At 51.4% G+C, this 115,343-nt stretch carries 108 protein-coding genes, 1 tRNA gene, 1 other RNA gene, 1 riboswitch and 1 other annotated feature (2 of these 112 cut by a window edge); of the genes, 63 read left to right on the forward strand and 47 right to left on the reverse strand.

What is annotated here, in order from left to right; all coding sequences use genetic code 11:
* From QWJ20_RS00285 to add, 3 genes are all read left to right on the forward strand, one after another.
* Window positions 1-1,100 carry the 3' portion of a YdgA family protein gene (locus QWJ20_RS00285; RefSeq protein WP_433991605.1) on the forward strand. 460 nt of this gene lie to the left of the window's left edge, so only the last 1,100 of its 1,560 coding nucleotides appear in the window; its start codon lies beyond the left edge, outside the window; it ends in the stop codon at window positions 1,098-1,100.
* 94 nt (window positions 1,101-1,194) lie between these two features.
* Window positions 1,195-2,169: an arsenic resistance protein gene (locus tag QWJ20_RS00290; RefSeq protein WP_433991606.1), complete on the forward strand. Its 975-nt coding sequence runs from the start codon at window positions 1,195-1,197 to the stop codon at window positions 2,167-2,169.
* 124 nt (window positions 2,170-2,293) lie between these two features.
* Entirely contained in the window at window positions 2,294-3,310 is a 1,017-nt protein-coding gene (gene add, locus QWJ20_RS00295; protein ID WP_433991607.1) for an adenosine deaminase, read from the forward strand.
* A gap of 87 nt (window positions 3,311-3,397) precedes the next feature.
* Here add and QWJ20_RS00300 read toward each other — a convergent pair whose 3' ends face one another.
* The 7 genes from QWJ20_RS00300 to QWJ20_RS00330 form a co-directional block, all read right to left on the reverse strand.
* The gene (locus tag QWJ20_RS00300; RefSeq protein WP_433991608.1) at window positions 3,398-3,862 is read right to left on the reverse strand and encodes an SgcJ/EcaC family oxidoreductase; all 465 of its coding nucleotides are present in this window, start codon (window positions 3,860-3,862) and stop codon (window positions 3,398-3,400) included.
* A 243-nt stretch (window positions 3,863-4,105) separates the two neighbouring features.
* Entirely contained in the window at window positions 4,106-5,098 is a 993-nt protein-coding gene (locus QWJ20_RS00305) for a bile acid:sodium symporter family protein (protein WP_433991609.1), read from the reverse strand.
* Between the two features lie 329 nt (window positions 5,099-5,427).
* Window positions 5,428-6,474, reverse strand: coding sequence for an oxidoreductase (locus QWJ20_RS00310; RefSeq protein WP_014915368.1), 1,047 nt, complete (start codon window positions 6,472-6,474; stop codon window positions 5,428-5,430).
* Between the two features lie 114 nt (window positions 6,475-6,588).
* Window positions 6,589-7,521 carry an arabinose operon transcriptional regulator AraC gene (gene araC, locus QWJ20_RS00315; RefSeq protein WP_039486905.1) on the reverse strand — a complete coding sequence of 311 codons (933 nt, stop codon included), beginning with the start codon at window positions 7,519-7,521 and terminating at the stop codon, window positions 6,589-6,591.
* 271 nt (window positions 7,522-7,792) lie between these two features.
* A complete protein-coding gene (araH, locus tag QWJ20_RS00320; protein ID WP_095699450.1) occupies window positions 7,793-8,779 on the reverse strand; it encodes an L-arabinose ABC transporter permease AraH in 987 nt (328 codons plus the stop codon).
* Between the two features lie 18 nt (window positions 8,780-8,797).
* Window positions 8,798-10,321, reverse strand: a complete 1,524-nt coding sequence (gene araG / locus QWJ20_RS00325) for an L-arabinose ABC transporter ATP-binding protein AraG (RefSeq protein ID WP_095994539.1) — start codon at window positions 10,319-10,321, stop codon at window positions 8,798-8,800.
* A gap of 96 nt (window positions 10,322-10,417) precedes the next feature.
* Complete coding sequence (locus tag QWJ20_RS00330; protein WP_039486909.1) at window positions 10,418-11,401, reverse strand: arabinose ABC transporter substrate-binding protein; 984 nt, start codon at window positions 11,399-11,401, stop codon at window positions 10,418-10,420.
* Between the two features lie 372 nt (window positions 11,402-11,773).
* Between QWJ20_RS00330 and QWJ20_RS00335 the strand changes: the two genes are divergently transcribed.
* Complete coding sequence (locus tag QWJ20_RS00335) at window positions 11,774-13,459, forward strand: ribulokinase (protein ID WP_433991610.1); 1,686 nt, start codon at window positions 11,774-11,776, stop codon at window positions 13,457-13,459.
* A 36-nt stretch (window positions 13,460-13,495) separates the two neighbouring features.
* Window positions 13,496-15,001 carry an L-arabinose isomerase gene (araA, locus tag QWJ20_RS00340; protein WP_433991611.1) on the forward strand — a complete coding sequence of 502 codons (1,506 nt, stop codon included), beginning with the start codon at window positions 13,496-13,498 and terminating at the stop codon, window positions 14,999-15,001.
* 57 nt (window positions 15,002-15,058) lie between these two features.
* Here the strand turns inward: araA and QWJ20_RS00345 are convergent, their stop codons facing one another.
* On the reverse strand, window positions 15,059-15,208 hold the full coding sequence (locus QWJ20_RS00345) for a hypothetical protein (protein WP_433991612.1): 150 nt from the start codon (window positions 15,206-15,208) through the stop codon (window positions 15,059-15,061).
* Between the two features lie 72 nt (window positions 15,209-15,280).
* Between QWJ20_RS00345 and ydgT the strand changes: the two genes are divergently transcribed.
* The 9 genes from ydgT to dtpA all read left to right on the forward strand — a co-directional run bounded on the left by ydgT (window position 15,281) and on the right by dtpA (window position 24,343).
* Window positions 15,281-15,496, forward strand: a complete 216-nt coding sequence (gene ydgT, locus QWJ20_RS00350) for a transcription modulator YdgT (RefSeq protein ID WP_010275188.1) — start codon at window positions 15,281-15,283, stop codon at window positions 15,494-15,496.
* Between the two features lie 216 nt (window positions 15,497-15,712).
* Window positions 15,713-16,294, forward strand: a complete 582-nt coding sequence (rsxA, locus tag QWJ20_RS00355; protein WP_095699446.1) for an electron transport complex subunit RsxA — start codon at window positions 15,713-15,715, stop codon at window positions 16,292-16,294.
* A complete protein-coding gene (gene rsxB, locus QWJ20_RS00360; RefSeq protein ID WP_010296123.1) occupies window positions 16,294-16,872 on the forward strand; it encodes an electron transport complex subunit RsxB in 579 nt (192 codons plus the stop codon). The genes rsxA and rsxB overlap by 1 nt, the downstream gene beginning before the upstream one ends.
* Entirely contained in the window at window positions 16,865-19,105 is a 2,241-nt protein-coding gene (gene rsxC, locus QWJ20_RS00365) for an electron transport complex subunit RsxC (RefSeq protein WP_433991613.1), read from the forward strand. The genes rsxB and rsxC overlap by 8 nt, the downstream gene beginning before the upstream one ends.
* On the forward strand, window positions 19,106-20,161 hold the full coding sequence (gene rsxD / locus QWJ20_RS00370) for an electron transport complex subunit RsxD (RefSeq protein WP_433991614.1): 1,056 nt from the start codon (window positions 19,106-19,108) through the stop codon (window positions 20,159-20,161).
* A 10-nt stretch (window positions 20,162-20,171) separates the two neighbouring features.
* A complete protein-coding gene (rsxG, locus tag QWJ20_RS00375; RefSeq protein ID WP_109411001.1) occupies window positions 20,172-20,801 on the forward strand; it encodes an electron transport complex subunit RsxG in 630 nt (209 codons plus the stop codon).
* On the forward strand, window positions 20,798-21,505 hold the full coding sequence (locus QWJ20_RS00380) for an electron transport complex subunit E (RefSeq protein WP_433991615.1): 708 nt from the start codon (window positions 20,798-20,800) through the stop codon (window positions 21,503-21,505). Before rsxG ends, QWJ20_RS00380 begins: the two co-directional genes overlap by 4 nt.
* Window positions 21,502-22,137, forward strand: a complete 636-nt coding sequence (gene nth / locus QWJ20_RS00385) for an endonuclease III (RefSeq protein WP_174865633.1) — start codon at window positions 21,502-21,504, stop codon at window positions 22,135-22,137. Before QWJ20_RS00380 ends, nth begins: the two co-directional genes overlap by 4 nt.
* A 688-nt stretch (window positions 22,138-22,825) precedes the next feature.
* A complete protein-coding gene (dtpA, locus tag QWJ20_RS00390) occupies window positions 22,826-24,343 on the forward strand; it encodes a dipeptide/tripeptide permease DtpA (protein ID WP_226309407.1) in 1,518 nt (505 codons plus the stop codon).
* A 132-nt stretch (window positions 24,344-24,475) separates the two neighbouring features.
* Here dtpA and cysB read toward each other — a convergent pair whose 3' ends face one another.
* On the reverse strand, window positions 24,476-25,450 hold the full coding sequence (cysB, locus tag QWJ20_RS00395) for an HTH-type transcriptional regulator CysB (RefSeq protein WP_005968651.1): 975 nt from the start codon (window positions 25,448-25,450) through the stop codon (window positions 24,476-24,478).
* A gap of 505 nt (window positions 25,451-25,955) precedes the next feature.
* Window positions 25,956-28,556 carry a type I DNA topoisomerase gene (gene topA, locus QWJ20_RS00400; RefSeq protein WP_103860717.1) on the reverse strand — a complete coding sequence of 867 codons (2,601 nt, stop codon included), beginning with the start codon at window positions 28,554-28,556 and terminating at the stop codon, window positions 25,956-25,958.
* Between the two features lie 369 nt (window positions 28,557-28,925).
* Here topA and QWJ20_RS00405 point away from each other — a divergent pair, with 369 nt between their 5' ends.
* Window positions 28,926-29,195 carry a YciN family protein gene (locus QWJ20_RS00405; RefSeq protein WP_039276201.1) on the forward strand — a complete coding sequence of 90 codons (270 nt, stop codon included), beginning with the start codon at window positions 28,926-28,928 and terminating at the stop codon, window positions 29,193-29,195.
* A 75-nt stretch (window positions 29,196-29,270) separates the two neighbouring features.
* On the opposite strand, the gene sohB is transcribed toward QWJ20_RS00405, so the two are convergent.
* Window positions 29,271-30,317, reverse strand: a complete 1,047-nt coding sequence (gene sohB / locus QWJ20_RS00410; RefSeq protein WP_433991616.1) for a protease SohB — start codon at window positions 30,315-30,317, stop codon at window positions 29,271-29,273.
* 356 nt (window positions 30,318-30,673) lie between these two features.
* On the opposite strand from sohB, the gene QWJ20_RS00415 reads away from it, so the two are divergent.
* Window positions 30,674-31,435 (forward strand): YciK family oxidoreductase, encoded by a 762-nt coding sequence (locus tag QWJ20_RS00415; protein WP_433991617.1) that lies wholly within the window; start codon window positions 30,674-30,676, stop codon window positions 31,433-31,435.
* 17 nt (window positions 31,436-31,452) lie between these two features.
* Window positions 31,453-32,043: a cob(I)yrinic acid a,c-diamide adenosyltransferase gene (cobO, locus tag QWJ20_RS00420; protein WP_433991618.1), complete on the forward strand. Its 591-nt coding sequence runs from the start codon at window positions 31,453-31,455 to the stop codon at window positions 32,041-32,043.
* Window positions 32,044-32,259: 216 nt separating this feature from the next.
* On the opposite strand, the gene rluB is transcribed toward cobO, so the two are convergent.
* From rluB to rnm, 3 genes are all read right to left on the reverse strand, one after another.
* Window positions 32,260-33,144, reverse strand: coding sequence for a 23S rRNA pseudouridine(2605) synthase RluB (rluB, locus tag QWJ20_RS00425; protein ID WP_039480862.1), 885 nt, complete (start codon window positions 33,142-33,144; stop codon window positions 32,260-32,262).
* Window positions 33,145-33,323: 179 nt separating this feature from the next.
* Complete coding sequence (locus tag QWJ20_RS00430; protein WP_039480865.1) at window positions 33,324-33,944, reverse strand: L-threonylcarbamoyladenylate synthase; 621 nt, start codon at window positions 33,942-33,944, stop codon at window positions 33,324-33,326.
* A 169-nt stretch (window positions 33,945-34,113) separates the two neighbouring features.
* Window positions 34,114-34,986, reverse strand: a complete 873-nt coding sequence (rnm, locus tag QWJ20_RS00435) for an RNase RNM (RefSeq protein ID WP_039480868.1) — start codon at window positions 34,984-34,986, stop codon at window positions 34,114-34,116.
* Between the two features lie 213 nt (window positions 34,987-35,199).
* Window positions 35,200-35,304: a sequence feature (Trp leader region), on the forward strand.
* Window positions 35,305-35,335: 31 nt separating this feature from the next.
* On the opposite strand from rnm, the gene QWJ20_RS00440 reads away from it, so the two are divergent.
* The 7 genes from QWJ20_RS00440 to QWJ20_RS00470 all read left to right on the forward strand — a co-directional run bounded on the left by QWJ20_RS00440 (window position 35,336) and on the right by QWJ20_RS00470 (window position 43,063).
* A complete protein-coding gene (locus QWJ20_RS00440; protein WP_433991619.1) occupies window positions 35,336-36,898 on the forward strand; it encodes an anthranilate synthase component 1 in 1,563 nt (520 codons plus the stop codon).
* The gene (locus QWJ20_RS00445; RefSeq protein WP_010275261.1) at window positions 36,898-37,476 is read left to right on the forward strand and encodes a glutamine amidotransferase-related protein; all 579 of its coding nucleotides are present in this window, start codon (window positions 36,898-36,900) and stop codon (window positions 37,474-37,476) included. Before QWJ20_RS00440 ends, QWJ20_RS00445 begins: the two co-directional genes overlap by 1 nt.
* 83 nt (window positions 37,477-37,559) lie before the next feature.
* Window positions 37,560-38,558 carry an anthranilate phosphoribosyltransferase gene (gene trpD / locus QWJ20_RS00450; RefSeq protein ID WP_095699431.1) on the forward strand — a complete coding sequence of 333 codons (999 nt, stop codon included), beginning with the start codon at window positions 37,560-37,562 and terminating at the stop codon, window positions 38,556-38,558.
* 7 nt (window positions 38,559-38,565) lie between these two features.
* Window positions 38,566-39,933, forward strand: coding sequence for a bifunctional indole-3-glycerol-phosphate synthase TrpC/phosphoribosylanthranilate isomerase TrpF (gene trpCF / locus QWJ20_RS00455; protein WP_433991620.1), 1,368 nt, complete (start codon window positions 38,566-38,568; stop codon window positions 39,931-39,933).
* A 13-nt stretch (window positions 39,934-39,946) separates the two neighbouring features.
* A complete protein-coding gene (gene trpB, locus QWJ20_RS00460; RefSeq protein WP_174866331.1) occupies window positions 39,947-41,140 on the forward strand; it encodes a tryptophan synthase subunit beta in 1,194 nt (397 codons plus the stop codon).
* Window positions 41,140-41,946, forward strand: coding sequence for a tryptophan synthase subunit alpha (trpA, locus tag QWJ20_RS00465; protein WP_433991621.1), 807 nt, complete (start codon window positions 41,140-41,142; stop codon window positions 41,944-41,946). Before trpB ends, trpA begins: the two co-directional genes overlap by 1 nt.
* Before the next feature lie 385 nt (window positions 41,947-42,331).
* On the forward strand, window positions 42,332-43,063 hold the full coding sequence (locus QWJ20_RS00470) for an oligogalacturonate-specific porin KdgM family protein (RefSeq protein WP_226309113.1): 732 nt from the start codon (window positions 42,332-42,334) through the stop codon (window positions 43,061-43,063).
* 144 nt (window positions 43,064-43,207) lie between these two features.
* Here QWJ20_RS00470 and ompW read toward each other — a convergent pair whose 3' ends face one another.
* Window positions 43,208-43,840 carry an outer membrane protein OmpW gene (gene ompW / locus QWJ20_RS00475; protein WP_095994521.1) on the reverse strand — a complete coding sequence of 211 codons (633 nt, stop codon included), beginning with the start codon at window positions 43,838-43,840 and terminating at the stop codon, window positions 43,208-43,210.
* 350 nt (window positions 43,841-44,190) lie between these two features.
* Between ompW and QWJ20_RS00480 the strand changes: the two genes are divergently transcribed.
* The 3 genes from QWJ20_RS00480 to yciA all read left to right on the forward strand — a co-directional run bounded on the left by QWJ20_RS00480 (window position 44,191) and on the right by yciA (window position 46,154).
* Complete coding sequence (locus tag QWJ20_RS00480; protein ID WP_010275282.1) at window positions 44,191-44,943, forward strand: YciC family protein; 753 nt, start codon at window positions 44,191-44,193, stop codon at window positions 44,941-44,943.
* Window positions 44,944-45,142: 199 nt separating this feature from the next.
* The gene (locus tag QWJ20_RS00485) at window positions 45,143-45,712 is read left to right on the forward strand and encodes a septation protein A (RefSeq protein WP_095699426.1); all 570 of its coding nucleotides are present in this window, start codon (window positions 45,143-45,145) and stop codon (window positions 45,710-45,712) included.
* 19 nt (window positions 45,713-45,731) lie between these two features.
* Window positions 45,732-46,154 (forward strand): acyl-CoA thioester hydrolase YciA, encoded by a 423-nt coding sequence (gene yciA / locus QWJ20_RS00490; protein ID WP_039480896.1) that lies wholly within the window; start codon window positions 45,732-45,734, stop codon window positions 46,152-46,154.
* 156 nt (window positions 46,155-46,310) lie between these two features.
* On the opposite strand, the gene tonB is transcribed toward yciA, so the two are convergent.
* On the reverse strand, window positions 46,311-47,069 hold the full coding sequence (gene tonB / locus QWJ20_RS00495; RefSeq protein ID WP_174865638.1) for a TonB system transport protein TonB: 759 nt from the start codon (window positions 47,067-47,069) through the stop codon (window positions 46,311-46,313).
* 266 nt (window positions 47,070-47,335) lie between these two features.
* On the opposite strand from tonB, the gene QWJ20_RS00500 reads away from it, so the two are divergent.
* On the forward strand, window positions 47,336-47,632 hold the full coding sequence (locus QWJ20_RS00500; protein WP_433991622.1) for a YciI family protein: 297 nt from the start codon (window positions 47,336-47,338) through the stop codon (window positions 47,630-47,632).
* A 131-nt stretch (window positions 47,633-47,763) separates the two neighbouring features.
* Complete coding sequence (locus QWJ20_RS00505) at window positions 47,764-49,437, forward strand: Tar ligand binding domain-containing protein (RefSeq protein WP_433991623.1); 1,674 nt, start codon at window positions 47,764-47,766, stop codon at window positions 49,435-49,437.
* 87 nt (window positions 49,438-49,524) lie between these two features.
* Here the strand turns inward: QWJ20_RS00505 and QWJ20_RS00510 are convergent, their stop codons facing one another.
* A complete protein-coding gene (locus QWJ20_RS00510) occupies window positions 49,525-49,701 on the reverse strand; it encodes a YciY family protein (RefSeq protein WP_085996914.1) in 177 nt (58 codons plus the stop codon).
* Window positions 49,702-49,896: 195 nt separating this feature from the next.
* Here QWJ20_RS00510 and cls point away from each other — a divergent pair, with 195 nt between their 5' ends.
* A complete protein-coding gene (gene cls, locus QWJ20_RS00515; protein WP_433991624.1) occupies window positions 49,897-51,357 on the forward strand; it encodes a cardiolipin synthase in 1,461 nt (486 codons plus the stop codon).
* A gap of 181 nt (window positions 51,358-51,538) precedes the next feature.
* Window positions 51,539-51,862 carry an HI1450 family dsDNA-mimic protein gene (locus tag QWJ20_RS00520; protein ID WP_010275303.1) on the forward strand — a complete coding sequence of 108 codons (324 nt, stop codon included), beginning with the start codon at window positions 51,539-51,541 and terminating at the stop codon, window positions 51,860-51,862.
* A 71-nt stretch (window positions 51,863-51,933) separates the two neighbouring features.
* On the opposite strand, the gene oppF is transcribed toward QWJ20_RS00520, so the two are convergent.
* From oppF to oppA (QWJ20_RS00550), 6 genes are all read right to left on the reverse strand, one after another.
* On the reverse strand, window positions 51,934-52,968 hold the full coding sequence (oppF, locus tag QWJ20_RS00525; protein WP_039487107.1) for a murein tripeptide/oligopeptide ABC transporter ATP binding protein OppF: 1,035 nt from the start codon (window positions 52,966-52,968) through the stop codon (window positions 51,934-51,936).
* Window positions 52,965-53,960 (reverse strand): ABC transporter ATP-binding protein, encoded by a 996-nt coding sequence (locus QWJ20_RS00530; protein WP_039487104.1) that lies wholly within the window; start codon window positions 53,958-53,960, stop codon window positions 52,965-52,967. Before QWJ20_RS00530 ends, oppF begins: the two co-directional genes overlap by 4 nt.
* Window positions 53,961-53,971: 11 nt before the next feature.
* On the reverse strand, window positions 53,972-54,880 hold the full coding sequence (gene oppC, locus QWJ20_RS00535) for an oligopeptide ABC transporter permease OppC (RefSeq protein WP_039514141.1): 909 nt from the start codon (window positions 54,878-54,880) through the stop codon (window positions 53,972-53,974).
* A gap of 11 nt (window positions 54,881-54,891) precedes the next feature.
* Window positions 54,892-55,812 (reverse strand): oligopeptide ABC transporter permease OppB, encoded by a 921-nt coding sequence (gene oppB / locus QWJ20_RS00540; protein WP_127156481.1) that lies wholly within the window; start codon window positions 55,810-55,812, stop codon window positions 54,892-54,894.
* A gap of 53 nt (window positions 55,813-55,865) precedes the next feature.
* On the reverse strand, window positions 55,866-57,503 hold the full coding sequence (oppA, locus tag QWJ20_RS00545) for an oligopeptide ABC transporter substrate-binding protein OppA (RefSeq protein ID WP_205557114.1): 1,638 nt from the start codon (window positions 57,501-57,503) through the stop codon (window positions 55,866-55,868).
* A 191-nt stretch (window positions 57,504-57,694) separates the two neighbouring features.
* Window positions 57,695-59,365, reverse strand: coding sequence for an oligopeptide ABC transporter substrate-binding protein OppA (gene oppA, locus QWJ20_RS00550; RefSeq protein ID WP_433991625.1), 1,671 nt, complete (start codon window positions 59,363-59,365; stop codon window positions 57,695-57,697).
* 1,010 nt (window positions 59,366-60,375) lie between these two features.
* Between oppA (QWJ20_RS00550) and adhE the strand changes: the two genes are divergently transcribed.
* Complete coding sequence (gene adhE, locus QWJ20_RS00555) at window positions 60,376-63,051, forward strand: bifunctional acetaldehyde-CoA/alcohol dehydrogenase (protein WP_433991626.1); 2,676 nt, start codon at window positions 60,376-60,378, stop codon at window positions 63,049-63,051.
* Between the two features lie 153 nt (window positions 63,052-63,204).
* Here the strand turns inward: adhE and QWJ20_RS00560 are convergent, their stop codons facing one another.
* Window positions 63,205-63,801 carry a thymidine kinase gene (locus tag QWJ20_RS00560; RefSeq protein ID WP_039487093.1) on the reverse strand — a complete coding sequence of 199 codons (597 nt, stop codon included), beginning with the start codon at window positions 63,799-63,801 and terminating at the stop codon, window positions 63,205-63,207.
* A 393-nt stretch (window positions 63,802-64,194) separates the two neighbouring features.
* Between QWJ20_RS00560 and hns the strand changes: the two genes are divergently transcribed.
* Window positions 64,195-64,602, forward strand: coding sequence for a histone-like nucleoid-structuring protein H-NS (gene hns, locus QWJ20_RS00565; RefSeq protein ID WP_010275331.1), 408 nt, complete (start codon window positions 64,195-64,197; stop codon window positions 64,600-64,602).
* 144 nt (window positions 64,603-64,746) lie between these two features.
* Here the strand turns inward: hns and galU are convergent, their stop codons facing one another.
* From galU to rssA, 3 genes are all read right to left on the reverse strand, one after another.
* Window positions 64,747-65,658, reverse strand: coding sequence for a UTP--glucose-1-phosphate uridylyltransferase GalU (galU, locus tag QWJ20_RS00570; protein ID WP_095699417.1), 912 nt, complete (start codon window positions 65,656-65,658; stop codon window positions 64,747-64,749).
* 205 nt (window positions 65,659-65,863) lie between these two features.
* Complete coding sequence (rssB, locus tag QWJ20_RS00575) at window positions 65,864-66,880, reverse strand: two-component system response regulator RssB (RefSeq protein WP_127156483.1); 1,017 nt, start codon at window positions 66,878-66,880, stop codon at window positions 65,864-65,866.
* A gap of 118 nt (window positions 66,881-66,998) precedes the next feature.
* The gene (rssA, locus tag QWJ20_RS00580; RefSeq protein ID WP_249714844.1) at window positions 66,999-67,904 is read right to left on the reverse strand and encodes a patatin-like phospholipase RssA; all 906 of its coding nucleotides are present in this window, start codon (window positions 67,902-67,904) and stop codon (window positions 66,999-67,001) included.
* A gap of 132 nt (window positions 67,905-68,036) precedes the next feature.
* Between rssA and QWJ20_RS00585 the strand changes: the two genes are divergently transcribed.
* The 4 genes from QWJ20_RS00585 (at window position 68,037) to QWJ20_RS00600 (ending at window position 69,847) form a co-directional block, all read left to right on the forward strand.
* Complete coding sequence (locus QWJ20_RS00585; protein WP_095699414.1) at window positions 68,037-68,504, forward strand: YchJ family protein; 468 nt, start codon at window positions 68,037-68,039, stop codon at window positions 68,502-68,504.
* Between the two features lie 83 nt (window positions 68,505-68,587).
* Window positions 68,588-69,436 (forward strand): formyltetrahydrofolate deformylase, encoded by an 849-nt coding sequence (purU, locus tag QWJ20_RS00590; protein WP_010295235.1) that lies wholly within the window; start codon window positions 68,588-68,590, stop codon window positions 69,434-69,436.
* Between the two features lie 154 nt (window positions 69,437-69,590).
* Window positions 69,591-69,675 (forward strand) — tRNA-Tyr (locus QWJ20_RS00595).
* 42 nt (window positions 69,676-69,717) lie between these two features.
* Window positions 69,718-69,847: non-coding RNA, RtT sRNA (locus tag QWJ20_RS00600), on the forward strand.
* A gap of 183 nt (window positions 69,848-70,030) precedes the next feature.
* Here QWJ20_RS00600 and QWJ20_RS00605 read toward each other — a convergent pair.
* Window positions 70,031-70,657 (reverse strand): trimeric intracellular cation channel family protein, encoded by a 627-nt coding sequence (locus QWJ20_RS00605; protein WP_039487083.1) that lies wholly within the window; start codon window positions 70,655-70,657, stop codon window positions 70,031-70,033.
* A gap of 21 nt (window positions 70,658-70,678) precedes the next feature.
* Window positions 70,679-70,774, reverse strand: a riboswitch (glycine riboswitch).
* A 301-nt stretch (window positions 70,775-71,075) separates the two neighbouring features.
* Between QWJ20_RS00605 and xthA the strand changes: the two genes are divergently transcribed.
* Window positions 71,076-71,882, forward strand: a complete 807-nt coding sequence (xthA, locus tag QWJ20_RS00610; protein WP_109410985.1) for an exodeoxyribonuclease III — start codon at window positions 71,076-71,078, stop codon at window positions 71,880-71,882.
* A gap of 148 nt (window positions 71,883-72,030) precedes the next feature.
* On the opposite strand, the gene QWJ20_RS00615 is transcribed toward xthA, so the two are convergent.
* From QWJ20_RS00615 to QWJ20_RS00625, 3 genes are all read right to left on the reverse strand, one after another.
* On the reverse strand, window positions 72,031-72,321 hold the full coding sequence (locus tag QWJ20_RS00615) for a DUF1496 domain-containing protein (protein ID WP_433991627.1): 291 nt from the start codon (window positions 72,319-72,321) through the stop codon (window positions 72,031-72,033).
* Window positions 72,318-74,243 (reverse strand): DNA topoisomerase III, encoded by a 1,926-nt coding sequence (locus QWJ20_RS00620; protein WP_433991628.1) that lies wholly within the window; start codon window positions 74,241-74,243, stop codon window positions 72,318-72,320. Before QWJ20_RS00620 ends, QWJ20_RS00615 begins: the two co-directional genes overlap by 4 nt.
* 96 nt (window positions 74,244-74,339) lie before the next feature.
* Window positions 74,340-74,891: an NAD(P)H nitroreductase gene (locus QWJ20_RS00625; RefSeq protein WP_095699408.1), complete on the reverse strand. Its 552-nt coding sequence runs from the start codon at window positions 74,889-74,891 to the stop codon at window positions 74,340-74,342.
* Between the two features lie 268 nt (window positions 74,892-75,159).
* Here QWJ20_RS00625 and sppA point away from each other — a divergent pair, with 268 nt between their 5' ends.
* From sppA to pncA, 3 genes are all read left to right on the forward strand, one after another.
* Window positions 75,160-77,010: a signal peptide peptidase SppA gene (sppA, locus tag QWJ20_RS00630; RefSeq protein WP_433991629.1), complete on the forward strand. Its 1,851-nt coding sequence runs from the start codon at window positions 75,160-75,162 to the stop codon at window positions 77,008-77,010.
* A gap of 111 nt (window positions 77,011-77,121) precedes the next feature.
* Window positions 77,122-78,141: an asparaginase gene (gene ansA / locus QWJ20_RS00635; protein ID WP_174868331.1), complete on the forward strand. Its 1,020-nt coding sequence runs from the start codon at window positions 77,122-77,124 to the stop codon at window positions 78,139-78,141.
* A gap of 18 nt (window positions 78,142-78,159) precedes the next feature.
* On the forward strand, window positions 78,160-78,807 hold the full coding sequence (gene pncA, locus QWJ20_RS00640) for a bifunctional nicotinamidase/pyrazinamidase (RefSeq protein ID WP_174878461.1): 648 nt from the start codon (window positions 78,160-78,162) through the stop codon (window positions 78,805-78,807).
* 57 nt (window positions 78,808-78,864) lie between these two features.
* Here pncA and QWJ20_RS00645 read toward each other — a convergent pair whose 3' ends face one another.
* Both QWJ20_RS00645 and msrB read right to left on the reverse strand, forming a co-directional pair.
* Window positions 78,865-79,143, reverse strand: a complete 279-nt coding sequence (locus QWJ20_RS00645) for a YeaC family protein (RefSeq protein WP_010295246.1) — start codon at window positions 79,141-79,143, stop codon at window positions 78,865-78,867.
* 131 nt (window positions 79,144-79,274) lie between these two features.
* The gene (msrB, locus tag QWJ20_RS00650; RefSeq protein WP_029367374.1) at window positions 79,275-79,694 is read right to left on the reverse strand and encodes a peptide-methionine (R)-S-oxide reductase MsrB; all 420 of its coding nucleotides are present in this window, start codon (window positions 79,692-79,694) and stop codon (window positions 79,275-79,277) included.
* A 343-nt stretch (window positions 79,695-80,037) separates the two neighbouring features.
* Here msrB and gapA point away from each other — a divergent pair, with 343 nt between their 5' ends.
* Both gapA and QWJ20_RS00660 read left to right on the forward strand, forming a co-directional pair.
* Window positions 80,038-81,033 (forward strand): glyceraldehyde-3-phosphate dehydrogenase, encoded by a 996-nt coding sequence (gene gapA / locus QWJ20_RS00655; RefSeq protein WP_048260224.1) that lies wholly within the window; start codon window positions 80,038-80,040, stop codon window positions 81,031-81,033.
* Between the two features lie 107 nt (window positions 81,034-81,140).
* Complete coding sequence (locus QWJ20_RS00660) at window positions 81,141-82,010, forward strand: D-hexose-6-phosphate mutarotase (protein ID WP_433991630.1); 870 nt, start codon at window positions 81,141-81,143, stop codon at window positions 82,008-82,010.
* Window positions 82,011-82,085: 75 nt separating this feature from the next.
* Here the strand turns inward: QWJ20_RS00660 and QWJ20_RS00665 are convergent, their stop codons facing one another.
* On the reverse strand, window positions 82,086-82,937 hold the full coding sequence (locus QWJ20_RS00665; RefSeq protein ID WP_433991631.1) for an aldo/keto reductase: 852 nt from the start codon (window positions 82,935-82,937) through the stop codon (window positions 82,086-82,088).
* Between the two features lie 158 nt (window positions 82,938-83,095).
* Complete coding sequence (locus QWJ20_RS00670) at window positions 83,096-83,845, reverse strand: MipA/OmpV family protein (RefSeq protein WP_095699400.1); 750 nt, start codon at window positions 83,843-83,845, stop codon at window positions 83,096-83,098.
* 455 nt (window positions 83,846-84,300) lie between these two features.
* Here QWJ20_RS00670 and yeaG point away from each other — a divergent pair, with 455 nt between their 5' ends.
* From yeaG to QWJ20_RS00690, 4 genes are all read left to right on the forward strand, one after another.
* Window positions 84,301-86,235: a protein kinase YeaG gene (gene yeaG, locus QWJ20_RS00675; protein ID WP_095699399.1), complete on the forward strand. Its 1,935-nt coding sequence runs from the start codon at window positions 84,301-84,303 to the stop codon at window positions 86,233-86,235.
* A gap of 36 nt (window positions 86,236-86,271) precedes the next feature.
* Window positions 86,272-87,546 carry a YeaH/YhbH family protein gene (locus QWJ20_RS00680; RefSeq protein ID WP_039487111.1) on the forward strand — a complete coding sequence of 425 codons (1,275 nt, stop codon included), beginning with the start codon at window positions 86,272-86,274 and terminating at the stop codon, window positions 87,544-87,546.
* A gap of 137 nt (window positions 87,547-87,683) precedes the next feature.
* Window positions 87,684-88,094 (forward strand): hemerythrin domain-containing protein, encoded by a 411-nt coding sequence (locus tag QWJ20_RS00685; RefSeq protein WP_205550571.1) that lies wholly within the window; start codon window positions 87,684-87,686, stop codon window positions 88,092-88,094.
* Window positions 88,095-88,292: 198 nt separating this feature from the next.
* Complete coding sequence (locus QWJ20_RS00690) at window positions 88,293-89,492, forward strand: multidrug effflux MFS transporter (protein ID WP_433991632.1); 1,200 nt, start codon at window positions 88,293-88,295, stop codon at window positions 89,490-89,492.
* An 82-nt stretch (window positions 89,493-89,574) separates the two neighbouring features.
* Here QWJ20_RS00690 and QWJ20_RS00695 read toward each other — a convergent pair whose 3' ends face one another.
* Window positions 89,575-90,828, reverse strand: coding sequence for a D-amino acid dehydrogenase (locus QWJ20_RS00695; protein WP_433991633.1), 1,254 nt, complete (start codon window positions 90,826-90,828; stop codon window positions 89,575-89,577).
* Between the two features lie 484 nt (window positions 90,829-91,312).
* On the opposite strand from QWJ20_RS00695, the gene QWJ20_RS00700 reads away from it, so the two are divergent.
* From QWJ20_RS00700 to QWJ20_RS00735, 8 genes are all read left to right on the forward strand, one after another.
* The gene (locus QWJ20_RS00700) at window positions 91,313-92,293 is read left to right on the forward strand and encodes a 6-phosphofructokinase (protein ID WP_095699395.1); all 981 of its coding nucleotides are present in this window, start codon (window positions 91,313-91,315) and stop codon (window positions 92,291-92,293) included.
* Between the two features lie 10 nt (window positions 92,294-92,303).
* The gene (locus QWJ20_RS00705; RefSeq protein WP_039288047.1) at window positions 92,304-92,597 is read left to right on the forward strand and encodes a PTS sugar transporter subunit IIB; all 294 of its coding nucleotides are present in this window, start codon (window positions 92,304-92,306) and stop codon (window positions 92,595-92,597) included.
* A gap of 13 nt (window positions 92,598-92,610) precedes the next feature.
* Complete coding sequence (locus QWJ20_RS00710) at window positions 92,611-93,948, forward strand: PTS sugar transporter subunit IIC (RefSeq protein WP_433991634.1); 1,338 nt, start codon at window positions 92,611-92,613, stop codon at window positions 93,946-93,948.
* 44 nt (window positions 93,949-93,992) lie between these two features.
* Window positions 93,993-94,271, forward strand: coding sequence for a hypothetical protein (locus QWJ20_RS00715; RefSeq protein ID WP_433991635.1), 279 nt, complete (start codon window positions 93,993-93,995; stop codon window positions 94,269-94,271).
* A 6-nt stretch (window positions 94,272-94,277) separates the two neighbouring features.
* Window positions 94,278-94,715 (forward strand): PTS sugar transporter subunit IIA, encoded by a 438-nt coding sequence (locus QWJ20_RS00720; protein ID WP_109410972.1) that lies wholly within the window; start codon window positions 94,278-94,280, stop codon window positions 94,713-94,715.
* The gene (locus QWJ20_RS00725) at window positions 94,712-95,245 is read left to right on the forward strand and encodes an AAA family ATPase (protein WP_433991636.1); all 534 of its coding nucleotides are present in this window, start codon (window positions 94,712-94,714) and stop codon (window positions 95,243-95,245) included. The genes QWJ20_RS00720 and QWJ20_RS00725 overlap by 4 nt, the downstream gene beginning before the upstream one ends.
* Window positions 95,246-95,281: 36 nt before the next feature.
* Window positions 95,282-96,181 carry a tagatose-bisphosphate aldolase gene (locus QWJ20_RS00730; RefSeq protein ID WP_433991637.1) on the forward strand — a complete coding sequence of 300 codons (900 nt, stop codon included), beginning with the start codon at window positions 95,282-95,284 and terminating at the stop codon, window positions 96,179-96,181.
* A gap of 242 nt (window positions 96,182-96,423) precedes the next feature.
* Window positions 96,424-97,965 (forward strand): SpoVR family protein, encoded by a 1,542-nt coding sequence (locus tag QWJ20_RS00735; protein ID WP_039319701.1) that lies wholly within the window; start codon window positions 96,424-96,426, stop codon window positions 97,963-97,965.
* Between the two features lie 105 nt (window positions 97,966-98,070).
* Here QWJ20_RS00735 and fadR read toward each other — a convergent pair whose 3' ends face one another.
* Complete coding sequence (gene fadR, locus QWJ20_RS00740; RefSeq protein ID WP_095699389.1) at window positions 98,071-98,790, reverse strand: fatty acid metabolism transcriptional regulator FadR; 720 nt, start codon at window positions 98,788-98,790, stop codon at window positions 98,071-98,073.
* Window positions 98,791-99,019: 229 nt separating this feature from the next.
* Between fadR and nhaB the strand changes: the two genes are divergently transcribed.
* Together nhaB and dsbB are read left to right on the forward strand one after the other, a co-directional pair.
* Window positions 99,020-100,600, forward strand: coding sequence for a sodium/proton antiporter NhaB (nhaB, locus tag QWJ20_RS00745; RefSeq protein ID WP_433991638.1), 1,581 nt, complete (start codon window positions 99,020-99,022; stop codon window positions 100,598-100,600).
* Window positions 100,601-100,794: 194 nt separating this feature from the next.
* Entirely contained in the window at window positions 100,795-101,325 is a 531-nt protein-coding gene (dsbB, locus tag QWJ20_RS00750; RefSeq protein WP_119888748.1) for a disulfide bond formation protein DsbB, read from the forward strand.
* A gap of 74 nt (window positions 101,326-101,399) precedes the next feature.
* Here dsbB and QWJ20_RS00755 read toward each other — a convergent pair whose 3' ends face one another.
* The 4 genes from QWJ20_RS00755 to QWJ20_RS00770 all read right to left on the reverse strand — a co-directional run bounded on the left by QWJ20_RS00755 (window position 101,400) and on the right by QWJ20_RS00770 (window position 103,655).
* Window positions 101,400-101,597, reverse strand: coding sequence for a DNA polymerase III subunit theta (locus QWJ20_RS00755; protein ID WP_010275471.1), 198 nt, complete (start codon window positions 101,595-101,597; stop codon window positions 101,400-101,402).
* A gap of 235 nt (window positions 101,598-101,832) precedes the next feature.
* A complete protein-coding gene (locus tag QWJ20_RS00760; RefSeq protein WP_015840178.1) occupies window positions 101,833-102,279 on the reverse strand; it encodes a YcgN family cysteine cluster protein in 447 nt (148 codons plus the stop codon).
* A 119-nt stretch (window positions 102,280-102,398) separates the two neighbouring features.
* Window positions 102,399-103,055, reverse strand: a complete 657-nt coding sequence (locus QWJ20_RS00765) for a fumarylacetoacetate hydrolase family protein (protein ID WP_095994491.1) — start codon at window positions 103,053-103,055, stop codon at window positions 102,399-102,401.
* Window positions 103,056-103,397: 342 nt separating this feature from the next.
* Window positions 103,398-103,655, reverse strand: coding sequence for a YcgL domain-containing protein (locus tag QWJ20_RS00770; protein WP_095699385.1), 258 nt, complete (start codon window positions 103,653-103,655; stop codon window positions 103,398-103,400).
* Window positions 103,656-103,791: 136 nt separating this feature from the next.
* On the opposite strand from QWJ20_RS00770, the gene minC reads away from it, so the two are divergent.
* Genes minC through minE form a run of 3 tightly spaced genes read left to right on the forward strand, consistent with a single transcriptional unit; the run spans window position 103,792 to window position 105,584 of the window.
* Complete coding sequence (gene minC, locus QWJ20_RS00775; RefSeq protein ID WP_095699384.1) at window positions 103,792-104,478, forward strand: septum site-determining protein MinC; 687 nt, start codon at window positions 103,792-103,794, stop codon at window positions 104,476-104,478.
* Between the two features lie 20 nt (window positions 104,479-104,498).
* The gene (minD, locus tag QWJ20_RS00780) at window positions 104,499-105,311 is read left to right on the forward strand and encodes a septum site-determining protein MinD (protein WP_095699383.1); all 813 of its coding nucleotides are present in this window, start codon (window positions 104,499-104,501) and stop codon (window positions 105,309-105,311) included.
* A 3-nt stretch (window positions 105,312-105,314) separates the two neighbouring features.
* The gene (minE, locus tag QWJ20_RS00785) at window positions 105,315-105,584 is read left to right on the forward strand and encodes a cell division topological specificity factor MinE (RefSeq protein WP_005968801.1); all 270 of its coding nucleotides are present in this window, start codon (window positions 105,315-105,317) and stop codon (window positions 105,582-105,584) included.
* Between the two features lie 221 nt (window positions 105,585-105,805).
* Here the strand turns inward: minE and rnd are convergent, their stop codons facing one another.
* The 5 genes from rnd to QWJ20_RS00810 form a co-directional block, all read right to left on the reverse strand.
* Window positions 105,806-106,930, reverse strand: coding sequence for a ribonuclease D (rnd, locus tag QWJ20_RS00790; RefSeq protein WP_249714871.1), 1,125 nt, complete (start codon window positions 106,928-106,930; stop codon window positions 105,806-105,808).
* Between the two features lie 212 nt (window positions 106,931-107,142).
* A complete protein-coding gene (gene fadD / locus QWJ20_RS00795) occupies window positions 107,143-108,828 on the reverse strand; it encodes a long-chain-fatty-acid--CoA ligase FadD (RefSeq protein ID WP_433991639.1) in 1,686 nt (561 codons plus the stop codon).
* Between the two features lie 338 nt (window positions 108,829-109,166).
* Window positions 109,167-109,775: a Slp family lipoprotein gene (locus QWJ20_RS00800; protein ID WP_433991640.1), complete on the reverse strand. Its 609-nt coding sequence runs from the start codon at window positions 109,773-109,775 to the stop codon at window positions 109,167-109,169.
* A gap of 99 nt (window positions 109,776-109,874) precedes the next feature.
* The gene (gene tsaB, locus QWJ20_RS00805; RefSeq protein WP_433991641.1) at window positions 109,875-110,576 is read right to left on the reverse strand and encodes a tRNA (adenosine(37)-N6)-threonylcarbamoyltransferase complex dimerization subunit type 1 TsaB; all 702 of its coding nucleotides are present in this window, start codon (window positions 110,574-110,576) and stop codon (window positions 109,875-109,877) included.
* 115 nt (window positions 110,577-110,691) lie between these two features.
* The gene (locus QWJ20_RS00810; protein ID WP_095699377.1) at window positions 110,692-112,611 is read right to left on the reverse strand and encodes an ATP-dependent DNA helicase; all 1,920 of its coding nucleotides are present in this window, start codon (window positions 112,609-112,611) and stop codon (window positions 110,692-110,694) included.
* A 209-nt stretch (window positions 112,612-112,820) separates the two neighbouring features.
* Here QWJ20_RS00810 and QWJ20_RS00815 point away from each other — a divergent pair, with 209 nt between their 5' ends.
* On the forward strand, window positions 112,821-113,165 hold the full coding sequence (locus QWJ20_RS00815) for a RidA family protein (protein WP_127156498.1): 345 nt from the start codon (window positions 112,821-112,823) through the stop codon (window positions 113,163-113,165).
* A 38-nt stretch (window positions 113,166-113,203) separates the two neighbouring features.
* On the opposite strand, the gene QWJ20_RS00820 is transcribed toward QWJ20_RS00815, so the two are convergent.
* A complete protein-coding gene (locus QWJ20_RS00820; protein WP_127156499.1) occupies window positions 113,204-113,452 on the reverse strand; it encodes a YoaH family protein in 249 nt (82 codons plus the stop codon).
* A gap of 143 nt (window positions 113,453-113,595) precedes the next feature.
* Here QWJ20_RS00820 and pabB point away from each other — a divergent pair, with 143 nt between their 5' ends.
* Window positions 113,596-115,038 carry an aminodeoxychorismate synthase component 1 gene (pabB, locus tag QWJ20_RS00825; RefSeq protein WP_433991642.1) on the forward strand — a complete coding sequence of 481 codons (1,443 nt, stop codon included), beginning with the start codon at window positions 113,596-113,598 and terminating at the stop codon, window positions 115,036-115,038.
* Window positions 115,035-115,343, forward strand: partial view of a CoA pyrophosphatase gene (locus tag QWJ20_RS00830; protein WP_433991643.1) — the 5' portion only. 285 nt of this gene lie beyond the right edge of the window; 309 of the gene's 594 nt are visible here — the first part of the coding sequence; the start codon lies at window positions 115,035-115,037; its stop codon lies beyond the right edge, outside the window. The genes pabB and QWJ20_RS00830 overlap by 4 nt, the downstream gene beginning before the upstream one ends.

The following is a 115,343-nucleotide window of genomic DNA, read 5'->3' on the forward strand; positions in this document are numbered from 1 at the left end:
GCGGTGATACACAGTCACTCGTTACGCTGGCCCCTATCGATCATCAGTCGCCAGAACAGAAATTCTCCTTCAGCGGCGCGGAAGCCGTGGTGGATATCGGGCACGACCTGCGCAGCAGCAAGCTGGATACCACCATCAGCAGCGTGAAGATGGAAAGGAAAAATGCCTGGGGCCAAACAGAGAACGTCGATCTCACCGATTTCTCCATCAAGGGAACCAACCAAAAAGGCAAATTCGATCTTGATTTAGGCGATGGCAATCTGTCCTTTAAAGCGATGACGTTTGCCGTAGAAGGCGGTGAACCCGTTACGTTGAACGACTTCTCTCTGCAAAGCAGTGCCACGGAAGATGATAAGAATCTGGCGGGCAAACTGGCCGTAACGCTGGGATCGTTAGTCATCGGCGACCGCAATCTGGGTTCTGGTAACGTGAGTATGTCCATTTCGCAGCTTGACGGCGCGGGCACCAAACAGTTCCTCACCGCCTATCAGGAAAAAGTGCAGAAAATGTTGCAGGATCCGACCGCTATCGATCCTGACACGTATCAGCACGACGTTGCCATGTCGGTTCTGCAATATCTACCACAGCTGCTGAAAGGCAACCCGAGCATTGCCATCTCTCCGGTCAGTTGGAAAAACAGCAAAGGCGAAGGCACATTCACGCTGGCGCTGGATTTAACCGATCCGTTGCAGAGCACGGATAAAGCGAACGATGCAACCCTGTCGGATGAAGAAAAAATCATTCGTCAGTCGGTCAAAAAACTCGATGCAAAACTCAATCTGCCACTGGATATGCTGGCGGAATTGATGGTGCAGATGAGCCCAAAAACGACCAATGCGGAAGAGCAAAAACAGCTTACTGACATGTCGAAACAACAGGCTGAAATGATGGCCCAGATTGGTGAAGCTAACCAACTGAGCGTCACAAAAGACAACGCCATTACCAGTTCACTGCACTATGCCGATGGTCAAATTGATTTCAACGGCAACAAAATATCACTGGCTGATTTCATTGCACCGTATTTCTCCGTTCCAACGGAAGAAGGTGAAGAGTCTCTGCCTGGCGCACCGCAAGAGCCGATCGCCCCACCGGCACAATAATTCGGTAGCATTACGCGCTAAAACACACGGTGGCCGCCCCAGCAGCCACCGTTTTTTCTGCCCTACACGTTCTGCTTCATATTGAGATGACACCATGTCCGCGTTGAAACCCTTCATGGAAACCCATCAGGCTGCGATCTATTTTGTTGCTGTGATAACGGCAGTGGCAACAGCACTGGTGCTGCCGGGAACGGATCAACTGGATGTCGTGATTAATCCGGCGCTGGCGCTGATGCTGTTTGTCACGTTCCTGCAAGTGCCGCTGACCACGATCGGAAAGCGCATCACTCAGGTCAGATTCATCGGCGCGCTGCTCGTTGCCAACTTCATCGTGATTCCCTTGCTGGTCGCGGCGCTGTTGCCCTTTCTCCCCGCCGAACCGCTGGTGAAATTGGGCATCATATTGGTGCTACTCGCTCCCTGTATTGACTACGTAGTGACATTCGCACATCTGGGTCGCGCAGATGCCGCCCGCCTGTTGGCCGCAACGCCTATTTTATTGATGCTGCAAATGTTGGCTCTGCCCTTTTACCTGACGCTATTTCTCGGTCACGATGCTGCGGGGCTTATCGTCTTCGCGCCCTTTATCGAGGCGTTTATCTGGCTGATTGCCGTGCCTTTAGCGCTGGCCGCGCTTCTGCAATGGTTAGCGGCGCGGCAGCGCACAATGGCAACATTTTCGGATGCATTGAGCTATCTTCCCGTTCCGGTTACCGCTCTGGTGCTGTTTATCGTCATTGCGGCGGTCATTCCTCAACTCCGTACCACCTGGGCATCGGTGCTGCTCGCGGTGCCGTTTTATCTGCTCTTTGCGCTGCTGGCACCGCTACTCGGTTGGTTCACTGCCCGCGTGTTTCGATTGGATTCGGCTGGCGGGCGCGCCGTGGCCTTCAGCGCCAGCACGCGAAATTCTCTGGTTATTCTGCCGCTGGCGTTGGCAATACCCGGCGCACTGCCGCTGCTTCCGGCCGTGATTGTCTGCCAAACGTTAGTCGAGTTGCTCAGCGAACTCATTTATATCCGAGCTATTCCTAAGTTGAACGCCCGTTCTACGGGTCAAGAAAAGTAATAACAGCTTGTTTTTGCTCAATGATTGTCCATAACACATGAATTTCGACGGTAACAATTAGCTATTTACCACGATTTCTTTTTATACTTTGTCGTACGAAAAACAGTAATCAGACAATAATATTATGATTGATTCTCGCTTACCATTGACAGACATCCACCGCCATTTGGATGGCAATATCCGCGCCCAGAGTATTCTGGAGCTAGGCCGCCAGTACAATATTGCATTACCTGCCAGCGATCTTGACACGCTCCGCCCTCACGTCCAAGTCACCAAGAATGAGCCTGACTTACTGAGTTTTTTACAAAAGCTCGACTGGGGCGTAGCCGTACTCGGTTCACTGGATGCCTGCCGCCGCGTGGCTTACGAGAACGTTGAAGATGCCATGAAAGCCGGGTTGGATTACGCAGAACTGCGTTTCTCTCCCTACTATATGGCGATGAATCATAAACTGCCGATTGCTGGCGTTGTTGAAGCCGTGATCGACGGTATTACCGCTGGCAGTCGTGATTTCGATACCGATATCCGTCTGATTGGCATCATGAGTCGGACATTCGGCACCGAGGCCTGCCAGCAAGAGCTGGACGCCCTGCTGTCACAACGCGATCGCATCGTCGCACTCGATCTGGCGGGTGATGAATTGGGCCATCCTGGCGCGCAGTTTACTTCTCATTTCCGACAAGCTCGCGATGCCGGCTGGCATATCACCGTTCATGCGGGAGAAGCGGCCGGACCAGAAAGTATCTGGCAGGCGATTAACCATCTGGGTGCAGAGCGCATCGGGCACGGCGTCACCGCCATTATCGATCCTCGCTTGATGACGCACATGGCGGAGCATGGGATCGGCATTGAATCCTGCCTAACCTCTAACATTCAAACCAGCACCGTGGAAACACTGGATAAACATCCGCTGATCCACTTCCTGCGGTATGAAATCCCCGCCACCATCAACACGGACGATCCTGCAGTTCAGGGTATAGAGATTCGTCACGAATATGAAATCGCGGCCCCACTTGCTGGCCTGACGGCGGTAGAAACCCGCAAAGCACAGGAAAACGGCCTGAACATCGCCTTTATCAGCGAGCAGGAAAAGCAGCAGTTGCGTGAAAAGGTTCTGCGCAAACGCGGTGCTACGCAGTAATTTTTATCATCAACACATAAAAAACGGCTAACCACTGTTAGCCGTTTGACACAAGTTTGCTACAGATAAGTTACAGAGATAAAGAGATCAACCGGCAGGGTTAGCCGAGGAGTGGTGTGACGTAATCAGCCACTTCTTCTGTTTCACGTCCCAACCGTAAGTGTAGGTATAACGCGCTTTAGCCTCACTTCCATCACCAAATTTGAAGGTGTAAGTTCCGGTATCAACGGCGTCATTGCAGCCGATACGGATTGTGCGGGTGTCAATCTTACCAACTGGTTTTTTCGCCAGGAAGTGTTCGAAGTAATCAATGCGCTCTGCATCTGTCGTACGCGGTTTATCGGACAGCGTTGGCAGCAGCACCGCGTCTGACGCATAGTTTGTCGCAACTTTCTTCGCATCACCCGTTTGCAGCGATGCATTCCAACGGTCAAATAACGACGCAATCTCTTTTTGATTGGTTTTCACACATTGTGCACTCTGAGCAGCCTGCACAGATGCGGAAGCCAAAGTCCCTAACATTGCTAAAGTTAACACCGTTTTTTTAAACATATTTCCCTCGATCTCAAAATAATAATTATCATTAACTGTGTCTTACTCTATCGCCAACATATCTCGATGAGCGATTATTGTTATAACGTAACGCAACAAAAAAGTAACACCACTACGAAACTATCACTGTAATAGATTATTTCTTGTGTTTCCGTGGAGTTACAAGTGTTTGTTACAAATGACAACGCCCTCGGCCTATGTAGACCGAGGGCGTTTTGTATGAGGCGAGAGACCGATAATCTCTTACTGACGAGGCGAATCCTGTTCCTTGTTTATCCGTTTAGCATAGCGCTGAGCCAGCGCAGCACAGACCATCAGCTGAATTTGATGGAAAATCATCAGCGGCAGCACCATCGCACCGACAGCGGCGGCAGGAAATAGCACGTTTGCCATCGGAATCCCATTCGCCAGGCTCTTCTTCGAGCCGCAGAATACGATGGTGATCTCATCAGCGGTATTAAAGCCCAGCTTACGAGCAACCAGCGTATTCACCACCAGCACAATCGCTAGCAGCACGATCGAACAGCCGACAACGGCGAGCAATGACCAAACGTTGATCTGTCCCCAAATCCCCTGCACAACCGCTTCACTGAAGGCGACATACACCACCAAAAGAATCGATGACCGGTCAGTGATATTAATCAGCTTACGGTTACGTTCAACCCACTTGGCAATCAACGGGCGAGACAGATGGCCAATCACGAAAGGCACCATTAACTGCATGATAATAGAACCAATAGCGTGTAGCGTATCCGTTTCGCCCCCTTGCGTATGCATCAGCAAACCGACCAGAATCGGCGAGAGAAATACGCCCAAAATACTGGATGCCGAGGCGCTACAAATCGCTGCTGCAACGTTACCACCGGCCATTGAGGTATAAGCAATCGCTGACTGCACCGTCGCTGGTAGTGCGCACAGATAGAGGAAGCCCAGATACAAGGTCGGCGTCAGCACAACGGGCGACAGCAGACTCATGCCTATTCCCAGCAGCGGAAACAGAATAAACGTGCTGGCAAACACCACCAGATGCAAACGCCAGTGCCCCATGCCAGTGGTAATCGCTTCACGCGATAGCTTCGCGCCGTGCATGAAGAACAGCAGAGCAATCGCCGCCGTTGTCAGATTCTCAAAGAAAACTTTCGCGATGCCTTGAGCAGGAAGGAGCGACGCCGTCACCACCACCAGAATCAGAACCAATAAGAATTTATCAATGCGTAACCGTTGTAACCACCCCATGCCCAACACCTTTCCCCTAGCCTGTTATCAGCCGAATGAACACCCTAACAAGACGGGCGACCCGAAGATCGCCCAAAGTTATCTATGACTAAATGTGAATCCAGAAATCTGAGCCGATAAATCTGTTTACAGACAGAAAACGGTGGTAATGAGATAAAGGCATCAGAAGCGCCTTCCGAACATCGTAAATCGAACGTAAAAAGACGCATGTACCGCATTTTTACCCTCGACCCATTCACCGTTCGATTGATTTTCTCAGCAGTCTAGGGCGATCCTAAGATCGCCTGTTTAAACAAACCATTAACTATCTGGAATAAAACGCGGTAAATCTAGCTATTTTTCACCGTGACGGCTTTTTTCTGCTCGTGGGAAAGCAGCCCTAGCTCGATCAGTTCCATCACCTGAATCGCCTGATGCACGCTGACGGGGTTTTCGCCTTTACCCGTCAGCGCATCGCGCACTGCCGCATAGTAAGCCGGATAGTTACCCGGAATCGTGGCGATCGTTTGCTCCGCCGTTATGCCATCGCGAGACAGCGTCAGCACGCCATCGTGCTTATCCTGCCCCCAGTCGGCCAGCGGTGGGCGCTCACCCGCCTTCAGGCGATCTTCCTGTGGGTCAAGGCCGTATTTTACAAAGCTGCCGCGTGTGCCATGCACGATATAGCGGGCAGACGCGGCCGCCACCAGCATGCTGGCGTGCAGGACAACCCGGCGTTGCGGGTAAATCAGCGTCGCGTGGAAATAATCAATTGCCTTACTGCCAGGTCTCAACCGTGCCATATCGACCTGAATCGCCACCGGCAAGCCAAACAGCTCCAGCGCCTGATCCAGCAAGTGCGGCCCAAGATCGTACCAAATTCCGCTACCTTCACTGCCGTCTTCCCGCCAGCGCTGACGCACTTCGGGCCGGAAGCGATCGAAATGCGATTCCATATACACCACATTTCCTAACGTTCCTGCCGCCAGCAGCTGTTTCAGCGTCAGAAAATCGCTGTCCCAACGGCGATTATGGAAAACAGAAAGCATTTTTCCGACGCGGTCGGCGATAGCGCCCAAGTCATATGCTTGTGACAACGTCACCGTAAAAGGTTTATCGACGACGACATGCTTGCCCGCTTCCAGCGCCTGTTTCGCCAGCGGGAAGTGCGTGTCATTGGGGGTAGGAATAACAATGAGGTCAATATCGGGATCGTTAAATAACGCCTGAGGGTCTTTCTCTACTCGCAGATTTGCCCAATCTGCATGCACTTTTTCAGCACTGCTGCTGGACACGGCCACCAGCTCCATACCCGTCGTACCTGCAATCAACGGCGCGTGGAATGTCTTACTGGCATAGCCATAGCCCAGCAGTCCAACACGAACGGTCTCACTCATGACGATTCCCCTTAGCTTATTTTGACTTTGTGATTTCTCACTCAGTATATACCCGTCATCCGCCAGATTGCAGAGAGGGATAATAGCCAGGGGAATCTGATTCGTTTTGGTTCGCTATCCGCTCACGGCGCTGGGCATCCGTTCTTCCCACGCCACGGGCAGCGTTTTGGCTGCCGGATAGTTGATTTCACTGCTGCGACGGCGGAAATCGCTGGGGCTAACGCCGACCCGCTTACGGAACACACGTGAGAAATACAGTTGATCGTCATACCCCACCACGCGACCAATGTTGGCGATAGATTCCTGCGTCGTCTGCAATAACAGCTTGGCGCGAATCACGCGCTGATCTTCACGCCAGCGCAGAATGTTAATGCCTACCTGTTCACGGAACAGATGCGCCAACCGAGAAGGCGACAGACAAACGTGCCGCGCGACTTCGTCAATACGCAGCTCTCCAGCCAGATTGCTGGTAATAAACTGGCAGGCCTCTATCACACGCGGATCCATGATCTTCTGCGGGCTCTGTGGGTCTTCTTCCATCGCTCTGAGCAACAGCCGCTCCAGCAGATTCATACCCAACTCTTCTGAAAAACGACGCCCGGAACGCTGGGTTTGCTCGATATTGGCAAACAGCCTGTCGAATTCCAGCAACAGTTGGTTATTCGGCAGGCTCATGCGACCAATACCGCTGCTTTTGGTATGCCATTCTAACCAGTCAGCCCAGTAGGCACGCGGGCGAAAATAGACCCAGCGGTGATACCAGCAGTCGCTGCTAGATGAACGACCATAAAAATGCTTCGATTTCGGCGGGAACAGCAGCAGGTCACCGGGATTACAGAAAAAGGTCTCATCGCCATCAAAGACCTGACCCTGACCTTTCATGGTGAGGTTAATGATGTAGCCTTTCATGCCATCAGGACGATCGATAAAGAAGTCGAGCGGCCCTTCTGCCAGAATCGGTGTCATACCTGCCACAAGATAAGCGTTGAACGAATATCCCGGCAGCAGCGGATTAGGCTGAGAGTCATGCGCCATACGGTGATACATCGAGCCTCCGGTACACGCGAGTAATGAGATAAAGCGGCAGGCTCACTTAGAGCCATCCCATTAGGACTATTTTATTTGCCATTTTGAACCTGGGCAGTGCTCGCACAAACGCAATTGCGTTTGAACGCCCCTTGGGGCGGCCCGTAGGGTGAGCGTAGCGAATAATCCTCACGTACTACGTGTACGTTCCGGTTTCTGCGCGCTGTCCGAGTCCAAACTGACTGCACCAATAACGCCTACTGGGATAGGCTCTGACCTGCCGCACGGGCATTTATACCGTTTTCTTCGACAGCTGTTTGTAGCGGTCGAAGATAACCGCCGCCAGCAGAATCAGACCGCGTACCACATACTGGGCAAACGGAGAGATGTTCAGCAGGTTCATCGCGTTTTCAACCGTACCTAAAATCAGCACACCGGCGATGACATAGGAAATTTTACCGATCCCGCCTTTCAACGACACACCGCCCAGCACGCAGGCAGAAATCACGATCAGCTCATACCCGATGGAGGTCATCGGCTGGCCGCTAGTCATACGCGATGCCAGAATGATCCCCGCTGCCGCCGATACCAGACCGGACAAGGCGAAAATGATGATTTTGGTACGTACGACCGGCACCCCAGCCAGACGCGCGGCTTCTTCATTGCCCCCAATCGCCAGCGTATTGCGGCCAAAGGTGGTTTTGTTCAGCAGCAGACCAAACAGAATCATGCAGCCGATGGTGATCCAGATTGGCGCAGGCAAGCCCAACCAGTTGGCATAGCCCAGTTCAAAGAAGCGCTCATCTTCAATCCCTACCGCTTTACCATCGGAAATGATGTACGCCAGACCGCGCGCAATCTGCATCGTTGCCAGCGTGGTGATCAGCGCATTGATCTTCAAACGAGCAATCACAAACCCGTTAAGCAAACCGAACGCCACACCCAGCAGCAGCCCGGCACCGACGCCGATCCACAGGCTTTCACTGATATTGATCACCACCGCCGTCGCTACGCCAGCACAGGCAATAATAGACGCGACCGACAGGTCAAAATCACCGGAAGCCAGACAGAACAGCATGCCGCAGGCCACCATACCGGACATGGAGATCGCCAGCCCAAGCCCTTTCATATTGATAAACGAGGCGAAGTTGGGGACGAAAATCGCACAGCCAAGAAACAGCACGGCAAACACCACCAGCATGCCGTAGTTATCCCAAATGCGAGATAATCCCGCGCCGTTTTTCTTCTTTTCTGAGGTTGCAGACGTAACCGTTGACATTATTTTGCTCCTTCGCGGTCAGGCAACCGCAGATTCGATATCGGGGGTTCGTAACATGGCCAGACTGAGCACCTTCTGCTCCGTGGCATCGGTATGCAGCAGTTCGCCGGAGACGGCACCTTCGCGCATGACGATAATCCGGTCGGCCAGCCCAAGCACTTCTGGTAAATCGCTGGAGGCAAACAGCACCGCGATCCCCTGATTCGCTAGTTCATAGATGACATGATAAATTTCGTGCTTCGCGCCGACGTCAATGCCGCGCGTGGGTTCATCGAGCAAAATGACCTTCATCTCTTCGGACAGCCAGCGGCCAAGAATGGCTTTCTGCTGGTTTCCCCCGGAAAGATTCATAATCAGCTGTTCATCGGACGGCGTTTTGATGTTCAACGCGTCAATGCGCTTCGCGGCGTTATCCGCCTCCCACTGATTATTAATAATAAAACCGGCTTTCAGGCTCTTACGCCTTGCGCTGATATTGATGTTGTCACGCACCGAGTGCACCGGAATGATGCCGTCGGCTTTACGATCTTCCGGGCAGAGCATCACGCCCTGACGAATCGCATCAATGGGGGAATTCACCACCAGCGGTTTGCCATCCAGCAGCACCTGACCGTTGGTGATTTTGGTCGCGCCAAACAGCCCTTTCATCAGTTCGCTGCGGCCAGCGCCCACCAGACCAAATAGCCCGACAATTTCCCCCTGCTTCACGTTCAGGGAAACCGTAGATTTCACGCCCGGCGCTTTTACGTCTTTCAGCGTCAGACGCTCTTCGCCGTGCGGACGCGGCGCATAGCCATAGATATCCCCCAGGTTACGCCCTACCATCGCCTGTACCAGCGACTCATGGTTCACCTGCTGCATATCGTCGAACGTGCGCACATAGCGGCCATCTTTAAACACGGTAATGGCATCGCTCAGCGCAAAAATTTCTTCCATCCGGTGCGAAACGTACAAAATGACCCGGCCTTCACTGCGCAATTCCTTAATCACGCGGAAAAGCTGCTCGATTTCACGGGCAGACAGCGAACTGGTCGGCTCATCAAAAGCAATAACCTTGGCGTTACGGGCCAGCGCCTTGGCGATTTCCACCATCTGCCATTGCCCGATAGAGAGGTATTTCAGCGGGGTATCAGGATCGATATCCAACCCCAGATGCTGCAACTGAAGTTTGGCTTCATAGCGCAGCAGCGAATAGTTCACCATGCCGTATTTATGCGGCAGCTGACCTAAGTAGATGTTCTCGGCGACCGTCATTTCCGGCACCAGATGCAGTTCCTGATAAATGATGGCAACGCCCGCATTCAGGGCATCCATCGTGTTGTTGAACTGAACAGGCTTGCCCTGAATATGAATTTCGCCCGCTGACGGTGAATAGTTACCGCTCAGGATCTTTAACAGCGTCGACTTGCCCGCCCCGTTTTCCCCCATCAATGCATGGATCTGGCCGGCATGGCAGGAAAAACTGATATCCGAAAGCGCCTTAACACCGGGAAATTCTTTGCCAATCCCATGAAACGACAAATAGGGTGACTGTGCTGTCATGTCTGTTTCCTCATAACGATGCAGGTAGAGCGCGGATAACCTCGACCAGCATCATGCTGACCGGCGTTATCCGCGTCTTTACGAAATCAGGCGTGATTACATCAGGCCTTTTTTCTCCAGTTCGACCTTAAAGTTGTCACGAGTGATCAGCACCACGTCGGTCACTTCGGTGAATTTCTCCGGCTCAACGCCTTTGGTCACCCAGTCATTCAGCATCTGGATACTCTTGTAACCGTGGATATCTGGGCTTGGCAGCAGTGAACCAAAGAAGCCCGTTGCCTGGCCTTTAGACAGCTCGCTCACCGCATCCACGCCGTTGATACCGATACCAATGACGTTTGCGGCTTTAAAGCCCTGACCTTCCGTTGCACGCACGCCACCCAGCACGGTGTTGTCGTTCATGCCGATAATCAGCCAGTTTTTCACGCCAGGATGCTGAACCAGCATGGAGTTAGCGGCGTCAAATGCACCGGGGATATCATTAGATTTGGTCGGCACTTTGTAGATCTGTTTTTCTGGGAACCCTGCGGTTTTCAGCGCGTCCATAGAGCCAGACGTGCGGCGACGTGCGGTATCCAGCTCATCAGCGGTAATCGCCATCACGGCGGTTTCCTCTACTTTCCAGCCGCGTTTAGTCATCTCTTTATACAGTTCCTGACCCTGACGCTCGCCAATTTTGGTGGCCGCCATCATCACCAATGGCACGGTATCCATCGGTTGGCCTTTGGCATTCACGAACTGGTCATCAACCGCAATCACTTTCAGATTGTAGCTGCGTGCTTTCGCTATAATGGCTGGCCCCAACTTCGGATCCGGCGTACAGATAACAAAGCCTTTCGCGCCACTGGCCGCCAGACTGTCGATCGCGTTCAGGGTCTTTTCACCATCAGGAACTGCGATTTTTATCACATCAAAACCAAGGTCTTTCCCTGCTTTATCAGCGAACTTCCATTCCGTCTGGAACCAGGGTTCTTCCGGCTGTTTAACCAGAAAGCCCAGCTTTAAGTTCTCTGCCATAGCTGATTGTGACATAACAGCGGCCAACCCGATTGCTGCCAGCGCCTTAGTGAATTTATGCATGATGTTCTCCGGTGTAATTATCTTTTCATTCGTCAGCAACGCTGAAACGAGTTCGAGTTCCTGGTAGGGTATTTCCGGTCTGGATAAAGGAAAAACACAGGCTTAGCACGATTCCTTTACTCAGTAGCATTCAGACGCTTTATGTTTTAGTCGTTATTCTCGGTAAGAATGTAGAGCTTTATCACAGTCCGGAACAATGACAGGTTTGTGCATACATTTAGCGAATTTAACCAATCATTAACCTTTGACCAGCATCACAAAATGGCTGCTGGCGACAGAAAAATACATACTTCCAGCTAACCGCTCCTCACCGCCTCTCGTTATCCCTGCCATCGTAAACACCAACGATCTGGGATTAATGAGGAGCAAAGCATGAGTGCGGGCGCTATTACGATTGGTCTCGACTTCGGCAGTGATTCGGTACGCGCCTTAGCCGTTGACTGCCAAAGCGGGCAAGAGTTGGAAACAGAAGTGGTCTACTACCCCCGCTGGCGCGAGGGGAAATATTGTCAGCCTGCCAACAACCAGTTCCGACACCATCCACTGGACTATATTGAATCGCTGGAACAGGCGGTTAAGGTCGTGGTCTCCCGCCTGACGCATGAACAGCGGCAGAGCATCATCGGTATTGGCGTGGATTCAACCGGGTCAACTCCCGCGCCGATTGATGAGCAAGGCCAGATCCTCGCACTACGCCCCGAGTTTGCCGACAACCCCAATGCGATGTTCGTACTGTGGAAAGACCACACGGCAATAGAAGAAGCAGAAGCCATCAACGCGCTGTGCCGGAGCGGCCAGTTCCCGGATTACACCCGCTATATCGGCGGCGTTTATTCGTCCGAATGGTTCTGGGCCAAAATCCTGCATGTCTCGCGCGACGATGCCGCGGTGCGTCAGGCGGCCGTTTCCTGGATAGAACTGTGCGACTGGGTGCCCGCCCTGCTTTCTGGTACCCAAGCGCCAGCCGATATTCGTCGTGGACGGTGCAGCGCCGGACACAAATCACTCTGGCATCCGAGCTGGGGTGGACTACCGCCAAAAGATTTCTTGCACGCACTCGATCCCTGCCTGACCGAGACATTACAGTACCCGCTGTTTACCGATACCTGGACCGCCGAACAGCCGGTCGGCACCATCACCGCCGAGTGGGCACAGCGGCTCGGCATCCCCGAAACGGTCATCCTGTCGGGCGGTGCGTTTGACTGCCACGTCGGCACCGTCGGCGCGGGCGCACAGCCTTATACGCTGGTCAAAGTGATTGGCACGTCCACCTGCGACATTCTGATCGCTGATGACGCACGCATTGCCGATCGCGCCATCGCCGGTATCTGTGGGCAGGTCGACGGCAGCGTTGTTCCTGGTTATATCGGCCTCGAAGCCGGACAGTCCGCTTTCGGTGACATGTACGCCTGGTTTGGGCGACTGCTGGGCTGGTCGTTACAGGAAGCCGCGAAAGACCATCCTGAACTCAAAACGTCATTACAGGCGATGGAAGCCAAACTGCTGGAGCGACTGACGCACAGCTGGGCGGAGAACCCGACGCTGGATCACCTGCCTGTCGTGCTGGACTGGTTCAACGGCCGCAGAACACCATTCGCCAATCAGCGACTGAAAGGCGTGATTACCGATCTCAATCTGGGCACCGATGCCCCCACGCTGTTCGGCGGTTTCATTGCTGCCACGGCCTTTGGCGCGCGCGCAATTATGGAGTGCTTTGAAGATCAGGGCGTTCCCGTCGAGAACGTGCTGGCGCTGGGCGGTATCGCGCGGAAATCTCCCGTCATCATGCAGGTCTGTACCGACGTGATGAATCGCCCCTTGCAGATCGTCGCCTCCGATCAGTGCTGTGCTCTGGGTGCCGCGATCTTTGCCGCCGTCGCCGCTGGCGTTCACGGCGATATCCCAACGGCACAGCAGCATATGGCCAGCGGCATAGAGCGCACCTTAATGCCAGACAGCCAGCGCGTCGCCCGTTATCAGCAGCTTTATGAGCGCTATCAGCAGTGGTGCCGCCTCGCGGAACCAGCCTATAGCCCAACGTCTACGGCAAAAAACTAATTTTATCCCTCTGGGGATCACGTTACAGGAGTCATCATGGATCATTTTAAGCAGCTTGAAGTCTGGTTCGTCATCGGTAGCCAACATCTCTACGGGCCGGAAACGTTACGTCAGGTAAAAGAGAACGCGGAAAAAGTCGTCGCCGGATTGAATCAACAGGCCAACCTGCCCGTTAAGCTGGTACTGAAACCGCTGGTGAAAACGCCAGACGAAATTCTGGCACTGTGCCGCGATGCCAACTATCAGGATAACTGTGTCGGCCTGCTGACCTGGCTGCATACCTTCTCTCCGGCCAAAATGTGGATTGGCGGCCTGAGCGTACTCAGTAAACCGCTGCTGCAATTCCACACCCAGTTCAATGCCGAAGTACCGTGGGACACCATGGATATGGACTTCATGAACCTGAACCAAACCGCGCACGGTGGACGTGAATTTGGTTTCATCGGTGCCCGGATGCGGCAGGCGCATCAGGTTGTCGTCGGCCACTGGCAGGATAAGAACGCCCATGCCCGTATCGGCAAATGGATGCGGGTTGCCGCCGCCATTCAGGAAAGCAAACAGCTGAAGGTTGCGCGCTTTGGCGACAACATGCGTGAAGTCGCCGTCACCGAAGGCGATAAAGTCGGCGCGCAGATCCAGTTCGGTTACTCCGTCAGCGCCTGGGGATTAGGGGATTTAACCTCCGTGGTCGATGCCGTATCCAAAGGCGATATCGATGCGCTGATCGAAGAATACGAGGCCAGCTACCAGTTGACGGATGCGGTGAAACTCAACGGCGCGAACCGTCAGAACCTGCTGGATGCGGCACAGATTGAACTCGGGATGAAACGCTTTCTGGAACAAGGTGGCTACCACGCGTTCACCACCGATTTTGAAAACCTGTACGGCCTGAAACAGCTGCCGGGTCTGGCGGTACAGCGTCTGATGCAGCAAGGCTATGGATTCGGTGGCGAAGGCGACTGGAAAACCGCCGCGCTGCTGCGCATTATGAAAGTGATGGCTGGCGGGTTGTCAGGCGGGACGTCCTTCATGGAGGACTACACCTATAACTTCCAGAACGGTAACGATCTGGTCGTCGGCTCTCACATGCTAGAAGTCTGCCCGACGATTGCGAAAGAGCAGAAACCGATTCTGGATGCGCAACACCTTGGCATTGGCGGCAAAGCCGACCCTGCCCGTTTGATTTTCTCAACGCCGGCTGGGCCGTCCCTCAACGCCAGTGTGATCGATATGGGCGACCGTTTCAGAATGCTGGTTAATCTGGTCGATACCATTGAACAGCCGCGCCCACTGCCGAAATTGCCGGTTGCCCGTGCTATCTGGAAAGCCCAACCGTCGCTGGAAGTGGCGGCCGAAGCCTGGATTCTGGCTGGCGGCGCGCACCACACCGTCTTTAGTCAGGCGCTGGATCTCGAACATATGCGGCTCTACGCCGAGATGCAGAACATTGAGCTGCTGGTGATCGATAACGACACTCGACTCCACGAATTCAAAGATGCGCTGCGCTGGAACGAGGTGTATTACAAACTTTGTAGCCGCTAAGCCCGCACTCAGGGGCCGGTTGTCTACGGATGCGTCGTCCGTGAACAATCTGCCCCTTTATCGGTACTTTTTATCTATAAGCCTTTTCCATCCCACGCGCTGATTTTCCATCGCCCTGTCGCCCGAAACGCCATCACATTTTCCTGTCAATCTATTATTTTTCATTTTCATTCGTTTGTTGTTGAAAAATAAGCGTACTTTTTTCATCACCCTCTAGACAGGCTTTTTCGCTTGAATATACTTAGTCATCTCAACCACATAACTATTAGACCAATCACCATGACCGTTCATGACTATTTGCTCAAATTTAGGAAAGTCAGTTCAACAGAAAGTCTGGAAAAACTCTTTGATCACCTCAATTATTCTCTGACAGACAGTCAGGAAATCATCAACATGTACCGTGCTGCGGACCATCGGCGGGCCGAGTTGGCATCTGGCGGGCGCTTATTCGATCTCGGCTGCGTGCCAAAATCTGTCTGGCATCACGTTCTGTAGTTGTTAGCAACAAAAAGAATAGTTATGCAATAATTTCCTTCCGGGATATTACGCAGAACGCTCAGCTCGTTACTGTATAATAGCCCGGCGCTTCTGTTATTAAGCGAATCTGACCTTCCGCCCCTTGAAGGGGACGGCGATAACCCTACTTTGGGTATGTTGTCGAAAACCCAACAATGCCTGATAATAGTCTGGTTTTGTTTTCTAGGCACCGTAATGACCGAATACGCATTGCTCTTTGTTAGCATCCTTCTGGTAAATAATTTCGTCTTAGTGAAGTTTCTTGGGCTGTGCCCCTTTATGGGCGTGTCCAAAAAGCTCGAGACGGCGATTGGCATGGGCATGGCGACCACGTTTGTGATGACTGTCGGCTCCATGTTTTCCTGGTTGGTCAACGAATTTATTCTCGTTCCGCTCGATATTCTCTATTTGCGCACCATGGCCTTTATTCTGGTGCTCGCCGTGGTGGTGCAGTTCTCCGAGATGTTCGTGCGCAAAGTCAGCCCTGAGCTGTACCGCCTGCTGGGGATCTTCCTGCCGCTGATTACCACCAACTGTGCGGTGCTTGGCGTCGTGCTGCTCAACATCAACCTGTCGCACGGTTTCCTGCAATCGACGATTTATGGTTTCGGCGGCGCGGCGGGCTTCTCGCTGGTGATGGTGCTCTTCGCCGCCATTCGTGAACGCCTTGCCGTGTCAGATATTCCTGCACCGTTCCGCGGTTCGTCTATCGCGCTGGTCACCGCAGGCCTCATGTCGCTGGCATTTATGGGCTTTGCCGGACTGGTGAAATTCTGATGATCGCTATCTGGATTGCCATTGCGGCATTAAGCGCCCTCGCGCTGGCATTCGGTCTGGTGCTCGGCTACGCCTCCCGTCGGTTTGAAGTCGAAAACGATCCGATCGTGGAAGAAGTGGAAGCCATGCTGCCACAAAGCCAGTGCGGCCAGTGCGGTTATCCTGGCTGTCGGCCCTACGCCGAAGCAGTCGCGCTGAATGGCGAAAGTATTAATAAATGCGGCCCCGGCGGCGAAGCGATGATGCTGAAGCTGGCTGAAAAGCTCAACGTCGATCCGCAGCCGCTGGAAGGTGATGCCGACGTTCAAGCTCCCGCCCGCCATGTTGCGTGGATCGATGAAAGCAACTGCATCGGCTGCACCAAATGCATTCAGGCGTGTCCGGTTGATGCCATTATCGGTAGCACCAAAGCGGTACACACCGTCGTCAGCGATTTGTGCACCGGCTGCGATCTCTGCGTCTCCCCTTGCCCGACGGACTGTATCGAATTACGTCCTATCGCGCCGACTCCCGCTAACTGGAAATGGGATCTCGATACGATTCCAGTACGCGTTATTCAAGTAGAACGACATGCTTAAGCTGTTTTCCGCCTTTAAAAAAGACAGAATCTGGGATTTCGACGGAGGCATTCATCCGCCGGAAATGAAGACGCAGTCCAGCCAGATACCACTGCGCCAGATCCCGCTGCCAGAACAGTTCATTATTCCCCTCAAGCAGCATCTAGGGCCGGAAGGCGAGATCTGTGTCAGCGTCGGCGATAAAGTCCTGCGCGGTCAGCCGTTAACGCGGGGAAAAGGCCGCACCTTGCCTGTTCACGCACCGACATCAGGAACGGTGAACGCGATTCGCCAGCACACGACGGCGCATCCGTCTGGTCTGTCCGAACTCAGCATCATCATCGTGCCGGATGGCGACGATCGCTGGTGCGAACGCCAAACCTTGACGGATTACCGTGAACATAGCGTCGATACCTTGCTTGCCCATCTGCATCAGGCTGGCATTGCGGGCTTAGGCGGCGCCGGCTTCCCTACTGCGGCCAAGTTACAAGGCGGGATGCGCGGGATTGAAACCCTGATTATCAACGGCGCAGAGTGTGAACCCTATATCACCGCTGATGATCGACTCATGCAGGAGTGCGCCGAAGAGATTATTCAGGGCGTCGAGATTCTGTCATTCCTGTTGCAACCGAAACGCATTCTGATTGGGATCGAAGATAACAAACCGGAAGCCATCAACGCCCTGCGATTGGCCTTGGGCAAACGCAGCGACATGCAGCTGCGCGTCATCCCAACTAAGTATCCGTCAGGCGGTGCCAAGCAGCTCACCAAGATTCTGACTGGCAAGGAAGTCCCGTTCGGTAAACACTCCGCCGCCATTGGCGTACTGATGCAGAACGTCGGAACGGCTTTCGCCATCAAACGCGCCGTGATCGACGGCGAACCGCTCACCGAACGCGTGGTGACGCTGACCGGTGAAGCCTTGCGCCAGCCTGGTAACGTCTGGGCACGGTTGGGTACACCGGTACGTCACCTGCTCAAACAGGGCGGCTTCCACGTCAATAAGCAGCCGATGGTCGTGATGGGTGGGCCGCTGATGGGCTTTACCCTGCCGTCACTGGATGTCCCTATCGTCAAAATCAGTAACTGCCTGCTCGCGCCGTCACATGCGGAAATGGAGCCCGTTGCTGAAGAACAATCCTGCATTCGCTGTAGCAAATGTGCCGATGCCTGTCCGGCAGGCCTGTTACCGCAACAGCTTTACTGGTTCAGTCGTGGGCAAGAACACGAAAAAGCCCGCAATCACCATCTGTTTGACTGCATCGAATGCGGTGCCTGTGCTTACGTCTGCCCCAGCAATATTCCGCTGGTGCAGTATTACCGTCAGGAAAAGGCCGAAATTCGGGCCATCGATGAAGAGGCACAGCGTGCCGCACAGGCCAAAGTGCGCTTTGATGCTAAACAGGCTCGTCTGGAGCGGGAAAAGGCGGCACGTGAACTGCGCCATAAAAAGGCAGCGGTTAGCGTCTCCACCACGGATAAAGATTCCGTTCAGGCCGCGTTGGAGCGCGTACGCCGTAAGCAAACCGCCGCAACAGAAGTCGGTTCGCCAATCGAGGTCATCCCCGACGCACAGCCGGATAACAGTGCCGCCATCGCCGCGCGTGCTGCCCGCAAAGCACAGGCTCGTGAACAACAGACACAGCAGGAAGCGCCTGCGACCGAGGTTCCCTCTGCCGAGCTTGACGATCCCCGCAAAGCCGCCGTGGCCGCCGCTCTGGCTCGCGTTAAAGCGCGTAAGGCTGCACAGCAATCTGAGGCAGTAAGCCCAGAAAGTACAGAAGAAGCGGCAACGCCTGCGGTTTCCAACGTGGCGGCAGAACCGATTGCTGTTGTTGAAGTACAAGAGTCGGACGATCCGCGTAAAGCGGCCGTTGCCGCTGCTATCGCGCGAGTTAAAGCTCGTAAAGCCGCACAACAGCCTGCAACAACCACGGAAGAACCTGTTTCGGCGGCTGCTCCTGACGTAGTCGCAGAACCGATTGCCGTCGTTGAAGTACAAGAGCCAGAAGATCCACGCAAGGCTGCCGTTGCTGCCGCTATCGCGCGCGTTAAAGCTCGTAAAGCCGCGCAGCAATCAGCAACAACCACGGAAGAGCCTGTTTCGGCGGCTGTCCCTGACGTAGTGCCAGAACCGCTTGCCGTTGTTGAAGTACAAGAGCCAGAAGATCCACGTAAGGCTGCCGTTGCTGCCGCTATCGCTCGCGTCAAAGCCCGTAAAGCCGCGCAGGCATCGTCATATCAAGAGGAATAAATGGCTTTCAGAATTGCGAGTTCACCGTTCACACATAACCAGCAGCGCACACAGCGCATCATGCTGCTGGTCATTCTGGCCTGTCTGCCGGGTATGCTGGCGCAGTATTACTTCTTTGGCTACGGTAACCTGATTCAGGTCGGGCTGGCGTCCGCTACCGCGCTTATCGCAGAAGGCGTGACGCTGTCACTGAGAAAATTCGCTGTACGCACCACGCTGGCTGATAATTCCGCCCTATTGACCGCGGTGCTGCTCGGCATCAGTCTGCCACCGCTAGCCCCCTGGTGGATGGTGGTCATGGCAACCGTCTTCGCCATCATTATCGCCAAACAGCTGTATGGCGGCTTAGGGCAAAACCCTTTTAACCCCGCGATGATTGGCTATGTGGTGCTGCTGATCTCTTTCCCGGTTCAAATGACAAGCTGGCTGCCGCCCACGCCGTTGCAAACCATTCCCGTCGGTTTCCATGATGCGTTAATTATCATCTTTACCGGACACACGCCTGACGGGTACACCATGCAGCAACTGATGCACAACGTTGATGGCGTCAGTCAGGCTACCCCGCTGGATACGTTTAAAACCAGCCTGCGCTCCGGCCAAACGCCGCAGGACATTCTGCAACAGCCGATGTTTGCTCAATCGCTGTCCGGTATTGGCTGGCAGTGGGTGAATATCGGTTTTCTTATCGGCGGACTGTTTTTGCTGATGCGTGGCACCATTCGCTGGCATATTCCGGTCAGTTTCCTGCTGTCGCTGATGTTCTGCGCCTCACTAAGCTGGATCATTTCGCCGGAGAAATTCGCGCCACCGATGTTACATCTGCTGTCCGGGGCGACGATGCTCGGCGCATTTTTCATCGCAACCGATCCCGTTACCGCATCAACCACCAACCGAGGGCGTCTGATTTTCGGGGCGCTGATTGGGTTACTGGTCTGGCTGATTCGTACCTATGGTGGCTACCCGGACGGCGTCGCGTTTGCCGTTCTGCTGGCAAATATCACCGTGCCGCTGATCGACTATTACACCAAGCCACGCGCTTACGGCCACCATCGCTAAGGAGACGCCCATGATGACGACAATGCGCCGCCACGCGACAACACTGGCCTTATTTGCTGCTGGTACGACTGCATTAACCGCCGTGGTGAACATGTTAACGGAACCGACGATCTCGCATCAGGCGATGCTGCAACAAAAGATGCTGTTGGATCAGGTGGTTCCCGCAGAGTTATACAACAGTGACATGCAAAAAGAGTGTTACGTTGTCACTAACCCTGCACTCGGATCATCAGCGCCGCACCGCGTGTTCATTGCCCGCCAGAATGGTGAACCCGTTGCTGCCGCACTGGAAAGTACCGCGCCGGATGGCTATTCTGGTGCTATTCGGCTGCTGGTCGGGGCCGATTTTCACGGTAAGGTACTCGGTGTTCGCGTTACCGAGCATCATGAAACACCGGGGCTGGGTGATAAAATCGAAGTGCGAATTTCTGACTGGATCACCCGATTCAGCGGGCAAACAGTACAGGACGAGCGGGATGCCCGCTGGGCAGTGAAGAAAGAAGGCGGAATGTTTGATCAATTTACCGGCGCCACCATTACGCCACGCGCCGTCATTAACAGCGTAAAACGCAGCGCCCTTTACCTGCAAACGCTGCCGTCACAAATCAACACGCTGTCCGCCTGTGGAGAGAACCAATGAGTCAGACCAAAGCACTTTTCATTGAAGGGTTATGGAAGAACAACTCGGCACTGGTTCAATTACTGGGCCTTTGCCCCCTGCTGGCCGTGTCATCAACCGCGACTAACGCGCTGGGATTAGGGCTGGCAACCACGCTGGTTCTCACCTGTACCAACATGGCCGTCTCCGCGCTGCGTCGCTGGGTACCGGCGGAAATCCGTATTCCCATTTACGTCATGATCATCGCTTCGGTGGTCAGCACCGTACAGATGCTGATCAACGCCTATGCCTATGGCTTATATCAATCGCTGGGGATTTTTATCCCGCTGATCGTGACGAACTGTATCGTTATCGGCCGGGCAGAAGCCTTTGCCTCCAAGAATGCGGTTTTCCCTTCCGCTATTGACGGTCTGGCAATGGGTTTAGGGGCGACCAGCGCACTGGTGGTGCTCGGCTCTTTACGTGAAATTCTGGGTAACGGCACGCTATTCGACGGCGCAGATTTGCTGCTGGGCGGTTGGGCTAAGGTTCTACGGATTGAGGTTGTCCACCTCGATTCCCCGTTCCTGCTGGCGATGCTGCCACCAGGCGCGTTTATCGGCCTGGGACTGTTGCTGGCCGTGAAATATTTGATCGATGAGAAAATGAAACAACGCCGAGCCCGTGCCGCTGCCGCCGAAGGGAAAGCGGTGCCAACAACGGGTACCGTAGGGGAATCGCGGTGAACAAGGTCAAACGGGTTGAGATCTTAGCGCGTTTACGCGACAACAATCCCCATCCGACGACTGAATTACATTTCAGCACGCCGTTTGAACTGCTTATCGCCGTATTACTTTCCGCACAGGCAACCGATGTCAGCGTGAACAAGGCAACCGCAAAACTCTACCCTGTTGCCAACACACCGGAAGCGATGCTTGAGCTCGGCGTAGACGGCGTGAAAGACTACATCAAGACGATCGGCCTGTTTAACAGCAAAGCAGAAAACGTCATCAAGACCTGCCGTTTATTGCTGGAAAAGCATCAGGGACAGGTTCCCGAAGATCGCGCCGCGCTGGAAGCCTTACCCGGCGTAGGACGAAAAACGGCAAACGTCGTCCTGAATACCGCGTTTGGCTGGCCGACGATTGCCGTTGATACGCACATCTTTCGCGTCAGTAACCGGACAGGATTCGCTCCGGGTAAAAATGTCGAACAGGTAGAGGAAAAACTGCTGAAAGTGGTTCCGGCAGAATTTAAAGTCGACTGCCATCACTGGTTAATCCTGCATGGTCGTTACACCTGTATTGCCCGCAAACCGCGCTGCGGTTCCTGCCTGATTGAAGATTTATGTGAATTTGGCGAAAAGGTCGACGCCTAATCTGCTGTGGTCTGGTGGAATCTCTCTCACCAGATCGCCTTCTCCGTTCTTCCTCACCCCACCTCGCCTTTCGCTCTCCCACGATCGGCGTGATCTGTGTGTTCTCTGCATCTTACTGCTCAGACAACGATGCGCTTAGGCGGTTTATTCGATGCGCTGTAGCGTATTTCGCTATCAAAAAGCCTGTATAAAAGTACAAGTAACCACTATTTAAGGCTAATAAGTTATTTTTAATAGAAAATTTAGTGATTGAAAATCACGAGAGGTGACTATATCAATATTTATCTTATTGCATGCTATTGATGGATTTTTATACTCACTGCATATTTAGTGATATGCAAAACATTAAACCGCATATTCATTCATAGTTAATGATATTGTCTTGATTTTAAGTAAAAGGCAGATTATATCCCTTTTGTGAAAAACAAATAGGTAAAACCAATATAATCATTTGAAGCAAAAGAAAGTTATGAAATTAAACTCTGCATAACATTTAATTTCTGGTTTTATCCAACACCTAAAACCACTTGTAACAAAACATGTCAAATGACTTGCCTGTCCGTAAAATCACGTCAATATAGCGCCGTTTTTCCTCCCCATAACTAGTCAAAAGAGGTTGCAGTTTCACTGCTTCACTCTTGTTATTTTCTCGTTAAAAAAAATGAGACAGGTAAAATCAGAGGTCTTTGTGTCAACAGCAAACAACAACAGCGAATCCCCTGAAAGCGTCAGCATGAACGCTTTCAAACAACCAAAAGCGTTTTATCTCATCTTTAGCATCGAGCTGTGGGAGCGTTTTGGTTACTACGGCCTGCAAGGCATTATGGCGGTTTATCTGGTCAAAATGCTGGGCATGTCCGAAACCGACTCCATTACTCTCTTCTCCTCATTCAGCGCGCTGGTATACGGTTTCGTCGCCATTGGCGGCTGGCTGGGTGATAAAGTCCTCGGCACCAAACGTGTGATCGTGCTGGGTGCTATCGTGCTGGCGATCGGTTACACCATGATTGCCTATTCAGGCCACAGCGTGACGTGGGTGTACATCGGCATGGCGACCATTGCCGTCGGTAACGGATTGTTTAAAGCCAACCCGTCAGCCCTGCTGTCTACCAGCTATGCGAAAGACGATCCGCGCCTGGATGGGGCTTTCACCATGTACTATATGGCGGTGAACATCGGCTCCTTCTTTTCTATGCTGGCTACACCGGTACTTGCCGCGAACTATGGCTGGAGCGTAGCCTTCTCCCTGAGCGTGGTCGGCATGATTCTGACGCTGATTAACTTTATGTTCTGCCGCAAGTGGGTCAGTACACAAGGTTCTCAGCCAGATTTCCAACCGATCAATCTGCCGAAGCTCGCCGTCACGCTCGCGGGTATTGTCGCGCTGGTCGCCCTTTCCACCTGGCTGCTGCACAACCAGAGCGTCGCACGCTGGATTCTGACGCTTATTTCACTGGCCGTTGTTGCCATCTTCATCAAAGAGATGCTGGCGGTGAGCGGTGCAGAACGCCGGAAAATGATTGTCGCACTACTGCTGATGCTGGAAGCCGTTGTCTTCTTTGTGCTGTACAACCAGATGCCAACATCGCTGAACTTCTTTGCTATTCGCAACGTTGAACACTCGATTTTAGGTTTTACCTTTGAGCCAGAGCAGTATCAGGCGCTCAACCCGTTCTGGATTATGGTTGCCAGTCCGATTCTGGCTGCGGTTTACAACAAAATGGGCGACCAACTGCCGATGGCGCACAAGTTTGCGGTGGGTATGGTGTTATGCTCCGGCGCGTTTCTGGTGCTGCCGTGGGGTGCCAGTATGGCAAACGAACAGGGTATCGTGTCCGTCAACTGGCTGATCCTCTGCTATGGCCTGCAAAGTATCGGGGAGTTGATGATTTCCGGTCTGGGTCTGGCGATGGTCGCTCAACTGGTACCACAGCGCCTGATGGGCTTTATTATGGGTGCCTGGTTCCTTACGTCAGCGGGTGCCGCCATTATCGCGGGCTACGTTGCTAATATGATGGCCGTGCCTGAGAATGTCGTAGACCCGCACGCGTCTCTTGAGATTTATAGCAATGTCTTCATGCAGATTGGTATCGTCACGGGCATCATCGCCGTTCTGATGCTGCTGACCGCGCCGAAACTGACGCGTATGACGCAGGATGTCACCGACGCCCCTGTGGACGCTGTCACTACAACAGCCTCTGCCTGATAACTCGCTGGAACCCGTCACGCAAAAGACAGTGTGACGTGTTATTGGTGAAAAATTAGATGATAGTCAGATGATAAAAAGCCAGACAGTGTCTGGCTTTTTTTACGTTGGTTGATCCGGCCTGAATGACGTTTACTTCACTGGCAGCGTCACATCTTTGAACATCGCTTCAATTTCATCATTCGAACGCAGCGCAACGGCAGAATCAACAACATCGCGCGTTAAGTGCGGCGCAAAGCGCTGGATGAAATCGTACATGTAGCTGCGCAGGAACGTGCTGCGGCGGAAGCCAATTTTCGTCGTGCTGTAGCTGAAGATGCTGTTAGCGTTGATGGTCACCAGATCGGTTTCCGTCTGCGGATCGACCGCCATATTCGCAATAACCCCGACCCCCAACCCTAAACGCACGTAGGTCTTAATGACATCGGCATCCGTTGCGGTAAAGACGATACGCGGCGTAAGGCCAGCGCGATTAAACGCCGTATCCAGCTCGGAGCGACCGGTAAAACCAAAGGTATAGGTGACGATAGGATAAGCGGCCAGTTCTTCGATGGTGATATCGGTCTTAGACGCCAGCGGGTGATCCGGTTTGACTACCACCGCACGATTCCAGTGGTAGCACGGCAGCATGATCAGGTCGTCGTACAAATGCAGCGCTTCGGTCGCAATAGCAAAATCCGCAGAGCCTTTCGCAACGGCCTCAGCAATCTGCGTCGGCGAGCCCTGATGCATGTGCAGCGACACGCGAGGATAGCGATCGATGAAGCCTTTGATGACGCTTGGCAACGCGTAGCGCGCCTGCGTATGCGTGGTCGCGACATACAGCGACCCTTTATCAGGATAGGTATGTTCCCCAGCAACCGCTTTGATGGCATCGACTTTCGACAACACTTCACGTGCAATGCGGATGACTTCCTGTCCGGCGGGTGTCACCTGTGTCAGGTGTTTTCCACTACGGGCAAAAATCTGAATGCCCAACTCATCCTCCAGCATGCGGACCTGTTTACTGATCCCCGGCTGGGAGGTGTACAACCCTTCTGCGGTAGAAGACACATTCAGGTTGTGATTAACAACTTCAACAATATAACGAAGCTGTTGTAGTTTCATAATTTATCCCATTCCCAATTGAAGTGTGCGCGTGGCATCTCACGACGTTCTGACGACGTTCCGTTTTATTGACTTTGATTATACTCGTCATACTTCAAGCTGCTTGTGCGTTGGCCGCCTTTACTCACCCCAGTCACTTACTTATGTAAGCTCCTGGGGACTCGCGCAGTTGCCGCCTTCACGCAACTCGAATTATTTAGGGTATACGCCTTAACCACCTGGCGCATATTTCCATCAATTAATGTCATTTAATCATAAAAACTATTTTTATATAACCATTTTTGCATGGCGGCAGCGATAAAGAACGCGGTGCAGGCGATTATCACCGAGGTAAACCGCATTATTCTCTATCACGGATCAACAATCCTTATGCTACCGCAGCACAATCTTCATATATCTGTTTTATCTGGATATTTTCTGCGATCAAAAAAGCCAGCCTTGCGGCTGGCTTGATTTAGCGATGTCTTACACATAACCGAGTTATGTGCAGGGTAACTGAAAGAAGTTACTTCTTCCCTTCAACCCATTTGCCATCAATGTAAAAAGCTGACCAGCCCGTTGCCTTGCCGTCTTTCTCTGACGAGACATATTGCTGCTTGGTCTTACGGCTGAAACGTACCTGCGTTTTGTTGCCGTCTTTATCAGCCACAGGAGCATCGGCCAGATAGCGCAGTTTTTCCGGTAAACGATCCTTGAATCGCACCAGTTCTTCTACCAGCGGCGCCCGCGTTTCGCGAGATTTCGGGAACGTATTAGCGGCAAGGAAAACCCCTGCTGCTCCATCACGTAATACGAAATAGGCATCAGACTTCTCGCAAGGCAGCTCAGGCAACGGCACCGGATCTTCTTTCGGTGGCGCAACATCGCCATTACGCAGGATCTTACGCGTGTTACTACACGTCTCGCCGGTGCATGCCATGTATTTACCGAAGCGACCCATTTTGAGGTGCATCTCGGAGCCACATTTCTCGCACTCAACAATCGGACCATCGTAGCCTTTGATGCGGAATTCACCGGCTTCGATCTCATATCCGTCACAGGCTGGGTTATTCCCGCAAACGTGCAGCTTGCGCTGATTATCAATCAGGTAGCTGTCCATCGCCGTACCGCATTTTTCGCAGCGACGACGAGCACGCAGCGCGTTGGTTTCGGCATCGTCGCCTTCCAACACGTTCAGCACTTCCGTTTCCGGTATCAGGTTGATCGTGGTCTTACAGCGCTCTTTCGGCGGCAGTGCATAGCCGGAACAGCCCAGGAACACCCCGGTACTGGCAGTACGGATACCCATTTGACGAGAGCAAGTTGGGCAGTCAATGCTGGTTAATACCATCGCATTGGGACGCATGCCGCCTTCTTCAGGATCCTGCTCTGCTTTTTCCAACTGCTGGCTAAATTCGTTGAAGAACTCATCCAGTACCGCTTTCCATTCCGCCTGATTATTGGCGACCTGATCGAGGCGGCTTTCCATCCGTGCGGTGAAATCGTAATTCATCAGTTCGCGGAAGTTCTCTTCCAGTCGATCGGTAACGATTTCACCCATTTTCTCGGCGTAGAAACGGCGATTCTCCGCTCGGACATAGCCGCGATCCTGGATGGTTGAAATAATAGATGCGTAGGTAGACGGACGACCAATCCCGCGTTTTTCCAGCTCTTTAACCAAAGAAGCATCGCTATAACGTGCAGGTGGTTTAGTGAAGTGTTGCCCTGGCAGCAGTTTCTGCAGCGACAGCGCTTCGCCCACCGCCACGGTCGGCAACGTGCGGTCTTCATCATTTTTACGCAACGCAGGCATGACTTTCGTCCAGCCATCGAAGCGTAGTGTACGGCCTTTGGCACGCAGCTGATAATCGGCAGCTTCCACGATTAACGTAGTGGAATCGTATTGCGCTGGTGTCATTTGGCAGGCGACGAACTGACGCCAAATCAGTTGATACAGCTTCTGCGCATCGGCTTCCATATCTTTCAGGTTGTCAGCTAACACGCCGACATCGGAAGGACGAATCGCTTCGTGCGCTTCCTGCGAGTTTTCTTTGCTGCTGTAAAGGTTCGCTGACTCCGGCAGATAGCGCTTGCCGAATTCTTCGCCAATATAGCCACGTACCATCGTCAAGGCATCCTGACTGAGGTTCGTTGAGTCGGTACGCATGTAGGTAATGTAGCCCGCTTCGTACAGACGCTGCGCCATCATCATGGTCTTTTTCACGCCGAAGCCAAGGCGCGTACTGGCAGCCTGTTGCAGCGTGGAGGTGATGAACGGTGCGCCCGGCTTGCTGCTGGTCGGCTTATCTTCACGATCGGCAACCACATAGCGCGCGTTCTCAAGCAGGCTGACCGCTGCATGTGTTTGTTCTTTATTAACCGGTTTAAACGGTTTGCCGTTGTGGTGCGTCACCTGCATTTGCAGTTGAATATCGCTGCCTGCCAGCAAATCAGCGTGCAGTTCCCAATATTCTTCCGGCACGAACGCTTTGATTTCACGCTCGCGATCGACAATCAGGCGTACCGCAACCGACTGTACGCGCCCAGCGGACAGGCCACGGGCAATTTTTTTCCACAGCAGCGGAGAAACCATGTAACCCACCACGCGATCCATAAATCGACGTGCCTGCTGGGCATTCACGCGGTCAATATTCAACGTGTCGGGTTTTTCAAACGCCTGTTTAATGGCATTTTTCGTGATTTCGTTAAACACCACGCGGCTGAAACGCTGATCGTCACCACCAATGATTTCCCGCAGGTGCCAGGCAATGGCTTCCCCTTCGCGGTCAAGGTCGGTTGCGAGATAGATGTGGTCAGCATTTTCCGCCAGTGTTTTTAATTCGGAGACAACCTTCTCCTTACCCGGCAGTATTTCGTAGTTGGCTTTCCAGCCATGATAAGGGTCGACGCCCATACGATTAACTAGCGCGGATTTCTCATCCTTTTTGACTTTCTTTTTCGTTTTATCTTTAGTCGTTGAGTCCGCGCTCTTTTTACTGACTGAGCCACTCGTCGGCAAATCGCGCACATGACCGACGCTGGATTTAACCACGTAGTCATTGCCTAAATACTTATTGATCGTTTTGGCTTTTGCCGGGGACTCGACGATAACGAGAGCTTTACCCATATGTACTATTACCTGCTGAATTCTTCTGAAAATCAGATATTTTTCGGGGCATCCAGAGCGGATTCTACTGACTGCGCAAAATCCCACACTCTACCTGATAAATATTGCCACGCAACCTAATTAGCATGGAAACTCTGTTTTATCCGCTTCCTGCCACACTGAATATCGGCAGGTAAGCACCTAAAATGTAGTCCCTTTGCATCATAATCTACGCTTTACGCTGAAACCGTATCGCAGTACCCTTTCTCTTGGTGCGACTTTTGAAATAACCGCATTGCGTTTTAAAATCGCTGTGTTGATTTTAGAAATAGCCTTATTGATATAGTGCAACGCCCCCTTTTTTCAAGGGTGAGTACAGGAGTAACAATCATGTCACCTGAACATCAGGTTAACGAAGAAAAGCGTCCTATTGACCGCCAGAGCTTATTAATTGAAGCCAATGACATCATTAAACATCACGATGATTATTTGCATGGCATGGTCGCTGATAGCGTAGAACAAAAAAACGGCGTGCTGGTTTTTCGCGGTGAGTTTTTTCTCGATGAGAACGGAATACCGACCTTAAAAAGCACCGCGGTATTTAACATGTTCAAGCATCTTGCGCATGTTTTATCCGAAAAATATGACTTGATCGATTAAATAGCTTGATCGATTAAAAACAAATGCCCGCAAATTCGCGGGCATTTGATTGTGTACGGCTTAATCTTTTAGCAATTACAGCAGGGGCTTTGAACCACGTTGCCACCAGCGCAGCATCAGTCGTTCTGCGGTATCGCCAGCGCTGCCCGTCAGACGATCCAGCAGGCGTTTACGCCGCGTATAGCGAACGCTTAAGACTTCATGGTTGGCCATTTCAGCAATCAGCAGATCGTCACTGGTGCCGATAGCGTCAACTAACCCCAGATCTTTCGCCTGAGAGCCAAACCAGTGCTCTCCCGTCGCTACCGAATCAATATCCAGCGAAGGGCGCATCTGCTGTACAAAGTCCTTAAACAGCGTATGTGTGACATTCAGATCTTCGCGGAATTTCTCACGGCCTTGTTCAGTATTCTCACCAAACAGCGTCAGCGTACGTTTGAATTCACCCGCGGTGTGCAACTCAACATCAATGTCTTTGTTTTTCAGTAAACGGTGGAAATTGGGGATTTGCGCCACGACGCCAATAGACCCGACAATCGCAAACGGTGCCGCTACGATGCGGTCAGCCACACAGGCCATCATATATCCGCCGCTGGCAGCCACTTTATCCACGGAAACCGTCAAACGTACGCCGCCCTGACGTAAACGTTGCAATTGTGAGGCCGCCAACCCATAACCGTGCACTACACCGCCAGGGCTTTCCAGACGCAGCAAGACTTCATCTTTCGGTTTCGCCACAGCGAGCACGGCGGAGATCTCTTCACGCAGCGAACTGACTTCGCCCGCATCCATACTGCCGTTGAAATCAAGCACGTACAGGCACGGCTTAACACTTTTCTCTTCTCCACGTTTGGCGCGCTGTTTATCTTGCTTCGCGGTTTCTTTTTCTTTCTTCTTTTCTTGTTTCGATAACAGCTTACGCTCGGTGTCGCTCATACAGGCAGTCTGCATTTCGCGCTGCATTTCCTGATATTGTTCACCCAGATTCGTGACCTGCAACTCACCTTTATGTGGGCGTTTACGCTGCGTCATCCCGAATGCCAGAACGACTAACGCACCAATAGCCACCACGATGGTGAGTACCTTAGCCAGGAATAAACCGTACAGAGAAAGTAATTCCACAAACACCGTCCTCATTGACTGCGTATTAATTAATGTTGGTTTACTCACCAACCATGGCGTTGACGTCGTGCGCCATTCCCTTCCTATAACCTAACTGATGGCACGCAATATGGCGATGTTATTCCTGCGGTTTTTACGCCTGTTGCTGCTTTTTACAACAGCACGGGGATAAATAGAGGCAGTCTCATTGAAAACATACGACATTTGAGGCATAACACCCCCATTCACCCTGCCCGGATGCGCCGTTATCTGACGTTCCGAGCGGCACGACCGACGCATATCGTCGTGCCGACACGCGATGGCAGGTCTATTATCTGAAGCGTGGCTGTTTTGCGCCACGGCAAGAGGAATTCATTGTGCATTACCAACCTAAAATCGATTTACTGCAAAACCGCATCATTCTGGTCACCGGTGCGGGCGACGGCATCGGTCGGGAAGCTGCGCTGACCTACGCCCGCTACGGCGCACACGTCATCTTATTAGGGCGGACAGAAAGTAAACTTCAGTCGGTTAAACAGCAGATCGAGCAGGATCACGGTACGCCAGCACACGTTGTTGTTTGCGATATGCTGGCTTTATCCTCCGCGCAGTGCTTTCAACTGGCTGACGAACTGGCGCAGGTTGTGCCGCATCTGGATGGGGTTCTCCACAACGCCGGATTACTTGGGGAAATCGCCCCTGTCACACAGCAAACGCCAGAAATCTGGCATCAGGTTATGCAGGTCAACGTCAACGCAACCTTTATGCTGACACAGGCGCTGCTACCTCTGTTATTAAAATCACCGTGCTCTTCTCTGGTTTTCACCAGTTCCAGCGTGGGCCGCGAAGGTCGCGCCGGCTGGGGAGCCTATTCCGTATCCAAGTTCGCGACAGAAGGCTTGATGCAAGTGCTGGCCGATGAATACCGTTCACAAAATCTACGAGTGAACTGTATTAATCCCGGTGGAACGCGTACGGGAATGCGTGCATCGGCCTTCCCCAATGAAGATCCGATGAGACTGAAAACGCCAGCAGATATTATGCCGCTGTATCTCTACCTGATGGGCGATGACAGCCGCCGCAAGACGGGGATGAGTTTTGACGCACAGCCGGGCAGAAAAGCCGGTCCAGCCGAATAATAGAGAAGACACGCACGATGAGCGATGAACGCCACCAGCAACGCCAACAGCGCCTGAAAGAAAAGGTCGACGCCCGCATTGCCGCCGCGAATGAAACGCGCAGTATCCTGATCGTCTTCACCGGTAACGGGAAAGGAAAAACCACCGCAGCGTTTGGTACCGTCACGCGAGCGATAGGCCACGGATTGCGGGCGGGCGTGATCCAGTTTATTAAAGGTGAATGGCCTAACGGTGAGAAGAATCTGCTGCAACAGCACGGCGTGGAATTTCAAGTCATGGCGACGGGCTTTACCTGGGATACGCAGAATCGCCAGACGGATACCGAAGCGGCACAGCACGTCTGGCAGCATGGCAAACGCATGCTGGCCGATCCACAACTCGACCTCGTCGTGCTGGACGAACTGACGTATATGATTAGCTATGATTATCTGGATTTAAGTGACGTTGTCACTGCATTAAAACAGCGCCCTACCAGTCAGACGGTCATTATTACCGGACGAGGTTGCCATCGTGATTTGCTAGAAATGGCCGATACCGTGACAGAAATGCGTCCGGTAAAACACGCGTTTGATAACGGGATTCAGGCACAGCAAGGCATTGACTGGTAGTCGTTAGCCTTATTGCTGACAAAGGCCGGTGCGCGGGAGTAACGGATAGATCGTAAAGACGCTGCAAGTACGTCCATGTAAGCTCGGATTGCGCCATCCCTGGCGCAAACGCTTTACTCTTCTATTCCGTTACGCCCGTTTTCATTCGGTAAATAGGTTTGTCAATAGCCTATTGCGGGCAGCGAAGGCTGCCCGTGAAGCGTAGGAATAACGATATTAACCGTTGCGCTTCGACTTTGGCGAGGTACGGCGCGCCGGAGCACTGTTGAGCTGGCTGTGACGTTTTACCGCCCGACGGATCTGGTTCGCTTTCACCCGACGGCGCTCACGCTCAACTGGCAGTTTCGATACCGTTTCTGCCGGAAGCTGCACGAGCTCACGCAGATAGTTCAATTGTTCCAACGGCATTTCTGTCCAGCCACCACGCGGAATGCCTTTCGGCAACGAAATGTCGCCGTAGCGCACGCGAATCAGGCGGCTGACCTGCACGCCAACCGCTTCCCACAGACGGCGAACTTCACGGTTGCGCCCTTCGGTCAGCGTCACGTTATACCACTGGTTCAGACCTTCACCGCCCTGATAGCGGATAGTGCGGAATGATGCAGGGCCGTCTTCCAGCTGTACACCTTTACTCAGCTGTTTGATCTTTTCGTCGTCAACAACACCGAAGACACGCACGGCATATTCGCGCTCAACTTCACGGCTTGGGTGCATCAGGCGATTAGCTAACTCACCGTCGGTCGTGAACAGCAGCAGACCGGAAGTGTTGACATCCAGACGCCCTACTGCAACCCAGCGAGAGCCCTGAATTTTTGGCAGACGGTCAAATACCGTCGGGCGGCCATCAGGATCGTTACGGGTACACAACTCACCTTCCGGTTTATAGTACATCAGTACGCGGCACACGGACTCTTCGGTTTCCTTAACGGTAACCACATGACCATCGATACGGATTTTGGTGGCTTTCGTCACTTCAACGCGATCGCCCAGAGTGGCAATCTTACCGTCAACGCTGACGCGTCCAGCCTGAATGATAACTTCAACTTCGCGGCGTGAGCCATGTCCGGCACGCGCCAGAACTTTTTGTAACTTTTCGCTCATTGAGCAACCTCTAGTGTCGCCTTCCCAGGCGTCGGGGGGGAGTCATAACTGCTGATAAAATTCAGCACGTTACGTAAAAATAGTGTGTACGTAAAAATCGTTCGTCGTATTAAAAACTGGCGCGATTATACCGATCTTCGCACCATTTGTATTCCCATTGTTACCGCTCGTCGCTGCACTTATAGGAACGGCGTGACATCACCGGTGCCTTCACGGGCGACGCGCGGCACGGATTCGGTCAAGTCGATAACCGTCGTCGGCTGTTGACCCAGCGAGCCACCGTGAATAATCAAATCCACCAGTTTTCCCAATCTGTCCTGAATTTCTTCTGGATCGGATTCGGCGAAATCATTTCCCGGCAGCATCAGCGTAGTCGACATCAGCGGTTCATTCAGCGCGGCCAGCAGCTCCAGTGCGATAGGGTTGGACGGCACGCGCAGGCCGATGGTTTTACGCTTTTCATTCATTAAGCGGCGAGGCACCTCTTTCGTCGCTTTCAGAATAAACGTGTAATTACCCGGCGTATTATTTTTAATCAACCGGAAAGCCGAGTTATCAACATGGGCATATGTCGACAGTTCGGACAGATCGCGACACATCAACGTGAAGTTATGATCGCTACCCAGATCGCGAATCCGGCAGATGCGTTCCAACGCGTTCTTTTCGCCCAACATACAGCCCAACGCGTAACCGGAATCCGTTGGATAAACAATCACCCCACCTTTATGCAAAAATTCCACCGACTGATTGATCAATCGCGGTTGCGGATTCTGTGGGTGAATATAAAAAAACTGGCTCATGACCCTACCTCGTACGTCTGACATTTCGCGGCGTTGTGAATTCCAACCCGCTTCATCGTGCAAATAGTGCAATAGAATTATTATAGAACGTGTTGATGGTAAAAGATTGTTATTCCATGAATTTGTTATTTCAAAAAGAACGACATGGCATCAACACGGCTATGCATCGCTAGTCTACCAACACGGGATGATGCCAAACGGGTTCGACATCGGCAGGCAACCACAGCTTGCGGCCCAGCTCAATCCAGGCGCACGGCAGATGGAAATCCGATCCTTGCGACGCCATTAGGTTGAAGTCGCGCGCATAGCGCCCCAGCTGCGTACGCTCATCCGGTGCCTGTTGGCATTGCGCCACTTCCATCGCGATCCCGCCGCTTTCTGCGAAGGTAGCTAACAGACGCTTTAACCATTTGGCCGTCAAATCGTAGCGCCCCGGATGCGCCAACACCGACACACCGCCGGATTGATGAATCGCCTCAATCGCTTGCGGAATGGTGCACCACTGCGGTGGCACGTAGCCGATTTTGCCTTTCGCCAGATATTTTTTGAACACCTGATTCATATTCGCCGCGATACCCAGTTCGATCAGATAACGCGCAAAATGCGCACGTGTAATCTGCCCTCCGGTCGCCAGACGCTGTGCGCCCGCCAGCGCATCGGGAATGCGGTTTTTTTCCAATCGAGCCGCAATCTGTTCCGCCCGACTCTGCCGACACGCTGCCTGCTGTTGCAGCAACCCCGTTAACGCTGGATGTGCAATATCCATCCCCAACCCGACAATATGGATCTCATGATTTTCCCACAGCGTGGAGATCTCCACGCCGGGAATCAACCTCAGGGGCAACCCCTGCTGTGCAATCGCATTCTGCGCTTCGTCAAGTCCAGCCGTCGTGTCGTGATCGGTAATGGCCAGCACGCTCACCCGCATGTCTACCGCCCGGCTGACCAGCGCCGTCGGCGTTAAAAGGCCATCTGATGCCGTGGTATGGCTATGCAAATCATAAAGTGGAAATGACGATATCGGTTGAGAATCTTCTGGCACAAGCCTATCCATTAACAAGAATAATGCGAAGGCCGCATGATGCCATTAATAGGAAGCAAATGGTAATGCCCGCCGTTTCCCTGAGTAATAAAATAATCATATTGAAGGTGTTGACATTTTATCGCCGAACCAGTTAACTAGTACGTAAGTTCGGTACGCAGACAGTATACAAACAGTGAGATGATGATAATGGCAACGCAGAAAATGATGAAACATGGTTGGTGGCGCGCTTCCCTATCGCGGGTGGACTAATCACGCATCGCTGTTATCACACATGCAGATATTCCCAGGCCCGCTTAACTAAGCGGGCTTTTTATTTGATGGGCACAACATTAAACGGGTAGCAAGAATGCAAACAACACAACCTAAACTGGAACTGCTGCGTATCGAGGCCGTTTATCGTAACGACCCCAGCGCCATCTTCCATCAGCTCTGCGGTGCCAGACCGGCAACGTTGCTGTTAGAGTCGGCTGAAATCGACAGCAAGCAAAACCTGAAAAGCCTGTTGATCGTCGATAGCGCACTGCGCATCACCGCATTGGGCCAGCAGGTTTCCATTCAGGCATTAACCGCAAACGGCGCCAGCCTCCTGCCGCTTCTGGATGCCGCGCTGCCAGTGGAGATTATCAATCAACCGCGTCCGAACGGTCGTGAACTCACGTTCCCACTGGCAGACGCCATGCAGGACGAAGATGCTCGCCTGCGTTCGCTGTCCGTGTTTGATGCCTTACGCCAGATTTTGACGCTCGTCGCCTGCCCGACAGACGAGCGTGAAGCCATGTTCCTCGGCGGCCTGTTCGCCTACGATCTGGTCGCAGGATTTGAAGAATTACCTGCGCTGAGCCAGCAGCAGCGTTGCCCAGATTTTTGCTTCTATCTGGCAGAAACGCTGTTGGTGCTTGACCACCAAAAACGAGTGACCGCACTGCAAGCCAGCCTGTTTACACCGAACCATAGCGAAAAGCAGCGTCTGCAACAGCGTCTGGAACAGCTGCAACTTCAGCTCACCCAACCCGCGCCTGCGCTGCCGCGTCAGTCCATCGAAGATATGACGCTGAGCTGCAACCAGAGCGATGAAGCCTTCGGTGAAGTCGTCAGTCAGATGCAAGAAGCCATCCGCATCGGTGAAATTTTCCAGGTCGTGCCGTCACGTCGTTTCTCTCTGCCGTGTCCTTCACCGCTGGCCGCCTACCAAACGCTGAAGGATAGCAATCCCAGCCCTTACATGTTTTACATGCAGGATCAGGACTTCACGCTGTTCGGTGCCTCGCCGGAAAGCTCGCTGAAATACGATGCTGACAGCCGCCAAATCGAAATCTATCCCATTGCCGGTACCCGCCCGCGCGGTCGCCGTGCCGATGGCTCGCTGGATCGCGATCTCGATAGCCGTATTGAGTTGGAAATGCGTACCGACCATAAAGAGCTGGCTGAACATTTGATGCTGGTAGATTTAGCCCGTAACGATCTGGCGCGCATTTGTCAGCCGGGTAGTCGTTACGTTGCAGATCTGACCAAAGTTGACCGCTATTCCTTTGTGATGCATCTGGTCTCCCGCGTAGTGGGCACATTGCGTGAAGATTTAGATGTGCTGCACGCCTACCGCGCCTGCATGAACATGGGCACGCTGAGCGGCGCGCCGAAAGTCCGGGCCATGCAGCTAATTGCCGAAAGTGAGAAAACCCGACGCGGCAGCTACGGCGGCGCGGTGGGCTACTTCACCGCTCACGGCGACCTGGACACCTGCATCGTCATTCGCTCCGCCTATGTCGAAGATGGTATTGCCACCGTTCAGGCCGGTGCGGGCGTGGTGCTGGATTCTAACCCTCAGGCCGAAGCCGACGAAACACGCAATAAAGCCCGGGCCGTACTGCGAGCCATTGCCAGCGCGCACCATGCAAAGGAGATTTTCTGATGGCCGATATCCTGCTGCTCGATAACATCGATTCATTCACCTACAACCTGGTGGATCAGCTGCGTGCCAGCGGTCATCAGGTCGTGATTTACCGTAACCATCTGCCTGCCGACGTCATCATCGCGCGGTTACAGCAAATGGAAAAACCGATCCTGATGCTCTCCCCCGGCCCCGGCACGCCAGCCGAAGCGGGTTGTATGCCGGAACTGCTGCAACGTTTACGCGGTCAGCTGCCGATTATCGGCATTTGCCTCGGCCATCAGGCCATTGTGGAAGCCTACGGCGGCCATGTCGGTCAGGCGGGTGAAATCCTGCACGGCAAAGCATCTGCCATCGACCACGATGCCAGCGGCATGTTTAGCGGTTTGCCGCATCCGTTGCCCGTCGCTCGCTACCACTCGCTGGTCGGTAGCAACATTCCTTCGACGCTGACCGTCAATGCACACTTCAACACGATGGTCATGGCCGTACGAAACGATGCGGATCGCGTCTGCGGTTTTCAATTCCACCCTGAGTCGATCCTGACCACGCACGGCGCTCGACTGCTGGAGCAAACGCTGGACTGGGCGTTGGCTTAACGAGGGATACGATTATGCAACTGTCTGCTACACAACCGTCTTCTAAGACCCGGGAACCGTCTACTGCTCAGGATGTCATGACAATGCAACACATATTGGAAAAATTATACGGCGCGAACCCTATCAGCCGTCAGGAAAGTCAGGCGCTGTTTGGTGCCATTATTCGCGGTGAACTGGAAGCCAGCCAGCTGGCAGCGGCGTTGATTAGCATGAAAGTGCGCGGCGAGCATCCCGATGAGATCGCCGGCGCCGCCACGGCCTTGCTGGCCGATGCGCAGCCGTTCCCACGCCCTGACTATTTATTTGCCGATATCGTCGGCACAGGCGGCGACGGCACCAACAGCATCAACATTTCGACGGCCAGTGCCTTCGTTGCTGCCAGCTGTGGCCTGAAAATCGCCAAGCACGGCAACCGCAGCGTATCCAGCCGTTCCGGTTCCTCTGACTTGCTCTCCGCTTTCGGCATTAAGCTGGATATGAGCGCGCAGGATTCCCGTCAGGCGCTGGACGATCTGGGTGTGTGTTTCCTGTTTGCTCCGCAATACCATCTGGGCTTCCGTCATGCCATGCCGGTACGTCAGCAGCTCAAAACGCGCACCGTCTTCAACGTGCTGGGGCCGTTGGTTAACCCCGCTCGCCCACCGCTGGCGCTGATTGGCGTGTATAGCCCCGAATTGGTTCGTCCTATCGCCGAAACGCTGAAAGTGCTGGGCTACCAGCGTGCCGCGGTTGTACACGGTGGCGGAATGGATGAAGTCGCGCTTCATGCACCGACGCAGGTTGCCGAGTTGAACAATGGCGAGATCGAAACCTACGAACTGACGCACCGCGATTTCGGGCTGGATGCGTATCCGCTGTCGGCATTACAGGGCGGTACGCCAGAAGAAAATCGTGACATTCTCGCGTCACTGCTACAAGGTAAAGGTGAACGCGCGCACGCCGCGGCGGTTGCCGCCAACGTTGCGCTGCTCCTGAGATTGTTCGGACAAGAAGATCTGCGCCAGAATGCGCAACAGGCACTTGAAGTCATTCATAGTGGACAGGCTTATCAGCGCGTTATCGCCCTGTCCGCCAGAGGATAATGGAACCATGCAGGAAACCGTATTACATAAAATTGTGCGTGATAAAGCGCTCTGGGTTGCGGAACGAGAAAAAGCACAGCCGCTGGCCTCTTTTCAGCATGAGATCGTTCCCAGCCAGCGCGACTTTTATCAGGCGCTGAAACAAGATAAGCCCGCCTTTATTCTTGAATGCAAAAAGGCTTCACCGTCGAAGGGATTAATTCGCGATGATTTCGACCCGGTAGCGATAGCTCAGGTCTATAAAGATTACGCGTCTGCCATTTCCGTTTTGACCGACGAGAAGTATTTTCAGGGCGATTTTGCTTTCCTGCCGCAGGTTAGCGCGGCAGTACATCAGCCGGTGTTGTGTAAAGACTTTATTATTTCGCCCTACCAGATCTATCTGGCTCGCTACTATCAGGCCGATGCCATTCTGCTGATGCTGTCCGTGCTGGACGACGAGCAGTATCAGCAACTGGCCGAAGTAGCACACAGCCTGAAGCTGGGCGTGTTGACAGAAGTCAGTAATGAAGAAGAGCTACTGCGGGCCATTCAGCTCGAAGCACGCGTCGTTGGGATCAACAACCGCGACCTGCGCGATCTCTCTATTGACCTCGACCGTACCCGGACGCTCGCACCGCGTCTGCCTGCTGGCGTCACTGTGATCAGTGAATCCGGTATCAATTGCCAGGCACAGATTCGTGAACTCAGCGCGTTTGCTCAGGGCTTCCTGATCGGCAGCTCACTGATGTCCGAGCCGGATCTGAACGGCGCGGTACGCCGCGTTATTCTAGGTGAGAACAAGGTCTGCGGCCTAACGCGTGCAGCAGATGCACAAGCCGCCTATCACGCAGGTGCGCTCTATGGCGGTTTAATCTTCGTCGCCAGCTCCCCACGCTATGTTGACGCCAAACAAGCCGCCGACGTTATGACGGGTGCCCCACTGCGCTATGTCGGTGTTTTCCGCAATGCGCCTGTCGAACACATCGTTGCTATCACAACGCAATTAGGGTTAGCGGCCGTTCAGCTGCACGGCGATGAAGATCAACAGACCATCGACCGGCTACGCCAGCAATTACCTGCAACCTGCCAGATTTGGAAAGCGCTGAGCATCGCGGATGCCCTGCCTGAGTGCAATCTCGCCCACGTCGATCGCTACGTGTTTGACAACGGTCAGGGCGGCAGCGGTAAAACCTTCAACTGGTCGCTGCTGGCGAATCAGTCATTGGATAACGTGCTGTTAGCCGGTGGCCTGAATAGCGATAACTGCGCACTGGCAGCACAGCAAGGTTGCGCAGGACTGGATTTCAATTCCGGGGTAGAAAGCGAACCGGGAAAAAAAGACTCACATAAAATTGCTGCGGTTTTTGCGACATTACGTCAACCACAGCACTAAAACAGACGGGAAAATTATGACATTACTCAACCCTTATTTCGGTGAATTCGGCGGACAGTTTGTTCCGCAGATCCTCATCCCGGCGTTACGCCAGCTGGAAGAGGCTTTCGTCAGCGCACAAAAAGATCCTGAATTTCAGGCTGAATTTACCGATCTGCTGAAAAACTACGCGGGTCGTCCGACAGCGTTAACCCTGTGTAAAAACCTGACCGCAGGGACAAAAACCAAGCTGTACCTGAAACGCGAAGATCTACTGCACGGCGGTGCGCACAAAACCAATCAGGTACTCGGACAGGCGCTGCTGGCTAAACGCATGGGTAAAAGCGAAATCATCGCCGAGACCGGGGCGGGCCAACACGGTGTCGCAACGGCGCTGGCTTGCGCCCTGCTCGGCCTGAAATGCCGCGTCTATATGGGTGCCAAAGACGTTGAGCGCCAGTCGCCGAACGTCTTCCGCATGCGTCTGATGGGGGCAGAAGTGATTCCAGTTCATAGCGGTTCTTCCACGCTGAAAGATGCCTGTAACGAAGCGCTGCGTGACTGGTCCGGCAGCTATGAAACGGCACACTATCTGCTGGGGACGGCGGCTGGCCCGCATCCTTATCCGACTATCGTGCGCGAGTTTCAACGCATGATTGGTGAGGAAACCAAAGCGCAGATCCTGGAAAAAGAAGGTCGTTTGCCAGATGCGGTATTAGCCTGTGTCGGCGGTGGCTCTAACGCGATTGGGATGTTCGCTGATTTTATCGATGATACCGATGTCCGTCTGATCGGCATTGAGCCGGGCGGCTTGGGTATTGAATCCGGGCAGCACGGCGCACCGTTAAAACACGGCCGCGTGGGTATTTATTTCGGTATGAAGTCTCCGATGATGCAAACGTCTGACGGGCAAATTGAAGAGTCCTATTCTATTTCTGCCGGGCTGGATTTCCCGTCCGTAGGGCCGCAGCATGCCTATCTGAACAGCATTGGTCGAGCCGACTATGTCTCGATTACCGATGATGAAGCGTTGGATGCTTTCAAAGCGCTCTGCCGTGGTGAAGGGATTATTCCCGCGCTGGAATCCTCCCACGCGCTGGCACACGCTTTGAAGATGATTAAAGCGGAACCGGAGAAAGAGCAACTGCTGGTGGTCAATCTGTCCGGCCGTGGTGATAAAGACATCTTTACCGTGCACGATATTTTGAAAGATCGGGGAGAAATCTAATGGAGCGCTATCAACAGTTATTTAACCGCCTGTCAGAGAAAAAGGAAGGCGCGTTCGTTCCGTTTGTTACGCTGGGCGATCCCTCCCCCGAGCAGTCCCTGAAAATTATCGACACGCTGATTGCCGCCGGTGCCGATGCGTTGGAGCTGGGCGTGCCCTTCTCTGACCCGTTGGCAGATGGCCCGACCATTCAGGATGCCAACCTGCGCGCCTTTGCAGCAGGCGTCACACCAGACCAATGCTTCGAAATGCTAGCGGCCATACGTCAGAAATACCCAGAAATCCCGATTGGCCTGCTGATGTATGCCAATCTGGTCTTCAGCAACGGTATTGATGAATTTTATCAGCGCTGTGCGCAGGTTGGCGTCGATTCAGTTTTGGTGGCGGATGTGCCGGTAGTGGAGTCTGCACCGTTCCGTACGGCTGCGCTGCGACACGGCATTGCCCCCATTTTTATCTGTCCACCCAATGCTGACGATGAACTGCTGTGTGAGATCGCCTCTTATGGGCGTGGCTACACCTATTTAGTGTCACGTGCGGGCGTGACTGGAGCAGAAAAGCGTGCGCAACTGCCACTGAATCATCTGGTTGCCAAACTGAATGCGTATCATGCTGCCCCGCCGTTACAAGGATTTGGTATTTCCGATCCTGCTCAAGTGCGCGAAACGTTAGCCTCAGGCGCAGCGGGTGCCATTTCAGGGTCTGCGATCGTACGGATTATCGAAAAAAATCTGAACCAGCCCGACGTCATGCTGTCCGAGTTACACGCCTTTGTGAGTGAAATGAAAGCGGCTACGCGTTCATAACACGTTTCAGGCGCGCGATTTGTGCTTCACACAAGTCCTATCGCGCGCCGAATAATGTTTCAAATTATTTCTTATTTAATTAACGCGAAGCATCTTCAATTATTATTTAGTTTCCACTTTATTATAATTGTAAGAAATGTTTTCAAATTGAAATAATTATTTAATTCCGCATCAACAAAATAAATTAATTACCCCTTAACTTTTAAACCGCATAAATCCCACGAATAAAATACGAAGAAAATCACAGAACTGAGATCATTTAAAATTTTCTCTTTTTAACGATCTTGTTCACATTACTGTAAGAAATAATAAATAGAATGGAATCGCTGAACAAAAGTGGCAGCGCGTTTTTAAATAATAATTCTCTTTGACTTGGGATAATAAAATGAAAGTTAAAATATTGACGATGGTGGTAACCTCCTTAATCAGCTTAAGCTCCATGGCTGTGACGATTGACTATCGTCATGAAATGAATGATTCGGCAAAGAACGATCATAAAGATCGCCTGCTGATGTCTCACCGTTTTGACAACGGTTTTGGCTTGTCACTGGAAGGCAAATGGGGTCAATCAAAAAATGATACCACCCCAAATAAACCGTATAACGAGACGGTCAGCAACGGTACAGAAGTTACCGCCAGCTATCAGTACAAATTCAACAAAACGTTTGGATTGGAAACCGGCCTAAACATGGTTACCACTTCAGACGACAACAACTATCGCCCTTACCTCAAAGGCACCGCCAACATTACCGATTCTTTGTACTATGGTCTGCGCTACCGTGCATCTTACCTGCGTAAAAGTAACAACATCGGTAATACCAGTACAGCTGCGAACCCTACCGATATTAAAGGCTACACCATCACCAGTACGCTGGGTTATAAACTGCCTGCGAACTTTGTGGTTGAATACGAATTTGAATACGACAAGAAGACCAAAGCTGGAGCTCCTGGTTACATTGCCGACAACGACAACTATGGCCTGACTCACAACGTTAAGTTAGCGTATAAATATGACAAAAACTGGACGCCTTATGCTGAAGTCGGCAACGTTGTTGGCAGCAAAAACACTGACGAGCGTCAAACTCGCTACCGTGTTGGTGTACAATACAATTTCTAATGGCTAACGCCATTTAGATAATTGCTGTAATAAAAATAGCGTTCTCTTTATTGGTTTGTTATTTCCTGTCTATAAAAACGGCGAAGTTATTTACTTCGCCGTTTTTTTTACTCTTTGAGAGAAATAAAGAAATTAAATTAACAATCAGAAGCGATAACCTACGCCAAACATAAAGGCCCATGGATCAAGTTTAGTATGGATACTTTGCTGATCGTTCCCAGCTTTAAACTTCACATCGGTATCAATATCCATCCACCACACGGACATATTAAGCAGCCAGTTTTTATCCAGGTTGTAATCCAACCCTGCCTGCGCAGCAAGGCCCCAGGAATTCTTCAGGCTCAGATCGCTCAGCCCTGCACCTTTCCCCGTATCATTAAATTTCTCATCGAAGAACAGGGTGTAATTCAGGCCAACACCCAAATAGGGACGTAATTTATCTTGAGTATCACCAAAATAGTACTGCGCGACCAGTGAAGGCGGCAGGTGCTTAACTTCCGCAATAGTCCCCGTTCCCGGTGTTCCGACTTTATGTTTGAACGGCGTGGCGGCAAGTAATTCAACCCCAATATTGTCCGTCACCATGTAGCTAAACGTCAGACCCAGTTGAGTATTGTTACTCACCTGAAACTCACCTAAACCCAGTACGTTGTCCGAGCTTTCAGCAGGCCGTACGGTTGTTGAACCCGCCCGAACAATGAAATCACCCGCTTGATGAGCCTGCGCCAATGCAGGCATGAGCGCCGCTGCCAACAATAAGAAAGATGTCTTTTTCATTACCCACTCCATTTATAGGGTTTAAATTTCGAGCGAAATATACCCCTAAGTAGGTATTCTTGTTTTAAGCCAGATCACATCTTTTAAAGATTTTAGGCCTAAATTGAACTGAATCATTTATCGCTAACTCATTAAAATTCATGAAATTGATCCAGATCAATAGTACCGTAAGAACATCGCATATGCCGCAGGTAGCGATAAGCGCCATTATGAGCAGCCATGCCGTACTGACCTCATAGTGAGGGGAAAAGCAGCATTGCGTCGTTGACGGGGTGCCACAGCGCGAATTAACAGGTTACAATTGGGAGTTAAGTTCTCTCTGTCGATTTATCTTTTTTCAAGGAGCCTGCATGCCTATCACGGCTAACACGTTGTACCGTGACACAATGAATTTCACCCGCAACCAGTTCATCAGCATCTTAATGATGTCACTGTTGACGGCATTCATTACTGTCATACTGAATCATGCACTATCGCCTTCTGGAGACGAGTTACAGATTCTGAGCAGTTCCAGCAGCGATCTGTCATCTTCTGTCGAAGCTGGCTTGATGGATATGATTCAGCAGATGACGCCGGAACAACAAACCGTGTTACTGAAAATGTCGGCAGCAGGCACCTTTGCTGCGTTAGTGGGCAATGCGCTGCTGACGGGCGGGGTTCTGATGCTGATCCAGCTGGTTTCTGACGGACAGCGCACCAGTGCACTGCGAGCAATTGGCGCCTCTGCCCCCTTTTTACTGCGTCTGCTTATCCTGATCTTGCTGTGCACCCTGCTCATCCAGCTTGGCATGATGCTTCTGGTCATTCCTGGCGTGCTGCTCGCTATTGCGCTGAGTTTGTCACCCGTGATTGTCGTTACGGAAAAAAGCGGGATTTTCAATGCGATTAAAGTGAGTACCAAACTGGCTTACGGCAACCTGCGTGCAACCGCGCCTGCCATCGTGATGTGGCTACTGGCTAAAATCGCCATTTTGCTGATCGTGTCGAAGTTACCGATTTCCTCACCGACCGTGCTCGGCGTGGTTCTGAATGGCTTGGGCAACCTGATCTCCGCGATCCTGCTCATTTATCTGTTCCGCCTTTATATGCTGCTGCGCGCTTAATTACCGCACTCTACCTATGCCATCGCTCTGGTGGCATAGGTTCCGCCAGATCCCCGTTCGCTATCTACCCAATCGTAATTTTCTGCAAATTATTACAATATCTCGGGAATGGTGTTCCACAATAAAGGATAATGGCATGAGCTATCGGATAACTCTCGCGGGTTATGATTACGACACTGTTGAGTGATGGATTGACATAATGAAGCAACTTCTTGATTTTATACCGTTGGTCGTTTTTTTTGCGGCCTATAAACTTTATGACATCTATATCGCATCGGGTGCACTGATTGCGGCAACGGCGCTGTCACTCGTGGTCACCTGGGTGATGTATCGTAAAATAGAGAAAATGACGCTGGTCACCTTTGCCATGGTCGTCGTTTTCGGTTCGCTAACGCTGGTGTTCCATAACGACCTGTTTATCAAGTGGAAAGTCACCATCATCTACGGCTTGTTCGCCATTGCCCTGCTGGTTAGCCAGTTTGTAATGAAACAAACCCTGATTCAGAAAATGCTGGGTAAAGAGTTAACTTTGCCGCAACCCGTCTGGGGGAAACTGAATTTCGCCTGGGCTATGTTCTTTCTGGTGTGTGGACTGGTTAACATCTATATTGCTTTCTGGTTACCGCAAAACGTTTGGGTTAATTTCAAAGTCTTTGGTCTGACCGGTGTGACGCTGCTGTTTACGCTGATTTGTGGCGTTTATATCTATCGTCACTTGCCTAACGATCAGGAAAAGTCAGAAGAAGAAAAAAGCGAACAGCAGCAATAGCCAAAGCGAGATAGACACAATGAGCACACAAAACGTGTTACCACAGGGCGAACTGGTTCTTCGCACGCTGGCAATGCCAGCTGATACCAATGCGAACGGCGATATTTTTGGCGGCTGGCTGATGTCGCAAATGGACATGGGTGGCGCGATCCTGGCGAAAGAAATTGCCGAAGGACGTGTCGTTACCGTACGGGTTGATGGGATGTCATTCTTAAAACCTGTCGCTGTTGGCGATGTGGTTTGCTGCTATGCGCGTTGCTTACGCACGGGCCGCAGTTCTATCAACGTCAACGTTGAAGTGTGGGTGAAGAAAGTCTCCTCTGAGCCGATTGGTCAGCGCTATCGGGCGACCGAAGCGTTATTCACCTACGTCGCCGTAGATGAAGAAGGCCATCCGCGTGAGTTGCCTGCGGGTAAAAGCAACTTCACGCCAAGCGAGTAACGTCTGGCATCAGACTCAGCATTCGCTGGCGCAAGTACCTAAATTATTACCGGATGCATTGTTACCAAATATATCGTTACCAGATATAAAGACATAACGAAAACGGGGCGCTATCTACACAGATGGCGCCCCGTTTCTTTTTCATATCGGCGTGAACTATTCGACTGCCGCCCCGCCGTCAATTTTAAAGACGATGGTCACAACCAAATCTTTGCCCGGTTTACCCGCTTCATAACGCCATTTACGCATGGCCTGTTTGATATCGCGCTCGAACATATTACGTGGCTCAGCAGAAAGCACGCGCACGTTGTCAACACGTCCAGACTCGTCCACATCAAACTGCATTTTTACCCGCCCTTCAACGCGCAGAGAAAACGCACGCGCCGGATACTGAGGCTGTGCGCGGCTCAACGGACGTGGCCCACTTGACTGCGTGCTTGCTGCGGGTGCCGGTGCCTGCTTCACTGGCGCATTCGTCACATTGCGCGTTGGCTCTGTGCTGGTAAACGGCGAAGGCGGCTGTTTTTCAACCGTCGGTTCACGTTTAACCGGCTTAGGTTGCTCCACCTTCTTCACCGGCTTAGGCTCCGGTTTAGGTTTCGGCGGCTTGGGCTTTGGTTCAGGTAATGGCATAGGAACCGGCTGCGGCACGGGCTCCGGTTCTGGAATCGGTTCCGGCTCTGGTTCGGGCTGCTTAACCGGCTCTGGCTCCGGGGCAGATTTAGCAGCAGGTGCCGCTTCATAGGCCGCAGGGTTCACCATCACAACGCTGATGGGCTTAGATTCCTGCGGTAATTCGATTGAATTATTAAATGATGCGTACAGCAAACCTGCAATCAGTGAACCGTGAAAACCGACTGAAAGTATGAATGGCCATGAGTAACGGCGGGTCAAAAAAAACTTTTTTTGCGGCATAGTCTGTCTTTATCCTCTTATGCCGCCCAAGTTTAAATGCAAATAGCAATCATATTCAATAACAACCCGTGGAATTGTTAAAAAAACAGAAATCGTGGGGGGATTACTCTGGCAAATCAACCTATTGTCCTCGTACTATTGTCTTCAAACAACATCACGTATGATGATAGAAACACGTTTCTCTTACCCGATAGCGTTTGACCGCTGGGGGTCTCAAACCCGGCACCCCAAACGATGAAGGGTACCTTCCCACCTGTGAGGTCGCTATGCTCTACGTCATTTATGCTGAAGATAATGCTGATTCATTAGCAAAACGCCTGTCGGTCAGACCGGACCATCTTGCCCGTTTACAGGCATTGCGCGATCAGGGTCGACTGATTACCGCTGGCCCGTTGCCTGCAATCGACAACGAAGATCCCGGTCAGGCTGGCTTTAGCGGCTCCGTGATTATCGCCGAATTCACATCGCTGGATGAGGCAACGACATGGGCCAACGCCGACCCTTACATCGCAGCGGGCGTCTATAAACACGTCAGCGTGAAGCCATTCAAAAAAGTGTTTTAAGGGTTCAATTGATACAGGTCATGGTTGTACTAGAAAACCATGACCCTTTTCGCCCCCGTCAAAAGCTGAAATATTTTAGTCATTTAACAGTGATAATTTGACCGCTATTCATTTATAGAGGGTCAGCAATCATGTTAATGCCTGCGATTTTGCGAAACGGAGTTGCTACTATCCGCCGCCGTCATCGCCTCAGTATTCTCTCCGGATTGTTATTGATCATTGGGTTATTTTCTTTACTGCAATTGGTTTCCGTCGGCGTCATTTCGCAAACGATGACGCAGGTTCGGCAGGATATTTCCGCTAACGAGAGCCTTCGCCAGCAGCAAGCCTTAATGGATAAAGCGCGGATGGAAGTGATGAGTGCCAGCGATAAACTCAACCGCGCGGGCATTTATCTGTTGGTAGATAAAGAAACGGGGTCTGAAGGCAGTTGGCATAGCCTGATGGATGAGGCGGAAGTGTCTCTAAAACAGGCGCAGGAGCACTACCAATTACTGGGGACGGTCACAACAGCTGAAGCGGACACTGCGGCTTTTATCGATTTGAAAAAGAGCTATAGCCAGCTTTATTCCGGGCTCGTCGAACTGGCCGAGGGAATAAAGACCACGAATCAGATCGATATTTTCTTTGCCATTCCGGTACAGGCCTACCAGAGCGATTTTACCCAGAAGTATTCGCACTATCTGCAAGATACCGATGCGCTGCAAAAGCAGCATGGTCAACAATTTTTATCCTCTCTCGATAACGCAAAAACGATTTTCATTACAGTTCTTGGCCTCTTGCTGGCGATCGCCATCGCCGTGTGGATTGGCGTAAGCCGGATCATTATTCGTCCGCTGACGCACATTATTGCCCATTTAAAACTGATCGCTGCGGGCGACCTTTCGCATGCGGTCAATACAAAAACGCGCGGTACACGCGAAGTTGAACAGCTTAATGCTAGCGTCATTCAAATGCAGGAAGGTCTGGTGACCTTGGTCAATCAGGTTCGCCAAGGCGTTGACCATATGGTGACGCAGGTCGATCGAGTCGCGGCAGATAACCATCGACTTTCCGAACAGGCAAACCGCCAATCCCACGAGCTCAAAATCACCACAGAACATATTATTCAGCTTAGCCAGCATCTGGAACAAAATACCCAGCATACCCAACAGGCTAATTTGCACGCGGAAGACACCAGCAAGATCGCCGCACAGGGTGAGACAATGATGAATGACGTCAAGGTGGCGATGTCAGACATTGCAGGCAGAACGCGTGAGATGACGGAAGCGATTGGGATGATTGAGAACGTGGCGTTCCAGACACATATTTTGTCGTTGAACGCCGCCATTGAAGCCGCACGAGCCGGAACGATGGGACGCGGCTTTGCCGTTGTCGCGCGGGAAGTCGGCACGCTGGCTTCGCAAAGCAGCCATTCTGCCCAAAATATTAATGTGCTGATTCGTGATTCTGATAACAGCGTCACCGCCGGAACGCGACTGGTGAACAAACTGAATGACAGCCTGCAACACATCATTCAGACCGCGAAAGGCACGGGAACGTTTCTGAGCGAGATTTCGGAGATATCGCACCAGCAGAACGAGAGTATTCATGAAGTCACCGCACGGCTTAGCACGCTGAACGACACCGTAAGAGAAAATGCGGGACAGGTTGAAGCCTCGGCACACACCTTCGCCTCACTGCTGGAGCAAACAGAACGCTTAAATACGTCGGTATCGCTGTTCATCCTACCCTCGACGGAAGATGACATTAACCCGATGATCGATCAGATAGAAATGGCACAGCGCATTCCAGCGATGGGATAAGCCGATGAGAGAATAAACCCAGAGCGTGATAAATCGTGTGATAAAAAAATAGCGACCATACCTCGGGTCGCTATTTTCCTCACTGGCTTACCAGTCGTAGGTTACCGCATAGAGCAATGCCCGGCGCTGCTGCTTTTGTTGCAGATAACGGGCAGAGCGAATATGACGATACGTACGTGATTGAGCCTCTAACCAGCGACTTCTTCTACGCTGGACCTGACGTAACATCCGCCAGCGACCCACTTCATTCCGACTGCGTTTCATTATGCGACTCTTGTTAATACACTCGCGCGGGGCATTATACCCCCCTCATTCACGGCGACAATCAGTGAATCCCTTTCTCCGACATTCTCTTCTTAGCCCGCTACGCTATTTTATTCAGAGGAAAGGCATTTCCCCTTTTATAAATCTATGCGTACACTTTGTTAATTCTTTGCAGAAGGGAACTGTGCTGCTTTTATGTCGACATTTTATACCGTAATAAGTTGGTTACTGGTTTTTAGCTACTGGTTGCTGATTGCAGGTGTGACCCTGCGTATTTTAATGAAACGTCGGGCGGTGCCTTCTGCGATGGCTTGGCTGTTGGTGATTTATATTCTGCCACTTGTCGGTATTGTCGCTTATCTTTCGTTTGGCGAGCTCCATCTCGGCAAACGCCGAGCCGAACGTGCCAGCAAAATGTGGCCATCAACGGCAAAATGGCTACGCGAATTAAAAGAATATCGCCGTATTTTCGCGACGGAAAATAGTGAAGTCGCCAGCGCGTTATTTCAGCTGTGTGAAAGACGGCAAGGGGTTGGCGGCGTTAAAGGCAATCAGTTGCAGTTAATGACAACGTTTGATGACACTATTAAAGCGTTATTGCGTGATATTGAGCTCGCACGCAGCAACATCGAAATGGTGTTCTACATCTGGCAACCCGGCGGTCTGGTTGAGCAAGTCTCCTCTTCCCTTATCGCCGCGGCACGACGCGGGGTACACTGCCGTATTCTGTTGGACTCTGCCGGCAGCGTACAATTTTTCCGCCAGCATCATCCCGAGTTGATGCGTACTGCCGGGATCGAAGTGGTCGAAGCCCTGAAAGTGAATCTGTTCCGTGCTTTCCTTCGCCGCATGGATTTGCGACAGCACCGTAAAATCATCCTGATCGACAACCGTATTGCCTATACCGGCAGCATGAACATGGTCGATCCCCGTTTATTCAAACAAGATGCTGGCGTCGGGCAATGGATCGACCTGATGGCACGCATTGAAGGCCCCGTGGCGACCACGCTGGGGATTATTTACTGCTGCGACTGGGAAATGGAGACAGGCAAGCGCCTGCTTCCGCCGCCGCCGGATGTTAACGTTATGCCGTTCGAACAGGAGAGCGGCCATACCATTCAGGTTATTGCTTCTGGCCCCGGTTACCCAGAAGAAATGATTCATCAGGCGCTGCTGACGTCCGTCTATTCGGCACGTAAGCAGTTGATCATGACGACCCCCTACTTCGTGCCCAGCGACGATTTGCTGCATGCCATCTGTACCGCAGCTCAGCGCGGGGTTGATGTCAGCATTATCGTTCCACACAAAAATGACTCCGTGCTGGTCGGCTGGGCCAGTCGCGCATTCTTCACGGAACTGCTGGCCGCTGGCGTAAAAATTTATCAGTTCAAGGACGGACTGCTGCACACCAAAAGCGTACTGGTTGATGGACAACTCAGCCTGATTGGCACGGTGAATCTGGATATGCGCAGCCTGTGGCTGAATTTTGAAATTACGCTGGTGATTGACGATGCCGGATTCGGCAGCGATTTAGCCTGTGTACAGGAAGACTATATCGCCCGTTCACGCCTGTTAAACGCGACGCAGTGGCAAAACCGCCCTTACTGGCAACGCATCGTCGAGCGGCTGTTCTACTTTTTCAGCCCTCTGCTATAAATATCCCCGTCATACTTCAAGCTGCATGTGCGTTGGCTTTCCTCGCTCACCCCAGTCACTTACTGATGTAAGCTCCTGGGGACTCACTGCGTCGCCGCCTGCCTGCAACTCGAATTATTTAGGGCATGCTGCGTTTTCCCGTGTTCTAATAAGGCTATTGGGAATTAACAGGAATTACGTTATGGATTTGAATAACCGTCTGACCGAAGACGAAGCATTGGAACAGGCCTACGATATCTTTTTGGAACTCGCGGCTGATAACCTCGATCCGGCAGATATTCTGCTGTTCAACCTGCAATTCGAAGAGCGCGGTGGTGCAGAGTTATTCGACCCTGCTGAAGACTGGGCCGAGCACGTTGATTTTGACCTGAACCCTGACTTTTTTGCCGAAGTCGTGATTGGGCTGGCCGAAGAAGACGGTGAAGAAATCACGGATATTTTTGCCCGCGTGCTGATTTGCCGGGAAAAAGACCACAAACTTTGCCACATTTTGTGGAAAGAGTAATTCCTCTTACTTAAAAGTAAGGCGTCTCCCGCAAGAGACGCCTTTTTTACATCGATAGCCGATAAAACAGATTACTGTGCTTCGGCTTCTGCCACCGGTAATAACGCCTGCGGATCGACCTTCAGACACGAAACAGCGTGCGTAAAGCTCCCTTCCAGCAATGGACGGGTTTTCGAGCACTCAGGGCCGACAATCGGGCAACGCGTGCAGAACACACAGCCCGATGGCGGATTGATTGGCGAAGGCAAATCCCCTTCCAGCAGTTGTATCTTCTTGTTCCGCTCCTGATCGGGATCGGGCGTCGGCACAGCGGACATCAGCGCACGGGTATACGGGTGCTGCGGATTTTTATAGACCTGATCGTACGTTCCCAGTTCTACCGCATGACCCAGATACATCACCAACACGCGATCGGAGATGTGTTTCACAACCGATAAGTCATGAGCGATGAAAATCAGCGACAGACGCATTTCGCGCTGTAGCTGACGCAGCAAGTTAACCACCTGTGCCTGAATCGACACATCCAACGCGGAAACCGGCTCATCACAGATAATCAGCTTCGGTTCCAGAATCAACGCACGCGCGATGCCGATACGCTGACACTGCCCGCCAGAGAATTCATGCGGATAGCGGTTGATCAGGTTTGGCAGCAGCCCAACCTTCAGCATCATCGCTTTCACACGATCTTTTACCGTCTGTCGATCCAGCTCTGGGTGATAAACCTTTAACGGCTCGGCAATAATTTCGCCGATGGTCATACGCGGATTCAGTGATGCCAGCGGATCCTGGAATATCATCTGAATATCGCTACGCGCAGCGCGCCACTGAGCAGCGCTCATACCCAGCAAGTCTTTGCCCAGCCAGGTGACGCGTCCGTCGGTCGCTTTTACCAGACCGATAATCGCACGCGCCAGCGTGGACTTGCCGCAGCCGGATTCACCCACCACGCCCAGCGTTTCGCCTTCATATAAACGTAGCGTCACGCCATCAACGGCTTTCAGTTTTTTCGGCGGCTGCCAGAACCACTGCTTATCATCTCTGACATCAAAGTGGACTTTCAGATCGTCCACTTCTAACAACACCTTTTTCTCGTCCGCGTTGTTCATACCACCTCCTCAATCGCTCTAAAGCAGGCGCGCAAGCGGCCATCACCAAAAGATTCCAGCGCCGGTGCGCTATGGCAGACATCCATTGAATACGGGCAGCGTGGTTGGAACGGACAGCCTTTCGGCAAACGTAATAAGTTAGGCGGATTGCCCGGAATGGTTGCCAGCACGTCATCTTCCGCATCCAGACGCGGCACGGCGTTGAGCAGGCCAACAGAATACGGGTGGCTCGGATGATAAAAGACGTCGCGTGCAGCGCCGTATTCCATGGTACGTCCGGCGTACATCACCAGCACTTTGTCACAAATACCCGCCACCACACCCAGGTCGTGGGTGATCATGATGATGGATGTATTGAACTCACGTTTCAGCTCGTTCAGCAGCGTCATAATCTGTGCCTGAACCGTCACATCCAGCGCCGTTGTCGGTTCATCGGCAATCAGCAGCTTCGGACGACACAGCAGCGCCATTGCGATCATCACGCGCTGACGCATCCCACCGGAAAACTCATGCGGATACATCTTCATACGCTTGCGCGCTTCCGGCATTTTGACCGCATCCAGCATTTTGACGGATTCTTCAAACGCTTCGCTTTTGCTCAGGCGTTTGTGCAACATCAGCACTTCCATCAGCTGTTCGCCAACGCGCATGTAAGGGTTCAGCGAGGTCATCGGGTCCTGGAAGATCATGCTGATTTCTTCAGCGCGCAGCTTATTCAGTTGGCTTTCAGGCAAATTGAGAATTTCTTTGCCACGAAAACGTGCCGATCCGCCAATACGGCCATTGCGAGCCAGCAGCCCCATCAACGCAAACGCGGTTTGTGATTTACCGGAGCCGGACTCACCAACAATCCCCAGCGTTTCACCAGCGTTGAGCGTGAAGTTCAGGTCGTTAACCGCCGTTACATCGCCATCCTGCGTTTTGAACGTTACCCGGAGATCCTGAACATGTAGCAGCGCGTCGTGCGCGCCAGTTAATTCAATCTTGCTCATGTCGATATTCCTCAGCGATCTTTCGGGTCGAGGGCATCACGCAGGCCATCGCCGATAAAGTTAAAACAAAACAACGTCACAACCAGAAACGCCGCCGGATAGAACAGTAACCACGGCGACACTTCCATTGAGTTCGCACCATCATTCAGCAAAGCACCCCAGCTGCTTAACGGTTCCTGCGTTCCCAGACCCAGGAAGCTCAGGAAGGATTCGAACAGGATCATGCTTGGCACCAGCAGAGAGGCATACACCACCACCACGCCCAGCACGTTAGGCACAATGTGGCGCAGCACGATACCGCGCGTGGAGACACCGGAAACCATCGCTGCTTCAATGAACTCTTTACGTTTCAGGCTCAGCGTCTGGCCGCGCACGATACGCGCCATATCCAGCCAGGACACCATACCGATAGCCACGAAGATCAGCAGCATGTTCTGCCCGAAGAACGTCACAAGCAGAATAACGAAGAACATGAACGGGAATGAGTTGAGGATTTCCAGCAGACGCATCATCACCGAATCCACTTTCCCGCCCAGATAACCCGACATCGCGCCGTACAGCGTTCCGACGATCACCGCAACCAGCGCCGCTGCGACGCCGACCATCAGCGAGACGCGGCCCCCGATGGCAACGCGGACCAGCAGGTCACGGCCCGAGGAGTCCGTACCAAAATAGTGACCAGACGTCATATCCGGCGCGGCTGACATCATTCCCCAATCTGTATCCGCGTAGTCAAATGCAGACAGCATCGGGGCGAAAATCACGAACACGGTAATCACGGCCAAAACAAGCAGACTAGCCAGCGCCGCACGGTTGTGGATAAAGCGCAGACGCGCATCCTGCCACAAACTGCGTCCTTCAATCTCAGACTGCTCGGTGAAGTTCTCTAACGCTTCAACGTTTTTTCGATTCCAAAACATAACGCCCCCAATTAATAGCGAATTTTCGGATCGATAACAGCGTAGAGCACGTCAATGATCGCATTAAATAGAATGGTTAAGCCGCCGACCAGAATCGTCAGGCTCAGCACCAGTGAATAGTCGCGGTTCAGTGCACCGTTTACGAACAGTTGCCCAATACCGGGTAAACCAAAAATGGTTTCAACAACCATCGAACCGGTAATAATCCCCACAAACGCCGGCCCCATATAAGAGAGCACAGGCAGCAGCGCAGGCTTTAACGCATGGCGCAGGACGATGCGGCGCATCGGCAGCCCTTTAGCGCGCGCGGTGCGAATAAAGTTAGAGTGTAAAACCTCGATCATCGATCCTCGGGTAATACGCGCGATGCTGGCGATATAAGACAAAGACAGTGCCACCATCGGTAAAATCATGTATTTGGGTGCCCCACCGTTCCACCCACCGCCGGGTAGCCACCGCAGCGTAATGGCGAAAATCAGCACCAGCAACGGCGCGACGACAAAGCTGGGTATCACCACCCCCGTCATGGCAAAGCCCATCACGGTATAGTCCCATTTCGTATTCTGATTCAGTGCGGCGATCACACCAGCACTCACACCAAAAACAACGGCCAGAACGAATGCCGCAGCCCCCAGTTTTGCAGAAACAGGGAAAGACGTCGCGACCAGATCGTTCACGGAATAGTCTTTGTATTTAAAAGAAGGACCGAAATCACCCTGCACCAATTGCAGCAAGTAGTTGCCATACTGCGTCATAATGGGGTCGTTCAGATGGTATTTGGCTTCAATATTCGCCATCACTTCCGGCGGTAAATTGCGCTCACCGGTAAAAGGGCTACCGGGTGCCAATCGCATCATGAAAAACGAGATGGTGATCAGGATAAATAACGTTGGAATCGCCTCTAAACAGCGGCGAAGAATAAATTTTAACATTGCTCGTACCTATAAAAGGCTGGCAGCACAGCAGCGTGCGCCAGCCATTATTATTAGTGCTTGATGATATAAAGATCTTTCACGTAAACATTATCCTGCGGATCGTTGCCCGTTAATCCGCCAACATAAGGTTTCACCAGTCGGGTATTCGCATAGTAATAGACCGGTATGGTGACAGCGTCTTTATCCAGCTGCGATTCCGCCTGCTGGTAAACCGCAGCGCGCTCCTCATCGGTTTTCACCTGCAAGGATTTCGCCACCAGTGCATCAAACTCTTTGCTCTTATAGTGCGAGGTGTTACTGCTGCTGTCTGACAGCATGCTGTTCAGGAAGGTTGAAGGTTCGTTATAGTCGGCACACCATCCGGCGCGAGCAACATCATAGGTTCCCTGATGACGCGTGCTGAGGAAGGTTTTCCATTCCTGGTTTTCCAGCTTAACGTCCACACCGATATTCTGTTTCCAGATAGAAGCCGCTGCGATCGCCATTTTCTTGTGCAGATCGGAGGTGTTATACAGCAGGTTCAGCGTCAGCGGTTTGTCCGCAGTATAGCCCGCTTCCGCCAGCAGTTTTTTCGCTTCTTCATTACGTTTCGCCTGTGGCCAGGTGAACCACTCTGGAACGGATGCTTTCAGGCCATCGATATACGGTGGAACAAAGCCATAGGCAGGAATATCGCCCTGATTCTTCACTTTGTTGGTCAGAATATCCTGGCTCAGACCCAGACGCAGCGCGGTACGGACTCGTACATCGTTAAACGGCGGCTTCTGGTTGTTAACTTCGTAGTAATAGGTACACAGGTACGGGTTAACCTTCACTTCATCCGGGATTTCTTTCTTCAGCTTTTGGAAGAGTTCGATTGGCAGGTTGTTGTACGTCATGTCGATTTCACCGCTGCGGTAGCGGTTAACGTCCGTCACTTCAGACGCAATCGGCAGATACGTCACCTGATTAATCACGGTGTGGGCGTTATCCCAATATTGCGGGTTACGCTCCAGCACCATTTTTTCGTTTACGACCCAGCTTTTCAGCTTGTAGGCGCCGTTGCCAACCCAGTTTTGCGGCTGCGTCCATTTTTCACCGAATTTTTCGACTGCCGCTTTATTAACAGGTGACATGGCTGCGTAAACAGGCAGCTTATAGAAGTAAGGCACCGCTTCGGAAAGCGTCACCTCAAAAGTATGATCGTCGATCGCTTTCACGCCCAGCGTATCCGCGGATTTTTTGCCGGCGATGATGTCATCGATATTCAGCAGATGACCATATTGCAGATAGCTGGCGTAAGGCGATGCCGTTTTTGGATCGGCCAGACGCTGCCAGCTATAGACGAAATCTTGTGCGGTAACCGGCTCACCGTTGGACCATTTGGCATCTTTACGCAGGTGGAATGTCCACACTTTAAAATCTTTGTTATCCCAACTTTCCGCTACGCCAGGAACGGTTTTGCCATTGACGTCGGAAATAACTAACCCTTCCAGCAGATCGCGCGACACGTTGGATTCCGGCACACCTTCGATTTTATGCGGGTCAAGGGAGGAAACTTCAGCACCGTTGTTACGGACCAATTCCTGTTTTTCTGCTAACTGAACGCCTGCGGGAACGGTCGCGGCGAAGGCAGAAACAGCCATCGTGCTACTTAATGCCGCGATAATAGCGGCAGCTACTCTTTTTTTAGTTGTGATGTGTGTCATTCTTTTCTCCTGTAATGTTGTCGTGCTAGTTATCCCAGCACGATTCCTAAATTAGAGCCCGGTGAGAAAGCGATTAATCGATTCGACTCACGACCCATTCCCACATGGCAGGAATGGGTAACCAGAGATTAAACACCAAATTAATCACTGCTTGCTCACTTCATTTGCATCAAACCGTAAACAGCCGCGGATTAATGCTTAATGATATAGAGATCCTTCACCCGTATATTATCCAACGGATCCTTGCCAGTAATGCCACCGACATAAGGTTTGATCAGTCTAGCGTTCGCGTAATAATAGACCGGTACAATCGCGGCATCTTTATCCAACTGCGATTCTGCCTGCTGATAAACTTGCGCACGTTCGTCGTCCGTTTTCGCCTGAACCGCCTGCTCCATCAGCTTGTCGAACGCCGCACTTTTATAATGCGCGGTGTTGTTGCTACTGTCTGACAGCATGCTGTTCAGGAACGATGTCGGTTCGTTATAGTCCGCACACCATCCGGCACGCGCAACGTCATAATTGCCCTGATGGCGCGTGCTGAGATAGGTTTTCCACTCCTGGTTTTCCAACTTCGCGTCAACGCCCAGATTCTGTCTCCAGATCGATGCCGCCGCGATCGCCATCTTTTTATGCAAATCTGACGAGTTATAGAGCAAATTAAACGTCAGCGGTTTCTCGGCGGTATAACCCGCTTCCGCCAGCAGTTTTTTTGCTTCTTCATTACGTTTCGCCTGTGGCCAGGTAAACCACTCTGGCGTATGCGCTTTCAAGCCGTCCGTAAACGGAGGAATATAGCCATAGGCAGGAATATCGCCCTGATTTTTCACTTTATTGGTCAATATGTCTTGATCAAGCCCCATGCGCAGAGCCGTACGTACCCGGACATCGTTAAATGGCGGTTTCTGATTATTGATTTCGTAATAATACGTACAGAGGTAGGGATTGACGTTAACTTCTTGTGGGATTTCTTTTTTTAGCTTCTGAAATAGCTCAATGGGCAATTTATTATTGGTGACATCAATCTCACCCGCACGGTAGCGGTTGACATCCGTCACTTCAGAAGCAATCGGCAGATAGGTGACCTGATTAATCACGGTCTTGGCGTTATCCCAATATTGGGTATTACGCTCTAGCACAAGCCGCTCATTCACGACCCAGGATTTAAGGCGATAGGCGCCATTCCCTACCCAGTTTTCCGGTTGGGTCCATTTATCACCAAATTTCTCCACCGCGGCTTTATTTACTGGCGACAGGGACGAGTGATTGAGTAATTTATAAAAGTAAGGGATCGGTTCGCTTAATGTGACTTCCAGCGTATGGTCGTCGAGGGCTTTTACGCCCAGCGTATCGGGAGATTTCTTGCTGGCGATAATGTCATCGATATTCAGCAGATGACCATATTGTAAATAGCTGGCGTAAGGAGAAACGGTTTTCGGATCGGCCAAACGTTGCCAGCTATAAACGAAATCTTGTGCGGTAACCGGCTCGCCATTGGACCATTTGGCATCTTTACGTAAATGGAACGTCCAGACTTTAAAATCGCTACTTTCCCACTTCTCAGCGACGCCAGGAATCGGGTGTCCATCAGGATCGGAAATCACCAACCCTTCATATAAATCGCGCGCGACGTTGGATTCCGGCACACCTTCTATTTTATGCGGATCCAGTGATGACACCTCAGCGCCATTGTTTCTCACCAGAACCTGTTCTTTCGCCAGCTCAACACCGGCAGGTACATTAGCAGCCTGAACATTCACGCATGACGCCATCACTGCTGCGGCAATCATACTGGTAACAAAGCATCGTTTTGTTTTGCGAATTTTCACTTTATAAACGCCCCTGTCTTGATACAACGCCATACCGGACCCTATGTATAAAAATCGCCGTCACATAGAGCAGAAAAGATCGCCTATTATCCAAATAAATCATAAAATTAATTTATGGGTGAATAACGAATAGCAGGTCGACACTCGAAGCTATCAAAAGCAGACACATTCGCCAATATTTTTACATTGATGTTGCTTAATTTTCTTTACTACAGCCTGGTAAACGTTTTATTTCAATCATTAGACATGATCATTAACCCCATGATAAACAATGTTTTTTCTGTTTATTTGCAGATATTTTTTAAATATTCAGCAATTTATAGATTTTGGACAAAAAAACATCGTAGTGGGTTTCATCATTTTCACAGCACAAAAATGATGATGCATGCTTACCTGTCCGCGTCATTATCTGACAAGAATGTTATTATTTTAACAACTCCGTTACTCATCTTGCACGACAATAGCACACGATTCCCTTACGGCAGGCCACGCGTAAAATAACTAACTCGATTAAGATATAAGCGTCGTTTATGCGAACACGTTTTATACGAACAGATCATTCCGATTATGTGCACAACATCGTGCCCAGAATTTCCCCCCTAACAATGTCCTGCTCCGGTACCCACCCCATCCCTTACAATCCCTTTTAGGTAGAAAAGCCGCTGATTTTGTCTGGTTAATGATAGGTGTTATCAATACCAACCTGCTGAATGGTGTCAGCTTAAAGAAAAGTCGATATAGATCACAAAAAAGGCACCTATAAATAGGTATGCTCATTTCATACCGTAACGGACGCGTAGATCTTCTTAATTTTGACGTAATTTCAAAACAATATTTCAAAAATTTACGATATCGGCGGTTACAGTATTTTAAAAAGCAACAATCGCGCCACAACGGCGGCTGACAAGCTCTTTGAGTCAATTAATGCGAAATAGGCAGAAAAGAATAGCAAGGTAACGAAAACGCCCCCCGCTCGTTTATCTATACTGTTCTATCCGGCGAACAATTGACTGAAAGAGTTTAACATTTATCAGGAGAGCATTATGGCCGTAACCAACGTTGCTGAACTTAACGCATTGGTCGAAAGAGTGAAAAAGGCACAGCAAGAATTTGCCACTTACACTCAGGAACAAGTGGACAAAATCTTCCGCGCCGCCGCACTCGCTGCATCGGATGCCCGTATCCCGCTGGCAAAAATGGCGGTTGCCGAATCTGGCATGGGGATCGTGGAAGACAAAGTCATCAAAAACCACTTCGCATCCGAGTACATTTATAACGCCTACCAGGATGAAAAAACCTGCGGCGTCCTCTCTACTGATGACACTTTTGGTACCATTACGATTGCCGAGCCGATTGGTCTGATCTGCGGTATTGTTCCCACCACCAACCCCACTTCTACCGCAATTTTTAAAGCGTTGATCAGCCTGAAGACCCGTAACGGGATTATCTTCTCTCCCCATCCACGTGCAAAAAATGCGACCAATAAAGCCGCTGACATTGTTCTGCAAGCGGCAATTGCGGCAGGTGCACCGAAAGATATCATCGGCTGGATCGATCAGCCTTCTGTCGACCTGTCCAACCAGCTTATGCACCACCCAGATATCAACCTGATTCTGGCGACTGGCGGCCCGGGCATGGTGAAAGCCGCATACAGTTCCGGTAAACCAGCAATCGGCGTAGGTGCCGGTAACACGCCTGTTGTCGTCGACGAAACCGCGGATATCAAACGTGCCGTGGCGTCTATTCTGATGTCGAAAACCTTCGATAACGGCGTAATTTGTGCGTCAGAACAGTCCGTCATCGTGGTAGACAGCGTCTATGATGCTGTGCGTGAGCGTTTTGCCACCCACGGCGGCTACATGCTGAAAGGCAAAGAACTGCATGCCGTACAGGGTATCTTGCTGAAAAACGGTTCACTGAACGCCGACATTGTTGGCCAGCCTGCACCGAAGATCGCAGAAATGGCGGGCATCACCGTCCCAGCGAACACCAAAGTGCTGATCGGTGAAGTGACGGCCGTCGATGAATCCGAACCGTTTGCGCATGAAAAACTGTCTCCAACGCTGGCGATGTATCGTGCGAAAGACTTCAACGATGCCGTCATTAAAGCGGAAAAACTGGTCGCAATGGGTGGCATCGGTCACACATCCTGCCTGTATACCGATCAAGACAATCAGCCAGAGCGCGTGAATCATTTCGGTAATATGATGAAAACGGCGCGTATCCTGATTAACACCCCAGCTTCTCAGGGTGGTATCGGCGATCTCTACAACTTCAAACTCGCTCCATCTCTGACGCTGGGCTGTGGCTCTTGGGGCGGAAACTCCATCTCCGAAAACGTCGGTCCGAAGCACTTGATCAACAAGAAAACGGTAGCCAAGCGAGCAGAGAATATGTTGTGGCATAAACTTCCTAAATCCATTTATTTCCGTCGTGGCTCACTGCCTATCGCACTGGAAGAAGTCGCCTCCGATGGCGCAAAACGTGCATTTATCGTGACTGACCGCTTCTTGTTCAACAATGGTTATGTCGATCAGGTGACGTCTGTACTGAAACAGCACGGACTGGAAACCGAAGTGTTCTTCGAAGTTGAAGCGGATCCGACGCTGAGCATCGTGCGTAAAGGCGCAGAGCAAATGCATTCCTTCAAACCGGATGTAATTATTGCGCTGGGTGGTGGTTCTCCAATGGATGCCGCGAAGATCATGTGGGTGATGTATGAACACCCGACGACACACTTCGAAGAGCTGGCGCTGCGCTTTATGGATATCCGTAAGCGTATCTACAAGTTCCCGAAAATGGGCGTCAAAGCCAAAATGGTGGCGATTACCACCACATCCGGTACCGGTTCCGAAGTGACGCCGTTTGCCGTGGTGACCGACGATGCAACTGGGCAGAAATATCCGCTGGCGGACTACGCGCTGACGCCAGATATGGCAATTGTTGATGCCAATTTGGTCATGAATATGCCGAAATCTCTGTGTGCGTTTGGCGGGCTCGATGCCGTAACTCACTCGCTGGAAGCCTATGTTTCTGTGCTGGCAAACGAATATTCAGATGGCCAGGCGTTACAAGCGCTGAAACTCCTGAAGGAAAACCTGCCAGACAGCTACCGCGACGGCGCGAAAAACCCGGTTGCCCGTGAGCGTGTGCATAACGCCGCGACGATTGCAGGTATCGCGTTTGCCAACGCCTTCCTCGGCGTTTGTCACTCCATGGCGCATAAACTGGGCTCTGAATTCCATATCCCGCACGGCTTGGCTAATGCCCTACTGATCTCAAACGTGATTCGCTATAACGCAAACGACAACCCGACCAAGCAGACGACGTTCAGCCAGTATGACCGTCCGCAGGCTCGCCGTCGTTACGCGGAAATAGCCGACCACCTGCGTTTGACGGCACCAAGCGATCGTACCGCGCAGAAAATCGAGAAATTGCTGAACTGGCTGGAAGAAATGAAGACCGAGTTGGGGATCCCAACGTCCATTCGTGAAGCGGGCGTACAGGAAGCCGATTTCCTGGCTAAGGTCGATAAGCTGTCAGAAGATGCGTTCGACGATCAGTGTACTGGCGCTAACCCGCGTTACCCGCTGATTTCCGAACTGAAACAGATTCTGCTGGATACTTACTACGGTCGTAAGTTCTCTGAAGAAGAAAAAACAGAAGCGGTTGAATCTGTAGCAAAAGCTGCTAAAACCAGCAAGAAAGCTGCACACTAACGTTCTGGCTGTAACCGCCTTAACCTAAAGGCGGTTTATCTCTCAACGATGCCCAACCTTTTAAGGTTGGGCATTTTTATTACTCGTACTCCGCATCGACACGCATCAATACGCCGTTTATTACTCGCCCTGCCTGCCGGATATTTAACCGCCTTACTCGCTTTCTTTACGGGTTAATCCCAGCGCAATTTTATAATGCTTACGGCACACGGAAACATAGCTCTCATTGCCGCCAATAACGACCTGCTCTCCTTCGTGGACGGCATTACCTTGTGCATCTAACCGCAATACACAGTTGGCTTTACGGCCGCAATGACAGACCGTTTTTAACTCGATCAGCTTATCTGCCCACGCTAATAAATAGTGACTTCCGGAAAACAAATCACCACGGAAATCAGTACGCAATCCGTAACACAATACTGGGATATCTAATTGGTCCACGACATCGGAAAGCTCCCCCACCTGCTCGCGGGTTAAAAATTGACATTCATCAATTAATACACAATCTACGGGCTGAGCACGGTGCTCTTTCTCCAGCAATCCAAATAAGGATGTCTGCGGATTAAACAATAATGCCGGAGAAGAAAGGCCGATCCGTGAACTGACTATCCCCACGCCATGCCGATTATCTATTTCTGCAGTGAACACCAGCGTGCGCATCCCACGCTCCTGGTAGTTATATGACGACTGCAATAGCGCCGTCGATTTCCCTGCATTCATTGCAGAATAATAAAAATAAAGTTGGGCCACTCGGTCACTCCAAAAGGCAGGCTATATGATCTTCGGGTCGTAAAAACTTATTGTAACAACTCGTCTTCACGCTGCGCAATGGGCTATTCCTCGGCCACATTTTGTCCATACGCCCGCCAGCGACGGCCTGTTATGATAAAAGATATAAACGTTCCTTATAACAACGGCGCGGCATCAATAAGTCATTCTCTGCCTTTTGAGGTAGAAAAGCGGCATACCAAATGTATTTTTTTGATAACAGGAAAGTATTTATATTTATGTAACATACGATGTGAGATCTGTTTTAAAAATGACGTTTTTTAACAAACTTACAAATTTGACTATTGCAGAAAGGAAAATAGCACTCTATTATCACACTACACGCCACCAATAATATTATTTGAGATTATCACAATGAGCGAAGCACTAAAGATTCTTAACAACATCCGTACTCTGCGTGCCCAGGCAAGAGAATGTACCCTGGATACTTTGGAAGAAATGCTGGAAAAACTGGAAGTCGTGGTTAATGAACGCCGCGAAGAAGATAGCCAGGTTCAGGCTGAAGTTGAAGAACGTGCGCGTAAATTGCAGCAATATCGCGACATGCTGATTGCAGACGGTATTGACCCTAACGAATTATTGCAGTCTTTAGGTTCAGTTAAGGTTGCAGGTAAAAGCAAGCGCGCTGCCCGCCCGGCAAAATATCAATACACTGACGAAAACGGCGAACTTAAAACCTGGACTGGCCAGGGTCGTACACCGGCAGTAATCAAGAAAGCAATCGAAGAGCAAGGTAAATCTTTAGACGATTTCCTGCTGTAATCGTTTATAAGTACTGAATACAAAAAACCCCCGATAACTATCGGGGGTTTTTCTTTGGTCACGTATATTGCAAAGAGAAACAGATATGTCGCCGTTTTTGGCTGCTCTCTGTTTTTGTAAACAGAGAGCAATCATTACATTCTGTTATTTTTCTTCTGCTTCAATCGTTTCCTGCAGCCACTGCGCAAATTCCTGGCCTAAACCATCATGGCGTAAACCATATTCCACAAATGCCTGCATATAGCCTAATTTATTACCACAGTCATGGCTCACACCTTTCAGGTGATACGCTTCTACTGTTTCTTTTTCCATCAACATCGCGATGGCATCGGTTAACTGAATTTCATTACCAGCGCCAGGCGGTGTTTTCTCCAGCAGAGACCAAATATCCGCAGAGAGGACATAACGGCCAACGACGGCTAAATTAGACGGGGCTTCAGAAGCCTTAGGTTTTTCAACCACACCAACCATCGGTGCGCTATCCCCTGCTTTTAATTCCACACCTTTGCAGTCAACCACGCCATAGCTACTTACATTTTCAACGGGCTCAACCATAATCTGGCTACGGCCTGTCGTAGAAAAGCGTTGCAGCATTTCGCTCAGGTTATCTTTCTTCAGATCGGATTCATATTCATCAATAATCACATCCGGCAGAATAACCGCAACAGGCTCATCCCCAACTAACGGGTGCGCGCACAATACGGCATGGCCAAGCCCTTTGGCTAACCCCTGACGTACTTGCATAATGGTGACGTGCTTAGGACAGATGGATTGAATCTCTTCCAGCAGCTGACGTTTAACGCGTTTTTCTAGTATGGCTTCCAGTTCAAAACTGGTATCGAAATGGTTTTCGATAGAATTTTTAGAAGAGTGTGTAACGAGAATAATTTCATTAATCCCTGCGGCGATACACTCATTAACAACATATTGGATCAGCGGCTTATCTACCAACGGCAGCATTTCTTTAGGAATGGCTTTGGTGGCAGGCAGCATACGCGTCCCTAATCCAGCAACCGGTATGACCGCTTTTTTTACTTTTTTATTCACAATAGACATAAACAGCCTCTTATATACCGTTCAAATAATGAACTTTATTTATCTAATCAAGATAACCGCAAGAGTATAACGACTTTAACAAGAGCACGCTTGTCCCAACGTTACCGTTCAATAAAAATAAGATAACTCCCTACATAGTAGGAAATAAAAAATAATACCGAAAGATGGGTATTACCTGAAACCGGCACCATCTCGCGCTATCAGACTATTCTGTAGTCAACATCAGTCGTAAACGGCCACCGCCGCCCCATATCTGGCATTGCCATGCTTCGCACTGATAATTCAACTGGTTGAGATAAGCGCCTTCAAGCGTGCCTAAAGGGACGCCGCTATTCAGCGCTATCTGTTGTTCGTTAACATTCAACGTCGCGTTTAGCCCGGCAGAAATCAGTATCAGCTGTTTTAACTGCTGATGGTAATACCCTACGAGCAAAGGAAAACGACCGTGCAGGCTCGCCTGCCGCAACAACTGGTTTACCTGCTTTAATAGCGTCGGCAGATACGGCAAACGGTGTTGTTGATCGGCCAAATGCTCCTGAAGCACTCCATTGAACAAGGTTCGAAGCAGTAACGCTGCCAGCGTCCCACTATTATTAACGCCCTGAGTGACATCAAGACAATAGAACGCCAACTCAGTCTCCGAAAGCGCGGCAATATCCAGCACCAACCCCGGCTGTTCCGCTGCCGTCAACTGACGATAGTTAATACGGCAGCGAGCAAGCGTTTGCTGAACGGGCGGCTGTAGTTGGGCAAGCAGTTTGGTGACGGCTTCAGGAGATTGATTCAGGGAATCCATGTCCTGCATGAGTTGATCCATCTCATTCAGCTGTGAGGTGAACATATCAGGATATAGGCAGGACATCACAGCTTCACGCAAACGTGCATAATCACGAATCGGTTTCAGCAACACATCCTGAACACCAAGCCGCAAGACTTTGGCAATGTCCGCCATCTGGCTGGTTGCAGAAATGATCAGTATTGGCGTGTCGTTGTCTTTCAAGCGCAGACGTTCAAGGAACTCGATTCCTCCCATCGTCGGCATACTCAGATCGCAAATCATTAAATCGGGTTGGTAATGTTCAAGAGTACTTAGCGCATCTAATCCGTTAATCGCTTCCTGAACTGAAGCCCCAAGAGAAGTCAGATAACCAGCGAGCACAGATCGAAAAACGGCCTCGTCATCAATGACTAAAATATGCTTACCCGCTAGTGGTTGTTCCATCAGTACCCCTTACTTCAAACACCGAATAATCACATCTGCTTTAGCGCCAGCGTGCCGGATAGACGACACGCCCTGTCTTCTTCGCTACATGTACTTTAACTACATGCAGCACGCTTCACTATGCCTCTTTGGCGAGCGGCAACAATTCATCACGCATCTTTTCCACCGCCTTATAACCCGCCTCAATCGCCTCCTGCGCCCGATGAAAATCTAAGGTAGCAATCTGGGGACAATGCGGTTGCAGCAGCACATCCGGCGGATCGCCCGCCATCCGCGTCATCTTCAACCGATTTTCCAGAATTTGGATCGACGTACTCATTATCTCCATCGCCGTTGGCGAACTTTCCGCTGGCTGACGACGGCTACGCAGTAAACGTTCACGAATTCTACTGCGCCAATCTTGCGGAACATTCTCCACATCAATGTCTGACGCTGTCGGTTTGATCGACAACAAATCCTGATGATTAAGACTGGCATCGTGCTGGAGATCAACCGCGATAACAATGTCGGCCCCCATTGCCCGCGCCAGGGACACGGGAACAGGGTTTACCACCGCGCCATCCACCAGCCAGTAATCGTTAAATCGAACGGGGGATAGCAGGCCCGGCATACTGCAAGACGCGCGCATAGCCTGATGCAAGTCGCCTTCCGTCAGCCAGAGTTCACGCCCTGTGCTGAGGTTTGTCGTCACTACGCCGTATTTGATATCACAGTCTTCAATCTGTGTTGTATGTAACAAATGCTTCACACTATTAAAAACACGATCGCCACGCAACAAACTACCGCGCTGCCAGGAGAGATCCATCAGTCGAATCACGTCCCAGTAGCCAAACGCCCTCACCCAGCGATCCATCGAAGATAGATTGTTTGTGGCATACGCCGCGCCAACCAGCGCGCCGATAGAACAACCGGCCACAACATCAATCTTTACCCCCATTTCTGTTAACGCATTAAACACACCAATATGCGCCCATCCTTTCGCTGCCCCAGATCCCAAGGCTATTCCAATTTTTTTCCGCTGCATGATCGATCCACCTGCCTTCATTTTAGCGCACATTGCTACACGTAGAGTTTCTTAGGTAACATATCGGCATCCTGCATAGTGATCTGTTTATTATCTATCAGTTTTTATCTTAAATTTTCTTCAGGAGACGTTGTGTCAGAATCTTGCCCCTGTTGCAGTGGGTTGCAGTATAACGCATGCTGTCAACCGTACCTCACGCATGCCGCAACAGCGGCTGAGCCCGCCATATTAATGCGATCGCGCTATACCGCCTATGTCAAACGCGATGTCGATTACCTTATCGCCACCTGGCATCCCGATCTTCAACCCGAGCAATGGCGCGAGTCCCTCGCGGAAAGCTGCCAGAATTCGCAGTGGCTCGGCCTTACTATACTGGCAACGTCTCCCGGAAAAACGCCCGATGAGGGCTATGTGGAATTCGCCGCACGTTATATATCGGAAACCGACAACCAGCGAACAGAAGTGATGCGAGAACGCTCACGCTTCCTTCGCCAGCATAATCGCTGGTACTATATAGATGGCGTTCATTTGCAGACTGGCAGAAATGAACCTTGCCCGTGTGGTTCCGGCAAAAAATACAAGAAGTGTTGCGGACAATAGAACACAGGCAGTCGCTCACGCGGCCTTATTGCTGCGTTACCATAAGATCGTTATTTTAGTTTTTGGACAGGATCCACACGCTCATGCAATCCCAAAATATACAAAGAAAAGTATTACGAACCATTTGCCCCGACGCAAAAGGGCTCATCGCGAAAATTACGAATATTTGTTATAAGCACGAACTGAACATCGTGCAAAACAATGAGTTTGTCGATCATCGCACTGGCCGTTTTTTCATGCGGACCGAGTTGGAAGGGATTTTCAACGACACCACGCTGTTAGCCGATCTGGATAGCGCGCTTCCCGAAGGGTCTTCTCGCGAATTAACCGCGGCTGGCCGTCGTCGCATTGTCGTTCTGGTGACAAAAGAAGCCCACTGTCTGGGCGATCTGTTGATGAAAAGCGCCTATGGTGGTTTGGACGTCGAAATCTCTGCCGTCATCGGCAACCACGATACCTTGCAGACGCTGGTCGAGCGGTTTGATATTCCTTTCCATCTGGTTAGCCATGAAGGGCTGACTCGCGAAGAGCACGATCAAAAAATGATCGCGCAGATCGATCAATACAAACCCGATTACGTCGTGCTGGCGAAATATATGCGCGTTCTGACACCAGCGTTTGTTCAGCACTACCCGAATCAGGTGATCAACATTCACCATTCGTTCTTACCCGCCTTTATCGGTGCTCGCCCGTACCACCAGGCTTATGAGCGCGGAGTAAAAATCATTGGCGCGACGGCACACTACGTCAACGATAATCTGGATGAAGGCCCAATCATCATGCAGGACGTCATTCACGTCGACCATACTTATTCAGGCGACGACATGATGCGTGCAGGCCGTGACGTTGAGAAAAATGTCCTGAGTCGTGCGCTGTACCGCGTGCTGGGACAGCGTGTTTTTGTCTACGGTAACCGCACCATTATTCTGTAATTGGTTGATCGGGCATCTTTTTGTATAAGGATGCGTCGAACGGAATAAAAAAACGGCAACCGCATTTATTTTTGATATATACCGCTTTACAGGGGCGCGTCATTTGATATGATGCGCCCCGCTTGAAGCGAAAGCTTCTTGCAGCAAGGCCAGTGGTGGGGTTCCCGAGCGGCCAAAGGGAGCAGACTGTAAATCTGCCGTCACAGACTTCGAAGGTTCGAATCCTTCCCCCACCACCATTTCAAGTAATACTTCTGAATTAAATCCCAACGCCAAAGTATCAGATTCCCATCAGGGGAAGGTGAGAACCTTCGACTGAGGTTCGACAAAACCGGCACGGTTTTGAGCAACGCATTGCGTTGACCCGTAGGGTGAGGTGCGAAGCACCGAGTTATCCTTCCCCCACCACCATTTCAAAGTAGTACTTCTGAATTAAATCCCAACGCTAAAGCATCAGATTCCCATCAGGGGAAGGTGAGAACCTTCGAATAAGGTTCGACAAAAGCGGCACGGTTTTGAGCAACGCGCAGCGTTATTTCCCCACTCGTACTCGCACCAATATCAGGCGCTATATAGAATGGGGGAAATATAGCCTTACGCCTTCCCTTTCCAGCGCCCAGGAACATAAGAAAATACAGGAAGCTGCCACGACCAGCGAATTGCTGCCAGACGCACGGCCAAACCAATCGTGAATGACGCCAGCAGGTTAATATCGTGATTAATATTAAGCGATTTTAGTCCCAGATATAAAAGTGCGACTAAAAGCGAGACGCTGGCGTACAGCTCTTTCTTCAGCACCATTGGCGTACGGTTGCAGAAAATATCACGCAATATTCCACCGAAAATTCCGGTTACGATACCCGCCATCACCACCACCGTCGTTGAGTAATTCAGTTGCAGTGCGACGTTGCAGCCAATCACCGTAAAAGCAATCAGCCCCATAGCATCCAGCACCAGAAAGAGTCGATGCAGATGATGCATGAAGCGTGCAATGATGATCGTGAAAAGACCCGCACCAATGGTGAGATAGATATAGCCGGGATGTTGCGTCCAGCCGATGGGATAATTACCGAGGAGAATATCGCGAACAGTGCCACCGCCAAGCGCGGTGATAAAGGCAATCATGCCTACGCCAAAAATATCCATATTACGACGTCCAGCGGCCAGCGCCCCGGACATCCCTTCAGCCGTAATCGCGATCAGATAGATGTAAGTCAGCACACAAGTTATCCTGTGAAATGTGCCACTCCCTCTGTCCGCTTTACCTGAGAGTTTACGCAGCAGTGCTGCTTGCCCCTTCGGTGGGTTGCATTGCAACCTCTCTCCAGTTGGCTTCAATGGAATTCGCAGTTAGGGTAGCCTGAGCGATTATGGGAGTTTGCGCCTTCGGCGGAGCGTCCTAGTATTACTGATACTATACGCCCTCTCTCCTGCGAGGTGCGGAGTATAACGGTCGACAAGCCTCGTGTTCAACTGAATATAAGTGAATCTTATTTTTAACGATTCTCATCTGCACCAACTGTCTCTAAAACCGCCATAATAAGCCCATCAACGCCGTTAGAAAGTGCCGCCTCACCGTGACGGCATCCCTCATTTTCTGCTACCATCTGGTCACATTTTTTAGCGAATGGCAGCGAACATGAAATTTGTATCTTTTAATATCAATGGCCTGCGGGCGCGCCCTCATCAGTTGGCCGCCATTATCGAACAACACCAGCCGGATGTGATCGGGTTGCAGGAAACCAAAGTCCATGATGACATGTTTCCGTTAGAGGATGTAAGCCAATACGGCTACCACGTTTATTATCACGGACAAAAAGGTCACTACGGCGTCGCGTTGCTGTGTAAAACGCAGCCCATTGCAGTTCGTCGCGGTTTCCCAACGGATGAAGAAGACGCACAGCGCCGGATCATCATGGCTGACTTTGCCACCGAGCACGGCACGCTCACGGTCGTTAACGGGTATTTCCCGCAGGGAGAAAGCCGCGACCATCCGGTGAAATTCCCCGCGAAGACGCGCTTTTATCAGGACCTCCAAACCTATCTGGAACAGCACCACAGCGCGACACAACCGCTGATCGTGATGGGTGATGTCAATATTAGCCCTACCGATCTGGATATCGGCATCGGCGAAGAGAACCGTAAGCGCTGGTTGCGTACGGGTAAATGTTCTTTCCTGCCGGAAGAGCGTGAATGGATGGCGCGTTTGCAAGGCTGGGGGCTTATCGATACCTTCCGTGCCGCGAATCCAGACAGCAACGATCGTTTTTCATGGTTTGACTACCGTTCCGCCGGGTTCGATGACAACCGTGGCCTACGTATTGACCTGATTCTCGCCAGTACGTTCCTGGCCGAACGCTGCGTCGCTACCGGGATTGATTACGATATCCGAGGAATGGAAAAACCGTCCGATCATGCACCGATCTGGGCACAGTTTTCGTTGTAGAAACTTTCGTTGTAGAAATAGTTCGCTGTAGAAATAGTACGTTGTAAAAGATCGTACGTAGTAAAAATAACATCACCGCTGTGCATCAAAGCCACAGCGGTGATTAAAATAGGTAAAAGTATTAAGCGTAGTGCTTTTTAACGTACGGTTATTGCTTAACCAACTGCCATATCAAATTGTTCGTTCCCAGCGTTTGCTTGTCCCGCACGCATTGCAGAATCCCCCCTTCGACCTTTACCACAGCGCCCTCAGAGTAGTTCCGATTTTCATACACGCAGCAGCGCAGGCAATTGTTATTTTGCTCACGTACCGTGGTCCCTGCGCCCCACACTTCCGGTGGAACAGGAACAACAATATCCGTTCCGCCACGATTAGCCTGTGCCAACGTGGGCAGCACCAGCATCACACTGGCGAAACACAAAGACACTAACGATTTCATTGCTCCCGCTCCTTCGCTTTTTTAGTCTGGGGCTTACGCCGTTTTGAGGCACCCGACGCCGGTGCAGAAAGCCCTTTAAACGCCCTCACCGCGCCGTTCTGTTTCGCTTGCTGAATCAGTTCCTGCAAGGAGTGGGTTAACGGTTGCATAAAATCCTGATAGCGACATTTCTTCTCGCTGATTTGCGTCAACGTCGCTTCCCAATGTGCTGTCATGTCAGGGTGCGCCGCGCTCGCAGGCAGTGAGTGAATCAACGCCCGCCCCGCTTCGCTCGCGTGAATATAGCGGGCTTTCTTAAACAGAAATGTCCGTTTAAACAATAGTTCGATAATACCCGCGCGCGTCGCCTCGGTTCCTAACCCATCGGTCGCCCGCAGGATTTTCTTTAGCTCTTTATCCTGCACAAAACGCGCGATGCCTGTCATCGCCGATAACAGCGTGGCATCGGTAAACGGCCGCGGCGGCTGTGTTTGACGCTCAACCACCTCACCGCGTTCACACAATAACTCATCACCTTTTGCCACCACGGGCAACGGCGTCCCTTCGTTTTCTTCGTCCCGCTCTTTGCCACCTAACAACGTGCGCCAACCGGCTTCGGCCAGGAACCGCGCTTTGGCAATAAATTTACCGCCCGCAATATCCAGTTCAATGACACACTTGCGAAACACGGCGTCCGGGCAGAATTGCATAATGTACTGCCGCGCGACTAAACCATACACCTTGCGCTCATTCTCCGTCAGCGAGGCACTTGCGCTGCGGGCGGTGGGAATAATCGCGTGGTGAGCATCAACCTTACCATCGTCCCAGCAGCGATTACGTCGATCCACATCCATGACCGGTTGTGGCAACAGATCGGGCTGGTGTACGGATATCGCATTCAAGACGGCATGACGCCCGGCAAAATGCTCCTCTGGCAGATAGCGACAGTCAGAACGCGGGTACGTAATCAGCTTATGGGTTTCATAGAGCTTCTGGCACACGTCCAGTACCTGCTGCGCACTCAGCCCGAAACGCTTCGCGGCTTCGATCTGTAACGTCGACAGCGAATAAGGCAACGGCGCGATTTCTGATTCCCGTTTATCATTATAGCTGGTGACAATCGCGGGCTGGCCTTCGATACGCTTGACGACATGATCCGCCAACGATCGATGCAGCAATCGCCCTTCTTCATCCTGATAAGGTTCACAGGATTCGCTGGGCTGCCACATCGCGACAAAACGCTCATCGGCAGGCGTCACGATATGGGCTTTCACTTCAAAGTAATCTTTGGAAACGAAGTTTTCTATCTCTTCATCTCGGCGCACCACCAGTCCCAGCACCGGCGTTTGCACGCGGCCAACCGACAGCACGCCGTCATAGCCCGCATTGCGCCCTAATATCGTATAGGCACGGGTCATGTTAATGCCGTAGAGCCAATCTGCACGAGAACGCGCCAGCGCCGATACACACAACGGGATGAACTCTCGGTTCTCACGAAGACGAGAAACGGCACGTTCTACCGCCTGTGGGTTGAGATCGTTAACCAGGCAACGACGTACCTGCTGGCGTTTTTCTTCCGGCAGCGAAAGATATTCCAGCACCTCATCCACCAGCAGTTGTCCTTCACGATCGGGGTCTCCCGCGTGAATCACTTCGGTGGCATCATTCAGGAGCTTTTTTATGGCGTTGAGCTGCTTACTGACCGAAGGCCGCGGCTGCAATAGCCATTTCTGGGGAATGATAGGGAGATCGGCAAGCGACCAACGAGCATAGCGCGCATCATAAACATCCGGCTGCGCCTGCTCCAGCAGGTGCCCCACGCACCACGTCACAACATCATTTTGACCGCAGGCAATAAAGCCATCGCCGCGTCGATGCGGTTTGGGTAACACGTCTGCAATCGCCCGCGCAAGGCTGGGCTTTTCGGCAATAAAAAGTCGCATTATTCACCATCAAGCAGACTGGGCATTTCCCGCGTAACTCGCGGGAAAGCACGCTGTAAAACGGGGTGGAAATCGATATTGTTCAAGAGATGACGATCAGAAGTAGTGAACAAACGCGTCGGTATCAAGCGGCGTGACCGTCGTCGAAGCCTTGAGCACGGGTGTCCCCAGATAGAGGAAACCGACAATTTCATCCTGTTCACGGCAGTTGAACGCTTCACGCACCAGCGTATTGTGCGTCCAGGCGCCGCTACGCCAGATACCGTTAAAGCCCTGCGCCAATGCCGCCATCTGCATGGCCTGAACCGCACAGCCAGCGGAAACAATTTGTTCCCAAAGCGGGACTTTCGGGTTCTCTTCACAATGCGCAACAACGGTGATAATCAGCGGCGCGCGATAAGGTGCCTGACGCGCTTTATCGATACCAGCTTCGTCCAACCCTTCCTGCTGCGCTGCACGGGTCAGTAGCGAACTAAAACGATCCAAACCGTCATTTTCGATCATAAAAAAGCGCCACGGCTTCATTGCACCATGATCCGGCGCACGCATACCAGCGTGGATAATGTTATTCAATGCGTCACCCGTCGGTGCTGGCGCGGTCAGGCGCGAGGCCGAACGACGATTCAATAGCAATTCAAGAGCATCCATCGCACATCTCCTGTCTGGCAATATAATTTCTGCGGTACAACCCATTTCTACGGTAGAAACGACTGAACGGCAACGTTGCGCGCCACGTTAGCACAAGTAGAAGTTTTGTTACAAGATAACCCCGCCAGCGCGCGCTCCCACGGTGATTTAATGCTGACTTTTTACTGTCCGCTCATTAGGATACTATCACTCCTTGTGCTTCATCACTTGCCAGAGGGCGAGTTGAAGGACGTAGGGCACACGCTGTTTACCCGTTCATGGAGATATCATGCGCACATTGTGGCGAATTTTTAGCGGATTTTTTAAGTGGACATGGCGTCTGCTTAATTTTATCAGAGAATTTATTCTCAATATTTTCCTTATTGCTCTGATTTTAGTGAGTGTTGGGATCTACTCACAGGTAAAAACGACACCTGAAGAAGCCACGAAGGGTGCGCTGCTGGTCGATCTGACGGGCGTGGTCGTTGATCAACCCACCGTTAACAACAAACTGCGTCAATTAGGACGCGAATTCTTCGGCGCATCGAACAACCGTCGCCAGGAGAACTCTCTGTTCGATATCGTCGACAGTATTCGTCAGGCGAAGAGTGACGACAACATCACGGGAATGGTGCTGGATCTCAGCGACTTTACCGGTGCCGACCAACCGTCTATGCAATACATCGGTAAGGCGCTGCGCGAATTTCGCGATAGCGGCAAACCTATTTATGCGGTCGGCGACAGCTACAACCAGTCTCAATACTATTTGGCCAGTTTTGCCAATACGGTGTCATTGACGCCACAAGGCAGTGTTGATCTGCACGGTTTCGCGACCAACAACCTCTACTTCAAGTCCATGTTGGACAAGCTGAAAGTGACCACCAATATCTTCCGTGTGGGAACCTATAAATCAGCCGTTGAACCGTATCTGCGTGACGATATGTCACCTGCTGCGCGTGATGCCGATGGCCGTTGGATCAATGCCCTGTGGCAGCAGTATTTAAATACCGTTTCTGCTAACCGCCAGATTACACCTCAGCAGCTCTTCCCGGGCGCAACCCGTATCCTTGCAGGCCTGCAGGCCGTTCAGGGCGATACCGCACGCTATGCGCTGGATAACAAGCTGGTCGATGAAGTGGCATCACGCTCCGTGACTGAGCAATCGCTGGTTAAAGCGTTCGGCTGGAATAGTCAGAAGAACAACTTTAATTTCATCAGCATTTACGACTACACCATCAAACCGCCGGTGCAAAACAACAACCAGATCGCAGTTGTGTTTGCCAATGGCGCCATCATTGATGGTCCGGAAACGCCGGGAATGGTCGGCGGCGATACCACGGCGGCACAAATCCGCGCCGCGCGCCTCGATCCTAAAGTCAAAGCGCTGGTATTACGCGTCAATAGCCCCGGTGGTAGCGTTACCGCGTCGGAGCTGATTCGTTCAGAACTGATGGCGCTCCGTTTGGCGGGTAAACCGATTGTGGTCTCCATGGGCGGCATGGCGGCATCAGGTGGCTACTGGATCTCAACGCCTGCGAACGCAATCATCTCCAGCGCCAGTACGCTGACCGGTTCTATCGGTATTTTTGGCGTGATTACCACGTTCGAAGATTCGCTGGAAAACCTTGGCGTCCACACGGATGGCGTGGCTACCTCGCCGTTGGCCGATCTGTCGATTACGAAATCACTGCCGCCTGAATTCTCGCAGATGATGCAGTTGAGTATCGAACGCGGTTATAAGAACTTCATCGATATCGTGGCGCAGGCTCGTAAGAAAACGCCTGAGCAAATCGATCAGATCGCACAAGGTCACGTCTGGGTCGGTAGCGATGCGAAAGAAAATGGTTTGGTCGATCAGATCGGCGATTTTGATGATGCCGTGAAGAAAGCCGCTGAGCTGGCAAAACTGGGACAGTATCAGTTGAACTGGTATGCCGAACAGCCAGGCCTGCTCGACACGATGCTGAATCAGGTGAACGCTTCCGTTTATGCCCTGCTGCCCGTTGCCGTCCAGTCTATGCTGCCAGCGCCGGTCGCACAGCTGGCAGAAGTCATGCGGTCACAGCCGTCCATCATGAATAACCTGAACGACCCGCAGAACCGGTACGCATTTTGCCTCAACTGCGGAGAAGTCCGGTAGCGTTTAGACAGACCTCAAATCTAGCCCGGTAGTAATAGTCATTACTTATGATGATATTATCGGGCTACTTTTCCCTCTATAATTTTCGGTTTAATCCTGACTCACACCACCATGCGAAAGAAATCCATTTATGTCGCCTACACGGGCGGCACCATCGGTATGCAGCGCTCGGCCAATGGCTATGTTCCGGTATCCGGTCATTTACAGCAGCAGTTGGCAAAAATGCCGGAATTCCACCGTGAAGAGATGCCGTCGTTCACGATTCATGAATATGACCCGCTGATCGATTCGTCTGATATGACGCCCGCGGATTGGCAATCCATCGCGGACGATATTCAAAGCCATTACGATGATTACGACGGTTTCGTGATTCTGCATGGTACTGACACGATGGCGTTCACCGCTTCTGCGCTCTCGTTTATGCTGGAAAATCTTGCCAAGCCGGTTATCGTGACAGGGTCACAAATTCCGTTAGCGGAATTGCGCTCAGACGGCCAGACCAACCTGCTGAACGCGCTGTACGTTGCGGCTAACCATCCGATTAATGAAGTTGCACTCTTCTTCAATAACAAACTGCTGCGCGGCAACCGCACCACCAAAGCTCACGCGGATGGCTTTGATGCTTTCGCTTCCCCCAACTATCCACCGCTGCTGGAAGCCGGTATCCATATTCGTCGGCTGGCACCGACCGTAGAATGCAGCAACTGTCCGCCGCTAAAAGTGCATCACATTACGCCACAGCCTATCGGGGTGATTACGATTTACCCCGGCATTTCTGCCGATGTCATCAGCAATTTCCTCCGTCAGCCGGTGAAGGCACTTATCCTGCGCTCCTACGGCGTTGGCAACGCGCCGCAAAGCCCTGGGTTGCTGCACGAATTACGTGAAGCCTCCGCACGCGGCATTGTGGTCGTCAATCTGACACAGTGCATTTCCGGGCGCGTGAACATGGGCGGCTATGCGACAGGCAATGCGCTGGCGCATGCGGGCGTTATCAGTGGCTTTGATATGACCGTCGAAGCCGCATTGACCAAACTGCATTACTTACTGAGCCAGCAAGACTTAAGCGCCGATGATATTCGCCAGTTGATGCAGCAAAACCTGCACGGGGAATTGAGCGATAAAGATTGAGTTAATCACGGAGTCGTAATGAAAAAAGCATTGCTATTAGTTGATCTGCAAAATGATTTTTGTCCCGACGGTGCATTGGCTGTTAACGAAGGCGACCGCGTCATTGAGGTGGCTAACCGCGCTATTGAGGCCTGCATAGCCGCTGGCATCGCGGTAATTGCCAGTCAGGATTGGCACCCCGCTAATCACGGCAGCTTTGCGGTTAATGCAAATACCAAGATCGGAGAACTCGGTGAGTTAAACGGGTGGCCACAGATCTGGTGGCCGGTTCACTGCGTACAGGGAACATCCGGCGCTGATTTTCATCCAGCACTGAATCAGTCGGCTATTCAGTGGGTGGTGCAAAAAGGAACCCAGCCGGAGATCGATAGCTATAGCGCTTTTTTCGATAACGGACATCGGGTAAAAACCGAATTGGATGCGTGGCTACACGCCAATCACATCACTCATTTGATTATTCTGGGGCTGGCGACAGATTATTGCGTCAAGTTCAGCGTGTTGGATGCGATTGCCCTGGGCTATCACACTGAAGTCTTGGTGGATGGCTGTCGTGGCGTGAATCTTTCGCCTGATGACAGTGAATTCGCATTACGGGAAATGGCACAGCGTGGGGCGATACTGACGGATATGACGCAGTTTCTTACTACGTTATCTGCCGCCCACTAACGCTACGGCTACTGACAACTGAAATAGCGGCAGCCGTTGCGGCTGCCTGCTTATGTTTTACGCGTTGGGTTTCAGCGTAATAATGGCGTCAGCGATGTTAAACTCGCGCTTAAGCTCCTGCTTGCTCTTCATCACGATTTCGCCATCAGTGCCAATCGTCATGTGCTCAGCCTGTTCGTTATGGCGAGCCTGCCACATCATCACCATTTGCAGACAGTTTTCTTTCTGTTCCGCCGTCAACGCGACACCGTCTGGCCATTTGCCCAGCTCCACCGCCGTGACTAACCGTTGGTAAATTTCTGGCGTCATGGCGTCGATCAGATCATTGAGTTCCATATCCGGTTTCTGCTCCGAGAAAGGTCAGATTTATTCTTACTGGGTTCTTGTGCTAAAAGCGTTTTTAGTAGCTGAATCGTTTAAAGCAAGCTATCATCTAGCTTATCGCCGTCGCACTTATCGCAGACAGATTACCCGTCAACGCGTTCGCCATCAACGTCGTCGATGAAACTCAGTGAAGCCGAATTCACGCAGTAACGTTCACCCGTGGTTTTCGGGCCATCAGGGAACACGTGCCCCAGGTGCGCATCACACTGCCCGCAGCGGATCTCGATACGGCGCATATTGTGTGAATCATCTTCCAGATAGCGAATGGCCTCTGAAGAGACCGGCTGATCGAAGCTCGGCCAGCCACAGCCGGAGTCGTATTTGCTGTCGGAATAAAACAGCGGAGCCTGGCAGCACAGGCAGTGATAAGCGCCAGTGCGCTTGTTATGCAGCAATTTGCCTGAAAACGCAGGTTCCGTACCACGTTGCTGGGTGACATAGCGCTGCATCTCTGTCAATTCAGTATTGTCGGACGGGGTACGCGAAGCGGAGTCGTTAGTCATGGAAGTCTCACAGCGGGTGTTATCAATTCAATTAATCCTTGATTATAACAAAAAATTAACAACCTGACAGGCTGTTCTGGCCTAATATTAGGAATGTTATTAGCATGAACATTTAATTGTGATGCGCATCACATATTGAGATTACACAGGCTTTATATGATGCATTCCGCCCTCATATCAGGCTTAGATGTTACTTAGTTACAGGGTCGAGCGGTTTTCGCACAAAGTTTGGTCATAGGTTTGACTTACAGCAACTATTGACACGATTCCGCTTGACGCTCAGCAAGGTTTTTGTAATTTTACAACCAACCTTTTATTCACAAACCAATAGCTGGTGGAATATATGACTATCAAAGTAGGTATCAACGGTTTTGGCCGTATCGGCCGTATTGTTTTTCGCGCTGCGCAAGAGCGTTCTGACATCGAGATCGTTGCAATCAACGACCTGTTAGATGCTGAGTACATGGCGTACATGCTGAAGTACGACTCAACTCATGGTCGTTTCAACGGCACCGTTGAAGTTAAAGATGGCCACCTGGTTGTTAACGGCAAAACCATTCGTGTTACCGCAGAGCGTGATCCTGCAAACCTGAAGTGGAACGAAGTCAACGTGGACGTTGTTGCTGAAGCAACTGGCCTGTTCCTGACTGACGACACTGCACGTAAACACATCGCTGCTGGTGCGAAGAAAGTCGTTCTGACTGGTCCATCTAAAGATGACACCCCAATGTTCGTTATGGGCGTAAACCACAAAACTTACGCTGGTCAGGAAATCGTTTCTAACGCATCTTGCACCACAAACTGCCTGGCGCCACTGGCAAAAGTTATCAACGACAACTTCGGTATCGTTGAAGCACTGATGACCACCGTTCACGCAACCACTGCAACGCAGAAAACCGTTGATGGCCCGTCTCACAAAGACTGGCGCGGCGGCCGTGGCGCAGCACAGAACATCATCCCATCTTCTACCGGTGCTGCTAAAGCAGTAGGTAAAGTGATTCCTGAGCTGAACGGCAAACTGACTGGTATGGCGTTCCGCGTTCCTACCCCTAACGTTTCTGTTGTTGACCTGACTGCACGTCTGGAAAAACCAGCGTCTTACAAAGAAATTTGTGCAGCAATCAAAGCCGCTTCTGAAGGCGAGCTGAAAGGCGTTCTGGGCTACACCGAAGACGAAGTAGTTTCTACCGATTTCAACGGTGAAAAACTGACTTCCGTATTCGATGCTAAAGCCGGTATCGCACTGAGCGATAACTTTGTGAAACTGGTTTCCTGGTACGACAACGAAACTGGTTACTCAAACAAAGTTCTGGATCTGATCGCTCACATCTCTAAATAAGCGTCAGCGATGATTCTGTGAAAAAAGGGCGACGTGATGTCGCCCTTTTTTATTGTCTATTGCAGATTTCTTTTTACCACGAAAAACAATCAAAAAAAGGCACTATCATGCATAACACAATGTTCTCACTCCCCGTCACGAAGCAAATTAGCGCCACCCTCACCCAGCGTCAGTTGGACCAATTACCTATCATCATCGTTGACCATCCTGAAGTTCGCGCGGCAGTCGCCTTACAAGGTGCGCACCTGCTTAGCTGGCAGCCAACAAACGAAGAGCCGGTGCTCTGGCTGAGCGACAACACGCCTTTTACTCATCACGTTGCGATTCGCGGCGGTGTCCCGATCTGCTTCCCTTGGTTCGGCCCTTTCGCCGATCCTAATCACGGTTTTGCCCGTCTGCTGCCGTGGGAATTTACCGCCCACAGCGAAGATGAACACGGCGTACAGCTCACCTTTACGCTGAAAGACAATGAAGAAACACGCAAGAGCTGGCCGCATGCGTTCACGCTCATCGCCCGCTTCAAGCTGGGCAAGGAATGTAGCATTGAACTGGAAGCGCATGGCGATTACAGCATTACCAGTGCGCTGCACACCTATTTCAATATCGGTGACATCAGCGATATCCGCATTGCGGGTCTGGGTGAGACCTTCATTGATAAGGTGGATCAGGGCAAGCTGGCAACACAGCAAGGCGATCTGGTCTTTACTGACCGTACAGACCGCATTTATACCCACCCGCAAGACACCAGCGTGGTACATGATGCAGTGCTGAAACGCGCTATCGAAGTGCACCATACGCACCATAGCGATGTCGTATCATGGAACCCCGGTGCGGAACTCTCTCGTACGATTAGCGATATGACCGATGAGGGCTATAAAACGTTCGTGTGTGTGGAAACCGCGCGAATTAATCAACCGTTTGTCGCATCCGCCAATGCACCAGCGCGTCTGACGACGGTTATCCGCATCAAGAAATAACCACAGAAATACTTAGCTATATCGGTGTATGGCGATATCGCCATACGCCCTATTCTGCAAATCCTTTCGCTTCCGTTACACCACGTCCAGATGCTGTTTGCGCGTTGGCGGTGGAAAGGCTTGATCTAGCTGTGCGATATCTTCCGTCGATAGCACCACGTCCAGCGCTTTCGCATTTTCCTGAACATGCTTCACAGAACTGGCTTTAGGAATCGCGATCACGCCCGGTTGACGAATTGCCCACGCCAGTAAAAGTTGAGCAGGCGTGATGTTATGTTCGCGTGCAATACGGTTCACCACCGGATGCGAGAATAATCCATCACGTAAGCGCCCTGCCTGCGCCAACGGACAATACGCCATTACCGGAAGCTGCTGTTGCTGACACCACGGTAGCAAATCAAACTCAATACCGCGCGATGCCAAATGGTAAAGCACCTGATTGGTCATGCAGCACTGTCCGCCGCTTAGCGACCAGAGCTCTTGCATATCCTCAAGGTCGAGATTGGAAACGCCCCACTGACCGATTTTCCCCGCCTGCTGCAATCGCTCCATCGCCGCAATCGTATCCACTAACGGGATACCACCGCGCCAGTGCAGCAGATACAGGTCAATACGCTCGGTTTGCAGTCGCTTCAGGCTGCGTTCACACGCCTGTATCGCCTTTTCGCCTCCCGCATTGTGCGGATAGACTTTCGACACCAGATAAACGCTGTCACGGCGGCCACGTATCGCTTCACCGACAACCTCCTCCGCCCGGCCTTCCGCATACATTTCGGCCGTATCAAGCAGCGTTAACCCAAGGTCGATCCCCGTTTGCAGCGCCGTCACTTCCTGCGCTTTCATTCGGGCATCTTCACCCATGTACCACGTTCCCTGACCGATCGCCGGTACGCGGGTGTCATCTGGAAAACGAATCGCTTTTGTCACGTGTTCCTCCCTGTTTGCCGTCAACGTAACGAGTTTGCCATTAAACCTAACATGGCATTCAGCGCACCATAAACGTGCAAATGGGGTGATATCACCCCATTATTGTACGGCAAATGCACTATGCTTACGAAGAGCATTAAAAGCGCTCATGAAAAGCATCAGAAGCGATAGCTGACGCCTGCGCTCATTAAGATGCTGTGGTTACTATCAACAATCGGGCTGTCTTTCATTTCGTCAGACAGACGCGTGTAGCGGCCCACAGCCCAGGCGCTCCAGCTTTGGTTAATCTGATAACCCGCGCTCAGTTCAAGATACGGGGCCCAGCCATCGCCAGGGCTATACTGGTTAAAGCCAGAACGGGCGGACTCCTGTGCGCTAACGCCGTAGTAATACTGGTTCATGTTTTCACTGAACCAGGTGGCACCGATACCGGGAGTGATACTCAGATCGCCCATTGAGAAGCGGTAAAGATAGGCGGTATCCCACGCAAAGCCGTTGCTGTAATCCAGCGTATCCCCGGCCAGCACAGTACGAATCTCACCCCAGTCGGCGGTATGACGATAAGCCGCACCCGCCATCAGCGTACTGCGGCGTTTGTCCAACTGCTTCATACGCAGATCGTCGCTATCTCCCGGCTTAAACCCTAAAGGCAGGTAGTACGCCGTTAAAGAGAAACGATTTGCGCCGTCATTCCACAGGTAGTATCCCCCCCCCAGCCCGCGGAAATAAAAACTTTCACTTTCATAATTCAGTACAGGAAGCGGATAAACATCATTATCAACACCACGGTATACGGACGTTGAACCCGCAGCGCCAAGGCCCAGAGAGACATCTGCGGCATAGGCTGAAGGCAGGAGCACAGCACCAGAAATCAGTGCGGCCAGCACACATAGTTGAGGTTTTTTCACAGTTTTCTATTTCCTATTACAGATAAATATCATGAAACATGATAAGCCAATTACACACGTTCGCGTTCAGGTTATATAAAAATAACATTAACGAATAACCTATATATTCGATAGGTTTTACGTGCGCTAACGTCGGTAATAGGCAGTGTCCTTAAGGCTGAACGCCCATTCTCTATAATGTTACACGGATTTTCCTGAAAGTGAGTCCTTGAAATATCTTAAAAATACGTCTGTGGACTAGAGGAAATTTTACGGATGCAAACTACGCTTTAATACAGAAGGTGACGTCTTCCTGACCAGCCGGTATGAATAAAATCACGACGCCCTGATGCGACAAGTTGGCATAAGGGTTGCTGGACTCAGGAGATTTCTTCTTTCGGAGGGCAATACATTAATAGGCATATATTCCACACGCTCTCTTAATCTGTGCTAATCGACGAAGGACGGGCATCGCTATGAACATATTTGATCACTACCGCCAGCGCTACGACGCTGCCAAGGACGAAGAGTTCACTCTGCAGGAATTCCTTACCATCTGTCAGCAGGATCGCAACGCTTATGCGAACGCGGCTGAACGATTGTTAACGGCTATCGGTGAGCCTGTAATGGTGGATACCGCCCAAGAATCACGAATGTCGCGCCTATTCTCGAACCGGGTGATTGCTCGCTACCCTGCTTTTGAAGAGTTTTACGGCATGGAAGAGGCCATCGAACAGATTGTCTCTTACCTGAAACATGCCGCGCAGGGATTGGAAGAGAAGAAACAAATTCTGTATCTGTTGGGGCCGGTCGGCGGCGGAAAATCTTCTCTGGCCGAACGCCTGAAAGCGCTGATGCAGCGCGTACCGATTTACATCCTCAGCGCTAACGGCGAACGTAGCCCGGTGAATGATCATCCGCTCTGCCTGTTCAATCCGCAGGAAGATGCCGCGATACTTGAGAAAGAGTATGCCATTCCACGTCGCTATCTCGGCACCATTATGTCGCCGTGGGCGGCTAAGCGTCTCCAGGATTTCGGTGGCGATATTACCAAGTTCAAAGTCGTCAAAGTGTGGCCATCGATTCTGGCACAGATTGGGATCGCGAAAACCGAGCCCGGCGATGAGAACAATCAGGACATTTCAGCGCTGGTCGGTAAAGTCGATATCCGCAAGCTGGAGCATTATGCTCAGAACGATCCCGATGCCTACGGCTACTCCGGCGCATTGTGCCGCGCGAACCAGGGCATTATGGAATTCGTCGAAATGTTCAAAGCGCCAATCAAGGTGCTTCACCCGCTGCTGACTGCGACACAAGAAGGCAACTATAACGGCACGGAAGGCATTGCCGCCCTGCCGTTCAACGGGATTATTCTGGCGCACTCCAATGAATCCGAGTGGGTGCAGTTCCGTAACAACAAGAACAATGAAGCGTTTCTTGACCGCGTGTATATCGTGAAGGTGCCGTACTGCCTGCGCGTGTCCGAAGAGGTCAAGATCTACGACAAACTGCTGGACCACAGCGAACTGACGCATGCCCCTTGCGCGCCCGGCACGCTGGAAACGCTGGCCCGTTTCTCCATTCTGTCGCGTCTGAAAGATCCAGAAAACTCCAGCATCTACTCCAAAATGCGGGTTTACGACGGAGAAAGCCTGAAAGATACCGATCCGAAGGCGAAGTCCTATCAGGAGTATCGCGATTATGCGGGCGTCGATGAGGGAATGAACGGCCTGTCGACCCGCTTTGCGTTCAAGATTCTGTCGCGCGTCTTTAACTTCGATCACAGCGAAGTCGCCGCTAACCCAGTACATCTGTTCTACGTGCTGGAGCAGCAGATCGAACGCGAACAGTTCCCGCAGGAGCTAGCAGAGAAGTATTTAGAGCACCTGAAAGGCTATCTGACGCCGAAATACGCCGAGTTTATCGGTAAAGAGATCCAGACCGCCTATCTCGAGTCCTATTCCGAATACGGCCAGAACATTTTTGACCGTTATGTTACCTATGCGGATTTCTGGATTCAGGATCAGGAGTACCGTGACCCAGATACCGGCCAGCTGTTTGACCGTGAATCATTAAACGCCGAGCTGGAAAAGATCGAGAAGCCTGCGGGCATCAGCAACCCTAAAGACTTCCGTAATGAGATCGTCAACTTCGTCCTGCGCGCCCGTGCCAGCAATAGCGGCCGGAATCCAAACTGGACCAGTTACGAGAAGCTGCGTACGGTCATTGAGAAGAAGATGTTCTCCAATACGGAAGAGCTGCTGCCTGTGATTTCGTTTAATACCAAAACCTCAACGGATGAACAGAAAAAACATGACGACTTCGTCGATCGCATGATGGAGAAAGGCTACACCCGGAAACAGGTTCGTTTGCTGTGCGAATGGTATCTGCGGGTGAGGAAGTCATCATAATGACGCACGATGCTGGCGACAGCGTTTGGGGGAAACATGGCCTATTTTATTGACCGACGACTGAACGGCAAAAACAAAAGCACGGTGAACCGCCAACGCTTTCTGCGCCGCTATAAGTCGCAAATAAAACAGTCGATTTCCGAGGCCATTAATAAGCGTTCGGTGACCGACATCGAAAGCGGGGAGTCAGTCTCGATCCCCAATGCAGACATCAACGAACCGATGTTCCATCAGGGCCGTGGAGGACGCCGCCACCGCGTCCACCCGGGCAACGATCACTTCGTACAGAATGACAAAATCGAGCGGCCACAAGGAGGTGGCGGCGGTGGTTCCGGTCAGGGGGACGCCAGTAAAGATGGCGAAGGCGAAGATGAGTTTGTCTTTCAGATCTCCAAAGATGAATATCTGGACTTGCTGTTTGAAGATCTGGCGCTGCCGAATCTGAAGAAGACCCAGCATCGGCAGATGAACGAGTACAAAACGCACCGCGCCGGGTACACCGCTAACGGCGTTCCTGCAAATATCAGCGTGGTGCGGTCGCTGCAAAACTCGCTGGCACGCCGTATGGCGATGACAGCGGGTAAACGGCGCACGCTGCATGAGTTGGAAGAGTCACTGGAACAGCTGGCGCACACCGAACCTGCACAGTTGCTGGAAGAGGAACGGCTGCGGCAGGAAATTACCGAACTACGCCAGAAAATCGCCCGCGTGCCTTTTATCGATACGTTTGACCTGCGCTACAAGAACTACGAGCGCCGAGCCGAGCCGTCGAGTCAGGCCGTGATGTTCTGTTTGATGGACGTGTCCGGCTCGATGGATCAAGCGACAAAAGACATGGCGAAGCGCTTTTATATTCTGCTGTATCTGTTCCTCAGCCGAAATTATAAAAACGTCGACGTCGTCTACATTCGCCACCACACGCAGGCCAAAGAGGTCGATGAACAGGAGTTCTTCTACTCTCAGGAAACTGGCGGCACCATTGTCTCCAGCGCGTTAAAGCTGATGGAGGAAGTGGTTCGCGAGCGTTACGATCCGTCGCAGTGGAATATCTACGCGGCACAGGCCTCGGATGGCGATAACTGGGCTGATGACTCACCGCTGTGCCACCAGATTCTGGCAAATCAGCTTCTGCCGATGGTGCGTTACTATAGCTACATTGAAATCACTCGGCGTTCACACCAGACGCTCTGGCGTGAATATGAAACGCTGCGCGATAAATTCGATAATTTCGCAATGCAACATATTCGCGATCAGGATGATATCTACCCTGTCTTCCGTGAACTCTTCCGTAAACAAACGGTAGGGCATTGACCCCTCTCGATCGGCCAGTTATCTGTTAATGATTAATCGTTAGCTGGCTGATTTTTTCTCTCTGGGCATTTTTCTATAAACATGCATTTAAAATACATGTATTATAAATGGCATTATACCTGCACAGAGAATCGCTTATGAACATTGATAAATTCAAACACCAGCACAACGAAATACTCGAAAGTATTGATACCCTGCGTCAGCTATCTCGGGCCGGTGTGACAGAGAACGCTACTGACATCGCCCGCGCCATCGTCGCCATGAGCTCAACCATCAAGCTGCACCTTTCCGCAGAAGATCGCGTGCTGTACCCTTCGCTTCAGCGTAGCGGTGACGAGCAGTTAACGAAGATGAGTCAGCATTATCAGAATGAAATGCAAACCATTGCCGCCGATTACGATGCGTTTTCCCGTCGCTGGAATACGGCTTCGCAGCTGGTGGGGCACGACAGGGATTTCCGGGCGGATGCCAATAACGTGTTGCGTAAGGTCTATGAACGCATGCAGCGGGAGAATCATGATTTTTATCCCCGCATTGAAACGGCCTGAGTGGATTAAGCACGTTTGACTAAAGGGCGGAAAATCTCTGTTCCGCCCTATTGATTCTGTTGATTAGCGCCTTCATGCAACCTCGCCACGCCATTTTCCTTCGCATCATCGTGACATTGTCACAAAGATAACGCTTTCTTTCCGCCAGTGTGCGCATTACCCTGTCGAACCCATAAAACATAGATTTCTGCTTTTGTTATGCAACGATTTGTTCTGATTTTACTGACTCTGGTTCTACTCGGCCCTCTGGGCATCGACATCTATTTACCGCTTATTCCCGCCATCGCCGTGGCACTGAACAGCCCTGAATCGCTGATTCAATCCACCGTCGCCCTGTTTATTCTGATCATGGGATTAGGCCAACTACTTGCGGGGCCGCTGGTCGATAAATACGGCCGACGTCCTATGGCGCTGGCTGGCGTGATTATCTATCTCATCGGCGCGATCATGGCCGCGCTGGCTACCAGCGCTACGCTATTTGTCCTCTCACGTCTTTTTCAGGGGCTGGCCGTCTGTTGTACCGCCGTCGCCATTTTCAGCAGCGTGCGTGACAAACTGAACGGCGACGATGCCGCCAGAACCTATGGTTTTCTTAACGGCACGCTGAACATTGTGCCGGCGCTGGCGCCGCTATTAGGTGGGCTTTTGGCTGAAGCCTTCGGCTGGCGTGCGCCCTTCTGGTTCCTTGCAGGCTACAGCATCCTAGTACTGGCACTCGTCATCCGCTTCCTGCCCGAAACGCGCCCGGATTCAACGTTGCCCGTACACGGCTTGCCGCTGCGCCAATACGCACGTCTGTTGTCCGACCGCCAATTTCTGGGATTCGCCTCAGTCAACGCGGGTGCAATGGGAATGGCATTGACCTATGTCACCTTCTCTCCCGTAGTGTTGATGAATGAGGCTCAGCTCACGCCGCTTGAGTTTTCCATTGCCTTTGGCGTGAACGGTTTTTGGATCATGCTGGTCAGCTTCTTTGCGAATCGCATTATTCGCAAAGTCGGCCGACCGCGCTGTCTGGCTATCGGTAGCCTGCTGATGGGTGCTGGGTTTGTTTCGCTGCTGAGCGGCGTCGTTCTCTTACCCGAAACGATGCAAGACACCTGGCCGACCTATATGCTGCCCGTCGCGCTGGCCTGTGCCGGTCTGGCATTTTTGATTGGCCCGTCCACCAGCTATGCGCTGGAGCCTTATTCCAATGAGGCGGGGATTGCGTCAGCGATGGTAGGATTTGTGCAGATGGCGGGCGGCGCTGCGCTGGGCTTGATGGCTATGGCTATTCCTCTGCCGTCAAAAGTATCACTGGCGCTGGTGATGCTCTGTGCCGCCCTGCTGGCAATACGCGCCCGTCTGCTGACGCGGCACCACAAGAGCAGCATTACATCGCTGCCCCGCACGTAGTTAAAAACTAAGTAGTTCAAAGCTAAGTAGTTAAAAAATAAGTAGTTCAAAGCTAAGTAGTTAAAAAATAAGTAGCTCAAAACTAACGAGCATACCTTTCCACGGACAAATCATCGGCTTCAATCTCCGGTGATTTGTCCGACAGAATATCCGCCAGCAATTTCCCCGATCCACAAGCCATCGTCCAGCCCAACGTGCCGTGCCCCGTATTCAGGTACAGATTTTTCAGCGGTGAGCGCCCTACCAGCGGCGTGCCGTCTGGCGTCATCGGACGCAATCCCGTCCAGAATGTTGCTTGCTCAATCGGGCCGCAATGGGGATACAGATCGCGCACCACCATTTCCAGCGTTTCACGGCGCTTGGGATTCAGCTCGGTATTGAAACCTACAACCTCGGCCATTCCTCCGACGCGAATGCGACGATCAAAGCGAGTAATCGCTATTTTATAGGTTTCATCCAATACGGTAGAAACCGGTGCCAAGGCGTCATCCGCCAGCGGAATCGTCAGTGAATAGCCTTTCAGCGGATAAACCGGAATATCGAACCACTGACGCAGTAATCCGGTGGAATAGGAGCCGCAGGCCATCACATAGGCATCTGCCACAATCATTTCATCGTCGCACTGGACGCCCGTAACGCTTTGCCCTTCCACCCGCAGTTGGCGAACGTTACGCCCCAGTTTAAAGGTGACACCGACATCGGCAGCCATAGCCGCCAGTTGGCGAGTGAACAGCTGGCAGTCGCCCGTCTCATCATGCGGTAAACGCAGCCCACCGGTCAGTTTTCCCGCCACGTTCGCCAACGCAGGTTCAACCGAGGCCAGCTCATGACGAGTCAGCAGTTGATACGGTACGCCAGCCTCTTCCAGCACGGCGATATCGCGTGTCGCGTTTTCATACTGCTGCTCAGTGCGGAACAGTTGCAGCGTTCCACCTTGCCGACCTTCGTACTCGATACCGGTATCTCGCCGCAGCGCTTGCAAACAGTCGCGACTGTATTCCGCCAGACGCACCATCCGCGCTTTATTGGTTTTATAGTGGCGCGCATCGCAGTTGAGCAACATTTGCCACATCCAGCACAGCTGTGCGGCCGTGAAATCCGGCCGAATGGCTAGCGGTGCATGACGCTGAAACATCCACTTTATCGCTTTCAGCGGTATTCCCGGTGCAGCCCAAGGCGCGGCATAGCCGGGGGAAATCTGTCCGGCATTCCCGGCGCTGGTTTCCAACGCGGGCTCCGGTTGTCTGTCGATCACGGTAACATCATGCCCTGCCTGCACAAGATACCAAGCGGTACTCACGCCAACTACACCACTTCCCAGAATCACAACCCGCATGCTACCGCTCTCCCTTTCTCTCCGCCAAAGACCGTCTAATCTGCTGGAAAAATGCTTATTGAATGGAATAAAACACTAGTTAAAAGGTAAAACTGAAGACTACTCTAGCAGTTGGGAAGGAATTGTCACCCGCCTCGACGATAACATTTATCTATTGTTATCTCTTCGACTCGTTGATTCATCATTGGGATCGTAACGAAATAACTGTGAAATCATTCACAAAATACGTATTCGTTTTTTAGCTGAAAAGAGTAATAAAGATAAAAAAGGTGAAAATGTTAAATATCAATTTAATTAATAAGTTAGTTATATTGCTTATTTTTAAATCGTGATAATCATCACAGCAATAGAACCAACAACATCACTGTCAAGACACACGACCTCGTAGTTAAATACAAAATTGCGACATTCATCAAAAAAACGCCTTATCAGTTTAATAACATTGTGTTCACACGATAGTTATTCATATTTCCAGAGGGCGACGATGAAAATTGGATTAGTCATTAGCGGCGGCGACGTTAGCGGAATAAATAATTTCATCTTTCAGGTGAATAGAATGACTGCCTCTGACATCGTCATTTTCGATGGTGGAATTAATGGCCTTATCGATAACTGCTGTAAAGTCCTCACTCGCCGCGATTTGGTGGATTACTCCATCTCAGCAATGCCCCTGATTACTTCAGGGAGAAAAACCGGAAAATGCAGAAAAACAGACTATGAGCAAATCGTCAAAAACATTCAAAAACAAAAACTCGACGCGCTCATTATGGCTGGCGGAGATGGCTCATTCCAATTTTTAAAAAAACTCAGTCACTATGGCGTTCATTGCTATGGCGTAGGAATGACAATTGATAATGATATCTCAGGGAATAGCTATACGATCGGTTTTTCTACCGCCTGCGAGCAGGTAATGAGTGAAGTAGAAAAATTGCGAAATACAGGCCGGGGGTTACAGGGCCGGGTATTCATGATCGAATTACTCGGTGGATATTGTGGCGAATTAACCTTGCAGGCAGCATTAAAGAGCAACGCAGACATCGCACTCATTCCAGAATCACCGTGGGAGATTGATAAATTATCACAATGTATTCGGGAGAAAATCGCAGAACAAAACAGCGTGATTATTTTATGCTCTGAAGGCTATACCCATGAATATACTCCTGGCTTTCAGGGCGCTATCGATACCATTATCAAGAAACTAGAGCATAAGATTGGCATCCGTATCCGAAAAACTATTTTGGGATATGGTTTACGAAATGGCGCGCCCACCGGGGAAGAAATTATTCAGGGCACCCTGTTAGCAGAAGAAGTCGTTCGGTGTATTAATTCCGGACTGACCAATAAAATTATCATTATCAATAATAACAACAAGGCTATTCCTATCGACCTGGAGGATTCCGAACGACGTTTGGTTGATGTCGAAAGTCATTTTTATAAGCTCGCGAAAGCCCATCACCTTATATGAGGCCATGATTATGTTGAAAGTACTTTGCGTTTGCGGTTGTGGATTAGGTTCCAGTTTCGCTATCGAAATGACAGCCAAATCCGTACTAAAAAAATTAGGTATTGATGCAGAAATAAATCACACCACGATTTCAGAGGCCTCTGCCTTCAATTATGACGTCATCCTAACCCAGAAAATATTTGCTGACATCCTGAACAGCGATGCCAGTGAAGACGAGAAAAAAAGAGTCATTATTCTTAATAAATTGACTGACAAAGATGAAATAGAAGAAAAAATTTTAACGTATATCCAGGCTCATCAATAGCATGAGGTGAAACATGAACACCGTTATCAATTTCATTGTGAAAGACTTATTAGGCCAGGCATCCATATTGATCGCGCTGATCGCCATGATCGGGTTGATTTTGCAGAAAAAATCGGTAGGAAAAACCGCAGAGGGGACGTTCAAGACGCTGCTGGGTTTCCTCATCATGATGGCAGGGATTAACATCATCGTTGATACCCTGACTTATTTGAACAGTATCTTCACGCAAGGCTTTGGCATGAAAGGCTACATCACCGATGTCGCCGCCATCGCCGGGTTGGCAAACCGCGAACTTGGGTCAGAAGTCGCGTTAACGCTCATGGTGATCTTTGCCGTCAACATCCTTATTGCGCGCATTACCCCCTTTAAATATATCTTCCTGACGGGACAGGCTCTGCTGTGGATGGCAACAATCGGTACCGTAATTGGCTATAAGGCAGGTTTGACCGGCGCAACGCTGATCCTAACCGGCGGCATATTTGGCGGCATTATGGCCGTGCTGATGCCCGCGCTAGCACAGCCGATTGTCCGTAAAATCACGAATTCCGATGATGTAGCTCTGGGGCATTTTTGTACCATCGGGTATCTGGTGCAGGCCGCCGTCGCGCGGTTAGTTGGTAAAAATTCCAAATCCACGGAAGATTTAACGCTGCCCGATAACTTCAAATTCTTGCAGGATACCTACCTGTCGATGGCCGTCGTCATGGTGCCGATGTACCTCATCCCAGCCGTGGCGGCAGGACCGACCTACATCGCGCAATACGCCAACGGCGTCAACTATCTGATGTACTCCTTCATGCAGTCCATGCAGTTTGTCGCGGGCGTTTTCGTTCTCTACAGCGGTGTCCGTCTGCTGCTTAATGAGCTGGTTCCCGCATTTCGAGGTATCGCCATGCGGCTGGTCCCTAACGCCAAACCCGCGTTGGATTGTCCGGTGCTCTTCCCCTATGCACCCAACGCCGTCATTGTCGGGTTCCTCGCCACCACCGTCGGTTCTATTCTCGGGATGCTGATCTTCCCGATGTTTGGGCTGGCGATGATCTTACCGGGTTTATTGACCAACTTCTTTGCGGGCGGCACAGCCGGTATTTTCGGTAATGCGCTGGGAGGACGGCGCGGCGCAGTCATCGGCGGTGTCGTTCATGGCCTTTTCATTACGCTCTTGCCCGCCATTCTGGTGCCATTACTGGAAGATTTCGGATTTACCGGCGTCACCTTCAGTGATTCTGATGTCATCAGTACTGGCCTGATATTAGGACACGCTTTCCAGCAAGACTGGTTATTTGTCGCCGCCTTTGTCGCGTTTGTTGCATTCATTGCCTTTATTGCGAATCGTAAACTATCGCAATAGCGTATTGGCCTGTCGTCATTATGCAAATAGCTTAAGGAGTCACTATGTTTTCTCTACTCAAACGTTTTTTTTCCCCGGGTCCCTCTTCCGGCCCTCGCGATAATAAGGATGACAATCGCGTCAGGGAAATTGAGGAAGAATTAGCGGAGCTTGAGTTTCGTTTAGTTCAAGATCCTGCTCATAGTGAAACGCAAAAAGCGCTAATGATTAAATACAATCAGGCCATTCAGGTATTTTCTTCTCATCCTGACTATCGGGATCGCGTTGATGATATTTTTATTCAGATAGATGAACTCAGAAACACCATTCGGGAAAATATATGAGGATTTATGAGCATAAAAAATTTCCTTTTGCAGCACGATTGTATTCAACTGGGCGTGATATGTAAGACATGGGAAGAGGCTATTTATTGCGCCGCACAACCGTTAATCCGTGCAGGATGTATTACGAAGAACTATCCCGTCGCGGTAATAGAAAGCACGAAGGAATACGGGCCTTATTATGTTTTTGATGAAGGCATAGCTATTCCCCATGCGCGCCCTGAATGCGGGGTTCAGGAGAATTGTTTCAGTTTACTGACGCTACAGACTCCGCTCTCGATTCAGGGAAGTGAACCGGTGGATATTTTAATTATGTTCGGCGGCGTTAACAGCGATGCGCATATTACAGAAGGTATCGCCTCAATCATCAACCTATTGGAAAAGGACGATATGCTCTCTCGTATTCGAAGCGCCACGACGTCAGATGATATTGTCGGAGTATTATGAAAAAGCTTATTTTAGTCAATGGCATTCCCGCATCAGGGAAAAGCACGGTAGCACGTATCATTGCGGATAAATTGAGTCTCTATCGGTTAAGTCTTGATGAAATAAAAGAGCCGTTCATGATGCAGTTTTGCGATGTGATTGATAGAACGTTAAACAGAAAGCTGGGGTACGCCGCCTATCAAGCCATGTTTAATATTGTTAGACAGACTCCTGAGAATAGTATTCTGGTTCTTGATGCCTGGTTCGGTTTTCGCGAGAAAACCGTATTGCAAGATTATCTGGCTTCATGTGATATCCACCATACGCTTGAAATATGGAATGCCATCTCATCTGTTCGGGTAGCAGAGCGATATCAAGCCAGAGTTAATGAAAGAATAAAAGGCCATCCCGGCGATGAATATCTCCCGGAATTAATGTCACTCGCGCATCAGGCCCAACCGATGCGTATTGGAAAGTGTTACACGGTTGATCAGGATAAGGAAATTAATCATCAGGAATTAATTCAATGGATCAAAACACACCTGGATTAATCGCTTATTTATATTACTTTTATGAGGGTAATTATTATGAACACCATGACAACTGCTGAACACCGAGGATATCAATTAATTTGTAACGCAACAGGCGCCATGATGGTTATTGCCTGCGATCAACGTGGCGGTATGCGAACAGTATTAGCACCGACATCAGAAGCACAGGCCGCGATTACCAATGAAACATTAGGAAAAACAAAATATGACATCACCCGCTATCTGGCGGCGGAGGCAGGCTGTGTGCTGGTTGATCCGATCTGCGCCATACCGGGCCTGATAGACGAAGACATTTTGCCCCGCGATACGGGCCTGCTCATCGGGCTTGATGCGTCAGGGTGGGAAACAACGCCAGAAGGCTACCGGATCTCCACGATGGTTGAAGGCGTAACGGCACGTAAAGTGCGCGAATGGGGTGCCACTGGCGGAAAAATCATGATTTACCTTCGCCCAGATAGACCAGACGCCAATACCCGCAACCTTGCCACACTTCGTACCGTGATTCAGGATTTTGCGCAGGAAGATTTACTGCTCGTCGTCGAATTCCTGACCTATCCGCTGGAAAATGAATCTCGTGAAGACTATACCCGCCTCCTGCCCGAACTCATTCCAGCAGGCTGTCAGGCTTGTATCGACCAAGGCGCAAAGGTCTTAAAAATCCCTTACCCTGGATCTGATGAGGCCTGTGCACGCGTGACCGCACTCTGCGGTGACATTCCCTGGGCCGTCCTATCCGCTGGCGTCGATCACGCGACGTTTCTCCCTCAGGTAGAGAGCGCGTTGAAAAATGGTGCCTCTGGCGTGATTGCCGGTCGTTCTCTGTGGAAGGATTGCATCTCACTCGATCGAGACGTTTCTAAAGAGAAGCTGTCTACGATTGCCGTTTCCCGTCTCAACGATATTCAGGCGCTATTAAAACGGTATCAACGCACCTAGTCCAAACGGCATTTCGCGCTCTCTCCGGGGAGCGCATTTCCCTGTCAATCGACAGCGTAATACCGGTTTCTTTTTTCTCCCCTCAGCGGCCTTTCTCCATCAAACACGCTCAATTCGTCAATTGCCGCGTTTCCAAAGCTCAGCTATAACTAAATGAACCACGATGATTTTTTGACAGGAGCCAGCGGGAAGGCAGTAAACGAGATCTCACGTACAGACTTGTTATGTTAGGGGGCGCGCTGATGGCTATATCGACGGATAATCAGGTAAAAAAAACACTTCGCCTGAGTGATGGACCGGACTGGACGTTTGAGTTATTACAGGTTTACCTTGATGAGATTGATCGGGTGGCGAAGCTGTATCGTTTGGCAACCTACCCTCATCAGATTGAAGTCATCACTTCAGAACAAATGATGGACGCCTATTCCAGCATAGGCATGCCGATCAACTATGCCCACTGGTCGTTCGGGAAGAAATTTATCGAAACCGAACAGCGTTACAAACACGGGCAGCAGGGGCTGGCCTACGAAATCGTCATTAACTCCGATCCCTGTATCGCGTATTTGATGGAAGAGAACACGCTGCCGATGCAGGCGCTGGTCATGGCGCATGCCTGCTACGGACACAACTCGTTCTTCAAAGGTAACTACCTATTCCGCAGTTGGACCGACGCCAGTTCCATCGTCGATTACCTGCTGTTTGCCCGGCAGTATATCGCGCAATGCGAAGAGCGTTATGGCGTAGACGAGGTGGAACGCCTGTTAGATTCCTGCCATGCATTAATGAATTACGGCGTTGACCGCTATAAGCGCCCGCAGAAGATTTCGCTCGAAGAGGAAAAGTCCCGCCAGAAAAGCCGTGAGGCCTACCTGCAAAGCCAGGTTAACGATCTCTGGAAGACCTTACCGCGTCGCGAACAGGGGGCTGCACCAGAACAAGCCAGACGTTTTCCGCAAGAACCGCAGGAAAATCTGCTCTATTTTATGGAGAAAAACGCGCCGCTGCTGGAGCCCTGGCAGCGTGAGGTTCTGCGTATCGTGCGGAAAGTCAGCCAGTATTTCTATCCACAGAAGCAGACTCAGGTGATGAATGAAGGCTGGGCCACGTTCTGGCACTACACCATTCTGAATCATCTCTACGATGAAGGCCGAGTCACCGAGCGCTTCATGCTGGAGTTCCTGCACAGCCATACCAATGTGATCTATCAGCCGCCGTACAATAGTCCGTACTACAACGGGATTAATCCGTATGCGCTGGGCTTCGCGATGTTTCAGGATATCAAGCGTATTTGTCAGTCACCGACGGACGAAGACCGCTACTGGTTCCCCGATATCGCGGGTAAAGACTGGCTCGATACGCTGCATTTTGCGATGCAGAACTTCAAGGACGAGAGTTTCATCAGCCAGTTCCTGTCGCCTAAATTGATGCGTGATTTCCGGCTGTTTACGGTTCTGGACGACGACCGAAATAACTATCTGGAAATTGCCGCGATTCATGACGAAGAAGGCTATCGTTTGATCCGACAGGAGCTCTCCGCGCAGTACAACCTGAGCCACCTGGAACCGAACATTCAGGTCTGGAACGTGGATTTACGCGGTAATCGGGCGCTGACGCTGCGCTATGTTCCGCATAATCGTGCACCGCTGGATAAAAGTAGCCAGGAAGTGTTGAAGCACGTCCATCGCCTGTGGGGATTTGACGTTTATCTGGAACAGGCTAACACGGATGGTAGCATCGAGTTGATTGAACGCTGTCCGCCGCGTAACGGGACGGCAGCCACATAACGGAACTCGGTTCACAGGTCAGCGACACGACTAAAGAGAAAGGGGATTCAGGCAGCAACCTGAATCCCCTTTTCATATTCTCACAATGACGCTGCGGTATGAGCCTTAGCGGCGTACTTCCGCGATGTCCCGCGGGATCGCGCTCTGCATACTGTGCCAGATCGCCCCACTTTCTTTACCGTAATGCCTGACGACATCCATCACCTGATCGTAAAGCTCTTCGCTGCGCAACGCGTCCAACCGACCGTAAAAATTCACCGCCAGCTTGCGGGCTTCCGGATTGGAAAAATAGTAACGCCCTACGCGAATATACAGCCCTTTCAGGCCGTTCAGGATCAGACCATAAATCGGATTGCCGGAGGCAAAGGCCAAGCCACGAAACACGTTGTAGTCAAGTTGTGCAAAGGCTTCTGCGCTATCGTCTACCGCGCTTGTCTGAGTTAATACATCACGCACTTTTTCCGGGTTATGGCGTAGCGCCGTCCGAATAAAAATGGCGGCGATGTTGGTGCGCACGGCCAGCAGGTTATCGATCAGTTGCGGCACGCTATCGTGATCGAGTCGAGCCAGCGTTTCCAGAATATTGAGCCCGGAGGTTTCCCAAAAGTTGTTAATTTTTGTGGGTTTCCCGTGCTGTATCGTCAGCCAGCCATCGCGGGCTAGGCGCTGAAGCACTTCACGCAGCGTAGTACGGGTCACGCCGATCAGTTCGGAAAGCTCTCTTTCCGCGGGCAAAATAGAGCCAGGAGGAAAGCGGTTATTCCATATACTTTCGATAATGTATTCTTCCGCGAATCCAGCCGGACTTTGCGCCTTTATAACCATGTGTTTGATAATCCGTAGCGGTGATTGCCGAAAAAAGCTAAGTCATAATACCAGACGAAAGAATCATGATATAGCGCCGCACTCGGGCACCAAGCAATTTCAATGAAAAATTGTGACTGCAAACCGCCCTCTCACGCCTTAGAACGGTAGACTTCTGCCCGTTTGTAAAGTTTTTACGATATGATAAAACCATCAAACTATTCTAACGAATAAGGATTCCTCTTCCATTATGATCGCCATGCCTCTCCACCGCGCGCTGCTAAAAAATTTCCTGGGATACGCGCCAGACTGGTACAAACTGACTATTTTTTGCTTCTTGCTGATTAATCCGCTGCTGTTTTATTTTGTCAGCCCGTTTTGGGCCGGTTGGTTACTCGTCGTGGAGTTTATTTTTACGCTAGGCATGGCGCTGAAATGTTACCCATTACAGCCTGGCGGCCTGCTGGCACTACAGGCAATCTTCATCGGTATGACCAGCCCGCAGCAGGTGTGGCATGAAATAACGGGGAATATTGAAGTCCTCATGCTGCTGGTGTTTATGGTGGCAGGCATCTACTTCATGAAGCAACTGCTGCTCTTTGTGTTTACCAAACTGCTGCTGCGCATTCATTCCAAAACGCTGCTTTCACTTGCTTTCTGTATCGCCGCCGCCTTTCTTTCCGCGTTCCTTGATGCGCTAACCGTGATTGCCGTTATTATCAGCGTCGCGATCGGGTTTTATGGTATTTATCACCGTTTCGTTTCCCAGCAAGGTGAAGACGAGGCCGATATCAGCGATGACAGCGCGCTAAACAGCGAGGAGCAGCATCGTACGCTGGAGCAGTTTCGGGCATTCTTGCGCAGCCTGCTCATGCACGCTGGCGTCGGTACGGCACTGGGCGGCGTGATGACGATGGTTGGCGAACCTCAGAACCTGATTATCGCGAAAAGCGCCGGTTGGGATTTCGTCAGCTTCTTCCTGCGTATGTCACCGGTGACCGTCCCGGTGTTTATTTGCGGTATCCTGACCTGCGTGCTGGTTGAGCGTTTTAAACTCTTCGGCTATGGCGTAAATCTGCCAGACAACGTGCGCCGCGTGCTTGAGGATTACGATCGTGACATGACAGAAAAGCGCACGCCGCAGGATAAAGCGCGTTTAATTGTGCAGGCGGTGATTGGCGTCTGGCTCATTGTCGCGCTGGCGTTTCATCTGGCTGAGGTCGGGTTGATTGGCCTTTCCGTGATCATTATGGCTACGACGTTCTGCGGCGTAACTGAAGAGCATGCCATTGGTAAAGCGTTTCAGGATGCCATGCCGTTTACCGCGCTGCTGACGGTCTTCTTCGCTATCGTCGCCGTCATTATCGATCAGCAACTGTTTTCACCGATTATCCACCACGTCCTGCAATCTTCTGAGAGCGCGCAGCTGACGCAATTTTATCTGTTCAACGGCCTGCTCTCATCGATATCGGATAACGTCTTCGTTGGCTCGGTTTATATTAACGAAGCGCGCAACGCCTTTGAGAACGGTCATATCTCGCTACCTCAGTTTGAGTTACTCGCTGTCGCGATCAATACCGGCACCAATCTGCCTTCCGTCGCCACGCCGAATGGGCAAGCCGCGTTTCTGTTCTTGCTGACGTCCTCTCTGGCACCGCTTATCCGTTTATCTTACGGGCGCATGGTGATCATGGCTCTGCCTTACACCATTGTGATGACGCTGGTCGGGTTACTTTGCGTTGAGTTCACGCTGGTACCGTTCACCGATTTTCTGATGAATAAACAATGGATTTCTTTGCCAGACTTGACCATATCGGGCAGTCACTCATAATCACGATCGTGTATAGTAATCACCGTGGCGACAATTTCGGTCTTGATGACATCATCAACATCATTTTTGTCGCGACAGAATGATATAAAAGCATCAAATAAACATATCGTTACGTTTTGCACAGTGAAATGATGGCAGTGAAGCCAGAACGGTTTACACTGCTGCTTCAATCATGTTTAGCATGGAATATTTTTATGTTGCGATTTCTTAATCGTTGCTCACGCGGGCGTGGTGCGTGGCTGCTGCTGGCGTTTACTGCTTTAGCGTTGGAATTGACCGCGCTCTATTTTCAGCATGTGATGTTATTAAAACCGTGCGTGCTGTGTATCTATCAGCGCTGTGCGCTGTGGGGCGTGTTCGCGGCAGGTATTGTGGGTGCCATCGCGCCAACAACGGCGTTGCGTTACCCGGCCATCGCACTATGGATATACAGTTCTTATGAAGGGTTCCGTCTGGCATGGAAACACACGGATATTTTGTTAAATCCGTCGCCGTTTACCACCTGTGATTTCTTTGTCAGCTTCCCGTCATGGTTGCCTTTAGACAAATGGCTTCCGGCCATTTTCAATGCGACAGGTGATTGCTCAGTACGTCAGTGGGAATTCCTTTCTATGGAAATGCCGCAGTGGCTGCTTGGCATCTTTGCCGCTTATCTGTTGGTTGCCGTGCTGGTATTGATCGCTCAGCCTTTCCGCCCTAAGCGTCGCGACCTCTTCAGCCGCTAATGAAATACCGAAAAGCCCGACGAGAGTCGGGCTTCTGGTAACTGTTTCTACGCCTCACAGGCTTGTGCCACCCCTCACTGCTGTGGTCTGTAGATATCGCGATAATGGCCTAATCTTTCATTAAAAAAAGGTCTTTTTTCCTGCGGGATTCTTCGTGATATTTCATCTGCGTCGATCTTTTTTTCCTGACTTTCCATAAAAGCAATGGTGGAGGCAGCAAAGTCGGTGTACTGCTCGCTGTACTCAAGAATAATTTTCTCAAAGTTAATCACATGCTCTCCCTCCTGCTGGTTTAACCGCTTTAAAATTATACAACACGTCACGATTTGTGCCGGAGATGACAGCATGATTCGCACAATGAAAAAGAGAAATGTGAAGTAACAGACAAAAACAGATGGGATGACGAATGAACGCTGATTATCCCCCAATAAAAAGCCCCTCTTCTGAGTGATTCAGATTGAGGGGCCTCTTGTTTTAATCAGATAACAGCCTAGCGCCGAACAGAAACTATCGCGCCCACTCGGGCTTGTTTAAAATGTGGTCCTGCCAGTCCACCACCTCAGTCTCACGCACGGCGATATGGCGCACGGAGATACGCTCACGGTGCATCGCCGTTTTAGTACCACAGACCAGCGGGTGCCACTGCGGTAAATCTTCACGTTCATGGATCAGGCGATACGCACAGGTCGCGGGTAGCCAGTTAAACGTCAGCAGGTTTTCACGCGTCAGCTTGATACAGTCCGGCTCGTACTCAAAGCGTTTCTCATAGTTACGGCACTGACAGCTTTTAATATTCAGTTGATTACAGGCGACGTTGGTAAAGTAGATTTCCTCCGTATCCTCATCAATCAGTTTATGCAAACAGCACTGACCGCAGCCATCGCACAGCGACTCCCATTCATCGTCGGACATCTCAGACAACGTTTTTTGCTGCCAAAAAGGGCGTTCAGTCATGTCTCTTCCAGTTACCTTAGTTGTATAAATCGATAGCGGTGTAAATAAAAATGCGTGATTCTGGCGGGCGCGGCGGGGAAATTTTGCTGCCCGTCGTTCAATACGGGCAGCCGGGGGCGTTAGATAATACGCGTGCTTAACGTCCGGTCATTTACCGTAATCGTCAGCATATCGCCAGACAGGATCGGACCGACCCCTTTTGGCGTACCCGTTAAAATAATATCGCCCGCGCGCAGCGTAAAGAAACGGCTCATGTAAGCAATCAGCGGCAGAATCGGCGTAATCATATCACGCGTGTTGCCCTGCTGGCGCACTTCATCATTCACTTTTACACCCAGATCGGTTTGCTGCGGATCGCCAAACTCGGCAACCGGAATAAAACCAGAGATCGGGCAGGAACCGTCAAACGCTTTGGCTTTTTCCCACGGTTGACCCGCCTTTTTAAAATCAGACTGCAAATCACGCAGCGTCAGATCCAGTGCTACACCATAACCCGCAATCGCCCGAGCGACGCGTTCTTCATTCGCCTGCTTTAACGGCGTACCGATCAGCACGGCCAGCTCGACTTCGTGATGAACCGAACCCAGATTTTTAGGGATGGCAACGGGCTGGCGTAAGTCACACAGTGCGGTTTCAGGCTTGATGAATAAAACGGGCTCACTTGGGATCGCATTGCCCATTTCTTTGATGTGTTCTGAGTAGTTGCTCCCGACGCAAACGACTTTGTTTACTGGGAAATCAAGCAGCGCGCCCTGCCAGTCTCTGTGTTGATACATGGGTATTCTCCTGCCCTGTCTGTTGGATTATCGCTGCTTTCGTGGCACAGAACACGACCAAAAGGAAAACAGCTATATAAGAACACGATGGTGCAAAACCATCGTTATATCATCGCAACGGGGGTTACCCCAACAGATTTCAGGCGCGCAAGGCTGGGGATCCGATGAGGAGGAAACGAAGTCCTATCTCATCAAAAATGGAAACAATTAAATTGTGGCGGGATAAAACTCAAAAGGTGAATATTTATCGCGCGGAATATCATGCAAACGGCTGAGATATTCCACGCCAAATTATGTTTGCGGCTTTATCTGAAAGTGCATTTTGGTATTATTTTTTTACACTTATACCGGCGTGGTTAATAAGCTCTCGACCGGTGGAGGAACTTGCAGATAAAAGCCCTGTTCCTGTAGCGCAAGTTTCACTTTTTCTATATCCGCATTCGCCAGTTTTTTACGCCCCTCCAGCGGTAAGAGCATGGCCAACTGCGGCGTGCCGAAACTTTTCATTAATTCTTCCGGCACGCGTGAGAAATCGTCTTTTTTTTCAACATAAAGATAGGTCTGATCGCGTTTAGCACTTCGATAGATCACACAAAACATTTTTTTTACTCTATTTGATGGGAATGCCATCTTGCCTGTATATAATTGTGACTATAACATGCTTACAGCGCTCTGGAATATCATGCCTTAAATGTTACTCTAGGGATTAAAAGATGCTGAAACTGAGTCAGGATAGATGTCACAAACGCCAATAGAGCTAAAAGGCAGCAGCTTTACCTTATCGGTTGTTCATTTGCATGATTCCCAACCCGAGGTAATTTACCAGGCACTACAGGAAAAAATAGAGCAAGCGCCTGCTTTCCTGAAAAATGCCCCCGTTGTCATTAATGTTGCTGCATTAACAGCGGAAACCGACTGGATAAAATTGCAGCAGGCTATTTCGTCAACTGGCCTGCATGTCGTTGGCGTCAGCGGATGTACCGACGACGCATTAAAGAAAACCATTGCGCAGGCGGGGCTTCCCCTTCTGAGCGAAGGTAAAGCACAACGCCGGGTAGTCGAGCCCGTCGCCGCCGTTCCTGCTGCGGTGAAAACGAAAGTCATCAACACCCCCGTTCGCTCCGGCCAACAGATTTACGCCCGGAACTGTGACTTAATCGTCACAAGCAGCGTTAGCGCGGGTGCTGAGGTGATTGCCGATGGCAATATTCATATTTACGGCATGATGCGCGGCCGAGCCCTCGCAGGCGTTTCTGGCGATGTTCAGAGCCAGATATTCTGTACGCATCTGGCCGCAGAACTGGTCTCGATTGCTGGCCGCTACTGGCTGAGCGATCAGATCCCTGAAGCTTATTTTGGGCAGCCAGCACGGATCAATCTGAACCAGCTGGACAATGTTTTAACGATAAAACCTCTAGACTAGAATCTCCCAAGGAAACATTTATGGCACGCATCATTGTTGTTACATCGGGTAAAGGGGGCGTTGGCAAGACCACATCAAGCGCGGCCATTGCTACCGGTTTAGCCCAGAAAGGAAAAAAGACGGTTGTCATCGATTTTGACATTGGTCTGCGTAACCTCGACCTGATCATGGGATGCGAGCGTCGCGTAGTGTATGACTTCGTCAACGTGATTCAGGGTGATGCCACGCTGAATCAGGCGCTGATCAAAGATAAGAGAACGGATAATCTCTACATTCTGCCAGCATCACAAACGCGTGATAAAGATGCGTTAACGCATGAAGGCGTAGAAAAAGTGCTCAACGACTTGGGCGAGATGGAATTCGATTTTATCGTGTGTGACTCACCCGCCGGGATTGAAACCGGTGCGTTGATGGCGCTCTATTTCGCTGATGAAGCGATTATCACCACCAACCCGGAAGTCTCTTCCGTTCGCGACTCCGACCGTATTCTGGGCATTCTGTCTTCGAAATCACGTCGTGCAGAGCGTTCTGAAGATCCGATCAAAGAGCATTTGCTGTTGACGCGCTACAACCCAGGCCGGGTGAGCCGTGGCGACATGCTGAGTATGGAAGACGTCCTTGATATTCTGCGGATTCCGCTAGTTGGCGTCATCCCGGAAGACCAATCCGTACTCCGCGCCTCTAACCAGGGCGAACCCGTCATTCTGGATGCGGAAGCCGATGCAGGTAAAGCCTACGCGGACACCGTTGAACGTCTACTTGGTGAAGAACGCCCTTTCCGTTTTGTTGAAGAAGAGAAGAAGGGTTTCCTTAAACGACTTTTTGGGGGATAAATTATGGCTTTACTGGACTTCTTTCTGTCCCGCAAAAAAACGACAGCCAATATTGCCAAGGAACGGCTGCAAATTATTGTCGCGGAGCGACGCCGGGGAGATAGCGAACCCCATTATCTGCCGCAATTAAAGCGAGACATTCTTGAGGTTATCTGTAGATATGTACAGATTGATCCTGAGATGGTGACAGTTCAGCTTGAGCAAAAAGGAGATGATATTTCCGTGCTTGAGTTGAACGTTACATTACCGGAAGCGGAAGAAACGCCTAAATGATTTTTCTGCTGTAGTATCCCCTGCTTTTACGCAGGGGATATCTATTCCCGTCATACTTCAAATTAAGTGCGTTTCATTTCATAATAAACTGTATATTTAGCCAGTATTTTATTTCTTATTTTGTTTTTTTCACCGTATTCTTATCACCCTATTTGCTGCTTTTTTCATGATTGCATCATCACAGCAAATAAGGCGTATTGATAAGACGTGTTTACCGGTGATTAATAACCTTGCACAATTTCACGCAGTTCATCGCCATATAACTGGCCGCGCCAGCCAGACAACATTTCCGGCATTCCCGCATCTTGCCCGCTTAATTTCCAGTGCCAGTTCAGCAGACGATTAATTTGGCGACGTGAAGCCAATAGCTCGGCAGATAATCCACTCTGTTCGCTCACGCGCTGCACCAGAGCTTTGATATCTTTAAACGCTTTTTTATAGCCGGGATAGTCGATCAAATTAATCACCGGCGGTGGACAATCCGCGTCAGCAATGCCGTCCGTCTGTGCAACACAGTCCAGCAGTGTTTTGCCGTGGTAGCGGATTTCCGGGCCGCTCAGCCCCAGTGAACTCAGTTCACCCAGCGACGTCGGCAGACAACGCGCCACCTGCAACAGGTTCTCTTCACGTACGACGAAATTCACCGCGCTGTCTCGCTCGCGAGCTTTACGCAAACGCCACTCAGCCAGACGCTGAAGGCAAGCCAGATTCCGGCCACGCAGCTGCCAGGCGTTGCCAAATTCGCGATAGGCCAATGCCGGCGCTAAAATATCCTGTTTGCGCTGACACAGCAGGAGACACTCATCCAGCGCCGCGTTCATCCACCCTGCGGCTTGCGTATCAGCCACCAGTTGAATGGCCATCGGCAGCAGATAGAACACATCGGCAGCAGCGTAATCACACTGTTTTTCGCTCAGCGGACGTGCCAGCCAGTCCGTTCTCGACTCGCTTTTATCCAGCGTCACGCTCATGTAGTCGGCCACCAGCGCAGCGAATCCATAAGAAAGCGGCTTGCCTAAAAATGCGGCCAGAATCTGTGTATCGATGAAAGGCGTCGGCACTGTTCCAAATGCATTGAGAAACACTTCCAGATCTTCGCTGCCCGCGTGCAGGAATTTAGTGACCTGTTCGTCACGCAGTAACGCCTGAAAGGGTGCCCAGTCGGTAATCGTTAACGGGTCGATAAGTGAAAGCTGTTCGCCGTCATACAATTGAATCAACCCTAATTGCGGGTAATACGTGCGGGTTCTGACGAACTCCGTGTCCAATGCCACCTGCGGAAAGCGTCGCGCCTGGGTGCAAACCTCTTGTAACCCAATGTCGGAAGTGATCAACTGATAATTCAAAACGTCATTCTCTTGGTTGTCTTTACTTTACGGTTCTGGGTCAAATCCGTATCGCCGTAAAAAATTCCCGGCGGAAATTTTTAACGTCGCAAGCGACGGCCCATAGGGTGACGGCTGTAAGTCCGCCATAAAAAAGAACGCCGGATAAACCGGCGTGAAAACATCATATCGCGTCCTGCCTCTCTCTGGCAGTCGTTTTTCGTGGAAAATAGTCAGGCGGCAGCGTCTTTCTTCGCCGTTTTCTCGCCGCGTAATTCGCGACGCAGAATTTTCCCCACGTTAGACTTCGGCAAATCGTCGCGGAATTCGATCTCTTTCGGCACTTTGTAGCCCGTAAGGTTACGGCGGCAGTGGGTAATGAGTTCTTCTTTCGTTAACGAGTTGTCGCGTCTGACGACAAAGGCTTTGACTGCCTCACCGGATACTTCATTCTCCACTCCAACCACCGCGGATTCAGACACTTTGGGATGACGGCTGATCACATCTTCAATTTCGGTCGGATAGACGTTAAAGCCGGAAACCAGAATCATGTCTTTCTTACGGTCGATAACCCGCAGGAATCCTTCATCATCAAACGTGACAACGTCACCCGTCGCCAGCCAGCCGTCTTTTAACACCTCATCCGTCGCAGCAGGCTGCTGCCAGTACCCTAACATCACCTGCGGCCCACGCACCCACAGCTCACCGGATTCCCCCGGACCTGCGTCATTGCCGTTATCATCAATGATTCTGACATCCGTTGACGGCATCGGTAGCCCAATACTGCCGCTGTAATGCTTCAGATCGTATGGGTTGCCCGATACCACCGGAGAACTCTCCGTCAATCCGTAGCCTTCGAGCAGATGTTTACCGGTCAATTTTTCCCAGCGCTCTGCCACCGACTGCTGCACCGACGCGCCGCCACCTGCGGATAGCCGCAGTGCCGAAAAATCCAGTTCGTGGAATTCTTTATTATTAAGCAACGCGTTAAATAACGTATTCACGCCCGTGATTGCGGTAAACGGATACTGTTTCAGCTCTTTCACCACCGCTGGAATATCGCGGGGGTTAGTAATCAGGAGATTCTTCCCGCCCAATTCAAAGAACAGCAGGCCATTCACCATCAGCGCATAGATGTGGTACAGCGGGAGTGCGGTCACTACCAGCTCAGTTCCTTCACGCAAAACGGCACCGTATGCACCTTTACACTGCTCAAGATTCGCCAACATATTGCGGTGCGTGAGCATGGCGCCTTTAGCGACGCCCGTGGTGCCGCCGGTATATTGCAGAAATGCTAAATCAGTATTGATGATGTCGGGACGAATATACTGCTGACGCCGCCCTTCCTGCAAAACACGACGAAACGATATCGCATCCGGCAGATGGTATTTGGGCACCAGCCGCTTAATGTATTTCACCACGAAGTTAACTAACGTGCCTTTTGCCGTAGAGAGCTGGTCACCCATGCGGGTCAGGATAACGTGCTTCACCGCCGTGTTATGGACGATCTTTTCCAGCGTATGCGCAAAGTTAGACACGATAACAATCGTGCTGGCACCGCTGTCTTTTAGCTGATGTTCCAGCTCACGCGGCGTATACAGCGGGTTAACATTGACAACCACCATACCTGCACGCAACACGCCAAACAGCGCGACGGGATATTGCAGCAGATTGGGCATCATCAACGCGACGCGATCGCCTTTCTGCAATTTAAGCTGATTTTGCAGATAGGCCGCAAATGCCCGGCTCCGCTCTTCCAGCTTACGAAACGTCATCACTTCACCCATGTTGACGAACGCAGGCCGATCGGCATAGCGCTTCACGCCATTTTCAAACATTTCAATCAACGACGAATAGCGATCTGGATCGATTTCCGCCGGCACATCCGCCGGATAGCGTGATAACCAAATTTTTTCCAAGACGTCACTCCCGAGATATTTTTTTAGTGGCATCGTCGTCGCCCTCAGAGGCTTATTGTTATTAACATTATTTTAACTCAGCCTACCAGTTAGCTAACAAACAATGTTCAGGTTGCGAGAACGATCACTAATTTATTCTTTATTCAAAAAAAATCAGGCAACCTGCGTCGCCTGATCTCTTCACACTGAACGAAATAATTTTAGAGCCTACCCCATAGGGCGTTATTGGCGCAGTCAGTTTGGACTCGGACAGCGCGGAAAAACCGGAGCGTACACGTAGTACGTGAGGATTTTGAGCACTGCCCAGGTTCAAAATGACAAGTAAAATAGCCCTATTCTTATTCTGTCACGACATTCTCAATCCGTGTCGGACCCGGCCAACCGCCGTCAAATCCCCATCCGGGGCCCCAGCCGTAGCCGTACCCCGCACGCCATCCCCACGGGCCATAGCCGCCGGGTGGCACCATCAGACGCTGCACGACATTCCAGCGTTTATAGCCTTGCGCGTCGATCACGACATAACGATAGGGTTTATCCCCGATAGCGCCCTGTTCGGTGCCGACAATCGGCCCGACAACGGTAACCAGTTGGTCTTTAAAATCGACGGGTTCCAGAAAGCGATTCACATAGGCAATAAAACGCCCTTCTGACGGCATATCCAGCAGCGGTTTTGCGCCGCTATCCAGCGGCATGCTGGCAATTTCCAGCCGCGTTTTATTCGCTTCATTGTGGATGCTGACCACTCGTCCGCCAAAGCGTGATTCCTGACCGACATAAATCTGCGGCGCATTCATCACACGCACCAAATCGTCCTGCGGCGTTGGCGACGTACCTTTAATGGCATCCGGCACCGTGACACAGCCTGACAGCAGAAGCGCTGTCGCAACCAGCATACCGAGGCGTGCTTTTTTCTGATTCAGATGCACACTTTTTATTTGTACGGACATAGCACAACCCCCTCTTCAGATATCTGATAGTTAGACTGCTCAGCATCGAATAAGTTGCTGTTTATGACGGGTATACTTCACGCCAAATGTGCATTCTGACTAGTCGCGGCCGGGCAGCTTTTTCCAGGTTACTTCATTGCGCAGGTAGCGTGGTTGCGCATTCTCGACGCTGACCGCTTTTCCTGCCTGCCATAGCTGATAGGCCAGCGGCAACATGTCCTGCGCCTGCGGCAACAGCACCTCGCCCTTTGATAACACCAGCGAGGCATGGCTGACCAGTTCAGGGTAAGTTTCCCATCCGGTGCCTACCGTGGCCCATTCACCTGACAGCGCGGCAGTTAATGCCTGCACCTGTTCAGGTTTCAATACCGCTTCCTCGGACTCCCCCTGCCAACCGCCGTCAGCATTGCGCTGATAGCAGCCCCAGTACACTTCTCCCATCCGCGCATCGATGGCCGCCAGCACCTGCGTTGCCTGCGTCAGGCGGAAAGCGCCCTGCGCCATGGTCGCCAATGACGATACGCCAAGCAGCGGTAAATCCGCTCCCAGCGCGAGCCCTTGGGCAATACCGATACCAATCCGCACGCCGGTAAAGCTTCCCGGCCCCTGACCAAAGGCCAGCGCATCAAGATCCTTGAGCGTCAGGCCGCTGTCGGCCAGCACCTGCTGAACCATCGGCAGAATACGTTGTGTGTGTTCACGGGGACAAATTTCGAACAGAGAATGAATTTCACCTTCATTCCAGAGTGCGACGGAACAGGCTTCCGTTGCGGTATCAAGCGCTAGAATTCGCGTAGACATGCCAACCTCAGGCAGGATAAATAAATCTTAATGGCCCGTATCATAGCATAAGCCCCTGTCGTGCCGCAGCCCTTCCCACCATCGGTCAGACCATGCAGCAATCGCCAGTGGGGAATTAGGTGTTACGCGTCAGGAAATTAATCGCCTGCCCAATGTCGCGGGTACGTGGCGTCGGCGGCAGGCTGTTAAGGAACACGGCACCATACGGACGCATCACCAGTCGATTATCGCAAATCACAATCACACCGCGATCCTCAACATCACGGATGAGGCGACCCACGCCTTGCTTCAGGGTAATCACCGCATCAGGAACCTGCACATCGTCGAAAGGTTCACCGCCACGCAAGCGACAGTCTTCAATACGCGCCTTCAGCAGCGGATCGTCCGGTGAGGTAAACGGCAGCTTATCGATAATGACGCAGGAGAGCGTATCGCCGCGCACATCGACACCTTCCCAGAAGCTGCTGGTCGCCACCAGCAAGGCATTACCCGCCGACACAAACTGTGACAGCAGTTGCGCCTTGCCAGTTTCGCCCTGTAACAGCACCGGTAGCGTCAGCGTGGCGCGGAATTCGGCTGCCAAATCGCGCATCATCTGATGCGAGGTACACAGCATAAAGCAGCGCCCCTGATTCGCCTCGATCAACGGTCGCAGCATCGCCGCCAGCCTTTTTGCCGCACCGGGACGATTGGTTTCCGGCAAATTACGGGGGACGCAGAGCAACGCCTGATTGGCATAATCAAACGGGCTGGGTAACAGGAGCGTATTCGCGTTATCCAGCCCCAGCCTATCGGTGAAGTGGAAGAGTTGGTCGTTAACAGACAGCGTCGCGGAGGTAAACACCCAGGCCGCAGGCTTCTCTTTTATCAGTTCACGAAAGCGATCGGAGACGGACAACGGCGTCAGCGCCAACACGAAATGACGTGAATTACATTCGTACCAGTAGCTGTAACCCGGTTGCTGCACGTCTTTCAGCCGTTTCAGGCGGTTGCGATAAAGCGTGGCGCGCTCAAAAGCGGCATCCAGCAGCGCTGAACGCCCGAGCGACAGTTTCGCGACGTCGTAACACAGCTCCAGCGCATCATCCAGCAGCAGCAGCGCACGCTGAAGCGACGGCTGTTCGAGCACATCACGCAGATTGCCGCGAAACCCCGGATCGCCCAGCGCCAACCGAAAATCCTGCGTGCTTTGCGTCAGGCGATCGGCACTTTTTTGCAGTTGAGAGGCGTCGCGCACTTCGGTGCGGTAAGCAATGATGATGTCTTTTGCCAGATCCAGCAGTTGGCGGCTGGAAAGCTGCTGGCCGAAATATTGGCTGGCGATATCGGGAATCTGGTGGGCTTCATCGAAAATGACGACGTCGCTTTCTGGGATCAGCTCCGCAAAACCGCTCTCCTTCACCACCATATCGGCGAGGTAGAGATGGTGGTTAACCACCACGATATCGGCATCCATCGCCTTACGCCGTGCTTTCACCACGAAGCACTCTTTATAGTGCGGACAGTCGCTGCCCAGACAGTTATCGTTGGTGCTGGTCACTAACGGCCAGATCGCGCTGTCTTCCGCCACACCTGAACAGGTCGTGACATCGCCTTCCGTCGTTTCCGACGACCAGCCGCGCAGCCGAACCAGTTCGCTCAGCGTTTCGCCGGGTAAATCACCGCCGCCCAGCGATTGCTGTTCAAGCCGTTCCAGGCAGAGGTAGTTCGAGCGACCTTTCAGCAACGCTAATTTGCCTTTGTACTTCAGCGCCTGCGCGATCGTCGGTAAATCGCGGCTATAGAGCTGATCCTGTAGCGCTTTTGATCCGGTCGAAATGATGACTTTTTTATCTGAACGCAAAGCAGGCGCAAGGTAGGCATAGGTTTTACCGGTTCCGGTACCCGCTTCCACCACCAGCGCTGTTTTATCGTCGATAGCCTGCATGACGGCCTGCGCCATCTGCCGCTGTGGCTCACGAGGCTTGAAGCCTGTGATTGCTTTCGCCAGCACGCCGTCATTAGCAAAATCATCAATTACACGATCGTTCGTCACGCCTGCTCTCTTTTTCAAGGGAATGCTGTATCTGTAAGCCGCTAACCGTTTCAGGTCGCGGCAAAATATCGCGCTGATTATGCCAAGAGTCACCCAACGCTACCACCTTAAATCAGGAAAGCGTGCCGCAACCTGCTGTGTTAGGCTTGGCGGCTGGCATTGGTTGATGTCACTCTTTTAATTATCCCCACAATGGAGAAACCCACCTCATGGCGATCACACGAATTAATCCTGAAGCACGCTGGTCAGACGCCGTCATCCATAACAACACGCTCTATTACACCAGCGTGCCGGAAAATCTGGATGATGACGCACAGGCGCAAACGGAAAACGCGCTGGGCGCGTTAGATGCGATCCTGCAACAGGCGGGAACGGATAAGAGCAAGCTGTTAGACGTGACGATTTTTCTCGCCGATGCGGATGATTTTGCCGCTATGAATGCCGCGTGGGATGCCTGGGTCGTGGCGGGTAGCGCGCCTGTACGCTGCACCGTGCAGGCTAAATTGATGCACCCGAAATTCAAAGTCGAAATCAAAGCGATTGCGGCGATATAAGCCACCGTCTTATATATCCAGAGGGAGAGACGTGGTGGTTACTGCTCTTCCTCTTCTTCACCATCATCAAAATGGTGTTCTTCGTCGCTGTCATTACTGTCGTTAAATTCGTCATCCTCTTCGTCAAACATCATCGCGACGGTGTCACCTTGATGATTCTGACGGATCTCCGCCGCAACCAGTGCTATCGCCTGGCCGCTGCTCATGCCCTCAGACATGAGTTCCTGAATACGCTCTACAGCATCTTGCTGCTGCTTGTGCGTCAGCGCGGGCATACCTGCAATCATGATAGTTTCCTGGTTGGTAAATTCGCGCGTATCATCGCATGCCCGCTTCGGCATACACCAGCATTTCTGCTTTGTGGTACGCTGTGGTCAGGAAAATCGACGCGCTATCAACACAACCATACTGTAGACACAACACGAAGAACATGATTGCCGCTAATACGACTCACGTAACCGACACCAGCGATTTGACTACAGCGACGGGCTCCGCCGCTATCTATCACGCTCTGCCTTACTACCCGACCGTGCTGCTCGATCGCTTTGCGCCCTTTTCCCAACAGCCGTGGGCGATGTTGCTGCATTCCGGGTTTGCCGATCATCCGCATAATCGCTTCGATATTATGGTCGCCGATCCGCGAGTCACACTTTGCACGCGTGGAGGCAAAACGGAAATCACGCGTGACGGTGTAACGAACATCGTGGACGGCGATCCATTTGCTTTACTGCAACAGCAGCTTGATTCACTGGCGTTGCCCGCTGAAGTACATCCTGATTTCCCTTTTCAGGGAGGCGCACTTGGCCTGTTCGGCTACGATCTGGGACGTCAGATTGAAACGCTGCCCGCACAGGCCGAGCAAGATATCGATTTACCGGATATGGCGGTGGGTCTCTACGACTGGGCGCTGGTTGCCGATCACCATCGAAAAACGTTAACGTTGATCGTACATCATTCCCTTCAGGCACGGCTCGACGGGTTAGCGACTCCGCCCGTTAACGCCCCCAAAACCGATTTCAGCCTTACCAACGCCTGGCAGCCGAATATGTCACGCGAAGCATATGGCGAAAAATTCCGCAAAATACAGGACTACCTTCTGGCGGGAGACTGTTATCAGGTCAATCTGGCACAGCGCTTTTCCGCGGCTTACGAGGGTGATGAATGGCAAGCATTTTTACGACTGTCAGCAGGCAATAAAGCCCCCTTTTCCGCCTTCCTGCGCCTGCCGGAAAATACCGTCATCAGCGTATCGCCGGAACGCTTTCTCTGGCTGGAAAATCACCGCATTCAAACGCGCCCGATTAAAGGCACACTGCCGCGCCTCGCAGACCCAGATGCCGATAAACAACAAGCGGTGCGGCTCGCTAATTCGGAGAAAGATCGCTCAGAAAATCTGATGATTGTCGATCTGCTGCGTAACGACATCGGTCGCGTTGCGGTGCCGGGCAGCGTCCGTGTGCCGGAGTTGTTCGTCGTCGAGCCTTTCCCCGCGGTGCACCATCTGGTCAGCACGATTGAAGCACAGCTACCGGAAGATTGCCCTGCAACCACGCTGCTACGCGCCTGTTTCCCCGGCGGCTCGATTACCGGCGCGCCCAAAATCCGCGCTATGCAGATTATTGAAGAACTGGAACCTCAGCGTCGCAATGCCTACTGCGGCAGCGTCGGCTACATCAGCCTGTGCGGCACCATGGATACCAATATCACCATCAGGACGCTATTAACCGAACGCGGCAGAATTTACTGCTGGGCGGGCGGCGGCATCGTCGCCGACAGTCAGGAACAGGCTGAATATCAGGAAACGTTTGATAAAGTGGGCCGCATTCTTCCCCTACTGGATGGTTCCCAGACAATTCAGGTACCAAGTCAATGAGTGAGATCGCCTTGCCGCCAACGGCCTTTGCGCTGAACGATTTTATTACGCGCTTTCAGTTACAGCTTCCACCATCGTTGCGACCTGTGCACCAGCAGCGTCAGGCTGCGGTTCTGGTGCCGATTATTTGTCACCCTACGCCCACGTTGTTATTGACCCGACGTTCTGCCGATCTGCGTAAGCATGCTGGACAAGTGGCGTTCCCCGGCGGGGCGGCGGATAAAGAAGATCGTTCCAGCATCGAAACGGCGCTGCGTGAAGCGCAGGAAGAAGTGGCTATCCCACCGGAAAATGTTCAGGTGCTG

The sequence above is a fragment of the Pectobacterium sp. S5 genome (genome assembly GCF_051707265.1).
Lineage (GTDB): Bacteria > Pseudomonadota > Gammaproteobacteria > Enterobacterales > Enterobacteriaceae > Pectobacterium > Pectobacterium polare.

Bases quoted from the DNA above. Each gene is read 5' to 3' on its own strand.
- QWJ20_RS00720 (WP_109410972.1), top strand. From the start codon at position 94,278: ATGAGCATAAAAAATTTCCTTTTGCAGCACGATTGTATTCAACTGGGC.
- QWJ20_RS00470 (WP_226309113.1), top strand. From the start codon at position 42,332: ATGAAAGTTAAAATATTGACGATGGTGGTAACCTCCTTAATCAGCTTA.
- QWJ20_RS00405 (WP_039276201.1), top strand. From the start codon at position 28,926: ATGTCACCTGAACATCAGGTTAACGAAGAAAAGCGTCCTATTGACCGC.
- cysB (WP_005968651.1), bottom strand. From the start codon at position 25,450: ATGAAACTACAACAGCTTCGTTATATTGTTGAAGTTGTTAATCACAAC.
- rsxA (WP_095699446.1), top strand. From the start codon at position 15,713: ATGACCGAATACGCATTGCTCTTTGTTAGCATCCTTCTGGTAAATAAT.
- ansA (WP_174868331.1), top strand. From the start codon at position 77,122: ATGCGAAAGAAATCCATTTATGTCGCCTACACGGGCGGCACCATCGGT.
- QWJ20_RS00480 (WP_010275282.1), top strand. From the start codon at position 44,191: ATGCCTATCACGGCTAACACGTTGTACCGTGACACAATGAATTTCACC.
- QWJ20_RS00305 (WP_433991609.1), bottom strand. From the start codon at position 5,098: ATGGGGTGGTTACAACGGTTACGCATTGATAAATTCTTATTGGTTCTG.
- minE (WP_005968801.1), top strand. From the start codon at position 105,315: ATGGCTTTACTGGACTTCTTTCTGTCCCGCAAAAAAACGACAGCCAAT.
- QWJ20_RS00300 (WP_433991608.1), bottom strand. From the start codon at position 3,862: ATGTTTAAAAAAACGGTGTTAACTTTAGCAATGTTAGGGACTTTGGCT.
- ompW (WP_095994521.1), bottom strand. From the start codon at position 43,840: ATGAAAAAGACATCTTTCTTATTGTTGGCAGCGGCGCTCATGCCTGCA.
- QWJ20_RS00510 (WP_085996914.1), bottom strand. From the start codon at position 49,701: ATGAAACGCAGTCGGAATGAAGTGGGTCGCTGGCGGATGTTACGTCAG.
- QWJ20_RS00710 (WP_433991634.1), top strand. From the start codon at position 92,611: ATGAACACCGTTATCAATTTCATTGTGAAAGACTTATTAGGCCAGGCA.
- QWJ20_RS00440 (WP_433991619.1), top strand. From the start codon at position 35,336: ATGCAAACAACACAACCTAAACTGGAACTGCTGCGTATCGAGGCCGTT.
- trpCF (WP_433991620.1), top strand. From the start codon at position 38,566: ATGCAGGAAACCGTATTACATAAAATTGTGCGTGATAAAGCGCTCTGG.
- QWJ20_RS00820 (WP_127156499.1), bottom strand. From the start codon at position 113,452: ATGATTGCAGGTATGCCCGCGCTGACGCACAAGCAGCAGCAAGATGCT.
- QWJ20_RS00645 (WP_010295246.1), bottom strand. From the start codon at position 79,143: ATGGAACTCAATGATCTGATCGACGCCATGACGCCAGAAATTTACCAA.
- minD (WP_095699383.1), top strand. From the start codon at position 104,499: ATGGCACGCATCATTGTTGTTACATCGGGTAAAGGGGGCGTTGGCAAG.
- QWJ20_RS00485 (WP_095699426.1), top strand. From the start codon at position 45,143: ATGAAGCAACTTCTTGATTTTATACCGTTGGTCGTTTTTTTTGCGGCC.
- QWJ20_RS00330 (WP_039486909.1), bottom strand. From the start codon at position 11,401: ATGCATAAATTCACTAAGGCGCTGGCAGCAATCGGGTTGGCCGCTGTT.
- rssA (WP_249714844.1), bottom strand. From the start codon at position 67,904: ATGCAGCGGAAAAAAATTGGAATAGCCTTGGGATCTGGGGCAGCGAAA.
- oppC (WP_039514141.1), bottom strand. From the start codon at position 54,880: ATGTTTTGGAATCGAAAAAACGTTGAAGCGTTAGAGAACTTCACCGAG.
- oppB (WP_127156481.1), bottom strand. From the start codon at position 55,812: ATGTTAAAATTTATTCTTCGCCGCTGTTTAGAGGCGATTCCAACGTTA.
- QWJ20_RS00290 (WP_433991606.1), top strand. From the start codon at position 1,195: ATGTCCGCGTTGAAACCCTTCATGGAAACCCATCAGGCTGCGATCTAT.
- hns (WP_010275331.1), top strand. From the start codon at position 64,195: ATGAGCGAAGCACTAAAGATTCTTAACAACATCCGTACTCTGCGTGCC.
- QWJ20_RS00765 (WP_095994491.1), bottom strand. From the start codon at position 103,055: ATGTATCAACACAGAGACTGGCAGGGCGCGCTGCTTGATTTCCCAGTA.
- oppF (WP_039487107.1), bottom strand. From the start codon at position 52,968: ATGAACAACGCGGACGAGAAAAAGGTGTTGTTAGAAGTGGACGATCTG.
- fadR (WP_095699389.1), bottom strand. From the start codon at position 98,790: ATGGTTATAAAGGCGCAAAGTCCGGCTGGATTCGCGGAAGAATACATT.
- gapA (WP_048260224.1), top strand. From the start codon at position 80,038: ATGACTATCAAAGTAGGTATCAACGGTTTTGGCCGTATCGGCCGTATT.
- cobO (WP_433991618.1), top strand. From the start codon at position 31,453: ATGAGCGATGAACGCCACCAGCAACGCCAACAGCGCCTGAAAGAAAAG.
- rsxD (WP_433991614.1), top strand. From the start codon at position 19,106: ATGGCTTTCAGAATTGCGAGTTCACCGTTCACACATAACCAGCAGCGC.
- QWJ20_RS00685 (WP_205550571.1), top strand. From the start codon at position 87,684: ATGAACATTGATAAATTCAAACACCAGCACAACGAAATACTCGAAAGT.
- QWJ20_RS00735 (WP_039319701.1), top strand. From the start codon at position 96,424: ATGGCTATATCGACGGATAATCAGGTAAAAAAAACACTTCGCCTGAGT.
- QWJ20_RS00680 (WP_039487111.1), top strand. From the start codon at position 86,272: ATGGCCTATTTTATTGACCGACGACTGAACGGCAAAAACAAAAGCACG.
- rluB (WP_039480862.1), bottom strand. From the start codon at position 33,144: ATGAGCGAAAAGTTACAAAAAGTTCTGGCGCGTGCCGGACATGGCTCA.
- purU (WP_010295235.1), top strand. From the start codon at position 68,588: ATGCAATCCCAAAATATACAAAGAAAAGTATTACGAACCATTTGCCCC.
- rsxB (WP_010296123.1), top strand. From the start codon at position 16,294: ATGATCGCTATCTGGATTGCCATTGCGGCATTAAGCGCCCTCGCGCTG.
- trpA (WP_433991621.1), top strand. From the start codon at position 41,140: ATGGAGCGCTATCAACAGTTATTTAACCGCCTGTCAGAGAAAAAGGAA.
- pabB (WP_433991642.1), top strand. From the start codon at position 113,596: ATGATTGCCGCTAATACGACTCACGTAACCGACACCAGCGATTTGACT.
- QWJ20_RS00815 (WP_127156498.1), top strand. From the start codon at position 112,821: ATGGCGATCACACGAATTAATCCTGAAGCACGCTGGTCAGACGCCGTC.
- QWJ20_RS00800 (WP_433991640.1), bottom strand. From the start codon at position 109,775: ATGTCCGTACAAATAAAAAGTGTGCATCTGAATCAGAAAAAAGCACGC.
- topA (WP_103860717.1), bottom strand. From the start codon at position 28,556: ATGGGTAAAGCTCTCGTTATCGTCGAGTCCCCGGCAAAAGCCAAAACG.
- QWJ20_RS00430 (WP_039480865.1), bottom strand. From the start codon at position 33,944: ATGAGCCAGTTTTTTTATATTCACCCACAGAATCCGCAACCGCGATTG.
- yeaG (WP_095699399.1), top strand. From the start codon at position 84,301: ATGAACATATTTGATCACTACCGCCAGCGCTACGACGCTGCCAAGGAC.
- nhaB (WP_433991638.1), top strand. From the start codon at position 99,020: ATGATCGCCATGCCTCTCCACCGCGCGCTGCTAAAAAATTTCCTGGGA.
- araA (WP_433991611.1), top strand. From the start codon at position 13,496: ATGGATCATTTTAAGCAGCTTGAAGTCTGGTTCGTCATCGGTAGCCAA.
- oppA (WP_433991625.1), bottom strand. From the start codon at position 59,365: ATGGCGTTGTATCAAGACAGGGGCGTTTATAAAGTGAAAATTCGCAAA.
- QWJ20_RS00760 (WP_015840178.1), bottom strand. From the start codon at position 102,279: ATGACTGAACGCCCTTTTTGGCAGCAAAAAACGTTGTCTGAGATGTCC.
- msrB (WP_029367374.1), bottom strand. From the start codon at position 79,694: ATGACTAACGACTCCGCTTCGCGTACCCCGTCCGACAATACTGAATTG.
- QWJ20_RS00715 (WP_433991635.1), top strand. From the start codon at position 93,993: ATGTTTTCTCTACTCAAACGTTTTTTTTCCCCGGGTCCCTCTTCCGGC.
- adhE (WP_433991626.1), top strand. From the start codon at position 60,376: ATGGCCGTAACCAACGTTGCTGAACTTAACGCATTGGTCGAAAGAGTG.
- xthA (WP_109410985.1), top strand. From the start codon at position 71,076: ATGAAATTTGTATCTTTTAATATCAATGGCCTGCGGGCGCGCCCTCAT.
- QWJ20_RS00730 (WP_433991637.1), top strand. From the start codon at position 95,282: ATGAACACCATGACAACTGCTGAACACCGAGGATATCAATTAATTTGT.
- QWJ20_RS00310 (WP_014915368.1), bottom strand. From the start codon at position 6,474: ATGAGTGAGACCGTTCGTGTTGGACTGCTGGGCTATGGCTATGCCAGT.
- QWJ20_RS00615 (WP_433991627.1), bottom strand. From the start codon at position 72,321: ATGAAATCGTTAGTGTCTTTGTGTTTCGCCAGTGTGATGCTGGTGCTG.
- QWJ20_RS00700 (WP_095699395.1), top strand. From the start codon at position 91,313: ATGAAAATTGGATTAGTCATTAGCGGCGGCGACGTTAGCGGAATAAAT.
- QWJ20_RS00695 (WP_433991633.1), bottom strand. From the start codon at position 90,828: ATGCGGGTTGTGATTCTGGGAAGTGGTGTAGTTGGCGTGAGTACCGCT.
- QWJ20_RS00690 (WP_433991632.1), top strand. From the start codon at position 88,293: ATGCAACGATTTGTTCTGATTTTACTGACTCTGGTTCTACTCGGCCCT.
- ydgT (WP_010275188.1), top strand. From the start codon at position 15,281: ATGACCGTTCATGACTATTTGCTCAAATTTAGGAAAGTCAGTTCAACA.
- QWJ20_RS00620 (WP_433991628.1), bottom strand. From the start codon at position 74,243: ATGCGACTTTTTATTGCCGAAAAGCCCAGCCTTGCGCGGGCGATTGCA.
- QWJ20_RS00725 (WP_433991636.1), top strand. From the start codon at position 94,712: ATGAAAAAGCTTATTTTAGTCAATGGCATTCCCGCATCAGGGAAAAGC.
- QWJ20_RS00380 (WP_433991615.1), top strand. From the start codon at position 20,798: ATGAGTCAGACCAAAGCACTTTTCATTGAAGGGTTATGGAAGAACAAC.
- QWJ20_RS00625 (WP_095699408.1), bottom strand. From the start codon at position 74,891: ATGGATGCTCTTGAATTGCTATTGAATCGTCGTTCGGCCTCGCGCCTG.
- araH (WP_095699450.1), bottom strand. From the start codon at position 8,779: ATGTCAACGGTTACGTCTGCAACCTCAGAAAAGAAGAAAAACGGCGCG.
- QWJ20_RS00660 (WP_433991630.1), top strand. From the start codon at position 81,141: ATGCATAACACAATGTTCTCACTCCCCGTCACGAAGCAAATTAGCGCC.
- araG (WP_095994539.1), bottom strand. From the start codon at position 10,321: ATGACAGCACAGTCACCCTATTTGTCGTTTCATGGGATTGGCAAAGAA.
- cls (WP_433991624.1), top strand. From the start codon at position 49,897: ATGTCGACATTTTATACCGTAATAAGTTGGTTACTGGTTTTTAGCTAC.
- QWJ20_RS00505 (WP_433991623.1), top strand. From the start codon at position 47,764: ATGTTAATGCCTGCGATTTTGCGAAACGGAGTTGCTACTATCCGCCGC.
- dsbB (WP_119888748.1), top strand. From the start codon at position 100,795: ATGTTGCGATTTCTTAATCGTTGCTCACGCGGGCGTGGTGCGTGGCTG.
- QWJ20_RS00335 (WP_433991610.1), top strand. From the start codon at position 11,774: ATGAGTGCGGGCGCTATTACGATTGGTCTCGACTTCGGCAGTGATTCG.
- minC (WP_095699384.1), top strand. From the start codon at position 103,792: ATGTCACAAACGCCAATAGAGCTAAAAGGCAGCAGCTTTACCTTATCG.
- QWJ20_RS00770 (WP_095699385.1), bottom strand. From the start codon at position 103,655: ATGTTTTGTGTGATCTATCGAAGTGCTAAACGCGATCAGACCTATCTT.
- QWJ20_RS00530 (WP_039487104.1), bottom strand. From the start codon at position 53,960: ATGAGCAAGATTGAATTAACTGGCGCGCACGACGCGCTGCTACATGTT.
- tonB (WP_174865638.1), bottom strand. From the start codon at position 47,069: ATGCCGCAAAAAAAGTTTTTTTTGACCCGCCGTTACTCATGGCCATTC.
- add (WP_433991607.1), top strand. From the start codon at position 2,294: ATGATTGATTCTCGCTTACCATTGACAGACATCCACCGCCATTTGGAT.
- QWJ20_RS00345 (WP_433991612.1), bottom strand. From the start codon at position 15,208: ATGAAAAAAGTACGCTTATTTTTCAACAACAAACGAATGAAAATGAAA.
- araC (WP_039486905.1), bottom strand. From the start codon at position 7,521: ATGTATCACCGTATGGCGCATGACTCTCAGCCTAATCCGCTGCTGCCG.
- QWJ20_RS00500 (WP_433991622.1), top strand. From the start codon at position 47,336: ATGCTCTACGTCATTTATGCTGAAGATAATGCTGATTCATTAGCAAAA.
- sppA (WP_433991629.1), top strand. From the start codon at position 75,160: ATGCGCACATTGTGGCGAATTTTTAGCGGATTTTTTAAGTGGACATGG.
- pncA (WP_174878461.1), top strand. From the start codon at position 78,160: ATGAAAAAAGCATTGCTATTAGTTGATCTGCAAAATGATTTTTGTCCC.
- QWJ20_RS00520 (WP_010275303.1), top strand. From the start codon at position 51,539: ATGGATTTGAATAACCGTCTGACCGAAGACGAAGCATTGGAACAGGCC.
- oppA (WP_205557114.1), bottom strand. From the start codon at position 57,503: ATGACACACATCACAACTAAAAAAAGAGTAGCTGCCGCTATTATCGCG.
- galU (WP_095699417.1), bottom strand. From the start codon at position 65,658: ATGTCTATTGTGAATAAAAAAGTAAAAAAAGCGGTCATACCGGTTGCT.
- rssB (WP_127156483.1), bottom strand. From the start codon at position 66,880: ATGGAACAACCACTAGCGGGTAAGCATATTTTAGTCATTGATGACGAG.
- QWJ20_RS00705 (WP_039288047.1), top strand. From the start codon at position 92,304: ATGTTGAAAGTACTTTGCGTTTGCGGTTGTGGATTAGGTTCCAGTTTC.
- tsaB (WP_433991641.1), bottom strand. From the start codon at position 110,576: ATGTCTACGCGAATTCTAGCGCTTGATACCGCAACGGAAGCCTGTTCC.
- yciA (WP_039480896.1), top strand. From the start codon at position 45,732: ATGAGCACACAAAACGTGTTACCACAGGGCGAACTGGTTCTTCGCACG.
- rsxC (WP_433991613.1), top strand. From the start codon at position 16,865: ATGCTTAAGCTGTTTTCCGCCTTTAAAAAAGACAGAATCTGGGATTTC.
- rsxG (WP_109411001.1), top strand. From the start codon at position 20,172: ATGATGACGACAATGCGCCGCCACGCGACAACACTGGCCTTATTTGCT.
- trpD (WP_095699431.1), top strand. From the start codon at position 37,560: ATGCAACACATATTGGAAAAATTATACGGCGCGAACCCTATCAGCCGT.
- QWJ20_RS00445 (WP_010275261.1), top strand. From the start codon at position 36,898: ATGGCCGATATCCTGCTGCTCGATAACATCGATTCATTCACCTACAAC.